The organism is Chitinophaga rhizosphaerae (assembly GCF_003958645.1).
Taxonomy (GTDB): domain Bacteria; phylum Bacteroidota; class Bacteroidia; order Chitinophagales; family Chitinophagaceae; genus Chitinophaga; species Chitinophaga rhizosphaerae.
The window spans coordinates 576714-692056 of the sequence record NZ_RXLO01000003.1 but is presented as its reverse complement, the minus strand read 5'-3'; the positions used below and the strand labels follow the sequence as shown (position 1 = coordinate 692056).

Here is a 115343-nt window from a genome sequence, read left to right as displayed (position 1 = left end):
CGTAGAAGCGATCGCGGTTTTCTTCGAGATAGCTTTCATAGGCCGACCAGAAGGGGTTGTCGATGTATTTGGTGGCGCGCCCGGCGGCGGTGTTTTCCCAGCTGTTGCGGTTCCAAGCGCGGGGCGTACCGTCTGCGCGTTTGTAATCGCGGAGTTTATCGTAGTCTACCTGTACCTGCCCCCACTGGAAGGCTTCGAGCATGATGCCGCGGTTGGTGGCGCCGGTCCAGGGCCTGCCGGTACTTTGGTTCTTCACGTAATTGAAGTTCCCGGTGGCGAGGAATTTCCCAAAGCGGTTGGAGCCGGAGAAATTCAGGGTGTTCCGGTGCAATTTCGAATGAGGGGCGGTTCCGCGGACGCTCTTGTTGGTGTACGACAGGCGGAAGGTCTGCTTGTCGTTCCCCCCGCTCACGGCCACGTTGTTGGTGGTGGCGATGCCGGTGCGGAAGAAGTCGGTGGCGTCATGTTTGGGATATACCCAGGGCTGGGGATTGAGGTAATCGGCCGAGAATTCCGGGTCGAGGTTATACCAGTGGAGAACGGGGGTGCCGTCGAGCCTGGGGCCCCAGCTTTCGTCCATGCCATAATCCACGAGGTTATAGGTTTTGCCGTTGATGGTAGCGGTCTGGAAGTTGTTGGCTTTGCCGCCGCCGTAGAGATGTTGACGTTCGGGGAGGCGAACCACGCGTTCCAGTTCGAGGCCGGAGTTGATGGTAACGTCGAGCCCTTTACCTTCGCGCCCTTTTTTGGTGGTGATGACGATCACGCCGTTGGCGGCGCGGGTGCCGTAAAGCGCTGCAGCGGCGGGGCCTTTCAGCACGTTGACCGACTCGATGTCGTCCGGGTTGAGGTCCTGAATAGTGTTGCCCACGTCTTTACCGGCGGAGCCCTGTGCGGTGGTGCGGGTGTTCATGTCGGCGTTATCGATGGTGATCCCGTCTATCACGAACAGGGGCTGGTTGTTGCCGGAGATGGAGTTGATGCCGCGGAGGAGCACGCGGTTGGAACCGCCCATGTTGCCGCCTACGGAGATTACCTGCAGGCCGGCCACTTTACCGGAAAGGGCGCCGATGGCGTTGGTGGGACGGGTTTGCAGTTCCGTGCTTTTCACTTCCTGAACGGAGTACCCGAGTGCCTTTTTGGCGCGCGAGATGCCGAGTGCGGTTACCACTACTTCCTGCAGTTGCTTGTCTGACGCATGCAATACGGCGTTTATTTCCGTTTGACCGTTGATGGGCAGCACGAGGGTTTCCATGCCGATGAGGCGGAAGGAAACCGCGGTTGCGGTATCGGGAATGGAAAGGCTCCAGGATCCTTCGGCCGAGGAGATCGTTCCTGAGGAGGTACCCGCGATGAAAACGGTTACGCCGGGGAGCGGCTGGCCATCGCCGGAGCTGACTTTTCCGGTGATCTTCCTGCTTTGCGCGAAAGTAGTCAGGCTAGTTAGCAGCATAAGCAGGGTGAGTTTGTACAAATGTGACATGGTTTACCCTATTAATTATATAGACTTTATAGGGTGCGAAGGTATTGGATGTGTTAAGAAAAACCTAATAAATTTTGGTTATAGGGGATATAGATGTGGCATAACGCCGGATAGCAAAGCGTTTCAGCCCGAACCAAAAATTACTGTCCGTGATTAGTGCAATGATGCGGGATACAGTGGCGTGAAAAAAATACCGGTTTGGGGGACTTGGGTGTTACCTAAAAGCAGGTAGGGTTTTCCGTATTACCGATACAAATGTTCATCGCCGGTTGGAGGCATAAAAAAATCCCTCCCCGTTTGACCGGGAAGGGATCTTTATTTTACGAAAACAATACTACTACTCGGCTTTCTTTTCTTCGCCGCCTTCGGATTGTTTCAGTTTTTCTCTGAGTTCGGCCAGCGCGCCCAGGTCGCCCAGGGTGGCTTTTTCTACCTTGGACTGGATGTTTTTCACAGTCTTGCGGGTTTTCTCGGCGTCAGCACGTTTTTCTTTGATGACAGCATCTTTTTCGTCGGCTTTCGCTTGTTCCCAAACCTTGGTATGAGAAACCAGGATGCGTTTTTCGTTGCGATCGAATTCGATGATCTGGAATTCTTTCACGTCTTCAACAGCGATCGGTTTTTCATCTTCGGTGCGCAGGTGACGGGCGGGAGCGTAAGCTTCCAGGCCGTATTGCAGCTGCACGGTAGCGCCTTTGTCGTCTTTCTTCACAACGGTACCTTCATGGATGGAACCGATGGGGAAGATAGTTTCGAAGGTGTTCCAGGGATCTTCTTCGATCTGTTTGTGACCGAGGGAGAGCTTGCGGTTGTCTTTGTCGATACCGAGGATCACTACTTCGATCTCGCTGCCCACTTTCGTGTACTCGGAGGGGTGGTTGAAGCGTTTGATCCAGCTGAGGTCGGAGATGTGGATCATACCGCCGATGCCGGTTTCCAGTTCAACGAACACGCCATAAGGAGTGATGTTTTTCACGATGCCTTTGTGACGGCTGTCGAGCGGGAATTTGGTTTCGATGGTAGACCAGGGATCTTCGGTCAGTTGTTTGATAGACAGCGACATTTTACGCTCGTCTTTGCTGAGGGTAACCACCACTGCTTCGTATTCTTCGCCCAATTTGAAGAATTCTTTCGCGTTGATGGGGGTAGACGCCCAGGAGATCTCGGATACGTGCACCAGGCCTTCCACACCGGGGAGGATTTCCAGGAACGCGCCGTAATCTTCGATGTTCACTACCTTGCCTTTTACTTTCGCTCCTTCGGAGATGGTAGCGGGCAGGGTATCCCAAGGATGGGGGGTCAGTTGTTTGTAACCCAGGGAGATACGTTTCTTCTCGTCGTCGAAGTCGAGAACAACCACGTTGATCTTCTGGTCCATCTGCAGTACTTCGCTCGGATGGCTGATGCGGCCCCAGCTGATATCGGTGATATACAGCAAGCCGTCCAGACCGCCCAGGTCGATGAACGCACCGAAGTCGGTGATATTCTTGATGGTACCTTCCAGCACCTGGCCTTTCTCCAGTTTGCTGATGATATCCACACGCTGCTGCTCGATATCGGATTCGATGAGCGCTTTGTGGGATACTACTGCGTTGCGGATAGCCTCGTTCACTTTTACCACCTTGAATTCCATGGTTTTGCCCACGAACTGGTCGTAATCGGTAACGGGTTTCACGTCGATCTGTGAACCAGGCAGGAACGTTTCCATACCGTAAACGTCCACGATCAGGCCGCCTTTGGTTTTGCTGGTAACGGTACCGGTAACCACTTCGCCGGTTTTGTAAACTTCCACGATGCGCTCCCATGCACGTTGCATACGAGCCTGTTTGCGGCTCAGGTGCAGGTTGCCGTCGCGGTCTTCTTTCTCAACTACCAGTACTTCCACTTCGTCGCCGATTTTGAGGCCGGGCAGGTCGCGGAATTCGTTGAAGGAGATCAGGCCGTCGGATTTGAAGCCGATGTTGATCACCACGTCGGTCTTCGTCAGACCAACGATCGTACCCATCAGGAGGCTGTTCTCATCGAACACTTTGAAGGTACTGTCGTAAGTAGCGTCGTATTTCGCTTTTTCTTCAGCGGAATAAGAAGTTACGTTACGTTTGTCCACGCTCCAGTCGAAATCATCGTGAGCGGTCTCTGCAACAGGAGCATTTTTTGTCGCTGTTTCTGCCGCGGCCGTAGCCACAGGAGCCTGTTGTTCAGCGTTTTGTTCGTTAATAATGTTGTTTTCTTCCAAAATATAAAGTTTTAAGGGGGCAAAGATACGACAAATCTCCGGCGGAGACAACTTTATTTGGTAAAAAGTGTTACTGATAATGAAGCGTTTATGTATTTCCATCCCGATTATCCGTTTTCTGCCCGAAATTGGAAAATTGGCCGTGGGAAAGGCCGGCGAGCATTTTTTTTCCTTAATTTTCCGGTATGAACGGAACTACATTCAAAGCGGACATTAAATACTGGCTCAGGCAGGACAATACGGTTAACCATCTGATGATCATTAACATAGCCGTGTTCCTGATCGTGGGCATCCTGCGGCTCCTCGGCACCCTGCGCCTTCCTTTCGCGGCCGAAGCCTGGGCATTCCTGGTAGACAATCTCGTGCTGCATGTAGACAACGTTCTGCTGTATAAGCCCTGGGGCCTGGTTACATACATGTTCTTCCACGTCCAGGTTCTGCATATCCTCTTTAACATGTTGACTTTCTTCTGGTTCGGCAATTTCTTCCGTACCGAGCTGGGGAACCGCCGCGTGCTGCCTTTATACCTGATGGCAGGGCTTTTCGGCGCAGGGCTCTACATCCTGTTCTATTACCTACTTCCCGCCACACCTTATCTGGGCGGCCCCCTCCTTGGCGCCTCCGCCGCTTCCATGGCCTTCCTCATCGCCAGCGCCACCCTCATGCCCAACCTGGAGATCAGCATCCTCGTGGCGCATGTCCGGCTGAAATGGCTCGCCATAGCCGTGCTCGTCCTCAACCTGATCTCCATCCCCGACGGCAACGTAGGCGGCATCCTCGCCCACTTCGGCGGCGCGCTCTTCGGGTTCGCGTACGTCCGCATCCTCAAATCGTCCGGCACCGACCTTTGCGCCCCGCTCATGCGGCTCTTCGACGGCATTAACGGCCTCTTCACCCGGAACAAAACCACCCGCACCTTTAAACCCAAAAAATCGCCCCTGCGCGTGGTCCGCAACGCGACAGACGCCTCCCATGCCTCCAAACTCGACCAGCTGCTCGATAAAATCTCCGAAAAAGGCTACAACAGCCTCACTTCCGAAGAAAAACAGTGGCTCCGCCAATACAGCGACGAAAAGTAACCGTTAACAACCCCCTTAACATCCGGTTAACCGGCCCATCCGTGGAGATACGTACATTGAGCGGGTAAAATCCCGTGTCCCATGTCCGTCCAGACCATTGTCCGTTGGGCCGGCAAAAAGATTACTTCCGTCATCAAAACGGGGACCAAAGGGCTGCATGAGGAATCCGCCATCCAGAGCGTAGTCCTCGTCAACAGTCTCAGCATCGCACTTAGCTCGCTGGTACTGCTCATCGGCCCGATCTTTTATTTGCTGACCGGCAACCCCTATATCATATTTCCTGCACTCGCGGAATGCATCATCGCCGCTTCAGCCCTGTATTTAAACTACCGGAACAAACACACCGCCGCCGCCCTCGTTACCTTCCTCAACCAGTGCGCCGCCGTTTTATACTTCGGCCTCGCTTTGGGAGACGTGCTTCTGCTGCAGCTCATGGTCGTGTTCCTCATCGCCGTCACTTTCCTCATTTTCAACAAATCCCGCATCCGCAGGTTCTGCCTCCTCACCGCGCTCACCGTACTGGTAGCCCTCGAAGCCGGGCATTACTTCCATATCGGACAATTCATATATCTCGACAGTCAAACCGCCTTCATCTTCCGCTGGTGCTCCATGGCCGGCATGCTGCTGCTGATCGTGCTCACCGGCCGGCATTACGTGCGCAGCAGCGACTTCCGCAGGATATTCCTCTACCAGGTCACCCACGAGCTCCGTACACCGCTCAACGCCGTAATGCTCGCAGGGCAGCTCATCAAAAGAGAACTGACCTACAAACCCGACGCACGCCGCATCTCCGCGCTTACCGACCACCTCCTGGCAGCCGGCAACAACGCCGATAGTATCCTCGGCAACGTTTTGCAACTGGCCAGGAAGGAATCCGGGCGGCACGACGAGCTGAAAGCCGTTCCCGTTGCGCCGCATTCCTTCTTTTCCCAGATCGTGGAACTGCACGGTGCAGTAGCGCAGTACAGCAGCGTTTCGCTGGATTTCGACATGGAAGGCATGCCGCCGTTCATATCCGCCGATCCGGCCAAAATGCACGTGATCACCAGCAATCTCCTCTCCCACGCCATCCAGTTCGCCGACCGCAACAGCATCGTGACGGTATTTGTGCGGGCAACGGCAGACAACCGCTGGGAAATCCGCGTTAGCAACGCGGGGCGCGGCATTCCGGACGACCAGCTCGAACATGTTTTCGAACCGTTCGTCACCGAAGGCAACCTGGCGGTGGAAGGCACCGGCCTCGGGCTTTTTATCACCCGCGCCAAAACCCTTTCCATGGGCGGACGGATCGATGTGGAAAACCAACCGGGCGAACGGACCACTTTCATCGTTTCGCTCCCGCTCGTTCCCGCAGCACCCGGGCCCAGCCCCAACCTCGTGCCCGACGCCGGCAGCAACGGCGCGCCGCTCAACCTGCATGTGCTCATCGCAGACGATAACGATATGAACAACCTGCTGCTCGCCCAGTTCCTCCGCCGGATGGGCTGCCGCGTGTCGATGGCCGTGAATGGCGAAGAAGCCTACCGCCAGGCGGAACATACCAGCCCCGACGTCATCATCCTCGATTACCATATGCCGGTGATGGACGGGAAAGAAGTGCTGGTGAAAGTCCGCAAGGAAGCGAGCCTCAAGCATATCCCGGTGATCATGGCTACGGCAGACGCCTATCCATCTACCCGCCGGCTCCTCATGGAAGCGGGCGCCACCGCCTTCCTCCAGAAGCCCATCAGCTTCGGGATGCTACAGGAAGCCCTGGGGCGCTGCGTTTAATAAAAAAGGCCCCGGAGAACCGGGACCCTTGTTCAGATCATTTATCAGTAAACGTAAAATCCAAAACTTATTCTGCAGGCAACCGCTCCAGGTCGATCTGCGGCGCGCGGCCCGTAGCCGGGCGCGTGAGCACCTCGCCCTTTCGCGTGGTGCCGAGTTCGTGGAAACCGCCGGAGAACATGTAGAACCAGCCGTTTTCAAGGCCGGCGCCGATGTCGAAGCGCGGGTGCTTTTCGGGATCGGCCGTGGTGGAAAAGCGGGACTGCGTCAGTTCCAGCCAGTTGCCGCCGGCCGTGCGCACCCATTGGTTGCCATATCGGGCCCTGAAAAGATCGTTGCCGTTGGCGCCGAAGTTTTCCACGAAGGAATATAGACCGCTGAGGTATTTGCCGCCGGATTTGGGTTTGTCCCAGGTAGCCATGAACTTCCATTTACCCGTGGCCGGGTCGAAGAACCAGGCGGAATAGATGGTATTGTCGCCCGAGGGTTTGGCGTGCAGCAGGAGTTTATACGTGGTTTCGGCTTTCCAGGGGAAGCGCCAGAAGCTCTGTCCGCCGGACCCTTCGTTCCCGAAATCGTTGATGACCACATCGGCGCCTTTTTTCAGGAGCTTCACGCGGTAATCTTCCGGGACCTGTTTGGGATCGTCTGTATGGAACGCGCTCCAGACCGAGAACAGCACGCGGCGCTCGGTGGGCGAATTGATCTGGATACCGAAGTAGCCGCCGTTCCAACCGTTGACCATATAATATGCATAAAGGGGCTGGGCGTTTTCGGGCACGGAGATTTCATTATAGAACCATTCCACGAGCGTGTCTTTCGGCACCGGGTACGCGAGGTGCGTGGCCGGTGCGCCGCGATACTGGCTGTTATTGGCGCGGATGGCGGAGGCGGCTTCGCCGGAAAGGAGGATGGAGCGGATGGCGGGCAGGTTGGAGGCGGATTTGTCGGCCGCGGCGATGGTCACTTCCTGGTAACCGGTTTTCGTGACCCGGAAAGTGGCGGCGGGGATGATAGCGACGCCGGACGTGGGCGTGCAGTTCACCGTTTTCGTTTTTCCACCGAAGCTGATGTTGAGTTTTACGGGACGGGCGGCTTCCAACTTCAGTGCGATGTTCAATTCCCCCGTTTTGTCTGCCACGAAAAAGGCTTTGACATATGCGTCGGCGCTCTTCCAACCCGTGAGCCCGTTCCGCCCGATGCGGCCGGCACCGCGGTTACCGGCCGGGTAAATATAGCCGCTGCCGGAAAGCGTGACTTCCGAAGTATCGGCTACCGGCACGGGGCCGGCGGCGGCGTGCAGGTGCAGGAGCCCTGCCAGCGGTAAGACCACGAGGCTGCGAAAGTTTATCATCATACAAATGTTCAGTAACAATAAAAAGTGGTTACAATATACGCCCCGGGTCCGCCGGATCATAGCATTGGCCGATAAAAGACGGCAAAGGGAGAAAAAACGGCAGCGGCGGGGCGGGAATTGTCTGTCGACCGTCAGGTCATGATCCGGAAATCCAGCGGCGAAATGCCTATCTTTGCCTATCGTCAAGCCATGAAAACATTCAACGTACCGATCATTTACCGCAGTCCGCTGATTTCTGCCATCAAACAGCAACGGAAACAGGACGACCGCATGAAGAAAGACTTTACGCCTACCCGGCTGGAATTTGGGCCGCTTACGATTTTGCTGGCCCGGCATTTCGGTTTTTGTTACGGCGTGGAAAACGCCATCGAGATCGCTTTCCGGACGGTGGACGAAAATGAAGGGAAGCGGATATTCCTTTTGAGCGAAATGATCCACAATCCCCAGGTCAACAGCGACCTGCTGTCTCGCGGGGTCCAGTTTCTCATGGACACATCCGGCAAGCAGCTCATAGCCTGGGAATCTTTACGGTCAGACGATATCGTGATCATCCCCGCTTTCGGCACCACGCTGGAGATCGAATCGCGGCTGGAATCCCTCGGCATCGCCCCCCTCAAATACGATACTACCTGTCCGTTCGTGGAACGTGTGTGGAACAAGGCCGAGCAGATCGGCAAGAAATCCTACACGGTGATCGTGCACGGGAAGCCGAAGCATGAGGAAACCCGGGCCACGTTCTCCCACAGCCGCTCGCATACGCCGACGATCGTGGTGAAAGACATGGAGCAGACGCATCGCCTCGCCGCTTACATCCGGGAAGAAATTCCGGCGGAAAACTTCTATGAAGAGTTCAAGGGCCAATACAGCGAAGGGTTCGACGTTACCCGGCATCTACAGCGCGTAGGCGTGGTGAACCAGACAACGATGCTGGCTTCCGAAACGCAGGCCATCGCCGATTACGTGCGCCAGGCCATCCAGGAACATTTCCAGTTGCCCGACGCGCGCATCGCCGAGCGTTTCGCCGACACGCGCGACACGCTTTGCTACGCTACCAACGATAACCAGACGGCCGTTACCGGTATGCTCAACGAGCCGGCAGACCTTGCCATCGTGGTGGGCGGGTACAACAGCTCGAACACCTCGCACCTCGTGGAGCTCTGCGAAGCGCAACTGCCGACGTTCTTCATATCTTCCGAAGAAAAACTCATCTCGCAAAACGAACTGTTGCATTACGATTTCCACCGCCACGAAGAGCTCCGCAGCACCGGTTACCTGCCTTCGAAAGAGAAGGTCACGCTTCTGCTCACGAGCGGCGCTTCCTGCCCGGACGCCATCGTGGAAGGGGTGATCCGCAAGCTGGCGGGATTTTATGGACTGGAGCAACTGGTCGACGAAACCGCCGCGGCATGGTCGTGATTAGACAACCTTACTGACCAACAACCATTGGATACATGAAAAAAGCACCGCCGAACGGTGCTTTTTTTCTTTGGGGGTAATCAAACGCTAGTAATGCAGAGAAAATTAATTTTGGGGCTTGGTAACAAACATGATGATGAATGCTGGTACAAAAGTACTATCGCGCACATACGCCCGCAACCGGGAATTAATATCCGGTATCCATAACCGCATAACTGGCGGCTGAAAAGTGAAAATTGGATGATAAAACGGCTTAAAAGTGCATGGCCTTGCGCAGGAACTCCGCTTTGCGTCTGCGGGACACTTCCACCTGCGTGCCGTCGCTCATGAGCGCAAATCCGCCTTCGCCCTGGATGTAGCTGTCCATTTGCTGGAGGTTGATAAGATGGGAATTATGGACGCGGAAGAAATCCACGTCGGTGAGCAGTTCCTCGAATTCCTTGAGCGGTTTGGAAACGAGGAGTTGCTTGCGGTCTGTGAAGAAGATCTTGGTATAGTTGCCGGTGGATTCGCAGCGGACGATTTGCTGGACGGGCATAAACACCAGGCCGTTGATGGTCGGGAGTGCTATTTTTTTGTTCGTTTGCTGGAGGGTTTTCATGTTCTGCAAAAACATTTCCAGCGGCGCCATGCCCGGTTCCGGCCGGTTTTGCCGGCGTTCGTGGAACTTGCGCAGGGCCTCCTGCAGCTCCTGGATGCTGAAGGGTTTGAGGAGATAGTCGAGCGCGTTGAATTTGATCGCTTTGAGGGCGTATTGTTCGTAAGCGGTGGTAAAGATCACGTCGAAAGGAATACGGTCGAATTGCTTGAGCAGCTCGAACCCGTTTTGATGGGGCATTTCCACATCGAGGAACACCAGGTCCGGGCGCAGCTCGTCGATCACGTTGCGGGCTTCCTGAACGCTTTTCACGCCGGCGAGCACCGTAACGTCCGGACATTTCTTGGTCAACATCGTATGCAATGCCTCGATGCAATGCTGTTCGTCGTCTACAATTATGGTCCTGATTTCGCTCATGTAGGAATGTTTATACAGTTAAAATAGAAATTCCGCGGGCAGAACGATGCGTACTTTCGTGCCTGCTGCCTCCCCTTCCGGCCCGTGAAGGTCGGTGATTTCCACGTTCGCGTCTTTGGTGTTATTGATTTTCCGGATGAGGGCAATGCGCCCTTCCGTTACTTTCATGCCCATGGAATTGTGGAGCCTGTCTTTCTTCTCCCGGATTTCCATCGCCAGCTTCCGCCCGATCCCGTTATCCGTTACCGTCACTTCCAGAATCCGTCCCTTCAATCCCACTTCGATATCCAGCCTTCCCTTTTCCGACCGGTGCACCAACCCGTGCCAGATGGCGTTTTCCACATACGGCTGGATGATCATGGGCGGGATGAGGACCTCCTCTTCATTGATCTCATCGTCCACGAAAATATGATAATCGAACATATGGTTGCAACGCAGCGCCTCCAGGTCCAGGTACAGCCGCAGGGAATCCAGCTCCTTGTTGAGCGGGATGAAGGTGTGCTGGCTATTGTCGAGGATCATGCGCATGAGCTTGGAAAACTTCGTGAGGTATTCCGACGCTTCTTCCTGGTTGTTGCTCCAAATGTAGCGATGGATGGAGTTGAGGGAATTGAAGATGAAATGCGGGTTCATCTGCGATCGGAGCGACCGCAGCTCGAGCTGGAGCGTTTGGCGGTTGGCCTGCAGGTTACGGTGGCGAATGTAGAAGAATCCGCCAACGATGAGCATGAACAGGAACCCTGCGAGGGCGATCACGAGCGCCAGGTTCCGGCGGATGCGGAGCTGGTTGATCTCCTGGTCTTTCTGCAGTTCCTTGATCCGGTTGTCTTTCTGATGCACCTCGTGCAGGGCTTTCATCTGCGCAAACTCCGTGCTGGTGCGCTCTTCGAGGATACTGTCCTTATACTGGAGCGAAAGCTGCGTATTATCGAGGGATTTTCCGAATTCCCCGGCTCTTTTGTAATTGTCGGCCATGGCCTTGTAGCCTTCCTGGAGGATGTAATTGAACGTCCAGGTATGCCCCATGTCCAGCGCCTGCTGGATGTATTTACGGGCTTCAGGGAGCTTGCCTTCGTCGTTGAGGAGGCGGCCGATGGAAATGTAATTTTCGGCCAGGTGCACCTTGTCTTCCACTTGTTCGTTGGCCGTGAGCGCCTTTTGCAGATAGGTCATGGCGGCGGCGTTGTTGCCTTTTTTCTGCCAGGCCGTGCCGAGGCAGGTGTAGCAGATGGCCATGCCGGTATGATTGTTCAGCTGCTGGTTCACGGCCAGGGAGCGTTCGTAGAAATCGATGGCTTTATCGAGCTGGTTGAGCCCTTCGTACGCATAGCCCAGGTTGCCGAGGTTGATGGCTACGCCGAGCGGATTGTCGGATTTCTCTTCGAGGTCGAGCGCGCGGGTGAATTCGCGGATGGCGGCGTCGTATTTGGCGTCTGAGAGGTAAATGTTGCCGATGGAATTGATGGCAACGGTCAGCGCCCGGGTCTCATGGATCCTTTCGGCGATTTTCAGGGCCTGGAAGTGGTGTTCGAAGGCTTTTTCGAGCATTTCGCGGCGGCGGTAGTCGACGCCGACGTTATTGTGCGATGTGGCGATGAGGCGTTCGTTCTTGCTTTCGATCGCGGCTTTGAGGGCTTTTTCGTGGTATTCGGTGGCGAGGATGTACTGGGATTTGTTGCGGCGGGAGGTGCCGATGTCGTTATATGCTTCTGCCTGGCCTTTCGGGTAGCGGAGGCTGCCGGAAAGGGCCAGGGCTTCCAGGAGGAAGGGGTTGTCTCGCCCCGACTTGTCGAAATACCGGTACATGGACCTGGATTTGGCCAGGTAGGCATTCACTTTGGCAGTATCGTCCCGCAGGGCGCGAATGGAATCCAGGGTGCGGAAAACCCGCACGGAATCCTGTGCCGAGGCACCTGCCATGAAATATAGCTGCAGTGAGAGCAGGACGATGAACCTATTGAGAAACATGCTTAAAGGTGCAAACAGTCTCCACAAGTTAAAGTTTAATTGCGATATCCCGAACCTTCATACAAAAAGTGAAGGGGCGAAAGAATTCGCCCCTTTCCTATTAACCGAATACACCTACTGAAAATATGAATCGGGGCGGGTATCGCCACCGGTCCACATTGATTTTACAAGCCAGCCAGCCAGAAGGACATGGCGGCGCGAAATATATTTCAGCGTTCATTATTATACGGTTAATAGCATGGTCTTTTAACTGGATGCAGTCCGGATATGGCTCAAAGCCTTTGGACAATCACAAAAACCGCTGATTGCTGCGATGGCACGTTGCCGGCGGCGCAGCGCGGCGTCCGGGAACATGAGTCAACAGGTTGACTGGCAACAAAGTAGCAGGTTTTTTTCCAGGAATAAAGTCACAGGTCCAAATTTCGGGCGGCATACAATGTTCATATTCCCCGATGGGAAAAATGACGCCAAGACCATTAATTATGCAGGAATTTCGGAGGATGAGGTTAAGGAGGTATAGTATCGTTACCTAAAGGTAATAACGTTTTTTTGATATACAAAAAAAATCAGGAGGAATGTGCCATGATCGCGTCTTCTACCCATTGCGACACGAGGTCGAGCTGTTCATCCATCGTAAGGTTGCTGTTGTCGAGGATGATGGCGTCGTCTGCTTTTCTGAGGGGGCTAACGGCGCGGTTGGAATCGATATAATCGCGGAGCTCGAGGTTTTCCTTGACTTCGTGAAGCGAGATATTGGGGTTCTTGGCGTAAAGTTCCTTGAACCGGCGTTGCACGCGCACGGCAGGGTCTGCCGTCATGAAGATCTTCAGTTCTGCATGGGGGAATACGACGGTGCCGATATCCCTTCCATCCATTACGATCCCTTTCACGGTGCCCATTTGCTGCTGCCGGGCAACGGCAAATTCCCGCACTTCGCGGACCGCCGCCACTTCGCTCACTTTTTCCGCCACAACCATTTCCCGGATCATGGGCTCCACGTTCTCTTCATTGAGGTACATATCGCTCTGGCCGGTCAGCTGGTTATAGACAAATTCGAGATGGATACTGTCCAGCGCGGTTTTCACCTGGTAAGTGTCTGCCCAGTCCACACGTTGTTGAATGAAATACAGGGTGATCGCGCGATACATGGCACCGCTGTCGATATACAGATAATTCAGCTTCGCCGCCAGTTGCCTGGCCAGCGTGCTTTTCCCGCAGGAGGAATATCCGTCAATCGTGATGATGATCTTTTTCAAAGCCCGGTATTTTTAAGCGTGTGCGGTGTTAGGTAATCAGACACTGCAAATTTGCTGCAATTCCGGGAATTTAACAAGGATTTTGTTGCCTACCGTTCCAGCACCACGATCTTGAAGGTCCGCACCAGCCGGCCTGTCTGCCGGTCGTAAAACACCAGCACATATGTTCCTTTCGCCAGGTTGTTCACATAAATCGTCCGTTCTCCTTCGATCTGGTGCTGGTCCATCACCTGCCCCACGCTGCTCACGATCTGCATGAGGAGTTTGGATTGCAGGCCGCGCACCCGCACCTGGAAGTTCCCGAAATTGGGGTTGGGGAACACGTCGAGGCGGAGGAACGGCGGCACTTCGCGGATTTCCGTCACGCTTTCGCGGCCGCCATTGCGCGATACGGCCCGTATGCGGTAATAACTCCAGCCATCATGGCCGTTGGGGTCCACATATTTATAATCGAGCCGCGTGGTAGTGTTGCCGTTGGGGGCCATGGAAAATACCTCCCCTACTTTCACGAAACCCGTGTCCTTATCCAGCCTCCGTTCGATGATGAATTTTTCGTTGTTCAGTTCGCGGGCAACCGACCATTCCAGCTGCACGAGCGATTCGTTGATGCGGTACGCGTTAAACACGATGAAAACGGCCGGCGCGTAGGGGCCGTACAATATCGAGGCTTTCGTGAAATATTCGTTGTTGCGGATGCCCTTGCTGAAGCGGCGCACGTGCATCGTGGCGTTCCGCAGCGTACCGGTAGTGGTGATGTTGCCGGCTACGGGGAAAGATTCCGGTTCTACGTTGTCCCAGGTGTTGTTGAGATAGCGGGATACGTAGGAAGAGGCGCGCCAGGCGCTGTAATCGCGGCCTTCGTCGGCATTCATGTGCTGGATGGTGAGGCGCGTGTCGGACTCGTCTGTCCGCCCCCGGGCGATGTTCCAGGTTTTGTTGGTGAAATCCAGTTTATTGACGAGGCCTGAAATGGCGTATTGGTATACGCTGTCGAACACGCGGGCGCGGAAATCGTCGGCCGGGCCGCTGTATTCGATCTGGAAAGGGGCGTAGCCCGCCGGGGATGAGCCGATGGGGAAAACGACCTTTCCGTCTGCACCTTTTACCTGTTCGCGGAAGAGGAACCCTCCTGCGATGGCGGTGCCGGTCACGATGAAGGCCTGTTCGCTGTAACCTGTTATCTGCCCGGGATTGCCGTTCCCGATCACGAGGTTCCAGCCGTTGAGGAAGAGGTGGCCGGCGGTGAAATTGAGGGTATTGCGGATCTTGAGGTCTGTCAGGTCGGCCATGATCAGCCCCAGCGGATTATTGATATCGATGTTGGGAAAAGTGGCACCGAGGCGGCTTACGGCGTTATATCCGCCGAAAACCTGTTGCGAACCCTGGTTGCCGTAAAGGGGATTGTTCCCGTAAAAACGGAATATGCCGCCCTTGCCTGTAATGCCGTTGACGCTTTCGTCGGGCAGGGAAGCGCCGGCGCCGTTGCTCCACGATTTGCCGAAGAAATAGATGGAGGCATTGCTGCCGGAGCCGAGAGCACCGTTATTCACCATATTGCCGTAAACGCTGAAATTTTCTCCCGGGTTTACCTGCAAGCGCTCTCCCGGCGCGATGTACACGGCCGCCTGTTGCGCCTTCGCGAGGAAAGGCAGGAAGGAAAAAGCGAGGATGGTCGAAAAACGTTTCATGGTTCTTAGAATTCTATCTGCCTATAATGACCCAATTGTTATCATCCAATGCCTGGAGCGTTATTGTACTTGTTGTGGAAGTCCGGCTATTGGAAGGCTGAAAACTGAGGTCGCCCGTTGTTAAGTTAATTGCATCTCCAGTAGATGGATGGATGTTTACATCCGGCGCCGCGCCGCCCCCCTGTACCATTCCCCGAATGATCAGAATCCGGCCCGGAGTAACAGATGCATCCGGAAGATTGATCGTTATCTCTGCGCCACTGCCACCTGTTACCCTCGCAACGATCGTGTAGTCGGTTGGATCCACATTATATGTTCCAGATGTCACGAGTTTAATATTGGCGGCAAAGCCCGTATGCAAGCGCGTAGTACCATCGCCGGTGATCCGCACGCGGGCAGTATTGTTGGTACTGAAGATAATGTTGCGGTTGTTGGTCATGTTGAAGTTCAGGCTGTCCGTTCCCACACGTTCTCCTGCAAACTGGATCGAAGCGGGGTGGCTGATGAATTTCTGCCATACCGAAGTACCCAGGTTACTAACCGAGTTTCCCCGGAAATACGCATTATGATCATTCAGGTTGAATTGTCCGAAATACCCGCCCCCAACGGTTTGCAGCATCATACTGAACCAGGCGCCTTCGTTGGGGATGGGATTTAACGGTGCCGCCTGAACGTCTGTCTGGAACACGCCGCTCCCCTTGCTGACATATCCATTATAATCGCGTACCACTTCGCCTTCTCCGGCGCCCGTGGTGGTTGCCATATACAGCGGAAGACCGCTGCGCTGTTTACCGCTGATTACCCAGTTCGTGCCATCGCTGACAAGGCGGAGGCTATATCCGGGAGACAGTGCCACTGTAGGGTTGGCAGCATTCTGACCGCGGATATTATAACCCGTGAAATTTACGTTCGCTGTGCCGTACGCCACCACTTCGATGGCGCGGCCTTTATAGCTGGCAGGGTTTTGCAATGCAAAATTCGCGTCTGCCGTGTTGTTCATGATCACGACGCTGTTGGAATCCGCCATGGCGAAGTTCCCCGTGGCCACGGCCACGTTGGTGGCGGTGGAACCGTTGACATGCAGAGCGGAATTCGGGTAAAGCGTGCCTACGCCCATCTTTCCCGTTTCCGTGATCCGCCCGTATTCGATGGCATTGGTTTTGAAAATGAGCGGCTGGGCGTCTGTAGTACCCAAAAAGTTCAATGCGGGGTTAATGGTGGAATTGCCGGTCAGGTTCCAGCCCGTGGAAGCGGCGTCGCTTACGGGTTTCCAGGTGCCACTGGAGCGGATGTATACTTTATTGTCGGTGGTATTGTAGATCACCATGCCCGCAGCAGCTGTGTCTAGCGGGGCTTTGGTGAGCGCCGTAGCATTGACGCGGGGCAGCAGCAGGCCTTTGCGGGAGCTTTCCATTTCGAGGAGCGCGTCTCCACGGATGATGCCCGTGTTGCCGCCTAGTTTAAGCTGGGCCTTTGCATCCTGCCCCGGGAAAAGGGCGGAAAGGAAGATGGATGCGGCGATGCTGCAAAGAGAGAAGGAAAATTTCATATCGGGGGGATTGTTGGATTATAAAGGAACGGCGGCGCGTTTACCGCCGTTCCTTTCAATCTAAAATCTATTACATTACGGAGCGGGATACCATGTACCAGGTAGTACCGTCGGATACTACGGTTACGGTGAACCCGGGCTCGCTGATGATGACGGATGCGCGGCCGCTGATCTGTCCGCCGCTGGCTACGATGTGCAGCTGTGCGATCTCGTCGGTGATACGCTGTTCGCGGCGGATCATGTATACGCGGTTTTTCGCGCTGGCGGCTGCAGGAAGGGTGATCGTGGAAACAGGCTCTGTTTCACCCACTGCACCGGTGCCACTGGAGGCGCACTTGGCCACTACCATGTAATCGTCGATGCCGAGCGTATGGTCTCCCGGGGTGAGGATCCGGAACGGAATGGACATGGAGCCGTTGATGTTCACTTTGGACCCTACCACTGCGTTGCCGCCGATGTTCAGGGTATCGAGGATGGTTTTTTGACCTTTGAAAGATTGAGATTCGGTCGTAACGATACCCGCCGCAGTTGCGGATGCGTCAGGCACGTTCACTTTAACTGTATTCGGTGTGGTTACGATGGAGAAACCACTACCGTCTTTGCCTGCTTCGATGTTGATGCTACCGTCGGTAGACAGTGCAGTAACATCCGCATTTCCCGGCACTTTCACTTTGGAAATGCCATTGAGGCTATGCGCGGGGATTTCAACCGTTTCCAGTGCAAAACCGGCCTGGTCGTTCAGAACGGCCATGTAATATGTTGCAGGAACCGCCGTGCTGAAAGGCGTCGGGTTGTTGAAAGTCAGCGCCTGACCTACGATCGTGTTACCGTTAAAAGTTGCGTCGCCGGTTGTGGTTAAGGTCCCGCCTACGGTGGTGTTGCCGGTGATGGCTACGGTTTCAGCGAAAGTGGCCGGTTTTTCGAAAGCAGCGGTGCTTTTGAAGGTAGCGGCGCCTTCAGTAGTTACGGTGTTTTTGAACGTTGCTGCGTTGTTAAAGGTTTTTGCACCGGCGAAAACCTGTGCGCCCGTGCTTACGACCCCAGCCGCTGTTTCGGACGCTTCGATCATGTGCAGCACCAGTTTGCCTTCGTCGGCCCCGGTCAGGCGAACGATGCGCGCGCCCTGCTCGGTAGCGGTACCATCGGATACGATGTTGCCTACGGAAATACCGTCTACGGAGGTGATCGCCTGGAGTTTCTTCCAGTCATCGATCGTCATGAAACCATATTGCTGTGTGGTGCCGCCGATCATGATCGGCAGTTTCACGTCCAGCGTTTTGGATGCGCCGGTGATCACCAGTTCCGCGATGTCATTGGTGTTTGCCGGAGAAATGCTCATCGTCAGGTTGCCCTGCAGGCCATTCACACCGGTTACGGAGGTGAGCGAGAGGTCTTTTTTCTGGATGAGGCCGTCTGTTCCGATGATCACCACCTGGTTGGAGCTGGCCGCGGCGTCGGGAACGTTCGCGTAGGGAACGGTGATGTTTCCCGTGTTGGGATCGAACCGCATTACTTCATTGTTATTGGCTTTGAAGATCAGCGGAAAGGTGTTGGTGGTACCGAGCCAGTCGCCTGCGCTCACATCGTTACCGGTCAGTTTCCAGGGTCCGGCCCCACCAGCGTCGCCGGCCATTTTGGTCCACGCGGCTTTGGTGTTGCCGTCTGCGGTTTTCACGTAGAAACCGACGCCTCTCGAATCGGCAGCGCCATCGTTTACATACACTACCATACCCGGCGTCGGGTTGCGGCTAACGAGGAGTTCATATCCGGTTTTGTTGAGGCGGGGCAGCAAAAGGCCCTTCCTGGCGCTCTCCAGTTCAAGTATGGCGTTAGCGTCTACTACCGCCGGGTCTCCCCCGATCTTGACCTGTGCCTTCACGCCGTCGTAAGAGAAAAATAACGCGAGGAATACACCCGCTATGCGTAACGACTTCTTCATAGGTAAAAGGTTAAAAAAATATGCGTTTATAGAGATGAATTGAAAACCAAGTCCTTTAATAATTACTGTTCTGCCCGACTCATTTTACTTGCCCATGCTAATCTTCCACAATATTACATATAAATTTTGATTAATATATCTTTTTGATCATGTTTTTTATTTAAACAATATGTAATATGATCGGGAAAACATATATGGATTTGATAACCAGTGTAAAACGGGGCATAAAAAAAGCTGCCGGCTCATCGCCGGCAGCTGTATGATTGATTGATCTTTTTACGGTTTACGCTTCGGATTTCTCCGATTTGCTTTTTGAGGGGTTCTTCAGGGAGAATACCAGTTTCTGGTTTTCCTTGTCGAGGTCCGCGATGAGGATATCCCCGTTGTGGATATTCATGTTGAGGATCTCTTCCGCCAGGGGATCTTCCAGGTATTTCTGGATGGCCCTGTGGAGCGGACGGGCGCCAAACTGCTGATCGTACCCTTTTTCGGCCAGGAACCCTTTCGCCTCGTCGGTCAGTTCCAGGCTGAAGCCCAGGTTCTGCAGGCGAACGAGCACTCCTTTCATCGTGATATCGATAATGGTGTAGATATCTTCCTTGCTGAGCGAGTTGAAGATGATCACATCGTCGATACGGTTGAGGAACTCGGGAGAGAACGTCCGTTTCAGGGCTTTTTCGATCACCGCTTTGGTGTTCTCTTCTTCGTTCACCACACGGGTACCAGTAGTGAAGCCTACGCCTGCACCGAAGTCTTTCAACTGGCGCACCCCGATGTTGGAGGTCATGATGATGAGCGTGTTCTTGAAATCTACTTTCCGGCCCAGGCCGTCTGTCAGAATACCGTCGTCGAGCACCTGTAGCAGGATATTATAGATATCCGGATGGGCTTTTTCGATTTCGTCGAGCAGGATCACCGAGTACGGTTTGCGGCGTACTTTTTCGGTGAGCTGACCGCCTTCTTCGTATCCTACATATCCCGGAGGTGCACCGATGAGGCGGCTTACGGAGAATTTCTCCATGTATTCGGACATATCGATACGGATGAGCGCGTCTTCCGAGTCGAACATATACCGGGCGAGGGCTTTTGCCAGTTCGGTTTTACCGACACCGGTGGGGCCCAGGAAGATGAAGGTACCGATGGGTTTCTTCGGGTCTTTGAGGCCAACGCGGTTACGCTGGATGGCTTTCGTGACTTTGGAAATGGCTTCGGCCTGACCCACCACGGCGGATTTGAGGTCTTCGCCCATGCGGCGGAGCTTTTCGTTTTCAGCCTGCACCATCCGTTTTACGGGGATGCCGGTCATCATGCTCACCACTTCGGCGATCGCTTCTTCATCGATCGGGTAGCGTTTGTGTTTTACTTCTTCTTCCCACACGGCTTTGGCCTTTTCGAGGTCTTCGCCGAGTTTCTTTTCGGTATCGCGGAGGGCGGCGGCTTCTTCGAAGCGTTGGCTCTTCACGACTTTATTCTTTTCCTGCTTGATGTCTTCGATCTGTTTTTCGAGATCGAGGATATTCTGCGGAACGTTGATGTTTTTGAGATGGACGCGGGCGCCAACTTCATCGAGCACGTCGATGGCCTTGTCGGGCAGCAGGCGGTCGGTCATATAACGGTCGCTGAGTTTCACGCATGCATCGATGGCGTCGTCAGTGTAAGACACGTTATGGTATTCCTCGTAGCGCGGTTTGATGTTGTTGAGGATCTGGATGGTTTCCTCCACGGAGGGGGGATCTACCATTACCTTTTGGAACCGGCGGTCGAGGGCGCCGTCTTTCTCGATGTACATGCGGTATTCATCCAGCGTGGAGGCGCCGATGCACTGGAGCTCGCCTCTTGCGAGGGCGGGCTTGAAGATGTTGGAAGCGTCCAGCGAACCGGAAGCGCCGCCTGCGCCAACGATGGTATGAATTTCATCGATGAACAGGATAACGTCGCGGTTCTTTTCCAGCTCGTTCATGATCGCCTTCATCCTTTCCTCGAACTGGCCGCGGTATTTGGTACCGGCCACGAGGGCGGCGAGGTCGAGGCTTACCACGCGCTTGTCGAACAGCACGCGGGAAACCTTGCGCTGCACGATGCGGAGGGCGAGGCCTTCCACGATGGCGGTTTTACCTACCCCTGGCTCACCGATCAGGATGGGGTTGTTCTTTTTACGGCGGGAAAGGATTTGCGAAACGCGTTCGATTTCCGCTTCGCGGCCCACGATCGGATCGAGGCTGCCGCTTTCGGCCAGTTTGGTGATATCACGACCGAAGTTATCGAGAACGGGAGTTTTCGACTTGGTGTTGGTTTGCTTCTGTTTGGAAGCATAACTTTTGCGTTCGTCTTCGAACTCCTCTTCTCCGGGGTCATCGAATTCCGCTTTCGGATCGGCAGATTTTACGAAGCCCAGTTCGTTTTTAAAAGTATCGTAGTCCACGTCAAATTGTTGAAGGATTTGCGTACAAACGTTTTCTTTATTCTTGAGGATGGATAGCATGAGGTGCTCTGTTTCCACGGTGGGACTCTTCAGCGCCTTTGCTTCCAGCACGGTTACCCGGATCACTTTCTCTGCCTGGCGGGTCAGGGGAAGACTGTTGATGTTCGCAATGTTTTTGCCTGTCTTGTCTTTTATCGCCAACTCCACTTCCTTGCGTAACTCATACAGATCAACGTTCAGCGCCTGTAGGATTTTTACAGCCGTTCCCTCACCTTCACGAATAATACCCAGCAGCAGGTGTTCCGTACCGATGAAATCATTACCCAGTCGCAAAGCCTCCTCCCTACTGAACGTAATGATCTCCTTTACTTGCGGTGAAAAATTCTGATCCATTGTTTGTTGATTTTGTTAAACCCTTACGGGGGCATGCTTATACAATATTACCAAATAAAATTGGATTTACTTTTTATCCTTGTACATAATTGGTTAAGATTTACTTTTGCGCTGAAGGGCCTGGTTTGCTGAATATATCTACGAGAAGAGGGATGTTGACGATTGGGTGTTATTTACTTCTCAAGGTACGTTCTTCGACGGGTTTCCTTTTTGCCGAATCCTTTTTTTTATAATGTTTGTGATTGATAACATCCGCCGTATGCAATTCAAAATTGATACCAAAGAGAAAATACTGATTTTTAGGCTGGAAGAAGCCGCCCTGGATGCCAAAATGGCCGCGGATTTCGAAAAGGAAGTCCTCGGCGTACCCGAATTGACCGGTCTCAACCTCGTGCTGGACCTGCATTCCCTCCAATCTGCCGATGCGCGTGCGCTGGAAGCCATTTTTACAGTGTACCAGCACCGGTACGACCATGGGCTTTCGGCCGCCGTCACCGGACTTAACAAGGTTTTAACAGCCGAGCTCTCGGAACTACACCCCGAAATGCTCAATATCGTGCCCACCGAATCCGAAGCCATCGATATGGTGATGATGGAAGACCTGGAACGCGAACTGGATCTCGGCGATGAATAATTTTTAACTACTGGATCATGTTTGCGGTCACCATTCTCGGCAATAACTCGGCGATCCCCACCCCGGAGCGGCACCCCACCGCGCAGGTACTCACGTATAACGATCAACTGATGCTGATCGACTGCGGAGAGGGTACACAAACACAGCTTACCAAATACAAGGTGCGCCGCGGAAAAATCCGTTATATCCTCATCAGCCACCTGCATGGCGATCATTATTTCGGACTGATCGGCCTCATCAACAGCATGAGCCTCCTCGGCCGCGTGGAACCGCTGACGGTTTTCGGTCCTCCGGGACTGTGGGACATCCTCGAGCTGCAGCTCCGCCATGCCGCCACCACCCTGCGTTTCGAGCTGCAATTCCAACCGCTGACACCGGAGTCGGCAGGCGTGCTTTTCCAGGATAAGGACATGGAAGTGTCCTGCTTCCCCACCCGCCACCGCATCCCCTGTTATGGTTTCGCTTTCAGCGTACAGCGCCGGAAGCGCCGCATCATACCCGAACAAACCCGCGCCTACGAAATCCCGTCCGCCTTCTTCTCCCACCTGGCCGACGGGGAAGATTATGTGCGGAAAGACGGGACCGTCGTTAAAAACGACTGGGTGACGCTGCCCCCGCACCGCGCCCGGCGGTATGTTTATTGCGCCGACAGCATTTACGACGAGGATCTGGTGCCCTGGCTGCGGGATGCCGACCTCATGTACCACGAAACCACTTACCTCGACGATCTGCGCCAGCGGGCGGCCGACCGGTACCACAGCACTACCGTCCAGGCCGCTACCCTCGCCGGTATGGCGGGCGCCCGGAGGCTCCTGATCGGGCATTTCTCTTCCAAATACACCGAACTGCAACCCTTCCTCGACGAGTGCATCCCCGTTTTCCCCAATACGGAACTGGCGATCGAGGGGGCGACCTACATCATATAATTCTTTATTAAAATATAATTTATTTATAAAAGCAATACCTAAAATGGTGTATTGCAGAGGAAAAAGTATGCATTTATCTTTATGCATTAAATATTTTTCCTATAACATGAAACACGCAGCACTTACCTTCGTCGCAGCCCTTTGCCTCGGCACTGCGGCCATGGCGCAGCAGACCGGATCATCTGTCGACAGCACCATTGAAACAGCCCCTACCCGGAAAGAGCGGTTACGCAACCTCCCGATGTACTCCAACATCCTGAAAACCAATCTTTCCAGCCTCACCCTCAACAACTACAGTCTTACCTACGAACGCATGCTGACGCGCAAAATCTCCGCATCGCTAGGGTACCGTTACATGCCGAAAAGCGCCCTTACCAAGAGCATGCTCGGTGAAAACGTGATGGACCAGATCAAGGAAGACGGGGAAGACGATCTGCAAAGTCAGCTCGATAAGTTGCAGATGAGCGGCGGCGCCCTTACGGCGGAATTCCGCATTTACACCGGCAAGCGCCCCGGCGCCAGGGGCTTCTACGGCGGCATCTATGGCCGTTACAGCAAATTCAAGTACGATTATCCGTTCGATTATGAGCAGGAAGACGGTTCCACCACCCTCGTGCCACTCAACGGCCATACCAGCGGCTTCGGCGGCGGTGTGATCATGGGCGGGCAGTTCATGATCGCGAAACGCGTGGTGGTGGACCTTTACATCATCGGCGCCCACTACGGCAAAATGACAGGCAAAGCGGAAGGGCTCACCGACCTCAGCGATCTCGACGAGCAGGACCGTGCCGATCTGAAAGCCGACCTGGAAGATTTGGTGGACCTCGGCGGAAGTGAAAAAAACATCAAGGCCGATGTGCGCGACGACGGGATCAGGGCAGATATCAGCATGCCTTTCCTGGGCGTTCGCGGGCTCGGGCTTACCGTTGGTTTTGCCTTCTAGTGGAATATCCTGTTCAACCCTATACCCCTGGGTCGCCTGGCAAGGGCGCCTTTTATTGCAACATACATCCGCCCAGCAATGGCATTGCATAGCGGTAGCATGGATATCGCATAACAAAAAGGGCTGACGCCTGGTATAAAAACCGGCCGTCAGCCCTTCCGCTTTCCGGTGAAACCGGGTTAGTATGCGGAGAGATACTTTTTGATCTGTTGCTGGAGCGCTTCCGTGGCGGGGATTACCGGCAGGCGGAACACGTTTTCGATGAGACCGGCCTGGTGCAGGAACGCCTTGATGCCGGCGGGATTGTTTTCCGCGAACATGAGGTCGAAGCCTTCTAGCATGCGGTAGTGCAGGTTACGGGCCGTTTCGAAATCTCCGGCCAGTGCGGCTTTCACCATCGCCGGAAAATCTTTCGCGAAATAGTTCGCAGCTACGGAGATAACACCGTCCATCCCGCAGGCCAGTTGTGGCATGGCAACGCCATCGTCTCCGCTGATCACCAGGAACCCTTTGGGTTTGTCGCGGATGATCTGCATGCATTGCAGCATATCCCCCGACGCTTCTTTCATGGCGATGACGTTTTCCACTTCGTGTGCGATACGCAGGGTGGTTTCCGCCGTCATGTTACGGCCGGTGCGGCCCGGAACGTTGTAGAGGATGATGGGCTTGGGAGATGCGGCGGCGATGGCCTTATAGTGCTGGAAGATGCCTTCCTGCGTGGGTTTGCTGTAATAAGGGGCTACGCTGAGGATGGCAGCGGCTTCGTCGAGCGGGCAGGATGCCAGCCGTTTCACGACATCGGCGGTGTTGTAGTCGCCAACGCCCACCACCACGGGCACGCGTTTATTCACCTTTTCGAAGGTAAAGCGGATCAGGTCGAGTTTTTCTTCGGAGGAAAGTGTGGGTGTTTCCCCGGTTGTGCCGAGGGTCACGACGTAGTCTACGCCCCCGGTGATCACATGATCGATAAGCCTTTCAAGGGCATTCCAGTCAATCGCTTCGCTGGCGGTGAACGGTGTCACCAATGCCACGCCGGTGCCCCTTAATTGTTCCTGTAACATATTTCAAATGGTCAATGGCCGCAGTGCTGCCTTAGAAAATGCAAAGATTGTCAATTGGATTGATACCCGCAATACAGCCGTGCACTTTTTTGCCGGACGATCGTCAATTTTGATCAACGTTCTTCGAAGAAGCCCATATTGGAAAATTTATCGATCCGTTGCTCGATGCGCGTGTCCGGGTCGATCTTTTTCAGTTCGGCCAGGGTTTCGACGAGGCGGTTCTTCAGGATTTCGGCCATTTCTTCGTGGTTGGAATGTGCGCCGCCCACGGGTTCGGGGATCACACCGTCTACCAGCCCGAACTGGCTCATATACCCGGAAGTGAGTTTGAGTTCTTCCGCCGCTTTTTCCTTGAAATTCCAGCTTCTCCAGAGGATGGTGGAGCAGTTTTCGGGGGAGATTACGGTGTACCAGCTGTTTTCGAGCATGAAGATACGGTCGCCGATGCCGATGCCCAGCGCGCCGCCGGAAGCGCCTTCACCGATGATCACGCAGATCACGGGAACGCGGAGCTTCACCATTTCGAACAGGTTACGGGCGATCGCCTCGCCTTGTCCGCGCTCTTCCGCTTCCAGGCCGGGATATGCGCCCGGGGTATCGATGAGGGTGATGATGGGCTTGTTGAAACGCTCCGCCAGCTTCATGAGCCGGAGGGCTTTGCGGTAACCTTCAGGGTTGGCCATGCCGAAGTTGCGGACCTGCCGCATCTTGGTATTCACGCCTTTCTGCTGGCCGATGAACATGGCGGTTTCACCGCCGATTTCCGCGAATCCGCCAACCATCGCCTTATCGTCTTTCACATTGCGGTCGCCATGCAGCTCCACGAAGTTTTCCGTCATCCTTTCGATGTACTCCAATGTGTACGGCCTTTCGGGATGGCGGCTCAGCTGCACTTTTTGCCAGCTGGAGAGATTGTTATAGACCTGTTGCTTGGTGTCGATGATTTTCTGCTCGTACTCTTTCACGGTAGCGGAAACGTCCACGCCGGACTTCTCCCCGTTTTCCCTCAGTTTTTCCAGTTGTTCGTACAGATCCGCAATCGGCTTTTCAAAATCCAGAAATTGCATAAACAGTTTTAATAAAGGTTAAAGTACTTCATAAAGATAGTAAACCCTGTATTGCGCCCTATGGCTGTTTCGTACAGGGACCCGCATAAGTGACCTTCCCGGATGTTGCCGGCGGGTCAGGGGTGCAAATGTAGGATAATTCTCATTGAATCAAAATCCCTGCCGCGGAGGGTAGGGATTCATCATATAAAAAGTATTGATTTGCTGCTGGTTATCCGTCTCCGAAAGCGGCGGCTACTTTCTCCGCCCACTCCGCGTACACGGCCCCGGAAGGGTGTAATTTATCTTCGGCCACGCTTTCCGGCCGGCCACCGGTAAGCCGGTAGCTTTCCGTGATATTAATATAAGGTATGCCCAGTTTTCCGCTGATTTCGCGGCTGATGCCGTTGAACTCGTCGATCTGGTTGCAGATGGCATCCGTATCGCGCCCTGCGGCGAAGGGCGTCACGCTCCAATCAGGGATGCTCACCACCACCACTTTCCCACCTCCTGCAAGCTCCTGCGCCCGTTTCGCCAGCCATTCGAATTCCTGCGCAAATTCCGTTTCCGGCAGCCCGCGGTACTGGTTGTTCACCCCGATCAGCAACGACACGAAATCGTACTCCGGCAGCAGCCGGGTATGGTGTTGCAGGTGATGGACCAACTCACCGGTGGTCCACCCCGTTTTCGCCACGATCTCCGGGGCCTGCAGCAGCATGCCCGCCGCGCGCAGGAGCCGGAGCGCCTGATACGGAAAGCTCTCGAACAACGGAACGCCTTCGCCGATGGTGTATGAATCGCCAAGGGCGAGCCAGTTTTTGATGGGAGTACTCATGCGAATGATTTTAAAACGTCGTGGAACCGGAGCACATCGGAAAAGGAGCAATACAGCGGCGCGGGCGCCAGGCGGATCACGCCGGGCTCGCGGTAATCGCAGATGATCCCGTTTTCCATCATGCGCGCATGGATCGCCTTCCCGTCTTTCGGGAAATACAGCGACAACTGCGCGCCTCTTTGCAGCGGATCGCGGGGGGTGATGATCTCGCAGGGCAGCGCAGCCTGGCCCAGCAGGAATTCCAGGTAAGCCGTGAGCCGGAGGCTTTTGGCGCGCAATGCGCCGATCCCCGCTTCCTTAAACATTTCCAGCGAAGCTTTCAGCGCCACCATGTTGAAAACCTGCGCGGTACTGATCTGCCAGCCGGCCGCGCCGGGTTTCGGGACGAATCCCTTTTCCATCTTGAACCTCGTTTTTTCATCGTTCCCCCACCAGCCGCCGAGGCGCGGAAATGCGGGATCGCTGCCGTGCCTTTCATGCACGAAAAGCCCGCCGGCCGCGCCGGGGCCGCCGTTCAGGTATTTATAGGAGCACCAAACGGCGAAATCCACGTTCCAATCGTGGAGCTGCAGGGGAATATTGCCTGCCACGTGGGCAAGGTCCCACCCTGCAAAGGCGCCCTGCCTTTGCGCGGCGGCGGTAATGGCGGGCATATCGTAAAACTGGCCGGTGTAATAATTGATACCGCCCATGAGCACCAGCGCCAGGCTGCTGCCCTGGCGGGCGATGACATCGAGGATGTCTTCCGTGCGGAGGAGTTTCTCCCCTTCCCGCGGCGAAATTTCCACGAGGGCATCGTCGGGGTCCAGCCCATGAAGGCGGACCAGCGTTTCGAGCGCGTATTGGTCGGACGGGAACGCCCCGGCTTCCATCACGATGCGGTACCGCTCTTTCGTAGGGCGGTAAAAGCTCTGGAGGATGAGGTGCAGGTTAACGGTGAGCGTATTCATGACGGTCACTTCATCGGGCGAGCAGCCCATCATGCCAGACAGCGTTTCGTTGAAATTGGCATGATAGAAAAGCCAGGGATTTTTGGCGCGGAAGTACCCTTCCACCGCCAGGTTCCGCCAATCTTCCAGTTCTTGCTCAATGGCGCCGGCGACGGACCGGGCTTGCAGGCCGAGGGAGTTTCCGCAGAAATAAATGGCGTCTTTCCCCGCATGTTGCGGGAAGTGGAATCGGGATTTGAAGCCGGCGAGCCCGTCTTGCTGATCTAAGGCCGCGGCGAAAATAACGGTTGGTTCAAATGCGGTATTCATGAAGGCAATATAACGAAAAAGGCATCGCCGCAGATTGCCGGGAAGGACCAACGGTTGTACGTCTTCACCGCAAACCCGCTCGCCTCCGCCTTCACCGCCGCCAGTTGTTCATCGAGCTCCCCGACGGCCCTGCGGAAGAGGGTTTCCGAGACGCCGTCTTACCAGAATCGGATAAACAGCCGGATGTCTGCGCTGTCGTTCATGTTGAGGATGCTTCCGCGTATGGGTTTGATGGATGGGTCGCCGGCGATGATGACCGTTTGGATGCGGAAGGAATCCGGGGATTTATGTGACTCAAGTCACCTTTACGGCGTGCGAATTGGCCCATATTTGCATCATGAAACGAATTTTTTCGCAATGGTCTGCCGGACGATGGATCAGGCTGGGTGCCGGAGCGACCATTTTTATTTACAGTATGCTTATGAGGGAATGGCCACTGGCCATTTTCGGCGGCCTGTTCGCGCTGATGGCGGTACTCAACGCCAGCCCCTGCGCTTCCGGCAATTGCCGGGTGCCCGATAACCGGACGCGCCGCTAAAATTACGATGCATTGTTTCCGGGGGAAACAAATGTGAGGGCCTGCCGGTTGCGCGGGCCCTTTTTTTCGCTCCCGGCGCAGGCATTTCCCATCCCCCGAAAAATGATTTTTATCATACCTCCCGCCCATGCTGCATTCCAGCGGAAAACCCATTTCATAATTAAAGACTTTTTTGTCTTTTATTAAAGCATTTCCCCGTAGCTTTGTGCTGTTTCCCTGGCTCTTATTAAGGACAATTATGTATTTATTTAAAATCGATAAACAATTCACCATGACACACCTGGAACAAGCCGTCATCGGCCAGCTCGTATCCGGCAATTACCGCACCGCCGCCGTTTTCAGTAAATACCGGATCGACTTCTGCTGCAACGGCAACCGCACCGTGGAAGAAGCCTGTGCCCAGAAGAAAATAGACATATCGGCGGTAACGGCAGACCTGGCGGAAGTGCTCGGCGTTCAGCCCGAGACCGGCACGGATTACAACACCTGGGAGCCAGACGTTCTGGCCATTCACATCGTAGACCGGCACCATGCCTACGTCGCCAACCAGATCCCTGTTTTACAGGCTTACCTGCACAAACTGTCGAACGTACATGGCGGCGCGCATCCCGAGCTTGTCCGCATTGCGCAGCTTTTTAACGAAAGCGCCGCGGAACTGAGCATGCACATGAAGAAGGAAGAGCTGGTCCTTTTCCCGTACATCCGCCAGATGGTGGTAGCCCGGGAAAACGGCACATCGGCCGCTCCGTCGCATTTCGCCACCGTGGCCGGACCGATTTCCATGATGATGCACGAGCACGACCAGGAAGGCGAACGCTTCCGCCAGATCCAGCAACTGACCGGCGACTATACCGTTCCGCCGGACGGATGCAATACTTACCGCGTAACGTATTCGCTCCTGAAAGAATTCCAGGAAGACCTGCATCTTCATATCCATCTCGAGAACAACATTCTTTTCCCGAAAGCGGCCGACCTGGAAAACGGGTTCCGGGCAGTGGGGAAATAGCCCGGCCCGCCAAACGGATCATTCCAACCATCCTTTTGACTTATCTGCCGGCAGCACGTACCCGTGCGGCAGGCAGGCCGCTCCTTGCCATTTTGCGCCCATGACCAAACCGCCTCATAATACGATATATATCATATAAACATGGGGTTACCGTTGCCGAGTGTCATCAAATTCGTTGACGGCGGTCATGAAAGATGCATACACCGATTCAGACCTTTGAACCAAATAAACAACATCATGAAACAGCTCAGGTACCTCTTCATCTGCACCGTGGCCATCGCAATTGCGGCAGCCGGGTGCGGGGGCGGACAGGATAAGGCCGGCGAAGAAAAAGCCCCAGCCTCCGGAACACCCGCCGCCGACAACAATGCCGCGGCCAGCAACGCCGTAGACCCCAAAGGCATCGGCAAATTCAGGGACGTGCAGCTCACCCACCCGCTGGATGAAGCCATGGCCAAAAAAGGACTGGAAATCGCCGAAGTAAAATGTACTTCCTGCCACAAAACCACCGAAGAAAAACTGGTAGGGCCCGGCTGGAAAGGCGTTACAGACCGCAGAACCCCCGAATGGATCATGAACTTCGTCACCAACGTGGATGAAATGCTCGACAAAGATCCGGAAGCGCAGGCCATGCTGGAAATCTGTATGGTCAGAATGCCCAACCAGAACCTTTCCGACGACGATGCCCGCGCTGTATTGGAATACATGCGCAAGCTCGACGGCAAGAACTGATAATTTCCATTCCCGTTAATATACTTTAATATGAAACTACCTCCCTTACTCCTGGCCGCAGCCGCTGCGCTGACCGTCCAGAGCTGCAAGATGAAGAGCACCGAATCGGCCGTGGGCGGCGACGCCGCTGCACGTACGTACGTGGCTCCCGGTAAATACGATGAGCTATACAATTTCGTTTCTGGTGGCTTCTCCGGCCAGGTATCCGTATACGGCCTGCCTTCCGGCCGCCTGCTGAAAGTGCTGCCCGTTTTCTCGGTGAACCCCGAAAACGGTTACGGCTACAGCGAAGAAACCAAACCCATGCTGAACACTTCCCACGGCTTCGTTCCCTGGGACGATCAGCACCACCTGGCGCTTTCGCAGACCAATGGCGAGCACGACGGCCGCTGGCTTTTCGCCAACGCCAACAACTCGCCCCGCGTGGCCCGCATCGACCTGAAGGCGTTCAAGACCATGGAAATCATCGAACTGCCCAACAGCGGCGGTAACCACTCTTCCCCCTTCCTCACCGAAAACACCGAATACGTGATCGCCGGAACGCGGTTCTCCGTGCCTGTGGGCAACGCAGAATCCCCGCTGGACAATGCTTCCTACAAAAAGAACTTCAAAAGCACCGCGTCGTTCATCGGTATCGACAAGCATTCCGGGCACATGAACGTGGCCTTCCAGATCATCCTCCCCGGGATGGACCTCGACCTGAGCCGTGCCGGTAAAGGGCCCAGCCACGGATGGTTCTTCTTCTCCACCTACAACACCGAACAGGCCAGCACCCTGCTGGAAGTGAATGCTTCACAGAAAGACAAAGACTTTATCGTGGCAGTGAACTGGAAAAAGGCGGAAGAATACGTGAAAGCCGGTAAAGCCAGGAAGATGGCCACCGAATATTATCACAACACGTTCAACGAAGAGAACCACGCCGCAACTTCAGAGATCATCAAAGAAGTGCTGACGCTGGACCCGGAAGAGCTCAAAGACCTCGTGTACCTCATCCCCTGCCCCAAATCGCCGCACGGCTGCGATGTGGACCCCTCCGGCGAATTCATCGTGGGCTCGGGCAAACTGGCCGCGCTGATCCCGGTATTCGCCTTCCGGAAATTCGTGAAAGCGATCGAAGACAAAGCGTTTGAAGGCGAATACAACGGTATACCCGTCATCAAGTACGAAGCAGCGCTCCACGGCGAAGTACAGAAACCCGGCCTCGGGCCCCTGCATACCGAATTCGACGGCAAGGGCAATGCGTATACTTCCTTCTTCGTGTCTTCCGAAATCGTGAAATGGAGCGTCAAAGACCTGAAAGTGCTCGACCGTGTGCCGACTTACTACTCCATCGGTCACCTCATGGTTCCCGGCGGCGACACTAAAAAACCATACGGCAAATACGTAGTGGCTTACAACAAGATCACCAAAGACCGTTACCTGCCCACCGGTCCGGAGCTGGCACAAAGCGCGCAACTGTATTCCATCGAGGGCGACAAGATGCAGCTGCTGCTCGACTTCCCCACCATCGGCGAGCCGCACTACGCGCAGGCCATCCCGGCGGAGAAGCTGAAAAACCAGAGCGTGAAGTTCTTCGACATCGCCAAAAACAAGCACCCATATGTGGCTGCCGGCGAAAAAGCGACGAAAGTGGAACGTAAAGGCAACCAGGTGCATGTGTACATGACAGCCATCCGTTCCCACCTTACCCCGGACAACATCGAAGGCGTCCAGGTGGGCGACGAGGTTTATTTCCACATCACCAACCTGGAGCAGGACTGGGACATCCCCCACGGCTTCGCCATCAAACACGCCGCTACCGCGGAACTGCTGGTGATGCCCGGCGAAACTTCCACCCTGAAGTTCGTTCCCACCCAACCCGGCATTTATCCCTTCTACTGCACCGACTTCTGCTCGGCGCTGCACCAGGAAATGCAAGGTTACATGCGCGTTTCTCCGAAAGGAAGCAACGTACCCCTGAAATGGCATACCGGGGGAACGGATCCCACCGCCGCCGTTGCCGCTAAATAATTACAAACCCCGGCAGTACGTTTCCCCGGAAATGTACTGCCATCCTTACTACCGGTTATGAACAGAAAATTAAGCGCGTTCGGGAAAGTTAGCATCATACTGGCCACCGGCTGCATCGCGATGCTGTGGATCGTGCCCATGTGGCGGATCGATCTCGCTGCGCCGCAATACCCGGAAGGGATTTCCATGCAGATATGGATCAACGATGTGAAGGGCGACGTAGAGATCATCAACGGCCTGAACCACTACATCGGCATGAAAACCATCCACAAAAACGATTTCAAGGAATTCGTGTACATGCCCGCTGCCCTCGGCGTTTTCTGCCTCCTGGGGCTGCTCGTACTGGTCCTGAACCGCAGGGCCTGGTTCTACGCCTGGACGGGCCTGTTAATCCTCATCGCTGCCGTATCCATGTACGACTTCTGGAAATGGGAATACGATTACGGGCATAACCTCGACCCCACGGCGCCCATCAAAGTACCTGGCATGGCGTACCAGCCGCCCCTGATCGGGTACAAGAAGATGCTGAACTTCGAAGCCCTTTCCCAGCCGGATATCGGCGGATGGTTCTTCATCGCGGCCACTTTATTGCTGACCAGCGCAGCCCTTTACGAATGGCGCCGCGCAAAAAAACAACGGTTATGAAACTGTACTTACCCGCGCTGACGCTCCTCCTCTTCCTCGCCAGCGCCTGCGGCAGGAAATACGAACCGATCGCTTACGGGAAAGACGCCTGCGCACATTGCAAAATGACCATTATGGACCAACGGTTTGCCGCAGAGGTCGTAAACCCGAAAGGCCGCGTGTTCAAATTCGACGACATCGCCTGCCTCCGCGGGTTTAACATCGAACCGGGAAGCCTGCTCTTCGTTAACGATTATTCCGGTAAACAGGCAGAACCGCTGCCTGCCGAGAAAGCGGTTTTTCTCCACCACGAATCGTTCAAAAGCCCCATGGCCGGCAACTTCCCCGCTTTCGCGGACGAAGCCGCAGCCACCGCGCTGAGAGACAGCCTCGGGCTTGATTTCCTCACCTGGGAAAAACTGCCATGACCCTTTTCCGTTCCATATTGCTGTTGCTCCTCCTGCCGATGGGGCTCTCCGCCACGGTGATCCGCACCGGGCCAGGCAGCCTCCTCCAGCACGCGCTCGACAGGGCCCGGCCGGGCGACACGGTGATCGTGGCGCCGGGGCATTACCTGCAGCACGAAATCGTTATCCGCACACCCATCACCCTCATCGGGGAAAATTTCCCCGTGTTCGACGGGGAAAACAAATACCAGCTTTTCGTAATTGCCGCCAGCGGCGTCTGTATGCAGGGCATCACCGTGCAGAACACCGGCCGCAGCAGTATGATAGATATGGCCGGCATCCGCCTCCAGAACGCGGCGCGCGTAAGGGTCAGTAACTGTAAGGTCCTCAACACCACCTACGGCATCTACCTACAGAACAGTAAATACTGCGTGATCGAAAACAACGAGATCCGCTCTTCCGCTACCGACGAGCTGCAGGCCGGCAACGGCGTGCATGCCTGGAAGTCGGACTCCCTCCTTATCCGGGACAACAACATCTCGGGGCACCGCGACGGTATTTACTTCGAATTCGTCACCGGATCCGCCATCATCGGCAACGTTTCCACCAACAACGTCCGCTACGGCCTGCATTTCATGTTTTCGCACAACGACGGTTACAGCCGCAATACCTTCCGCCACAACGGCGCGGGCGTTGCGGTCATGTATTCGAAAAAAGTGATCATGACGGGCAATACCTTCAGCGAACATTGGGGAGACGCGTCGTACGGCATACTCCTGAAAGATATTTCCGACAGCAGGATCGAGCATAACACCTTTGCCCGGAACACGATGGGCGTGTACATGGAAGGGAGCAGCCGCATCCACATCGCGCGGAACACTTTTTCCGCCAACGGCTGGGCCATGCGCGTGCAGGCCAGCTGCGAAGGGAACACCATCGAAACGAACAATTTCCTCGACAATTCCTTCGACGTGGCCACCAACGGAACGCTCATGCTCAACGCATGGCGCAACAATTACTGGGACAAATACGAAGGATACGACCTTGACCGCGATGGCACCGGCGATGTGCCGTACCATCCAGTCAGCGTCTATTCCATCCTTTCGGAAAGAATCCCTTCCACCATGATCCTCTACAGGAGTTTTCTCACCAACATCGTGGACCAGGCGGAAAAAATCATGCCGTCCATCATCCCCGACCAGCTGCGGGACGATTCACCTCAAACGAAAAAATGGAAGCTATGATCCGGATAGAAAAACTGACGAAGTCTTTCGGCAAATTCAAAGCCCTCGACGGGATCGACCTTTCCCTCGAAAAAGGACAGGCCGTTTCCCTGCTCGGGCCCAACGGTTCCGGCAAAACGACCCTCATCAAATCCATCCTCGGCCTCGTCATCCCCGAAAAAGGGGACATCATCATCAACGGCCAGCCTATCCGTAACCATCCCTCTTACCGCGCCCACATCGGCTACATGCCGCAAATCGGGCGGTACCCGGACAATATGACCATCGAACAGGTGCTGCATATGATCAAGGATATCCGGCAAGGGCAATCGGTGCTCGACGAAGAACTGTATGTAAGTTTCGGGCTGGACAAGATCAAACATAAAAAAATGCGGACGCTTTCCGGCGGAACGCGGCAGAAAGTGAGCGCCTGCATCGCCTTCCTCTTCTCGCCCGGCATATACATCCTCGACGAGCCTACCGCCGGGCTGGACCCCGTGGCCAACGAGATCCTGAAAGACAAGATCGCCGCCGAATGCGCGCGGGGCAAGCTCGTGCTCATTACCTCGCACGTGCTCAGCGACCTCGACGGCCTCACGAGCCACATCATTTACCTGCAAGACGGGAAGCTGATGTTCCACCAAACCATCGAACAGCTGCAGGAACAAACCGGCGAAACGAAACTCAATACAATCATCGCAAAAATTCTCACGCATGCGGACCGTAAGCAAATATGTGTTTCTTGACCTGTTGAAGAACCGGTCGATCCTCGTATATACCGCCGTGCTGGCCGTTTTAAGCTTCACCTTGCTGGGGCTCGACGGCGGCAGCGCCAAAGGGTTGCTGAGCCTGCTGAACATCACGTTGCTTTTTGTGCCGGTGATCACCACCCTCTTTTCGGCGATTTACTTTTTCAATTCGCTGGAGTTCATAGAGTTGTTATTGTCCCAACCCGTGAAGCGGACAAGGATTTTGCTGTCTGAATACGGCGGGATGGCGCTGTCGCTCTCCGCGGCGTTCGTGGTGGGCGTGGGTTTCCCGCTGACGGTGATGTTGCCAGTTACCGCATCTTTCGTGCTGATCATAACGGGGGTTTTGCTCACCTTCATCTTTACATCGCTGGGGTTGCTGATTTTCGTGCTTTCCCGCGACAAGACCCGCGGTATCGGGGCGGCCATTATCGTGTCGCTGTTTTTTACGTTGCTGTTCGACGGGTTGATGATGGCTTTCATTTTCACCTTCAGCGATTACCCGATAGACCGGGCGGTGGTGGCGATGGTGGGGCTGAACCCGGTAGACCTGGCGCGGATCCTCATGTTGCTGCAGCTGGACGTGGCGGTGCTGATGGGCTATTCGGGCGCCCTGTTCAAGGAGTTCCTCGGCTCGTCTACCGGCAGCTTGTACGCGGTGGGCTGTTTGGGGCTGTGGACGGTGGTGCCGTTGTGGCTGGCGTTGCGGATATTCCGGAGAAAAGATCTTTGATCAGGCTTTCTTTTTGGGCGGCCGGTTGTTGATGACGATTTTGCCTTTGGCGGATTCTTCCGCCAGCGCCTGGATGGTGGTTTTCTCGAACATCTGGCGGAGTTGCGCCTTGATGGCGCGGTATTGGTCGTGCATGGGGCAAGGGCGGGATTCGGAGCATTCCTTGAGGCCGAGCACGCATTTGGTGATGATCCCGTCTTCCCCCACGGCTTCCAGCACGGCGCGCACGGGGAGTTTGCGGGCGGCATCGGAGAGGTAAAAGCCGCCGTTGGGCCCGCGGACGGAGCTGACAACGCCGTTGTTTTTGGTCAGCAGCTGGAGGATCTTGGCGGTGAAATATTGCGGAGAATCGATCGCCTTGGCGATTTCGTCTATTCCGAGCTTATTGTCTTCCGAGCCTTTCAACGCGATGTAGATAGTGGCCCGGAGCGCATATTCCGCAGATTTGGACAGCATAATGGCGTTCGATTTGCCTGCAAAATAATCATAAAACCCATTCCGCAAACGAATCCGCTGTTTCGTAGAGGCGAAGGGAAGACAGGGTTACGCCTTCCGGGAGATGCGGGCGGATGGAATTGCGGATGAAAAGGAGGAGATTTTCGGCCGAGGGCTCGGCGTCCATCACCAGCAGGTTTTCTTCTGCTGAAATGTCGGGATTGGCGCGAAGGTAGGCCGCAGATACGACCAGGGCGTGGTCTAAACGGTCTACGGCGTTTTCGTTCACCGTGCGCTTGAGGTCCTTGAAATCGATGAGGATCCCCGGCGCGGGGAAATATTCCTCCGGCGCTCCGGCCCTCACCGTAACGTGCAGCTGGTACGAATGGCCATGCACATGCCGGCAGGCGCCGTTGTAACCATGTAATGCATGCGCCGTCTCGAACCGGAAAATTTTAGTTACCTGGATCATCCATTTTTATTTCCTGCAAAGATACTAATAAAAGATATTTTTATCTTTATTTTAAATACCTTTGTACCGCCAACCGAAGGCAATCATTTCGCAGCAGCATCCGCCCTATCACGGGCTCCGCTGTTCTACCCACATCAATCCGAATTTATGGTGCATGAATTTCACATCCCCGTCATGGGGCTGGCTTACACGATCGACAGTCCGGTGAAAGTGGCCCGCTTCGGCATCAGTTCCGTTATTTCCATCATTGAAGACCGCCTGATCGAGATGATGCGCAAACATTACTATACGGAGCGCCACGAGCCCTACCTCCCGATCTCCTCCAAAGAAGAAGATTACCGCGCCCGGCGCATTACCGACTATCTCAACCTGGTGAACCGGATGGTCCAGGAGCAGGTAGAAAAGCTGCGGACGGCCGCGTTCGAGACCGGGTCGGACATCGTCAAATATTTCGAGATGCTGCCGGAGAAGAGCCCCGTCAAACAGCTGTACCTCCAGTTCAGATCTGCCACCAACGCAGCATCGCGGGCGGGTATGGAAGCGAAATTGCGCACCCTCATATCCCCCGGCGCCATAGACGTCAACATCATGACCAAAACCGACAAGAACAATTACGGGAAAGACGGCCAGCCGATCGAAGACGGGTCGGACGCCGTGGCGGCGCTTCGCGGATACGCCAACAGCGAACTCAGCGGTTCCTCCATCGTGTTTTCCGCAGGCATGAACCCCAGGCTCTATGGCTACCTCGAAAAATGCCGGCAGTTCGATGCAGACCGCAATGGCGTCATGCATAAAAAAGTAGTGGTGAAGGTGAGCGATTACCGTTCCGCCCTCATCCAGGGGAAATTCCTGGCGAAGAAAGGCATCTGGGTGAGCGAGTTCCGCATCGAATCGGGCCTGAATTGCGGCGGCCACGCTTTCGCGACAGACGGCATGCTCATGGGCCCTATCCTCGAAGAATTCCGCACCGGCAAAGCCGAGCTCGGCAACGCCCTGTTCCAGCTATACACCGATGCGCTCCGCAGGCGCGACGCACACGTTCCCTCCGAGCCACCGCCCATGGCCATCACAGCGCAGGGAGGCATCGGCAGCCACGCCGAGCACAATATGCTCCGTGCATATTATCAACTGGATACAACGGGCTGGGGAACTCCGTTCCTCCTCGTGCCCGAAGCCACCACGGTAGATGCACACACACGGCTTCAGCTCGGCAAGGCCAAATCGGAAGACGTGGTCTTAAGCCACCACTCCCCCATGGGCGTGCGCTTTCATTACCTCAAAGGCCTGAGCGGGGAAGCCGAGCGCCTCCGCCGCATCCGCGACGGTAAACCGGGAAGCCCCTGTACGGAAAAACACTTGTCGTTCAACACCGAATTCACCGAAAGGCCCATCTGCACTGCCTCCATCCAGTATCAACGCCTGAAAATCGACCAGCTGCAAAAAGCCCGGCTCCCGGAAAAGGAATACCAGGCACAACTGGCGGATGTGCTCGGCAAGGAATGCCTCTGCACCGGACTGAGCAATTCCGCCGCGGTAACCTACAACACCACGCTCGTGAAAAACCAGGAAAGCATCACTATCTGCCCGGGCCCCAACATCGCATTTTTCAACCGGGAAGCATCGTTGCAGGAAATGTGCGATCATATTTACGGCCGTGCGGATATTCTCGAAGGGGTGGACCGGCCGCATATGTTCATCAATGAGCTGCGGCTTTACATTTCCTACCTGCAGGAGCAATTACAGCAATGTACCGGCAACAAAATGATGAAGCAGCTCGATGTTTTCCGGGAGAACCTCCTGAAAGGGATCGCCTATTACCGCCAGCTCCATCAATCGGAAGTGATCGCCGGCGAAGGTTTCGGGCATATGCTGGACGATGCCGAAACGCAAATCGAAGCGATACGGCATACAGCCTGCGTTACTACCCTGTGAATCTTGTCCTATGATCCCATACCCAAAGCAAAAGACCTTGCCGCATCTGCTGCAAGGTCTTTGATTTTTTTGCAGGATGCGTGATCTTTGTTACCATTGCACCGTTCGGCGGCCGGAAATGATGGTTTGGACGTAAAAACCTTCACCCGCGCCATTTCATCGCCGGATCGGGGAAAAGCTTGTTGAAATTCATTCCCCGGATTCACTTTATCACCGGTATAACATGCACAACGAAAACATCATCGTGAGAAGCGCCTTGCCAGGCGAAAGCGCGGCCGCCGGCCAGTTGATGATACAGGTATATGCATCGCTGGAAGGGTTTCCGGGGACCGGCGAACAACCGGCTTACTATGCCATGCTGGCCAATGTGGGCGAACTGGCGGCGAAGCCGGGAGCTGAACTTCTACTGGCGCTGTCGGCAGACGGGCGCATCGCCGGTGCGGTGGTCTATTTCGGTGATATGCAGTATTATGGTTCCGGCGGCAGTGCCACGCGGGAAAAAGCTTCCGCAGGCTTCCGGCTGCTGGCGGTAGGCCCGGATTTCCGGGGCCAGGGCATCGGCAAAAAACTGGTGAACGCCTGCATCGACCGTGCGAGGCACGCAGGCCTGCGGCAGGTGATCATCCATTCCACCCGGTCCATGCAAACGGCCTGGGATATGTATCTGCGGATGGGGTTTCTCCGTTCCGAAGACCTCGATTTTCTCCAGGGCGAGCTACCGGTATTCGGATTCCGGTTGCAACTGAACAGACCATGACATGATATCTGCCATCCCCCAGGGCATTTCAAACTACCGCCCATCCGCCGGGCTGATATGGCTGTTTTTCCGATACAAAATTACCTTCCAGACGGGCGCCATACCCCTCCGCCGTGCTAATCCTGCGGCAAAAACTGTGATTTATATTTACTAATATTGACCGGGTTAATTCAGATCGAATCACATTTATCAGGTTGAAAGACTGGCAATTCCACTGTTAAGAATATAACCTTGCGATAATATTGGCTGTATAATTTTGCGTTTAACATGGATCGTAGTGAGAACCAACATTGGCACGGCTGGATTCGGCGGTTGCACAGGGGCGACGAAGCCGTGCTCCGCGAGTTACTGAACGTACTGGGCCCTAAAGTGCTGGGTTATTGTAAAAAGAAAACGGGCAACAACGAAGACGCCGAGGAACTGGTGCTCGACATTTTCCTCAAGTTCTGGCAATACCGCAACCGGCTGGACGCAGACGCTAATCCCGAAGCCCTGCTTTTCACCATCGCGCGCAATCATATCCTGAACTTCATGCGGAACAACGCCGTCCGCAAACTGGCGGCCGCATCGCCACAGGAGCCCGACCTCCCGGAAACCGACAGCATACTCAATAACTTCACGTACAACGAATTGCACCGCCAATACCGCCAAGCCCTCGAAAAACTGGGCGACAAGCAGCGCACCGTTTTTAAAATGAGCCGGGAAGAAGGCCTCTCCCACCGCGAGATCGCCGACAGGCTCGGCATTTCCGTGCGCACGGTGGAAGCCCATATCCACAGCAGCTTGAAATACCTTCGCGCCGAACTGAAAGACGGGTTCGTCGTCATCCTGCTGCTATCCATCCTTGATTAACCGCCATTATTTTTTTATTTCCACTAAGTAGTCGATTCCCGGACCGTGTATATAAGGGAAAGGAAACAACATTCCCATGAGCAACGACCCTGCCATGCACCTGCAGGCATTATATGAAAAGATCCGGGACGGGGAAGCCAGTACCGAGGAATTGCGCCGGTTCATCGCGCTCACGGAAGAGGCGCCCGAAACGCTGCTGCCGTTCCCGGAATGGGAAAGCGCGCCGGAAATGCCGGTCACCGCCCGGCTGCAAAGCCGCATCCTGCAAATGGCACGACCGGCGAAACCTTTGCTACGACGCCTCCTCCCCTATGCCGCCGCAGCCGCCGTTCTCCTGGCCGTTGTGATGCTGCGCGCCTTTTTGTGGCCGCAGGCCGCACAGCTTTCCGTAGAAACCGGTCGGGGCGAGATCAGAAAACTGACATTGCCAGACGGCACCCACGTCACCCTGAACGCCCACAGCGCCATCCGGTTCGACGACGCAGACGAACGGACGGTTTACCTCGAAGGGCAAGCCTTCTTCGACGTGCGGCAGGACGCGTCGCGACCCTTCGTGGTGCGCAGCGGTGGGCTTCGTACCGAAGTGCTGGGGACCTCCTTCGACCTCAGGGCTTACTCGCAGGAGCGGCCTTTCATTGCCGTGGTGTCCGGGAAAGTACGGGTGAAAGACGAAGGCGGGCGGAACGTGATCCTCGAACGCGGCCAGCAGGCGATCTACGACATCCATGCACAGCGGTTCATCCAGATCGATACCGACCCTTCGGTAATGGGCAGCTGGCAGCGCGGCATCATCAGCCTCGACCGCAACCTCCGCGACGTCTGCGCCGACATCGAGCGCTGGTACGGCGTAAAGATCATCCTGGCATCTCCCGGCATCGGCGATTACCAGCTTTCAGGAAGCCAGGAGGTGAAGTCGCTGGAATCCTGCCTGGACGCCATCTGTTTCATTTTCCATCTTAAATACACTATCAGGGACAACTCTGTCCGCATCTACAAAAAATAACCACGCTCTAAACGTTCAAAACCAGAAAACGATGTATCAAAATGTACACATGAAGCTGCTCCGCCGGCTCCTGGCGGTCTTGTTGTGGCTACCCGCGGCCACGGCCACTGCCCAGGACGATGGCCTGGCCAGGCAGACCGTGAACATCAGCGTAAAAGACGCCGATATCACAGCAGTATTCCGCATCATTGAAAAACAGACCGCATTCCGCTTCCTGTACGACGGTTCGTTGAAAGCCAGCGCAGGAAAGATCTCGCTGGAATTCAAACAAATCCGCGTACCGGCCCTGCTGAGGGAAATCGAGCAGCGTACGCGGCTGCAGTTCCTTACCCGCGGGAAAGATATTTCCGTAACGCTCCGCGGGCTTACCGCACCGGGCAAACGCGAAATTACCGGCATCGTGCAGGACACGACGGGCCAGCCGATGGTAGGTGTGACCATTGCGGTGAAAGATACCAAACGCGGGACCGGTACAGACATCAACGGCCGCTATATATTGTCGGTAGACGATAACGACGTGCTCGTCTTTTCCATGATCAGCTTCCGCAAGCAGGAAATCCCCGTGGCCGGCCGCCAAAAACTGGATGTGGTGCTGCGGGAAGCCTCCTCCGCCCTGGAAGAAGTGGTGATCGTAGGTTTCGGCCAGCAGAAGAAAGTGAGCCTCGTGGGGGCGCAGACCACCATTTCTCCCAAAGAACTCAAACTTCCCGTTTCCAACCTCACCAACTCGCTCGGCGGACGCATTGCGGGGATGGTCAGCGTACAGCGCAGCGGCGAACTGGGGTACAACGACGCTAACATCTACATCCGCGGCATTTCCACTTTCACGGCAGGCCTCAGCCAGCCGCTGACGCTGGTAGACGGCGTACCCCGCGCCATCGCGAACGTGGACCCGGAAGACATCGAAAGCTTTTCCGTACTCAAAGACGCGGCCGCCACGGCGGTATACGGCGTCCGCGGCGCCAACGGCGTGATCCTCATCACCACCAAAGCCGGCAAGGCAGGGAAGCCGAATTATAACCTCCGGTACACCGAAGGCGTTACCGATTTCACGACCCTTCCTTCTTTCGCCGACGGCGCCACTTACATGGAAATGTCTAACGAAGCGCTGCGCACCCGCGGCAACACGCCGCAGTATTCCGACGAAGCCATCCAGAAAACCCGCGACGGCAGCGACCCTTATCTTTACCCTAACATAGACTGGTTCAAGGAACTGTTCAATAAAAACGGCCGCATGCGCAACGCCAACGCCAATATCAGCGGCGGTAGCGAAAAAGCGGTGTATTACGTGGGATTGGGTTTTTACGACGAAAAAGGACTCTATAACATCGATGAGCTCTCGAAATACAATTCATCCATTTTCCAGAAACGATACAACGTTACCTCCAACCTCACGCTGCAACCTTCCGCCACCACTACCTTGAAACTCGGTATCAGCGGTTATCTCAACAACATCAACCTTCCCAACACCAGCGTCAGCAATATTTTCTCCGACGCGTATTTCATGACGCCCGTCCAGATCCCGACGCGGTACCCAGACGGCAAGGTCGCCGACGTACGCAGCGGCAGCCTCAGCAATCCCTGGGCCAGCCTCACGCAAACGGGCTACGCCAATCAATGGCGCAGCCAGATCTTCTCCAATCTCCGCCTCACACAGGAGCTGCCTTTCCTGCTGAAAGGGATGTCGGTAACCGGCATGTTCTCGTTCGACGCCTATAACTATACCAGCAACCGCTACACCAAAACGCCGGACACCTGGCTGGCCACGGGGCGCGACGGCGATGGTAATCTCATCTTCGAACAAACGGGCATCGGCACCGAATTCCTCAGCTATGGCAAGGCCAACATAGGCGAGCGCACGATTTATTCCGAACTGGCGCTTAATTACAACCGGCAATTCGGCAAGCACGACGTATCAGGGATGCTGCTCTATAATAAAAACGACAAGATCAACACCTACGCCGCCGACCTCGAATCCTCCATGCCCTACCGCTTCCAGGGGCTCGCGGGGCGCGCCACATATGGTTACGACAACCGGTATTTCCTCGAAGCGAATTTCGGGTACAACGGTTCTGAGAACTTTTTCCCCGACAGGCGCTATGGACTTTTCCCGTCTGCAGGCATCGGCTGGGTAGTGTCTGAAGAGAAGTTTTACCGTCCGTTGAAAAACATCGTCGAATACTTCAAGATCCGGTTCTCCCACGGCATCGTGGGCAACAGCCAGATCAACGGGCGGCGCTTCGCCTACCTTGCCACCGTGGAAAACAAAGGCACGTACAGTTTCGGGAAGAACCCGACCAACAGTTTCGCCGGCAAGGAAGTCGGGGAATACGCGGTGGACGTGACCTGGGAAACCTCCCGAAAAACGAACCTCGGCTTCGACCTCCGCGTCATGAAAGAGGCGTTGCAGGTGCAGGTTGACCTGTTCCGCGAATACCGCAGCGGCATCTTCCTCCGCCGCCGCTCGCTGCCGGCTTACGTGGGCATGATCAATGCGCCATACGGCAACGTGGGAATCATCGACAACCGCGGCATCGACGTGTCGCTCACCTACAACGAGCATTTCGGCGACCTGTCGCTCCAGCTGATGGGGAACTTCAGCTTCAACCGGAACGAAGTGGTGGAAAACGACGACCCGGCCTGGAAATATCCCTGGCTGGAAAGGAAAGGCCAGAAAGTGAACCAGCGGTTCGGGTATGTGGCGCTGGGATTGTTCGAAAGCGACAAGGAAGTGATGAACTCGCCCCGCCAGCCCGGCGACGTGCGCGCGGGCGACATCAAATACAAAGACATCAACGGCGACGGCGTTATCGATACCTACGACCAGGTGCCCATCGGCTACGGCGACGTTCCCGAGATCATGTACGGCTTCGGCTTCACGGCGGGTTACCGGTCTTTTGCATTGTCTGCCCTCTTCCAGGGAGCAGCCAACGTGGACGTGCTCCTGAGCGGCGAAGGCACCATGCCTTTCCAGCAGGGCCTGGCGCGGGGGAACCTTTTCAGTAATATCAGCGACAGGTGGACGGAAGAAAACCCCAATCCCAACGCTTTCTACCCCCGGCTCATGCCCGGCTCACTGAACGAAAACTACGCGGCCAGCACCTGGTGGGTGAAGAACAGCAACTACCTCCGCCTCAAAACGCTCCAGTTCAGCTACAACCTGCCGCAGCGCTGGATGCAAAGGATGCACGTCAAATCGGCGAACCTCTTTGCACAAGGCGTGAACCTGCTGACCTTCTCCAAATTCGACCTGTGGGATGTGGAAGTGGGCAACGGCCGTGGCGCCGCCTATTCCAGCACCCGATCGTACAGCGCCGGCATCGCCGTTAATTTCTGATCTCAATCAACGTGAACGCTATGAAAAAATTGACATATCCGCTTTTCCTGATCGCCGCCGCGATGCTCGCACCGGCGTGCAACAAGGATTTTCTGAACCAGGTCCCTGACGACCGCATTACCATCGAACAGGTGTTCAAACGGCGGAAATATTCCGAAGAATACCTCGCCAATATTTACAACACGCTGCCGAACGACGCGTACCGCAATACTTCGCCCTGGGAGGGCATGTCTGACGATGCCGACATTACCTACGACCGGCCGGGCTCGGGGTACGATACTTACCCGGCGAACCTGGGGAACTGGAGCGCCGCGTCCAACTACTTCAACTATTGGGGGAAGTATTACCAGGGCATCCGGTCCGCGAGCTTCTTCATGCAAAATATCGAAGGGAACGACGAGATCCGCGCGCTGCCCAACGGGCTCGACCTCATTGCCCAATACAAGGCCGAAGCGCGGGCGCTGAGGGCTTATTATTACTGGTGCCTCGTTCGCCAGTACGGCCCCGTGATCCTCCTCGGCGATACACCTATTGCCGGCGACCTCGCTCCCGGCGAAGCCGAGATGGAGCTGCCCCGCAATAGTTACGATGAATGTGTGGATTACATCGTTTCCCAACTCGACCTGGCGGCACAAAACCTGCCGGCCCACTTTACGGCCCAGGCAGAAACCGAATACGGACGCGTTACGCAGGCCTTCTGCAAGGCCGTAAAAAGCCAGGTGACACTCTATGCGGCCAGCGCCCAGTTCAACGGGAACACCGATTACGCCGGTTTCCGCAACAAAGACGGCAAACAACTCGTCAATCCGCAATACGACGCCAACAAATGGAAACGCGCGGCTGACGCGGCCAAAGAAGTGATCGACGGGTTCGGCTTTTCGCTTTACAGGAAAAACGGGGCCGACGGCAATTTCGATCCTTACTTATCTACCCGCGACGTGTTCCTGGACGCCTGGAACAGTGAGGTCATTTTCGCCAGAACGACGAATGGACTTTCCGGCTGGGAGCGCTCCGTTTCGCCGCGCCTTTGCAACGGCTATGCTGCCGTGGCCGTGACGCAGCAGCTGGTAGACGAGTTCGAAATGGAGAACGGGAAGCCGATCAGCGATCCGGCGTCGGGGTATGTGGAATCGGGGTTTTCCTCCGCCGCAACCAAATACGCGCCCAAAGGCACTTACATGATGTACGTGAATCGCGAGCCCCGTTTCTACGTGAACGTGAGTTATAACGGCAGTCCATGGATCAACACGTCAGAAGGCAACAAGATCATCGAAACGTTTTTCACCGGCAATACAGGGAAGAAGGGATCGTGGGATTTTCCGCGGACGGGTTATATCGCCAGGAAGAACCTGCATCCCAACAGCAATCCCCGCATTTCGCAGTACGTGGCGCGGCCTTTCGTAATGTTCCGGTATGCCGAAGTGCTCCTCAATTATGTGGAAGCGCTGAATGAATGCTCGCCCGGGCATGCAGACATTGCGCTGTACCTCAACGAAATCCGCAACCGCGCCGGTTTGCCCAATGTGGCTGCCGGGTTGGGACAGGCGGAAATGCGCGCCCGGATCCGGCATGAACGCCGGGTGGAACTGGCCCTCGAAAACCTCCGCTACTTCGACACCCGCCGCTGGAAAATCGCCGAACAGACCGATGGTGGGCCTTTCTACGGGATGAACGTGGAGGCAGGCACCAAACTGGCCGATCTCGTATTCTACCAACGCACCGTTTTCGAACGCAGGATCTTCCGGAAGAGTTATTACCTCCATCCCATCCCGCAATCCGAAATCGACCGCGACCCTAACCTTGTTCAAAACCCCGGATGGTAAAACGCACAAAAACACGACGATTATGAAATTCACCCAATTCAACATAGCGATGATCGCCGCCGTTGCGCTCGCCAGTTGCGGCCGTACGGACGCAGACCTCATCGATCACATTCCGGATTCCACCGCAGTCGTATATATGCCCCAGGCAACGCGGCTGCCGGCGGAATACGTTTTCCAGCGGAACGCGGGAAATGCCGAAATCGTGTATGGCGCCAGTTATGGCGGACCGCATAAACCAAAGTCGGACATCAATGTCCAATTCACCGTAGATCCCGGGAAAATTCCAGGGTTCAACGACGAATTCTTCACCCGATATCCCATCATGCCCGCCGGCAGCTTCGAACTGGAGCGCAAGGAAGCCGCGATTCCCACCGGCCAGGTGTCTACCTCACCGATGAACATCACCCTGTACCTCGACAAGCTGGAAGGTGTGGGCGGATACCTGCTGCCGGTCACCATATCCACCGGCGCCAAAATGAACGAAAGCCTGCGTACCACGTATTTCCTCGTAAAAGCGCTGTACGACGAAAACCCTTTCCCGATGTTCGACCGCACGAACTGGGAAGTGACCGGCATCTCGTCTGAAGAAACCACCGGCGAAGGCGCCAACAACGGCCGTGCCGTATTTGCGCTCGACGGCAACCCCGCCACTTTCTGGACCACCCAGTGGAAAGCCGCCAAACCCGGCCCGCCGCACCACATCCTCATTGACATGAAAGAAACGAAAAAGCTGCACGGCTTCACGTTCACCGCGCGCGTCACCAACGGTACCATGAAAGCCACGGGCAATCCTAAAGGCATCATGGTGGAAGCGGGAACCGACGGGCTGCAATGGCCCTACCGCGAAGAATTTACGCTTGGCAACACCGAGCTGAATACGATTTACCTCGCATATCCGCCGCAGGCGCGCTATTTCAAAATAACGATCAACACCAGCCAGGGCGATATTTACCTGACCCATTTCGCTGAACTCAACGCTTTCTGACGCCATGCATAAAATCCTCTTCAGTTCACTTGTAATGCTGGTCATGGCCTGTGGTAAAAAAGAAGACAAAACCCCTGCTCCCGCACCCGGGAAGCAGGGGCCGCAGATCCGGGTCATGACGTTCAATATTTACGGCGCGCGCGCATCTTCCGGCACTCCGGCAGACCTGCAGGTGATCGCGAAGATCATTAACGACGCCAAACCCGACCTCGTTGCCCTCCAGGAAGTGGACGTCAACACCCAGCGCACCGGCACCACCGTTAACCAGGCGAAGGAACTGGCGGCGCTGACGGGTATGGACTGGCACTTCGCGAAGGCGATGGAGCTCCAGGGCGGCGCGTATGGCGATGCCGTACTGTCCAAACTGGCCGTCGTTTCCGCCAAATCGTACGCCCTGCCGGTAGACCCGGGCGTGGGCGGAGAAACGAGGTCGGTGGCGATGATCAAAGTGAAAAAGGAAGACCGGGAATTCTATTTCGCGTCGACCCACTTCGATCATTTGCAGCAGGAAGACAGCCGCCTGCTCCAGGCAACGGAATTCAAAAAGATCGTTCAATCGCTCGACCTGCCGCTGGTAGCCGCCGGTGATCTCAATGCCACGCCCGATTCCCGCACCATCGGTATACTCAAAAGCGTCATAAACCTCGGATGCCCGCAGCAATGCCCGCTTACGTTTCCGTCCAGCCAGCCCAACCGCACCATCGATTATATCATGACCGCGCCCACCAATACATTCAGCGTCAGCAGCTATACCGCGCTGACCGGGTGGCACGAGGAAAAGAAAGTGTACGCCTCCGATCACCGGCCCGTGATCGCCGTTATGAAAGTATATTGATGCCTGATTCTCCCTGGACCAAGGGCTTCCCGGCAACGGGAGGCCCTTTTTTCATGCGAAACAACCGCACCGCGGCGCGGGCGCCACACGGCGTGGCGCAGGAACGGCGCGCTGTGGAGAATCCTGGCCATTGTTGTTTCGAAGCCCGGCTTTGCGCTTTGGTACAGGAATTGCAAATGGTAGTATCAGAACAATCTTTATTGACTAAAACCGATGTTTATGAAACTCATGTTGAAAAGTATTGCTGTATTGCTGTTAGCTGGTTTTATTTTCTCATCCTGCAGCAAAGACACCGACCCCGCAGACGTAGACGTGTTTGCCGGCACCTTTAGAGGAAATATTTCGTACAAAGACAGTGAAAAAGATATCACTCAAGCCAATGGCAGTGTATTCGTTACGAAAGTGGGATCGCGGTACGATTTCCGCTTTTCCGACGGTATCCCCGACCTCACCGGCGTACAGTTCGAAAAGAAAGACGCCAATACGATGGTCAGCGTCGGCAGCGACGGTACCGGCATTATCACCATCACCAAAGACAGGCTGAACATAGGTTTTACCCGCGCCGGCCGCGCATGGACCGCAGATTGCGGACGATAGCTATCATGTAAGGACAAATATAGTAACGCAAAAAGCCCGCGCGTAACGTGCGGGCTTTTTGATCGGGTATTGGTTAGATTATTGGACGCAATCATAATTCCCCCGGCCCAAAAACTCCCGCATCAGCCGCAGTGCGCCACCAAAATGGGTATCGAGCATATGGCTGCCGTCGACGATGTGCACCTGCGCATCGGGAACATCGCGATGGCAGCGGCAGGATTCTTCCGCGTTGAAGTACGGCTCGTACCGGCCCCGGATAATCAGCGCCTGCGGCGGGAACGTGCGAAAATACAGCTGGAAGACGGGGAACGGCAGCTTATTGTCCGGGTAATCGCAATTGAGGAGCAGCCACAGTGGCTGGAAGTAAATCCCCCGGCCCGGGAATAGAACATTTATGGCTGGCCGCGCATTTCGAATCTGCGATGGCACTATCGACCGGTGGGGCTATCTTTGTGAAAATGAGCAGATATGGACCACTATTACGAAACGCTTTTCCGGTACATTCAACAATTCATTGAAATGCCCGAATCGGATAAGGATAGTTGCCGGAACACCTTCAAAGTTTTGCAGGTGAAAAAAGATACAATGCTGGAAACCGCTGGAAGAGTTCCCTTGCATCACAATTTCATCATTTCGGGGTTCATGCGGAAATATTATGTGAACGACAACGGTGAAGAAGTGACGGTAGACCTGAACAACGGCCCGCGTTTCTTCACATCCTGGTTTCATTTCGCCAATCAAACCCCATCCGGCGAGCACCTGCATTGCATCACCGACTGCGAGCTGCTGCGGATAACAAAACAGGATGCGGACCGCACTGTAAAAACCAGCATCACGCAAAAGGATTTCACGATAAAGCTGTTTAACCAGGTGATGGATGAAGACAAGCAAAGGATGAATGACCTGGCCACGCTTACGGCCGAGCAGCGGTATTTGAAATTCATGAAAAACTGCCCTGAAATCATCAAGAACGTACCCTTGAAGTTTATTGCGTCCTATTTGGGGATCAAGCCGGAAAGTTTAAGCCGGATCAGGCGGGAGATTATTTCCTAACAATTGTTAAGTGCCGGTCGTGATATAGCTGTTATTTTCATATCATGAACAAGAAAGCGGCTCTTCCCTTATTTTATGCGGTCCGGCTATGGTTTATCGTCATCTGCCTGGGCCAATCTGTCTTTGTGTATTACATCCTGATGCAGTATTACCGGAATACGGCCTTGGGACATTTTGAAAAGTGGAACAACGTCAATCCCCATTTTTACGATAAAAGCGATCTTACCGGCAACATCATTTTCGGGCTGCATGTGGCGCTGGCGGCGGTCATAACTATTTTGGGGCCCTTGCAGCTCGTGCCATCGTTGCGGGCCAGGGCGCCGCGGTTCCACCGCATTAGCGGCCGGATTTACATTGCATCCGCTTTCGGGGTGAGCGTGGCGGGAATTTATCTCACCTGGGTGCGGGGGGCGGTGGGAGGCCCGGTGATGCAGGTGATGATTACCGCCAATGCCGCTATCATTCTTACCTGTGCGTATTTTGCGATCAGGAGCGCCATGCAACGGAAGTTCAAGGTGCATCAGCAATGGGCGGTGCACCTTTTCCTGGGGATGAGCGGGGTTTGGATGTTCCGGGTTTTCCTCATGCTTTGGCTGATGGTCCACCGCGCGCCCGTGGGCTTTGACCCTAAATCTTTCACGGGGCCTTTTTTGACTGCCCTGGCGGTGTCCGTGTATATTTTGCCCCAGGCGATAGCCGCGTGGTACTTTGGCGTGAGGGGTTCCGGCTCCGCTTACCAGCGGACGGTTTTCGCCACTTTCCTGACGCTGGTTTCGCTTGGGATGGCGGTTGGGTCGTTTGCGGCAACGATGGGGATGTGGATGCCGAGGATAATGGAGTAAGATCGGATTTTCGTGGTTTTTCGCCCCAACCCATCTTCCCGCCTCACAGGCGTATCACCCACCGCACAACTCTCCTTACTGACCGGCATAGCGATATTCCATCATTTTAAGGATTTTATTGTTTTGGTCGCGCACCAATATCAATCTTCCAAAGGAATCGTATTCATAGAATGTAGTAATATTATTGGCATCCGTCTGGCTGGTCATGCCTATCAACGGCGCATAAGTATAGGTCGATACGCTGACCTGGCTGTTACCGGAGAACCGGGTGCGGATCTTGTTCAGCTCGGCCCTGATCTGCGAATCCGTATATGCATGTGCATTATCCAACATACTTTGATTGATGAGGCCCGATACGGTTGTATAGTCAGTCCCCATGACCTTGGCGACAGGATAAGCACCGTTGTATCCCCATAGGTAAACTTCCTTCACATCGTTTGCCTTTTGCTTTTCCGTCGGATTTCCGTGGGAGTCGTAGCTATTAAACAATACACGGGGTTTGTAACGGGCATCCGCAGCAAATTGGGTAGCGTTCCGGGAAGCAGGCAGTTGGGCGGCGGGCGCATTCGAGAATTTAAATGCAGAAAGCGGGATAGCCAGGTTAGTTTCCAATACACTGACGGATTGAATTTTTCCCCAACCCGTGGGATAATAATTCGTAAGACTACCTCCGGTAACAGAAAGGGTTCCCTGTGGCTGTACCTTTAACTTCACCGTCTCAATAGGCACCGACACTATGTTCTTCCTTATCAAATTATCAATGGCGGCATTCCCGGGCGCATACTCCTTTGGGTAAGTATAATATTCCTTTAACAGGGAACCATCGCTTTGGGCAATGGATTTACAAACTGGCAGAAAACTCCTGCCGCTATTCTCAATCGTAGTGGTTGTTTTTAACGCCCCGTTATCCTGGAACAGCGTCTCCTCTGTTTTCTCCAGCGATATGGTTCCGGAATAATGGTTATAATAGGTAAACAAAAGGGAATGCTGGCCATTCACGAGATTTCGGGTAACTAAATTCACCTGTAAGCCTTTGCTGACGGGTTCGAGCATCTTCTTATAAGTATTCTCCATCTTACGAACCTGGCTATAAGTCTGCGTTACGGTGTCAAATTTGTAATCTACCTGCTGCGTCAAGAATCCGCGCAACCAATCTCTACGATCGGCCGGGGGATTAGGGGCATCATAATAAATAAATCCAGCAGCGTTACCAGTGTTCTTATACAGCACGTCCGGCGATTCCAAAGGCCCCAGGAAAGCGTATGCAGTTTTCCCTAAAGGCACCCCCGTTTCAGAAACCGCCTTCTCTTCAACATACCTGTACCCTACAAAGGAATTGTGCGTTGTACTTAGCGGACTGAGGGAGTTATACGAAATACCTAGATATCTGCATGGACCGCCATTATTATCAATCACATCAAATTCAAACTGATACAGCGGAGTGGCTAGCAATTGGCCTGAACTGCCGTCCTGTTCATACTTATACGCTTTGTACAATGATTGTTGCGTTACCGAATCGTATTGTTTGCACTTTCTCACCCTGATCCCTCCTACTTTTGGAGGCCGGCCTTGCCACCCCTGCTCACTGGTAATAGTATATAAACCCGTAATTGTGGCGTTATGCAATTTTTGATGGTCCGGATTCCGGGGACTGTTCAGTAGCGGATAGGAAGGACAATGATAGAGCCGGTAAACCGCCGGAGAAAGATGTACACTATAGCTACCGTCGTAATACCCTCGCCATATAACACGGCCAGTTGAAACATTCTCGATGTAAAAATTCAAACCACCGGCAGGATAGTAAGGAATATCTGTAAGCTGCACATGTGCTGTACTTGTACTTTCATTATACACGGTAAACTCAACATAGTAGTTCCTCACCATGTTGCCGTTCCCGTCTGGACGCATGACGTAATCATACCCTTCATACCACCCATCTACATTATACCTATAGTGGCTAAGAGAGATTGAATAGATTTGGTCGTGTTTGGTAACTTTCGGAGGTATGTAAGGGCTGGGGCCTGCATCATTCGATTCAAATTCGTATTCCGTAAAGCCGCCGGAAGCATGATTTATTCTGTACAAACTTCCTTGTTTGGCATACTGGAAGTCGGGGCTTTTACCACCTACATACACTATAGGCGTAGGGCTTCCTGTACGATTAGGCGCTATTAATATATAGGGGACCTCTGCCAGGGGATTGTCTGCCTTATTGGCGTACCCCCAATGATCGGTTAGTGGAGACGCCCTGTGGGGCAACCCGTATTCCGTATGATAATCAAAACGCTGGCCATTATTCAATGCAACCCCGTTCGCATCCTGCTCCGTCCATTTCACTAGCATTAACCTCCGGCTAAAAGATGCGGAAGGAGTAAGCGTTGAAGCAACGAAAAAATTATTAGCGCCGGCGGGGCTGATGCTTGAATAATTCACCAGGCTGTTCCCGACCAGATACTTATACTCCAGCTTGAATTGCCTTATTATCTTGCCATGCCTGCCTTCGACAACAATTTTATCCAACGCATGGTCGCCCACAAGGTCCGCACGGCCCAATGCAGCAGGAACAAACCTGATTTTCCCTCCCGGAAAGTCAATCGATGATAATCTTCTTGTATTCACATATTGCCTTGGTACGGACGTAGAAGACGGATAATTTTCACATTGCCCATTGAACTGTATGTGACTTGTTTTTGTTGGCGCAAGATCATAAGCCAGATCGACAGTTGTATAGTTAAACACAATTTTTTCCCCGGCAGGCGATTCCATCTCTGTTAAATACCAGCTATTAATGCTTCGTCCGTTCGTAGCGAATCCGCTCCCGGAGAGCTCATTATTCCTGGAAGCCGACAACGTTTTTTCATAATCCTTAAAGCGGTAAATGACTCCTTTATCATCAATAACCTGCCACTCCGAAATGCATGAAGCAGTTCCGTCAGAAAATTGAAATAGGGAAACATTCCCTTTTGTAATCTTAATGTTACTATTGGGAATTAAACGCGGCGTTCCGGTTTTATCAAAAACAAATCTGCCTGAACCGCCGGGAAGGCTATAGAAAAATAAGTCCTGCTGAGCATCAATCCTGCCTTCCGCCATGCCAAGAAAGGCTGGATTGTAAGGCGTTGCCGGAGGCACGGTGTGATCAATATATCCGAAAGTCGGCGTTTCATCCGGCAATCCTATTACCGACCTCGTTATGACTCCGCCTGCATTGAGGTTCCATCCCAACCCACACCACGATGCCATATCGGCAACCTTGACCCCTCCGGCGGTATAACTAAGTGTAATTGGAAGTTGCAACAAGCCTGCATTCACTGTCCAGATAGGAACAGATATTTGAGGCGTCCCGGTATACAGCCCCATCTGCATTTCGGTATTAAATACCAGGTTGGCCGCATTCGGCGCAGGAGGAATAATTGCCTTTTCCTGCGCCAATGACTGATTCCCCCATGTAATTATCAAACAGGTAAGCACCTTTTTTAACATAGCTCTAAACATTGACAATTAATCTTTAAACGTTTTGTGCTATCTAAACGGGGGGGAGTTTGAAGTTTGGAGTTTTGCAACTATTCGCTGAAAAAGCAGCGTAAAGCTTTTGTTCGGGAAAGCGCTGATTACAAAATAAAGGTTAACAACTTGCGAAATGTAGCCGCGCCTATTCATTGAATTGACGACTTGGTGAAAGTAAAGATATGGGACAATATTGCAAAATATATTTTTAAAATTATTCGCTCACATCAAAACAAAAAAAACTGTACGTACCGTGCCTACCGCCAGGAATGGAGTATGTGGGTTGTGCTCATCACTAAATCGTAACACTTCATGCACTTATTCCGCATTTCATTAAAGTCAAGCTGGCAACTCACACAGGCTATTGCCTGACCCTGCATTGTATGTATTCTATGCCAGAAAACCCGAAAGGAGAGATTTTAAATCGCGCTGGGAAATTTTCGGTAACCATATCGAATCAGGAAGTGAAGGTAAATCTGCTCATAAATTTTGATCCCGATTGCCGACGATGTTTTTCAGCCATAGCACCAGCTGCTTCCTGATCCTCAAATAGGCAGAAAGCGGAGTTTGTTGATTGAACCTGGTCTGTAATGGTTTGATGGCTATCGTCACACGGAACGGTCATATACACGCTTATAAAGGCGCAAAGTCACGGGATTTTAACTTTCTGCGGGGTTACGCCGGGCCCAGTCGGAGTACGTGAGTTCGAACTTGCTTTCCCCGTTGGCGTAGCTGCCGGCGGGCGACCAGCCCTGGAGGGTGTAGAACCGTTCGGCCCGGGTATTGGGAGCGGTCCCCAGTACCAGCGTGCTTTGCGTTTGCCGGAAATACCATTCCAGCATCAGCCGGTGCAGCTCCTTTCCTATTCCCTGTTCAGCATAAGCCGGGTCTACGAATAAGGCCCATACGCTATTCTCCTGCAGGTCTACAATGGAGAAGCCGATAACCTGTCCATCAGCCTCACAAACCCAGCCCTTCCCCTTTTCGGTGATATAATACGCCACATCCTTATCCGGAACAAGATCGGGGTTGCTGAGGGTGTTCTCTTTCACCAGGTGCCTCACTACCTGCATTTGTTTAATATCCGTGAGCTCCGCGGTCCTGTAGAAGGTATGCATAAGTTGTTTGATTGGGGTTGCCCTAAGATACATCGTTTCATGGGGAGCGGCAAGATCCGGGTTGAAAGGCCTTCATGCGAAGGCCTTTCTGCTAAAAATACTGCGGTACCGGGGGGAAGTTCTTAACGGGGTTTGTTTGTTTCAGATAACTGAATATGGCATTGAGATCTTCATCGGTCATTTGCGTATAGTTTGTCCAGGGCATCGGGGGAAGCAGTGTGCGGCCTTTTTCAGCTCCTTTCAGTTTACCATGCCGCATGGCGGTTTTAAAATTCTCAGGAGTCCAGTTGCCGATGCCGCTTACATCGCTGGTGATATTTAAAGCGAAACTGATACCCCATGGCCCTGCGGCGGCCGTCATATCTTCATTGAACTGCGCGATGCCTTTTTTAGCCAGCGCTGTGTCAAAGGCCGCAAGGGGGCGGCTGGAAGGGTAGCCGGAAAGTTGTGTCTCCGGAATTACTTCAGGCCCCATTTTACCCATCCGCTTGGGAGAATGGCAATCATTACATCCCCCGATGGTGACCAGGTATGCTCCCCGATTTACCAGGGCGGCGGAATCTGAAGCCGCGCCGCCGGGGGGATCATTATCAACTGAATTGCAGGAAAAAAGCAACGCCATGAAAGAGCACGCTGCAAATGCTGAAGCCGGGATTAATCTGTTCATATTTGTTTCCACGTTAGGTGATGCGCAAAATTATTTCAATTCATCCTGAGCCGCAGGAGGAGGATGACGGAGTCGTATGTTGTAGCGCGCCAATCGTGGAAATCCGTGCTTAAATGGGAACGGTGCTATTTGCCGATCCAGTCTTTGAATTCGGAAACCTTTTCCCTGCTTACAATGGAATCCTTGTCAAAAGCGGGGACAAGATCCAGGTGCAGCCTGTTTCCGGGGAAGTTCTCTATTGTTTTGACGGATTTTATGCATACTAACGTTGAGCGGTTGATCCTGAAGAAATCAGCCGGATCCAGCATTTCTTCCTGCAGTTCTTCCAGCGTGTAATCAGTTATATACTTACTGTTGGTGAAAGTTTTGAAAAAAGTGATCCTGCCTTCCCGGAAGAAATAAGCGATATCTTCCGTTTGTATGCTTACCAGCTTATTCCCGGATTTTACGAGGAACCGTTTGCGATATTGATGTTTGTCAAGGTTCTCCCGAAGGTCATTCAGCAACCGGGCAACGTTCATATTGGGCGAGGTTCGACTGGCATAATGTGCCTGAATGGTTTTGTGCTTGTTTAATGCCTGTGCCAGTTTTTCGGGTTCTACAGGCTTCAGCAGGTAGTCCAGACTGTTCACTTCAAACGCCCGCAGCATGTACTGGTCGTATGAAGTAGTAAAGATAACCGGACTGGTCACTGTAACCTGGTTGAAGATCTCGAAGCACTGCCCGTCTGCCAGCTCAATATCCATAAATATCAATTCCGGCGCTTGATGTGCTTTCAGCCAGTTTACGCTTTCCGATATGCTCCGGAGCGTGGCAACAATTTCCATGTTATTGTCTGTCCCGGCAATCATTTTTATCAGTCTTTTAATTGCGAGATTTTCATCTTCAATGATTATTACTTTCATAAGTAGCGGGATTAATCAGGGGAAGCGTTACGGTAAAGTATTGGTCGCCCGGCGCTATGGCAACACTGCGTTGAGACAGTAGCTGGTATTTGCGTTGAATGTTCCTTAACCCTATTTTGTTAGACTGCACGGAAACAGATTTCGCCTGCTGGTTATTACGGACAACCAATTCTTCGTTATCGTTGGTGTATACCTGGATAATAAGGGGATTGGATTCCATAATTACGTTATGCTTCACCGCATTTTCGACCAGCATCTGTAGCGTGAAAGGCGGGATCTGGTAATTATTGTATTGATCAGGAATGTCAATATCCAGTTGGATGGCGGATTCATACCTTGTTTTAAGCAAATAGTAGTAAGACTTCAGAAACGCGGTTTCCACATGTATGGCGGTGAGCTCATGTTCGTTGTTCTGTAGCAGGTAGCGGTATACCTTGCACATTTCATATAAAAATTCTTCCGCTTTCTGCTGGTCTTCGGAAATGAGGGCGGATAATGAATTCAGGGAGTTGAACAGGAAATGAGGATTCACCTGTGATTTCAGATTGTCCAGCTCACTTTGCAGGGAGGCCTTCTTTGACTTCTCGGCTTCAATGAGCGATGCTTTCCATTTCTTTAACAGGTAAGTGCCTTCGAATACTGCGGTGGCAATAATATTCAATACTATACCAGCTAAAGATATGCTACCGAATTTTTCAGGCATATACGGCCGCTCTGCCGCACTGCAACACATCACCAGAATGAGATAGTTTATGAAAATGGTTATGGGTATAAAGATGGCCAGGGTTACCAATACACGCGGGCTTGTCTGGTTTACTTCAGGGAAAAATCTCCGGATAATGTACCCTGCTTTTGAATGTATAAACCAGGATGCGGGCCAAACGCCCAATATGATGGCTGTGGTTGTAAGGAAAACGCCCGGATCGGACACATACTCCTTCCCCCAGATGAGCATTGCAATGATAAAGTAATAAGGCAACACGATAAATAGTACGCTTACGTCATAACGGGTAAGCCTGTTGCCACGCAGTGCATCGGTCAAACTGAAAACGGTTTGTTTTGCCATGTCACGGCAAAAATAGGGAAAAGGAGATAGTTTATTACCTCTTCCCCTAGTAAGGCCGGTACAGTGCCGATGGTAAATACGATGCCGGCAGTGTTTATTACGATTCAGGCATCGGGAGTTACGATTCGCGCATCAACTAAATTTTACCTGTCCGCCTTTTATTTTCCTTTGCATCCAGTATTTACCCCGGAAAAAACACAAGCACGCATTTTATGAAGCTAATTCATTCATTCCTTTTATTGACATTCATCTCATTGTTCATAGCCTGTAAAAAGTCGCCGGCCGAAATTGAGGACCAGGTTATCAAACCGGTTAAAAGAAACGCCGGCGCCATTGTAGGACCGGCCGTAACCAAAACCATTGGCACCGGTGGCGGTACTCTGCAGGCAAACGGTGTACAACTGGTCATCCCGGCGGGAGCTGTCAGCACACCCGTCAATTTCAGCATTCAACCCATTGAAAACACATTAACCGGATCATCCCGTAACGCATTCAGACTGCTGCCGGAGCATATTCAATTCAAGAAGCCGGTAACGGTTGTATTCAGGTACGAGGCATCGGAAACCATCGGCACCGCTCCTGCCCTGCTGCACCTGGCATACCAGGATTCGACCGGCTTCTTCCGGATGGTCATGGATACGGAAAGGGACGAGGCTGCACGTACGCTTACGGCATATACCACTCATTTTAGTGACTGGACTTACGTTGAATCCCTAAAAATAGAAACGGATCGCCGTGAGTTAATAGTTGGTGAGCAGGCGCATTTAAAGCTGATGTATCATGAAATATTGCTTAACTCGCTGGAAATAGATCCGCCGATTGGAGCGTATGTAGAATACAATATCCGGTCGCAGATACCGCGTATACAATGGAAAATGGGCGCGGGCGCAGGGAAACTGAAGCCGGATGGTATCAATTGCCTGTATACCGCCCCCGCCGCACTGTCTGCCGTAAACCCGGAGCTGGTGAGTGTTTACGTTCCTGTCTGGAATACGGCGAAGAAAGATTACAGCAGGCAGGCCATCCTGACCGTTCCCCTGACTATTATGGAAGACGAATTCCTGGTCTTTACAATGGATGGCATCGTCTACAAAAACAAATCAGCTGATTGCACTACTGATGAATGTCTCAAAATGGAAGCGGATAACTTTTACATCAATGCGGAAATGAGCGGAGGTCAGTTTATCCTGATCCGGTTGTTGGGAGATTCTTTCGGGCAACGCTCCTACCCTTACGGACTGGATGACGATCAAAGCTATATGCATATTGGAGGAACGGGGGAATGGGACTGGGTTACCAGCAAAACACCCTGTCCAACCTGCGAATTACAGCATTCTTCCGGGGGGGTAACCATTACGCGGTACGATGCAGTTGGAGGTTATGTAGAGGGTAAATTTACCGCAGAGGTATGGTACCAGGATGGTAGTTACAACCCTCCAAAGAAGGAAATATCCGGCCAGTTCAGGATAAAAAGAAAATGATAAGCTGTCTGTTTCCATACCGGATGAATGAGGAAGGTACGGGCAATCGTACCTTCCTGCATTTAAGCCTGATAATAAACGCCGTTAGCGCACTGTCATGCAATTATTTCTTTTTCGGCGGAGGAGGCGGCATTTTGGGAGGCTGCTGCTCGTATTGGTACATCAGGTTGATCTTGCCGTCTTTATCAAACCTCCATATTTCATGCAGTTCTTTGGTTGATTTCCGTCCTTTGGCATCTGTTGAAATCTCACGGGTCCATATCAATACCCATTCCTCGTTATGATCCCTGCTTCTGAGCGGTACCCAGGCATGCACAGAATCAACCACAGTGCCCATTTGCCCCCTCACCTTGTTAGCGATCAGGATAAGACTGTCCCGGTTCCCGGTAAACATAGAACCATCGGAAAAGATCATGGTGTCTGTTTCTGCGAAATAGTCCTTTGAATTGTTCATGGTGTTGTTGTCCCAGTTCTTGTACATGTTGAGGAGCGTCATTGCGTTCCTGGGATCGCCGATTTCAAAATCGGAAGAGTAATCCGGCGTGAAAGGATAATTAACGACCTCCTTTTTTACCGGTTCGGTTACAGGTTCCTTTTCAGCTTCCGACTTCGATTTGTCGGTGCCCGTATTGCAGGCTGTTGCCAATGCAACGACCGCGAAGAGATACATCTTTCTCATAACAGAAATTTTCTTAGAGGTGAAGAATGTATAGGATAAGGCTAAAAAAAGTGGAGGAGGAAGTACGGAGAAATGAAGTTGTTATAACTACTTGTAAGTTAAGCAATTTCAGTGTCAAGTCAAAATGATAGGGGTTAGCTGAAATATGCAGTCGATAGTATTGATTATCAATAGAATAATTCGCCAGATCCGCGCCTGATGCATTAAATAAAAATATAGGGTATCCGTGTCCCCATCGGGAATATTCATTCGTCATGGTAATAAACAAGGAATATTATGATGAAGAAGACAGCTTTGCACATCATTTCCAGCGCCCGGGGAGCGCCTCGTTCAATAAGGGCTTAAGTTCGGCAATTGTTGACCGGTTAATCGGAAAGCAGGAAATCGATACCGTAATTGAAAGGGACTTAACCCGGGAAGCACCGCCGTATTTGAACGGCAACCTCATCGGCGCATTTTACAAAGTTCCCCGCACAGCCGATGAGGAAGAACGGCGGTTATTGCAGTATTGCAGAACCCCTGCTTCTTGAAATGCTAAAGCAAGTATTTAAATAGCAAGTTTGTAAATGTTATTTATTTCAGATGAACTGTTAACTCCGTAAAGATCATTGAAAACAAAAGGAAACTCGACTAAATACTCGACTACAATCAGAAAACCCGCGCCTGGCGCGGGTCTCTACTAAATCTTGCGGGCTGGGAGGGACGATTATCGAACTTGGATACCTTTCATTTCAAACACGAATAGAATAAAATCCGTAACAATACCGTCCGTTGATACAATTATTTATACTTCATGGCTCCCGGAGGCACGGCGAACTGGATCGCCGCCGTCTTGTCAGTATTCTCCTGGTTGAAGATGATGCCTCCCCGTCTTGCCAACACGGTCGGAGAATTCGAATAATTCAGGGAACGGATCAGGATATATGTTGTATCCTGGGACTGAACATAAGGTTCAAAAAAGGGCCACCACCCGTACTGATCCCTACGTTCCTGTGGAAGGAAAATGGTGTTGGGCAGATACGGCAAATGACAATAACACCGCAATTCCGACTATAAATCTTTTAAAAACAGCATATAAAACAATTCAAGGTCAAGGGGTAGCCACCTGGTACTGGTAATCGAATTGCTTCAGAATCTTATTGTCCATGTCGCGGATCGTTTTCAGGCGACCGAAGCCATCATAATCATAGTAAGTGATCATATTCCGGGAATCACACTGCGATGTCATCCCCACCAGCGGGTCAAAAGTGTAAGTTGTCAACATAGCCTGCGAAGGATAAAATCGGACTTCGTCTACCTGCCCCGTTAAATTGATTGTGTATGTACCAGCGGCGACCGTCACCTCCTGGGATAGCAAAATCCAGTTGGCTCCAGACTTCTGCCAGTAGCTGAGCGTATATTTTCCGTTGGTGAGATTGGACAGGGCTTTCGAAAAGCCGCCAGTCTTACTACGCCTGCCGGTTTTGCTGTCGTTCAATACACTGTTTCCCTCCAGGTTGCTTTCAAACGAAGTATGAAAAAGATCTTTTCGCAGGCTACCCGTCATTTCAGCGATGGGATAGCTATTACTGGCATCCCACAGGTAGGAAAGCTCAACGTCGTCAGATTTCTGCTGCCGGATGATGTTGCCGGTAAGGTCGTACTCCAGGAAGCTCATGCGTTTTTTGTACCGGCTGTCTTTCAGCAGCACGCCACCGGATACTGAGCTCTGGGTAAACGCATCGAACTCTACTGGCGTTTTCAATTCCATCACAAATATTTCATCTGCTGCCACTACATTAGCCTTATAAGTAGTGATCACACCTCCGGCAACATAGTATTTGTCATTTTTATATCGGAGAAACAGCTTCTCGATAGGTACGGTGACAAGGTTCTTTTGCACCATTTGCTGCATCCATAATGGCTGCTGGGCGGTTGGATAATCGTTAGGATAGGTCATTGTAGTGATTATTCCCTCGCCGCTGCTGGCGTCAGTATTTATATATTTCGGCATGAGATTGCCTTCGTTATACTCGGTGGTGGCAATCTTTTCAAGGTAGCTGGGTCCGGAAAAATCTTTTGAGACCGAATACTCATTGAGGGCATAACCTGTAATAGTATAATAAGGCGTGGTGACAGGAACTTCCAATTCAGCGATCGCATCCAAACCTAAATAGCTTTCGAATTCAGACTGGGAATCGAAATTGGTCGTTTGTGCAAATCCTGTCTTAAGGCCCAGCTGCGGACTATTCTCCGGAATATTGAGGACCGAAGAATAGAGATATTCATTACTTGTGGAACGGACGGTCTCCCAGGCTGTGCCGGATTTTTTAGATACGGTTTCCATTTCAGGATTACCTCTCATCCAGTCCCTATGAATATATGGAAAGGGAAAATCATTGATAACGTCGTCAACATTAAATGAGTACGTATATTCCGTCTTGCCGTTTTCACCGATCCCTCCTTCTGTTACCGTAACGTATTTGTAGGCGATATAGCTTCCTGCAGATGTGAGTAGTGGATAGTTACCGCTGGTGGTTCGACGGATATAGTCGACCTCATAATTGGCCCAAGTCTTATGACCCAGGTTGTCTATTTGATGCGAGTAGTAGACAAATTTGAAATCGTTCTGGAACGAATTGGACCAAGGAGCAATAAAAGTGCCAGACGATCCGCCTGTCGGCCGTTCGTAAGTAAAGTTACGAATCCTGTCGCGTTCGTGGGAAATACCGTCATAATCGATCATCTTCTTGATCCGGAGCCCAGCAGCTGCGTAGTTTTTGGGCGGAGGCGTAGTTGGCAGTACTTCATAGGAGATATCGAACACGAAATATTTAAAGTCCGTCCCTTGCTGAATGAAGTTGGCCATCAGCTTGTATGTTCCGTTAGGCAGGTAAATTGTACCCTGGGTGCCCGCTGCGTAGTTCGGGCTTACGTCCAATGATACCGTACCAGGTGTAAGACCGATGATACGAAGGTCGGCACAACGGAGACCAGGATAATCGTAATAATCCTGGTAGTCTACGACGCAGCCGATCGCATCGTACGAAAATGAAGCCACTGTGCCGCCGGCGGGCATGTTGACTACAAATTCGTCTTCATAATAAGTTTGAGCCCCTACCTGGTCTCCAATAACGTGAGCGCCTTCATAATTTCTTTGCGGCAAACCGTAAGATCCGTGCACCGTATTGTTCTCAAAAATGAAATCTGTATACCCTCCGGTAGGCCATGTAATTCTTTTGAGCGCCCCATAAATCGTAGCGCTGGTATCAGGCATTCTGTTCGCCCCCGAATTGGTGACAATAGTCCCGCCCCATAACATGGCAGGCATTAGGCTGCCGTTGGTGTTGGCGCCATTGTAATACCCCCAGTAATCCTGCGCGTACGAACGTAGTGTCGGAAAGGACTCAAATTCCTTCTCGTAATCGAAAACATACGGTTTCAGCTGGACGGCCACCCCGCCCTGTACCGTTTCTTCCACGATGGATTTGAGCTTAAGCTTTACCTTTTCAGCTTCCACCATATCGTTGCAAATCGCAGGGAGCCCCGGGCCGCCGAAGTAACCGTAGTTAAACACGAAACGCTTTTTCAGCGAGCCGGTATTATCATAAAGCTCCATTTTTTCCAGCGCCTTTTCGCCGATGAGATCGCAGCGGTTAAGATTGGCAACGAACAGGATATATCCCTCCTTGAAAGAGATTTTGCTTAGCTTTTGCGATGTAATGGTCACTTCGGAATAGCATTCCTGGTCTTGAGGTAGCTGCACCTGACCGAAATACGTGCCGGTACTCGTGGTCCGCTGATATATAGTCGCGGAATTCGGCGTACGGAAGGTGGAATAGGCATTGTTGTTATACTCGAATGTCACATCGTCGGTCGCGGTTTTATTGTCGATCCTTGAAAGGTACCAGCTGGAAACGGTATAATCCGGATTATCGGGCCCTCCAACATTGCAATAGGTACGCGTATGCGTACGTTCCTCTACCTGGAATTGGTATTTATTCCCATTTTCCGCTGTAATGATAAATCCGGTATTGTAAGAATAAGTGATTACCAGGTTGCTTTTGGTGATGGTATGAAACTTACCGGTCTCCTGGTTATAATAGAACTTGCCGGATTGGTCACCGAAATTAAAATGAAAGATATCCGGTTCCGTATCATATTGCCCTTTTCCAGCATCGGTAAGCAGGCGGCGGATCTCGATCTTGTAGGCAGGATCGTCACGGTGCTCTTGACGGAATTTTAGCTTCATGGTCTGCGTCATGATGCCATGCCCGAGCTCGTCCGGCAAACCGCGTACTGTCCGGGATATTGCGCCGCCGGCGTTGAGCGTCCATCCCCCGCCCGTCCAGGAAGGGACTTCGGATACTTTCAAACCCGCGGCATGGTAGCTGAGCGACACTGCTGATTTCAGATCATTGGTGCCGAAGTTCGCGAAAGGGATCGAGATATTGGGAAGACCGGTTTGATAACTGACCGGAATATCGCCAAACCGGCCGATAGATGCCGCGTTGGGGGAAACCGGGATTACTTTGGTTACGCCAATGTTCCTGTCAGACTCCTGCTGCGCGTACAGCGGAACTGCGGTAAAAATATAAAGCAGGCTTGCCGTGAATAATTTTTGCATAGGTACCGGGTTTTACAGTAGACGGGAACATTTTCGGGAATTGTTCGCTGACTCGGGTTATAAATTTTGACATCCAATTTAGCCGCATTTTATGTCATTTCCAAGACCCGGTCATTTTTTAAAAGTGGAGGCTTAACGAGCAATTTTCGGATGCTATCCACATTTTTCATTATTTTACTATTCGAATAACAATCCGATTGCTGCAATTACCGCAAGAAAAGTGAACCCGACTGCCCGCAATCCCTACCTAAATCCCGTTCCATGCAACCCTTACCGAATTGGTTAACTGTTTTTAGCAGTCCGGCTGCACCGCCGCAAAAAATTGCATCCCAACCCGACACATCGAAATCCAGAATATTAGTGAAGTCTGGGCTTCTCATACTGTTATTTTCACCATTGGCAACCTTCGCCCAAAAACCCAACGGCAGCAAGCCCGCCGTTAAAGCTGCGCGTGACATACCTGCGGCATATCCCGTCGGCACCAAAGTGAATTACGTCCGAACCTGGACGCCCAACCAGCCGCTCACTGACCCCGCGCTGGTGACCGGGGCCACCGACGTGACCAACGTCCCCCAGGCCACCGCTTACTTCGACGGGCTGGGAAGGCCATTGCAGACCGTGACGAAGGGCGCCTCGCCTGTCACCAAAAAAGACCTCGTGGCGCCGGTCGTATACGATGCCTTCGGCAGGGAGTCTTTCAAATACCTCCCCTACGTCAGCACCGCGGGCGACGGGGCTTTCAAGACCAGCCCCTTTACCGACCAGGCCTCGTTCTACGGCACTTTCCTGGATACCGCCAAGAACAACGAAGAAGATATCTTTTACAGCGAGACCCAGTTCGAGGCTTCGCCGCTCAACCGCGTCACCAAAGAGATGGCGCCCGGTAATAACTGGACGGGCGCCGGGAGGGGCGTGGGTGCGCAATACCTGGTCAATGCCGTCGGCGATTCTGTACGGACCTGGAATGTAACGACCACCTTCCCGAATAATATCCCATCCTCCAGCCTGGCTTCGCCCGGAACGTATGCCGCCGGCACGCTTTTCAAAAACGTGACAACGGACGAGAACGGCAAGCAGGTGGTCGCATACAAGGACAAGGAAGACAAGGTGGTCCTGAAGAAGGTACAGTTCGCCGCCGCCCCGGGCACCGGCCACAGCGGCTGGCTTTGCACGTATTACGCATACGATGACCTGGGTAACCTCCGCTTCGTATTGCCGCCCCGCGCGGTGGAGCGGCTGGCCGGCGCCAGTTGGGCGCTCAGCGCCGAGGTGCAAAACAACCTCTGCTTCCGCTATGAATACGACGGCCGCAACCGGATGATCGTCAAGAAAGTGCCCGGCGCCGACCCCGTGGAAATGGTCTACGACCAGCGCGACCGCCTCGTGCTGACCCGCGACGGCAACCTACGGGCGGTTACCGGCAAATGGATGGCTACCGTTTACGACAACCTCAACCGGCCCATCATGTCCGGGATTTACATGAGCGCGCTGACGCACGATGCGTTGAGCACTGCTATGGGTACGGCCACGTCCAGTTCAACTGTCACCACCGTCATAAAGGCGATCGACAACCTGGTGGTCTCGAAGTATGAAACCAACGTTAATACTTACAAAGCCCGTCTGAGCGTGGAGCTCACCGATGGCTTCGAGACGCCGGCCGGCAGTTCAACGGAGGTTTTGGTTGACCCCACGATGCCAGATGCCTCCGAAACAACGACGGCCACCTTGAGCCTGCCGGGGCTGAACGGGAACTTTTACGCGCTAACCTACACCTATTACGATACGCTGGGCTATCCCGGCGCAAAGCCGGTGCAAACCGCTTATTTTACGAAACCGCAAGCCGGCACCAACCTGTATGCAGAACCAGTCGCCACCAGTTCCCAGACCAAAGGCCTGGTAACGGGCACGAAGGTGCGGGTGCTAGATACCGACCAGTTCCTGGTGACCACCACGTATTACGACGCCAAAGGGCGCCCGGTGCAGGTGCTCAGCGACAATATCAACAACGGGACGGATATCGTGACCACGATGTACGATTTTATCGGCAAAACCCTCAGCACCTATCATTACCACAACAACCCCAAAGCGGGAACGGCCGGGGAGTCGAAGCTGCTGACCAACCTGACCTACGACCATGCCGGACGCGTCATCAAAGTGACCAAGCAACTCAACGACAACGCCGCATACAAACGCGATATCGCCACCAATACCTACGACGCCCTCGGCCAGCTGCAGCGCAAGGAATTCCGCAACGCCGCCGGTACGGTGATCGAAAGCATGGATTATACCTATAACGTCCGCGGCTGGAACAAAGGTATCAACCGCAAATGGCTCACCGGCGCTGAAACACATTACTTCGGCCAGGAACTGCATTACGACGAAGGGTTCGAGAACAAGGAATACAACGGTAACATTGCCGGGGTTACCTGGAAAGGGACTAAAATCACCGCTGGCACCGTGCCTACCGCCAATGCTTATGGCTATACCTACGATGCCGCCAGCAGGCTGCTCAAAGGGAACTTCACACAATCGTCCAACGGAACTACGTACGCCCGGACCACTATCGTTTACGATGCCTTTATGGGAGACGGCGCCGACCCGGTTACCGCCTACGATGCCAACGGTAACATCAAACAAATGCGCCACTGGGGCAAGAAAGGCACGACCGAAAACGTGCTGATCGATAACCTGGCCTACAGCTACGATACCACCGGCATCACCGCCGGCAACCGGCTTTACAAGGTGACCGACGCGGTCAACGACCCCGCTACCACGCTGGGCGACTTCGCCGACCAGAATACCGCCGCCACGTTTGATTATGCTTACGACAAGAATGGCAACCTCACCAAGGACGAAAACAAGAAAATCTCGGCGATCCACTACAACCTGCTGAACCTGCCCAAAACGATCAGCATCACGGGCAAAGGCACGATCTCCTACATTTACGACGCCACAGGCCGCAAGCTGGCCAAAACGGTCCTCGACCAGACGGTGACGCCGAACAAAACCACCCGTACCGAATACATGGGGGCGGTAATCTACGACAACGACGCGCTGCAGCTGATCGGCCATGAAGAAGGCCGCATCCGCCCCCTGGCGGCAGGCGGGTTTACCTATGACTACTTCATGAAAGACCACCTGGGCAATGTGCGTATCGTGTTGGCCGAGACCAACCCGCCCCAGCAACTGTACCTGGCGAGCATGGAGCCGGAAAAGGCGGACGTGGAAAACGCCACTTTCAGCAATATCGATGCTTCCCGTGTCGATAAACCGGTGGGTTACCCCGAAGATCCGCAGGCCGATAAGAACGCCTTCGTGGCTAAACTGAACGGCAAAGATGCCGACCGCCGCATTGGTCCCAGCCTGGTACTGAAGGTAAAATCCGGAGATACGGTACGCCTGGGCGCACGGGCGTTCTATAAATCGCAAGGCCCAAATAAAGCCCAAAAAACCACCGCCCCCGCAGCCGACATGGCCGCATCGCTCATCCGTGCGTTCGGCAACCCCGGCGCCGCAGCCGTGGATGGCCACGGTGGCGCCGAAGGTTCGAACGGTACGCCTTTCAGTAATAACTTCGTGAATGACAGCTGGAACCGGATGAAGGAACGGGATCCCAAATCCCCCGCCAACCCCGACCGGCCAAAAGTTTATCTGAATTTTGTGCTCTTCGACGAAGATTTTAACTTAGTTGAAGGCTCCAGCGGCGTAAAACAGGTGGCCACTCAGCCCGATGAGCTGCAGACCCTGGCGCAGGACAATGTGATCATGGAGAAATCCGGGTTTCTGTACGTCTACACCAGCAACGAAACGCAGCTGGACGTGTTCTTTGACAACGTGACCGTCACACTCGCGGGTACGCCGGTGCTGGAGGAGACGCATTATTATCCGTTTGGGTTGGCTATGGCGGGGTTGAGTGAGAAGGCAATTTATAATCCGGAGAATAAGAGGAAATGGAACAAAGGCTCTGAGCTACAGAATAAGGAGTTTTCAGATGGCAGTGGGTTAGAACTATATGCAACACCATTGAGGAGTTTAGACCCACAGTTGGGTAGATGGTGGCAGATTGATAGTAAGCCTGATAATGCGCAGAGTTTATACGCTGCTATGAAAAATAATCCAATTTCCTTTAATGACCCATTAGGTGATACAGTACGTATAAGGCATCGCGGTACAGAGGTTATTTATAACAACGGTGTGCTAACTAATCAGGATGGCTCTGCATATAATGGAAAGGTCAGGGGATTTTTAAAGAAAACAGTAAATGCGCTAAATGCTGGCAGGACACGTTCCAATGAAGCTGCATCAATGATTACTGAATTACAGGGTTCCGCAAATAACTTCACTATCGTAAAAGGCAATACAAATGAATTCAATTATAACCCTGCACAAAGGTTTGCAGCATATGCAAACCAAATACGAACAGACCCTGCACAAGCTGGACTATTAGCAACAATTACAGCAGCGCAGTTGGCAGGTGGTGCAGGAGGCACAATAACTTGGGACCCAAGTGGTGTAAATGTTTGGGTAGTTGGAGGAGGGCAAAATAATAACCCTATCACGAATTTAATGCATGAGCTTTTTCATGGAAGAGATGCCAATAGGGGGCTAACTGACGATAGAGACCACAATGGCCTAAATAGAGATGAATGGCAGGCCAGCTATAAAGAGAATATTGTACGTCAGCAAATGGGGTTGCCATTAAGAGAATATTATCGTTCACAAGATAATGCAGGCACTGTAACTCATTTAGCCCCCAGGTTATTAGATGCAGCGAATAATCCAATACTTCCAACGTGGCTACCGGTTGGGTGGTAAATATAATCTAAACCAGAAATTATGCGTTTATTTAATTTAATACTGTTAATTATTGTATTTGCATCATGTACAATATCCAATAAAGTTAGACGGGTTAAATTCAGGTATTTTGAGGGAATGAAAAGTCATACAATGACAATGCAAGTTCCTAATGAATTTAGTTTAACTAAAATTTCTACAGGAGGTGAAGGCCAAGAACATCGGTACTGGTACCCGGATTCTTCATTAATTTACATTTCAGATGCAAGCGGAAATACTACAGTTAATGAAAGATTAATCCGATTGCAGAACGGAGCATACAGCAGAAAATTTTTATCAGACAGTATTATACTAAGTGGCATTGATGAGAAGGGATATTATTGGCGAGAAGTAAAATACAAAGGATTGCTTTATGGCTATTTTAACGTCTCCCCTGAAAAGAAACAACTTTATGATAATGCCATGCTCTCAATAAAGTATAAATAACAGTGACAACCACCAACCCATGCTTTAAGCGGATAGATTCGCAGGAGCCTTTTTAATCCCAGCAGAGCAGGCAAAGTATACATTTAGACCACTTACATATAGTCGTTTAAGTGATCTTAAGTTGCATTGGAAAGTCTCAAAACAAGCGATTATATACCGGGCAAAGATTTGGGGATAATTGATGATATAAAATTTAAAACCCTATTTATTGAATTAAGTCGATTTGGAGAAAGAAAGAAAGAAGGAGAGGCTTGAAATTCAAATCGATGAGCCAAAGCTTTTAAGAATGATAATAAACGCTTTTGAGAAGCATTTAGGTCAAGACTGGCTACCACATGGCTCTCCTGCGAAATCGACCAACAGGAAAAACTGCAAAAACTCATCTTCCCCACCGGAATTTTCTACGACCGAAAAAAAAGGGTCATCGAACCGAAAACATCAATCCCCTATTCGTCCGAATCGCCCAACTACAGCGGGAAGTAGCCAAAAACGAAAAAGGGGACAATCATTTTTTACATGATTTGTCCCCTTCTGCGGACCGGACGGGACTCGAACCCGCGACCTCCGCCGTGACAGGGCGGCATTCTAACCGACTGAACTACCGATCCATTTCCCCTTTCGGGGCAGCAAAGAAAAGATTTAATTTTTAATTGACCAATTTTTTTTCAGAAAATTGTCATCAATCGAAAAGCCGGGCAAAATGATTCTCCAGGTGATTGCGCATCGCATTGCGGAAAAGCTCCGGGGAACCGTTTTGCAGGATATCCACCAAACCCTTGTGGCTGACGAAATTCCGGACGGCAGACTGCTTACCGAGCAGCCCGCTGTGATGCACATAATCGAACACTGGCAACAGCATTTTCTGGAACTTCTTCAGCGTAGCATTCCCCGTGATCTCATACAACTTCCCGTGGAAAGCGATCTCGTGGCTGATGTTGAAAATATGGTTCTCCCCCACGTTCGCGGGCTCGTTGTTGACGATGTTATTGAGGTCTTCGATATCCTGTGGACGAAGGTTCTGAAACAGCAAATCCGCCATACCGATCTCCAGCACCAAACGTATCTCGAAAATATCCTTGAGCGTTTCCTCACTCAGAATGTAGGGATTCATGCTTTTGCCCATGATGTCCAGGATATCGGGGCTGGTGATCACCGCGCCCTTCTTCTTTTTGGACTCGATCAGTCCCATCATGCGCAGGCGCAGCAGGGCTTCTCGTACCACCGTGCGGCTCACGCCCAGTGCCTCGGCCAGTTCCAGCTCCTTGGGGATCGAATCCCCCACTTTCAGCTTCCGATCCTGTAACAACGCCACCAGGTTAGCCTCCACCTTGTCTACCAACGAACTGGTATCCACCGTCTTTAAACTGTCCTTTATATCGACCAGGTTCATAAATATGTATTACTTATAAGGCAAATATAGGAATTGTCATTGTAAATCTTCGCCAAACGATCGATTACAATATTTTAACTGTTCTACCTGTATATCAATATCTTATCATGAAACCTTCTTGATTTTTTGTTAACGCAACCCGAAATCCAGATTTAAAATTGGCTTCTTCCGGGATTTGATTACTTTTGTTATGTTATACATAATACAACCAAAATTCCTTTCCATTATGAAATTCGCGTGCTTACGGGGCCTCGTCTTCCTGACCAGCCTCCTCCTCTCCATCTCCGCCCGGTCACAATCCGGCCCCCTCACCGGAAGGGTCATCTCCGGAGACGATAACACCCCGCTTATCGGGGTCACCATCGTCATCAAAGCCAAAAAGAAAGCCGTTCAATCCAACACGAAAGGCGATTTCTCCATCGATGCGCAACCCGGAGACCTGCTCTCCGTTTCCTACATCGGATTCTCCCCGCAGGAAATTCCCGTCGGCCAGAACCGCCACATCAACATCGTCCTCACCTCCGCCGCTTCCAAAATGGACGAAGTTGTCATAACCGGCTATGGCAGCGCCAAACGGTCCAAACTCACATCCAGCATCGCCAAACTCGACAACAACATCCTCGAAACCGGTCTCCGCTCCAACCCCACCCAGGCCCTCGCCGGCACCATCCCCGGCGTTCGCGTGGCCACCGGCTCCGGAAGACCCGGCGCCCTGCCCGGCATCGTGCTCCGCGGCGGCACCAACTTCGACGGATCCGGCAGTCCTTTAATTATTATCGACGGACAGGTCCGCGGCTCCATGAGCGACATCAACCCGGACGATATCGCCTCCGTCGAAGTCCTCAAAGACGCATCGGCCACCGCTATTTACGGCGCGCGCGCCTCCAACGGCGTAGTGCTCATCACCTCCAAACGCGGCAAGGCCGGCAACGCTTCCATCAGCCTCAACGCCAAACGCGGTTATAGCTACCTCAACTCGCCTTACGAATTCCTGAACGCGGAAGAATATATCCGCTGGACGCGCCTCGGCGTGGTGGAAGCCATCAAAAACGGCACCCTCGCCCCCTCCGCCCTCGCAGCCGTTGGCCCCCGCGGCACCGGGAACCTCTATAAAGACGCCCAGGGCAACATCCTCGACGGCAATTACGACTCCCGCGCAATATGGTCCACCATGCGCCTCACAGACGCCAACCGCGAACTGCTCAATACCAACGACGGCTGGCAAGTGATGACCGACGCCGTGAAAACGAATGCCGCCGGCGAATACGACGCCAACGGCACCAACGCACAACTGTTGTACAAGAACTTCAATTACGGCGACTACGCCTTCAAATCGCCCGCCAAAACCCAGGATTACAACGTGGGCATGAGCGGCGGCAACGACCGCGGAAAATACTACGCCAACATCGGCTACTACGACGAAGAAGGCCTGCCCATCAACGTTTTCTACAAACGCATCTCCTTTACGGGCATCGGCGATTACAAAATCCGTGACTGGCTAACCTCCGAAACAGGCCTCCAGTACACCATGGCCAACTGGCGCGATCAGAGCCTGAACAACGGCGAAGCCAACTACTGGGGCCGCATGCTCTCCGCCCCGCCCACCATGCGCGGCACCAACGCGAAAGGCGACCTCATCCTCGGAAGAGACGCCAGCGACGGCAACCCCGTCATCAATGCCGACAAATACATCCGCAAGTTCCAGACCGATAAATTTACCCTCAGCCAGGCGCTGAAGATCGATTTCACACAACAACTCTACGGCCGTGTGCGCGCCATCCTCATGTACGACGAAGGTTTCGACGAAACCTTCAACAAGGATTTCCGTACCGGTCTCCAGAGCCTCACCAATCCAAACACCGGCTGGAACCGCGACCGCTCCAGCACCGCCGGCTTCGACCGCACCATCCGCCAGACGTACAATGCCACGCTCAACTACAAAGGATCGTTCGGCAGGCATACTCTCGACGCCATGGCCGGTTTCGAATATTACGATGCCTACAACAAAGGCGTGTCCGCCAGCGGAAGGCTCGCGCCCACAGACGATTTCATGGACCTGGGCCTTACCCTTAACAACAACCTTACCCAAACCCGCGGCACCGATTCCTGGCACAACCGCGAAAGGATCATGTCGGGCATCGGCAACCTGATGTACGACTACAACGGAAAATACCTCGCCACTTTCACCGTGCGCCGCGATGGATATTCCCGCCTCATCGGCGGCAACCAGTATGGTACCTTCCCCGCGTTCTCCGTGGGCTGGCTTGCGCACGAGGAAGATTTCATGAGCGGCGTGAAAGATTGGCTTTCGTTCCTGAAACTCCGCGCCAGCTGGGGCATGAACGGCAATATCGGCATCGGAACGGCTAACGCCATCGGGATTTATGAGCTCCAGGGCTCGTATGGTACGCAGACGCCCTACAATGGCGTTACCGGCTACCTGCAAACCGGCATCGCCAATCCGAAACTGAAATGGGAAAAGTCGAAAACAGTGGAAGTGGGAACGGAGCTCGGGTTCCTTAATAACCGCATCACCGCGTCGTTCGCATATTACAACAGGTTAACGACCGACAAGATCGCCAACATCCTGCTGCCTACTTCCTCCGGCATTTCCTCCATCCGCACCAACAACGGCAGCATGCGCAACCGTGGGTTCGAGATGGAAGTGAGCGGAAAAGTGATCCAGAAAAAAGACCTGAACTGGACCGTGGCCGCCAACGCCAGCTGGAACAAAAACACCATCGTGAAGCTCCCGTTCAACGGCAATGATAAAAACCGCCAGGGCGGCCAGCAAGTCTACGATCCGGCTACCGGCGGGCTCGTTTGGGTAGGCGGATTGCAGGAAGGAATGGAATGGGGCGACGTATATGGATTCGTGAGCGACGGGATCATCCGTAACGATAAAGACCTCGCATCCTACAACAAGATCGACATCGCAGCGGGCGAAACGCAATACGGCTCCGCCGCCGGTAAGCGCGTGGCCAGCCAGCAGCTCATCACCGAAAAAGGGCTCACCAACCACATCAGCACCAAACTGGGAGACATGATGTGGCACGATTTCGATAAAAACGATACGATCGATTACCGGGATATGCGCAGGCTCGGGCGCTCCGTTCCCCGCTGGACCGGCGGCATAAACACCACCGTAAACTGGAAGAACTTCCGCCTGTTCGCCCGTGTGGACTTTGCGCTGGGCCATATCCAGCAGGACTTTATGCAGATGTGGTCGCTCGGGAGCTTCCAGGGCGAGTTCAACGCCACTACCGCGGTGAAAGACACCTGGACGCCGGAGAACCCCGATGCCAAATATCCCCGCTACACCTGGGCCGACCAACTGAACACCAAGAATTACGACCGGCCCAGCAGCATGTTCTGGGTGAATTCCAGCTACCTCTGCTTCCGCGACGTTTCCCTCAGCTACAGCCTGCCTGCCAGCCTGCTGAAACCTGCACGGATCACGGGGCTTACCCTCACTGTAACCGGCCAGAACCTCGGCTACATCACCAACAGCCAGCTGAAACTGCCCGAGCGCACCGGTTCGCAGAACAGTGCCTACACCATCCCTACGCAACTCGTATTCGGTGCCAACCTTACTTTCTAATCCATCCAAAAAAAATTCCGAAATGAAAAAACTTACATATTTCGCGAAGGCGCTGATCGTAACGGTACTCTTCGCCTCCTGTCAAAAAACGCTGGAACTGTCGCCCGAAGACTATTTCGGTGACGGCAACTTCTGGAAGAACGAAACACAGGTCGTCAATTTCATGGTGGGGCTGCACAAACAGTTCCGGGATAACCAGTTCATGTTTTACCGTTTGGGCGAAATGCGCGGCGGCGGTATGAGCAACGTAGACGTGCAGAACACCTCTCTCAACGAGCTCCAGGTCATCGAACAGCGGATCGAGGAGAATTCTGCGGGTATTACGGGATGGGCCGGATTTTACGCACCGATCCTCCAGCTCAACCTCTTTATCCAGAAAGCCAACGAATCGGGTTTCCTGTCCTCCGAAAAGAAAAATTACCTCCTCGGACAGGCCTATGCCATGCGGGCGTGGTATTATTTCCAGCTGCTGCGCACATACGGCGGCGTGCCCATCCGCACCGAACCGGAAGTCCTCAACGGCACCACCGACGTTGTGCTGCTGCGCAAGGCGAGAGCCTCCGAAGCGGATGTGCTGGCCCTCGTGAAAAGCGACATCAACCAGGCGATGCAATTCTTCGGCACTTCGGCTTCCGCAGATAAAACCCAGTTCACGCCCGATGCGGCCAGGATGCTAAAAGGCGAGGTCTTCCTCTGGTCTGCCAAAGTATACGGCAACACCGCCGATCTGGCCGAAGCGAAAACCGCCCTCACCGCCATTGGCGGCTACCAGCTGCTGCCTTCGTTCGCCAGCGTGTTCGCCTACAACAACAAGGGGAATGCGGAAATCATCTTCGCCATCCGTTACCGGGTGGCCGAATCGGAAATGAGCGTCGCGTCTCACCTGTATTCGACATTCAACTTCAACGGGCTGCATTATAAGGACTCGCTCGTGAGTGAAGGTGTGGGCAATTTCCTAGTAGACCCGCTGAAGATCGCGGATGTGAATTCCCTCCAGGTGATACAGCGGTACCGGTATACGTTCGAGCTATACCAGTCGTACGATGTGACAGATACGCGGCGCAACGCCACCTTCTATAATTATTATAAAGTAACTACCAGCACCACGCCCTATGTGGTGACCGTCCGCAACACCGCCCTGGTGAAGTTCCTCGGCGTCATCGACGCCAACAAGCGCTATTTCTCCGACGACTGGCCGGTATACCGCGAGGCCGACCGGCAGCTCATGCTCGCCGAGATCGCCAATGCCCAGGGGCAGGACCCCACGGTTTACATCAAAGCCATCCGCGACAGGGCTTACGGGCCGGGCAACGATCCCGCGCCTTTCGTGAATGGCGGCAAAGACGCCAATGAACTGGCGATTTTCCGGGAGCGGAGCAAGGAATTCGTGTTCGAAGGCAAACGCTGGTACGATCTGCGCCGCATGCAGGTGGCGGGCCAGCCCATGGTCTTCAAATCCGTCACGCATCCTTTCGGCGTGCTCGATAAAGCCACCCAGGGATATAAGGTCCTCTGGCCCGTGGAGCCCGCTATCTGGACGAACGATCCGCTCGTGGACCAGACGCCCGGATACATGACCGCCAAACCACAATAACCCAATATCCATCATCAACGATTCTGAAGCGCATGAAACATTTGCAAGGACTGATTGCCGCTCCCTTTACGCCCATGAACGAGGCCGGAGCACTTAACACGAAACTGATCCCGGAGTATTACCGCCTGTTGAAAGCCAACGGCGTTAAAGGCGCTTTCATCTGCGGCTCCACCGGCGAGGGCGTTTCCATGACCGTCGCCGAAAAGAAAACCGTGACCACGGCCTGGGCCGAATGTACCCGGGGCGATGCCGGTTTCAAAGTAATGCTCCTGCTCGGCGGCACCTGCCTCGCCGACTGCAGGGAACTGGCGCTGCACGCAAGAAACGCAGGCATTTACGCCGTATCGTTCACCGCACCGTTCTACTTCAAGCCCGCCAGCGTGGAAGCCCTCGCCCATTGCTGCGCCGAACTGGCCGCCGTAGTGCCCGACATGCCGTTCTACTACTACCACATCCCCGTGCTGAACGGCGTCTATTTCCCGATGTACGACCTGCTCCAGGCCGTAGACGGGAAGATCCCCAACTTCGCCGGGGTGAAGTACACGCACGAGGATTTCATGGACTTCCTCTCCTGCCGGAATTTCAAATCCGGTAAGTACGACATGCTCTGGGGCCGCGACGAGAACATGCTGCCGGCGCTCGCTATCGGCGCCAAAGGGGCCGTGGGCAGTACGTTCAACTATGCAGCGCCGCTGTATCACCAGTTGACGGAAGCCTTCGAAAACGGTGAGCTGGATAAAGCCGCGCAATTGCAACAGCAGTCGATCAACATGATCCGCCTGCTCGGCAAATACGGCGGCATCGCTACCGGAAAGGCGTATATGAAACTGATCGGGCTGGATTGCGGGGAATTCCGTCTTCCGGTTACCAACATGAGCGGCGCGCAGTTCGAACTGTTCAAAGAAGACGTTGCCGCGTTAGGGTTCGATCAATTTAAATCCCGGCCGGCGGCCAAGACTCATTCCTGAATAACATGCGATTCATCCGAGACATCCCGTTCATGCTGACAGCAAGCCTGTTTTTTTCCTGGATCAATAAAGGCAACGCGCAACAACCGAACCATATCCGGTGGGATGTTGCCGCCAAACTGCCTGCACTGCCCGATGGCGCCCCGCAACCTGGCGTTGCGGGTGCCTTCACGGGCGTACACAACAATGTGCTGCTCCTGGCCGGCGGCGCCAATTTCCCCGACGCCAAACCCTGGGCCGGAGGCACCAAAACCTACCGCAACGAAGTCTACGTACTGCGCGGCGACACGGTGTCCACCTTCCCGTTTGGCCGGTCTGTCGCCTATGGCGCCAGTGCCACCGTGCCTGGCGGCGTAGTGTGCATCGGCGGTGAAAATGCCGGCGGCCCCCTCGCGCAGGCGTTCCTCCTCCAATGGCAGGAGCGCATAGTCGTGAAAAACCTGCCGTCCCTGCCTTTCCCGCTAACCAACGCTTCGGCCACCGCCATCGGCTCCACCGTATTCGTGGCCGGCGGCGAAAACAGCGAACGCGTTTCCGACGCTTTCCTTTCCATCGACCTTTCCTCCGCCGCTCCCGTATGGAAACGGCTTTCACCTATCCCCAAACCGCTTTCCCACAGCGTACTGGTTGCACAGTCTAATGGGTCCAAAACACAGCTATTCCTCATCGGCGGCCGCGCCCGCACCGATTCCGGCATCAGCGAACTGAGCGCCGCGGCCTGGCGGTACGACCCCGCTGCCGACCGCTGGTCGCCCATCGCGCACATCCACGACCAAAAAGGCATCACCCCTCTTTCCGCCGCCACGGCAGTGGCCACGGGCGCCAGTTACATCCTGGTAGCCGGCGGCGACAAGGGCAATATCTTCCACCGGATCGAATCTCTCAACGCACAAATCGCCCGGGCAAACGGCGAAGCCAAATCGGAACTGACGGAAGAAAAACTGCGCATCCTCAACAACCATCCCGGTTTCAATACCGACGTTCTTTTATACAATACCATTACCGACACCTGGACCGTTACCGGCCAGCTTCCCCATGCCGCGCCGGTTACCGCCACGGCCGTGAAATGGAACGGCGACATTTACATCCCCAGCGGCGAGGTGCGCCCCGGAACCCGGACCGTTGACGTGCTGCGGGGTTCCATCAGCAAACCGTCTTTCTTCTCCACTACCGACTACATCGTACTGGCGCTGTATTTCATCGGGATGGTGATCATAGGGCTGTGGACGTCGCGGCACCAGCATTCCACCGCCGACTATTTCAAAGGCGGCGAAAAAATCCCCGGGTGGGCGACCGGCCTCAGTATTTTCGGCGCCAAACTGAGCGCCATTACATTCATCGGCATTCCCGCGAAAACCTATGCCACCGACTGGACGTACTTCTTCCTCCTCATGACCATCATTTTCTGCATGCCGTTGGTGGTGCGCTTTTTCATACCGTATTACCGCAGGCTGGGGGTTACATCGTCTTACGAATACCTGGAAAAACGGTTCAGCTACGCCGTGCGCTCCGTTTCTGCGGGCATGTACATTTTATTGCAGCTCGGGCGGATGGGCATCGTGATCCTGCTGCCGGCCATCGCCCTGTCTGTCGTAACCGGCATCGACGTTAAACTGAGCATTCTCCTCATGGGCGCCGTGAGCCTGTTTTACACCGTGCTCGGCGGCATCGAGGCGGTGATCTGGACGGAAGTGGTCCAGGTGATCATTTTGCTGGCCGGCGCGGTGCTGGCGCTGATCCTCATCCCGATGTCGCTCACCAGCGACGGGGCAGCGGTTTCGCAGTCGCTCGCGCAATACGACAAACTGAAGCTGTTCGATTTCCGGTTCGATTTTACGTCCGCCACATTCTGGGTCGTGATCATCGGCGGGTTCACGCTCAATCTCATCCAGTACGGCTGCGATCAGACCGTGGTACAACGCTACCTGACCACGCCCGACGAGCAGACGGCCGTTCGCAGCCTCAGGCTCGGCGCCTGGCTCACGCTTCCGTCTACCATCATCTTTTTCGCCATCGGCACGCTACTCTTTTTGTTTTACCGCGATCATCCCGGGCAGGTCAATATGGCGCTGGATGCTCAGGACACCATTTTCCCCTGGTACATCGTGACGCAATTGCCCGCCGGCGTGGCAGGACTGGTGATCACCGCCATCTTCGCCGCCGCCATGGGCAGCCTGAACGGCAGTCTGAACGGGGTTTCCACGGTATTCGTGAATGATTTTCTCCGGCGCCTGCAACCCGGTAAGGCCGATAAATTCTATCTCCGTTCCGCGAAGCTCACCACACTGATCGTGGGGCTCGCGGGAACGGGGATCGCCTGGTCGATGGCGGAACATGGCGCCACATCGCTGTGGGACCAGTTCAACCTCATCCTCGGCCTGTTTACCGGCGGGGTGGGCGGGCTCTTCGTGCTGGGGATCTTCACCCGCCGCGCCACAGATGCCGGCGCCGTAGCGGGATTCGTGGCCAGTGCGGCGATACAGGTCGTACTACTGCAATTCACCGACATGCACCTGCTGATGTATGCCTTCACGGGGCTCGCATCCTGCGTGATAGCCGGATACGGCTGGAGCGTGCTTTTTCCGAAAACACAAAACTTATCCGGTTTAACCATTTATCGATAAAAAAATAACGACTTATGCAATATTCTTTTCCCGAACTCGAAACGCTGCGCGACTTCTATACCGGCCAACTGCTGAACGATACCGTTCCGTTCTGGTTCCCGCGGTCGTACGACCACGAGCATGGCGGTTTCCTCCTCATGCGCGATGCCGGCGGCCAGCTCATAGACGACGACAAGGCCGTCTGGATCCAGGGACGGGCTACCTGGCTACTGTCGACCCTCTACAATTCCGTAGTGCAGAGCCCTGAATGGCTGGAAGGCGCGAAGCTGGGATACGATTTCCTCAACCGGCATTGTTTCGATACCGACGGGCGGATGTTTTTCCACGTAGCGCGCAACGGCGCACCCATCCGCAAGCGCCGTTATTTCTTCTCCGAAACCTTCGCCGTGATCGCCATGGCGGGGTATGCGAGGGCTACCGGAAGCGAAGAAGCAGCCACCCGCGCGCGGGAGCTGTTCGGCAAATGCGTGGAATACGCCACCACACCGGGCCTCCTCGAACCGAAATTCGAACCCACGCGCCCGGCCAGGGGGATCGGCGTTCCCATGATCATGCTCAACACGGCCCAGCAACTCCGCGACACCATAGGCGATCCCCGGTGCGATGCGCTGATCGGCCAATGGATCGATGAGATAGAAAAATATTTCGTGAAAGACGATATCCGCTGCGTAATGGAACAGGTGGCGCCGGACGGGAGCATCATCGATCATATCGACGGGCGCACCCTCAACCCCGGGCACGCCATCGAAGGCGCGTGGTTCATCCTGCACGAAGCGGTGCATCGCGGCAACGATCCCCGGCTCATCCACCTCGGCTGCCGCATGCTCGATTATATGTGGGAACGCGGATGGGACCAGCAGCACGGCGGCATCCTCTATTTCCGCGACGTCTACAACAAACCCGTACAGGAATACTGGCAGGACATGAAGTTCTGGTGGCCCCACAACGAAGCCATCATCGCCACGCTCCTCGCCTACCTCGTAACCGGCAATCCCAAATACGCCGAATGGCACCGGATGGTACACGACTATTCCTACACCCGATTCCATGACAAAGAGAACGGCGAATGGTACGGCTACCTTCACCGCGACGGCAGCATCGCGCAAACGGCCAAGGGCAACCTGTTCAAAGGTCCGTTCCATTTGCCGCGGCAGGAATGGTATTGCATGCAAATCCTGAACGATCACCTGCAAAAGAACGCCGTATGGTCAGGAGCATCGCATGGCTGATAACGTTACCGGTAACGGCTTTCGGACAGATAAAAATTAGCCCGCAATGGATGGACCATATGGTGATTCAGCGCGGGAAACCCGTTTCCATCAGCGGGAAAGCCACGCCCGGTGCAACCGTACAGCTTTCCTTCTCCGGAAAATCCGTATCCGCACGCGCCGCGAAAGACAGCAGCTGGCAAATCCGCATCGGGCCGCTGAAAGCGAATGCATATCCGTCGGATATGCGCGTCTCGGCGGGAAAGGACACCCTTATCCTGAAAGACCTCCTTGTCGGCGACGTCTGGCTTTGCCTGGGCCAATCGAACATGGAATTTCCCATGCGCAACGAAGCGCATTATGCCGAAGCGCGCCGGAATATCACGCGCGGGCCGGTCCGCTGGTACAATCCGGGGTATGTGGGGAAAGGGATTTATAACCAGCATTTCTCCGGCAGTCTTGTACAGCGCATCGACAACGGCGTGTTTTATACCGGCGCATGGCAACGCTGTGATTCCGCTTCCCTCGCAGACATGAGCGCAGTGGCGTATTATTTCGCGGAGAAAGTGACGGCATCGGCGGGCGTTCCCATTGGCCTGGTCCAACTCGCCATCGGCGGCGCTCCCCTGGAAACGTTCGTGCCGAAAGAAGCCCTGCTGGCCGACAGCGCATTTGCGCGCAAGGTGCGGGGCAATTGGCTCTATAATCCCGAATTGCCGGATTGGTCGAGGGAGCGCGGGCGGCAGAACCGGGGCGATGATGCGAGCGCCGATGGCCCTGCGCATGGTTATAAACCCGGGTTTGCGTTCGATAAGGGATTGCGGGGACTGACGGGCAACCCCGTGGCAGGGATCCTCTTCTACCAGGGCGAGACCAACGCACAGGAAACCGCAAGGGTGGCGGAATACAGCCGGTTGTTCGATGCGATGCTGCGGGCTTACAGGGCCCACTGGCCCGGGGTTCCCTGCTATTTCGTACAGCTGTCCTCGATAGACAGTTCCGGTTATCGCTCCAAATTGTGGCCGCAATTCCGCGACGAACAACGCCGTATACTGCAATTTACGCCCAACACCGGCATGGCCGTTTCCAGCGACGTGGGCGCCCGCAACAACGTGCACCCGGCCAACAAACGCGCCGTAGGCTACCGCCTCGCCGCCTGGGCGCTCCACTATTATTATAAGCTTGGGAACGTAGTGCCGTCGGGCCCGCTGGTGGAAAAAGCGGAGTACCGGCAAGGAAAAATCATTCTTCATTTCAAATGGGCGGAAGGGTTGGCAGTGGCCGGGGGCGCCTTGCTGAAGGGGTTTTCGCTGGACGGGACACATCCCGTGCCGGCTTCCATTCATGGAATTACCGTGGAAATCCCGTCATCCGGAAAGCCTGCTTTCGTATATTACGGATGGCAGCCCTTTACGGACGCAAACCTTGTCAACGCCGCCGGCTTGCCGGCATCCACGTTCCGCATCCGTATCGAACCTTAAACATTGATCATGATCAAAGCATATTTTCTCTTTATTGTTTTAGCGCTCGCAGGTTGGAAAACGCAGGCGCAAACTTTCACACCGGTTTTTACCGGCGGACAGGAAGGGCATAAAAGTTACCGTATTCCCGCCATCATATCTGCCGGCGGCAAGCTGCTGGCCTTTTGCGAAGGGCGTGTAGACCATGCCGGCGATTTCGGCGATATCAATATCGTATTGAAGGAAAGTAAAGACGGCGGAAAAACCTGGGGGCCGCTCCGCACGGTGGTAGACTATAACAACCTGCAGGCCGGCAATCCCGCGCCGGTGGCGGACCTTACCGATCCCGCATTCCCGCAGGGCCGGATTTTCCTCTTTTACAATACGGGGGATAACCACGAAGGAGAAGTGCGCAAGGGCAAAGGGCTCCGCGAAGTCTGGTACAAAACCTCCACCGACGGCGGCGTCACCTGGTCAGACGCGGTGAACATCACCACGCAAGTACACCGTCCCAACATGCCCGGCAAAAATCCGGCGTACAATTTCCCGGAAGACTGGCGCAGCTATGCCAATACGCCCGGCCACGCGCTCCAGTTCGCCGATGGGAAATTCAAAGGCCGCATTTACGTTTCCGCGAACCACTCGGCCGGCAAACCGCAGCCCGGTTTCCGGGATTACAAAGCCCACGGCTACTATTCAGACGACCATGGCAAAACCTTCCACCTCAGCGAAACCGTGACCTTCCCCGGTGGCAACGAAGCCATGGCCGCGCAACTGAAAGGCAACCGGATGGTGATGAATATCCGCAACCAGCAGGGCAACGAACGGTATCGCATTATCGCCGAAAGCAGCGATGGCGGGCAATCGTGGGACAGTACCTACTTCGACCGGCAATTGCCCGACCCCGTGTGCCAGGGTTCCGTGCTGAGCGTCGGGAATGCCCGCAACCGCCGGCTGATCGTTTGCAACAACGCCGACACCGCACAGCGGAACAACCTCGTGCTGCGCGTGAGCCGCAACGACGGGAAGTCTTACTATAAAAACATCCCCATCGCCAACCGGCCCGACAATCCGCGCCGCAACTCCCACACCGCCTATTCCGACCTCGTGGAAAACGGGCGCCGGAGAGTGGGGGTGCTGTTTGAATATGACGACTACAAGCAAATTGTTTTTACCACTATTTCTTACTGATCCATGAAGATCCGAATGAACCGTTCACTCGCCGTATGGCTCCTGGCTTGCCTTTTGAGCCCGGGCGCGGAAGCGCTGGCCGTCCCGGCGCATATCACGAACAGCGAGAACACGAAACCCTCGCTCCTGCCGGAACCCGCGGAACTGCAGTGGCGCAACGAACACTTCGACCTGCGGAGATGCCGCGCGATCCGCTACTCCGATCGTACCATGCTCCGGTATGCCAACTTGTTGCAGAAGGAAATCATCAACACGGGTGCCGGCACGGTGAGAGTCAGATTGGGACCACCCGATCAAGGGATGTACATCGAGCTGGTAAAAAACGCCGTGAAAGCGCCTGTTCATGAAGACGAAGCTTATTCGGTGGAGGTGGGCAAAATAAAGATCACGCTGACCGCTGGCACAGAAAAAGGCATGTACTACGCCATCCAGACGCTCCGGCAGCTGATGACCGGAAAATCCGTTCAGGGCTGCTCGATCCGCGACTGGCCCGCCTTTTCATGGCGGTCGTACATGGTAGACGTTGGCCGCAACTATCAGCCCATGGCGCTGCTCAAGCAGCAGATCGACGTCATGAGCCGGTACAAAATGAACGTGTTCCATTTCCATTTCACGGAAGACGTGGCCTGGCGGTTGCACTTCAAACGGTACCCGCAGCTCACCGATGCAAAAAACATGATCCGCCAAAAGGGGAAATTTTATTCCGAAAAGGATTTGCATGAACTGATCGAATACTGCAAACTGCGCCATATCGAACTGGTGCCGGAAATCGACATGCCCGGCCACAGTGCGGCATTCCGGCGCGCCATGGAGCACGATATGCAAAGCGATCCGGGGATGGCGATCCTACAACAGATCGTCCGGGATTTCTGTGAAGAATATAAACTGCCGTACCTGCACATCGGGGCAGACGAAGTGAAGATCACGAACAAAAACTTTTTGCCGGAAATGACGAAGCTGGTGGAAAGCTACGGCACGAAAGTGATCGGCTGGATGCCCGGCGGCAATTTCCCGGAAAGCGTTATCCGCCAATTATGGTCGGAAGGAAAAATCGAATCGGGCGACGGTTCTGTTAAATACATCGATTCCCGACAGTTGTACATCAACCACATGGACCCGCTGGAAAGCGTGACCAGCATCTACCAGCGGCAGCTCTGCAATTCCGCCGTGGGGAATACCTCCCAACTGGGCGCCACACTTTGCCTTTGGCACGACAGGAATGTGGCCAATGAAGAAGACGTCCTGACCATGAACCCCGCCTACCCCGCGCTCCTGACCTTCGCCGAGCGCACCTGGAAAGGCGGCGGCACGCCGGGCATCAAAGTTGCCATAGGACCGGAGATCGCCGCGGATTTCGCGGCGTTCGAAATCCGGCTTATGGACCACAAGAAGAAATATTTCAATGGCCTGCCGTGCGGATATTTCCCGCAAAGCGCCCAGCAGTGGCAGTTGTACGGGCCGTTCCCCAACCACGGCGACCCCGGCAAGGAATTCGACACCACCGGCGTGAGGCCATCGCAAACAGCGACCGGCGGCACGATCATCCTCCGCCATTGGTGGTGGCCCGAGCTGCAGGGCGCCCTGTCTTCCCCTGCCGAAAATTCAACATACTACGCCTCCACCCGCATCTGGAGCGATCGCACCGGCGAAACCGACTGCTGGATAGGGTTCCACGACTTCTCCCGCTCACACGCTTCTTTACCCCCCACGGCCGGTAAATGGGACAACCGCGGCAGCAGCATCCGCGTAAACGGCAAGCTCATCCCGCCGCCCGTATGGGAAAGCGCCGGCAAAACCATCACCCTGGAAACACCTTACACCAACGAAGGATACGCTTACCGGACACCCACGAAAGTGCCACTGAAAAAGGGCTGGAACATCGTGGAAGTGAAAGCGCCCGTCACCACGTTCAATGGCCGCGACTGGCAAAACCCGGTAAAATGGATGTTCACCTTCATTCCCTGCCGCGATTAACGTCTTCCGATCCCGGTTGATAAATGGGTGTGCCTCCGGAAACGGGGGCGCTGCCGTTTAAAGCGGCGCCCTTTCCTGCGAAATCATTATCATTGCAGCATGTTCAAAAGTTGGTTCATTATCGCCCTGCTGCTGCCCGGTGCGCTGGCTGCGCAGGAGCGCAAACGCGCGCGGGAATCCGGTATCCGTATCGGCGTCATGCAGCCCGGCCCGCTCAACGCCATCACCGACGTGCGCGGCGTGAAAGTGGGGCATACCACTTTAATAAAAGGTGATTCCATCCGTACCGGCGTAACGGCTATCGTACCGGCAGCCGGGAACCTCTTTCAGCAGAAAATCCCCGCCGCGATCTATGTGGGCAACGGCTTCGGGAAACTGGCCGGCATCACGCAGGTAAACGAGCTCGGCAATATCGAAACCCCCATCGTGCTCACCAACACCCTCAGCGTGCCCATTGCCATGCAAGCCGTTGCGGGCCTGGCGATGGCGGAAAAAGGAAATGAAAACCTCCGGTCCGTAAATGCGGTGGTAGGCGAAACGAACGACGGTTACCTCAACGATATCCGCGGCCGGCACGTGTCCGTCGCCGATGTGGAAGCGGCCATAAGAACCGCCGCTTCCGGAAAGGTGAAAGAAGGGAACGTAGGTGCGGGAACGGGAACGGTCTGCTTCGGGTTCAAGGGCGGCATCGGCACCGCGTCGCGCAAGCTGCCGGCCAGTTTGGGCGGATATACGGTGGGCGTGATCGTGCAGTCCAATTTCGGCGGCGTACTGGAAATCGACGGGGCGCCAATTGGCAAAATGATGGGGAAATTCGATTTCAGCGACCGGTTATTGAATAATGTAGACGGATCATGCATGATCGTATTGGCTACGGATGCGCCCGTCGATCACCGGAACCTCATGCGGCTGGCGCAAAGGGCCATGCTGGGCCTGGGAAAAACGGGCGGCATTGCTTCTAACGGGAGCGGCGATTATGTGATCGCGTTCTCCACGGCCGAAGGGCTCCGCATCCCCCACAACGGTAATACCGCCACTCAAACGGTGACATTGCTGCAAAACGACGGCATGTCGCCCCTGTTCATGGCCGCGATAGAAGCCACCGAAGAAGCGATCATCAATTCACTGTTCATGGCCGGCGGCATGAAAGGCCGGAACGGCAATTCGGTGGAAGCATTACCTTTGACGCAGGTTTTACCCATTCTCCAAAAATTCAACCGTCTGCAGCCATGAGCTATGCCATCATCAACGGCGCCATTGTGCCGGAAAGCGAAGCGAAGGTCCTGATTTCCGACCTCTCCATCCAGCGCGGTTACGGCATTTTCGATTATTTCCGCACCAGGGCCGGGCAACCGGTGTTCCTCGAAGATCATCTCGACCGGCTTTATCATTCGGCGTCGGTTATGCGGCTTTCGCCGGAAGTAAGTCGCGAACGGCTGAAACGCTTGCTGGCGGAGCTGATCGAGATCAACGGCGCGCCGAATGCAGGCATACGCATCACTTTGACGGGCGGCTATTCTGAAAACGGGTACACGCTGGCTTCGCCGAACCTGCTCATTACGCTGGCCCGCTATCATTACGACCCCGCCAGCTTCGACATGGGCATCAGGCTCGTGACGCACGACTTCCAGCGCCAGCTCCCCGAAGTCAAAACCATCGATTACCTCCAGGCGATTTACCTGCAACCCTTCATCCGGGAGCACGAAGCCGACGATGTGCTGTACCATCAAAACGGCGCCGTCCGCGAATGCCCCCGCGCCAATTTCTGGGCCGTCACAGAAAACGGGACGCTCGTCACGCCGGCAGACCGAATCCTCAAAGGTGTAACCCGGAAAATGGTCCTGGCGATGGAAGACCTTCGTCCACAGACCGCCCATCTCCCCCTTTCCGCCCTTTCCACCGCGCGGGAAGCCTTCATCACCAGCACCACCAAAATCCTGACGCCGGTCACCCATATCGATGGCCGGCCCGTGGGAAACGGCCAGCCCGGCCCCGTCGCCAAAGCCATTTTCGACCGGCTGCTGGGCATGCGGGGCGGGTATGAGTAGTTTCCAAAATATTACTACCTTTCCGCATCATCAGACTGCTTTCCATGTTATCCGGACGTACCGACAGTGACCACCTTTCTCCCGGCGATGAGCGCACTTTGTTGCAACTGGCCACTGCCGGGGATATGGATGCGTTTACCCAACTGTACGTTCATTTTTACCCGCGCCTTTACCGCTTCCTCTTTTTCATCACCCGCCAGCACGAAGACACGGAAGAGATCGTGCAGGACGTGTTCCTCAAAGTCTGGGACCGCCGCGAAAGCCTGGGCACCGTCCGCTCGCTGGAAGATTACCTTTTCCGGATGGCGAAAAACCGGATGACCGACCTTCTCCGCAGGAATAAAACCGGGATGAAGGTGATCCATAACCTGCAACAGAAAGACCTTCCGCTGGACAGTCCTACCGAGTCGGCCGTTGCCTACCGCGAATATCACCGCCTGGCCCGCGAAGCCATCAGCCGGCTGCCGGAGCGCCGGCGCGAAGTGTTTCTCCTGAGTACCGAGGGCGGCCTTTCGCTGGACGAGATCGCCGCCACGCTGGGCATTTCCCGGTCGGCCGTCAAAAAGCACCTGGGCCTGGCCACCACGCAGGTGAAGGCGTACCTGCGGCAACATGCGGAGTGGACAGCGGGGATGCTGGCGCTGATTTTTCTTTCCCGATAAAAATTTTTTGATGGACGGGGTGTCCTTTTTTTCCGGTCGTTCGTCTTTAGCGCATGACAAGGGAAACTATCCTCTCCAGCCTGGAAAAATATGCCGCCGGCACGCTGACGCCGGAGGAGGAACGATCATTGTTCGCCTGGCTGGAAACGGCCCCGTCTAACGAGTTCCACGCCCTGCTCGATGCAGCCGGCGTTCCGGACGCCCTTAAATCGTACCCTATACCCACCTCCGCCTCCGTGGCGGATTTCCGGCGGAAGTTGGAGCTGCGGGAGCAAGTGCCCGAGCGTACTTTCTGGCAAAAACTGACCGGAAGAACGGCCTTTCATCGCCCGTTTGAACCCACCGAACCGGTACCTGCCCGCCGCCTGAGCCCCGCTTGGCGGAAGATCGCCGCAGCGGCAGCCGTGTTGCTGCTCGCCGGCGGCAGTTACTGGATGTACCAATCCACCCGCCAACCCGGGAAAAACAACGTTGTTCAGCATTCCGGACCGCAGCCGGGCGGGAACAAAGCCACGCTCACCCTGGGCGACGGTTCCGTCATTACCCTCGACGACGCCGGTGCCGGTGCCCTTTCCCGGCAAGGCAATACGAAGATCGTGAAGCTGCAGGGCGGGCGGATCGTGTACGACCCGCAGGCAGACGGCGGAGAGCCTGTATTCAACACGATTTCCACGCCCAAGGGCGGTCAATACCAGGTACAGTTGCCGGATGGAACGGTTGTATGGATGAACGCCGCATCATCACTGCGTTTCCCTTCTTCCTTTACAGGGAACGAGCGGCTGGTGGAGCTTACAGGGGAAGGATATTTTGAAGTGGCCGCCGATGTGGAGAAGCCGTTCAGGGTAGCGGTGAAAGACGTACGGGTGGAGGTATTGGGAACGAAATTCAATATCAACGCCTATCCCGAAGAATCCCAGGCCCGGACGGCTTTGCTGGAAGGGTCGGTACGGGTGCGCAGGAAAGACGAAGCGGTGAAGTTGGCCCCCGGGCAGGAAGCGCGCATCGGTCAGGAAGGGAAAATCGCCGTTTCGGCGGCAGACCTGGAGCAGGTGCTCGCCTGGAAGAACGGGTATTTCCAGTTCGAAGGCGCCACGCTGCCCGTGCTGCTGCGCCAGATCGGGCGGTGGTACGATGTGGAAGTAGTTTGGAAAGGCGAAGTGCCGGAGAAGGAATTTGCCGGCCGGATCTCGCGGGATGTATCGCTCCAGGCCATGGTGGAAGCCCTCCGGAGCAGCGGTGTAAACTGCAAAATAACGGGAAGAACGCTGGAAGTTGCGCCGTAATTCATCCTTACAACCTGACTATCAAATCAATATAACAAAGTCGACATAACTTGAGGTATCCAGACATTCAGAACGAACATCAAACCAAAATCGAAACATGAAAACGACCAGCTAATCAGACCGGTTAGCCCGTAAACAAAGCCAGGAGTGCGTCAACACTCCCGGCGGGATTGTTCGGGTTGGCCGGAAAAGCGCGCTTAAACACCATTTACGTCACCAAACCCAAACTGTACAAAAGTATGAAACTACTTGTGTCCGGCAAAGCCATGCCACGTTTTCGGCTATTGCCCGCTAAATTATTACTCGTTATGAAATTAACGGCCATTTTGATGCTTGCCGCAGCCTTGCATGTAAGCGCCGCCGGCTTCTCCCAGACCATCACCCTCAGCCGCAAGAACGCGCCGCTGGGGCGGATATTCAGTGAGATACAGAAGCAGAGCGGCTATTCCCTGCTGTACGACATGAAACTCATCCGCAGCGCGCCCTCCGTGTCTATCGACGTGCGGAACGCCTCCGTGGCCGAAGTCCTGGAAAAATGCCTCCAGGGCCATAACCTCACCTTCGTGATCAATAACAATATCATCGTCATCCGCGAGAAGCCAACTGCAGCCGCCGTTCCCATGGCCGCTATCTTGACCGGTTCCGTGACCGACGACGCCGGCTCCCCCATCCCGGGCGCTTCCGTAGAACTGCGCGACCTCCGCAAAGGGACCGTCACAGACGTACAGGGCCGCTTCCGCTTCGCCGACGTTCCCGCCGGCCAGCACATCCTGCGCGTGAGCTTCATCGGCTTCGAAACCCTCGACACCGCCTTGCAAACCGGTAACGACGCCTTCAACATCGCCATCGTCCTCAAACCTGCGGTGAACAAACTGAAAGAACTGGTGGTAGTGACGGCCCTGGGAATCAGGAAGCAGGCCCGCAGCGTTACTTACAACGTGCAGACCGTTTCCGGCGCGGAATTGAACAACGTCAAAGACCCCAGCCTCGTCAACACCCTCGCCGGCAAAGTGGCCGGCATGGCCGTAAGCAACAGCTCCTCCGGCCCGGGAGGCGCCACCAAAGTGGTGATGCGCGGCAATAAATCGATCTATGGCAACAACAACGCGCTGTTCGTGGTAGACGGCATCCCTTTACCTGACCTCTTTACCCAGCAAAAAACCGACGGATTCTCCGTTCCCGGCGGCAGCGACGGCATCGCCAACATCAACCCTGACGATATCGAAAGCGTGACCGCGCTCACCGGCGCATCGTCTGCCGCGCTTTACGGCAGCCAGGCCGCCAACGGCGTGATCCTGCTCACCACCAAGAAAGGCCGGTCGGGCAAACCCTCCGTCAACTATTCCTTCAACGCCAATTACAGCAAACCCCTCCTGCTCCCGGACTTCCAGAACAGCTACGGCGCCACGCCGACAACGGGGTCGTTTTACAGCTGGGGCGATAAACAGGCCGCCAACGCGGATAACAAAAGCTTCTTCCGGACCGGAGACGCCTATACGCACGCCGTCAACGTTTCCGCCGGCAACGATCACAGCCAGAACTATTTCTCCGCCGCCGCAGTGAACGCCAACGGCATCGTTCCGAAAAACAGCTACGCACGTTACAATTTCAATGCCCGCAACACCACCAGCCTCCTCAACGATCGCCTGAACCTCGACGTGAACGCGCAATACGTGAATATGGAGCAGGACAATGTGCCTGTGCAGGGCCAATATTACAATCCGCTGGTAGGCGTTTACCTGTTCCCCCGGGCGCACGACTTCAACAGTTTCCGCCAGTTCGAACAGTACGACGTCAACCGCAACTTCAGCACCCAGCGCTGGCCGTATTCCGACCCGGGCATGATGCTCCAGAGCCCATTCTGGGTGGTGAACCGCAACACCAACTCGCTGCAGCGCAACCGCTTCATCGGCTCCGTGGCCGCTAAATACACGATCACGCCATGGCTCAGTGTTACCGGCCGCGCGAAGCAGGACAGGACCAACGATGTGTACGAAGCGCGCAGCTATGCCTCTACCCCCAAATTCCTCGCCGGAGACAACGGCCGGTACGACAAAACGCGCACTTCCATCCGGCAAACCTATGCAGACATCATGTTCACGGCGCAACAGCGGTTCGGGCAGTTTTCGCTGCAAGCCAATGTGGGCAGCAGTATCCAGGATGTGGTGGATAACACGACGGGTTGGTCGAACGGATATCTCCTGCAATTCGCCAACTTCTTTTCCTTCGCCAATATCGACTTTACGCGGTTCGCGCCGTTCGAGAAAAACGACCGGTTGCAAACGCAGGCAGTTTTCGGTACCGCGCAGCTCGGTTTCCGCGATATGCTGTATGTAGACGTGACGGCGAGGAATGAATGGTCGTCGGCCCTGGCGTTCACGAAAAATCCTTCGTACTTCTATCCCTCCGTGGGCCTGTCGGCCGTGCTGAGTGAAATGGTGAAATTCCCCGAAGCCATATCCTTCGCGAAGCTGCGGGCGTCTTACAGTGAAGTGGCCAACTCCATCCCCATCTATATTTCCATGCCTACCATTACGCTGACCAACGGCGGCTCCATCCAGGCTATCCATGCCAAACCTTTCTCGGAAATGCGGCCCGAGCGCACCCGCTCTTTCGAAGTGGGGCTGGATTCGCGGTTCCTGGACGATAAACTTTCCTTCAACCTGACTTATTACAAATCCTCCACGCTGCATCAGTATTTCAAAGTGGAAGTTTCGCCGTCGGTAGGTTATAACGCCTATTACGTGAACGCCGGCAACATCGAAAACCGCGGTATCGAAGCGAGTTTGGGATATAACGGGAAGATCGGTCAGGTGCAATGGACGTCTACCCTCAATTACGGTTTGAACAGGAACAAAGTGGTGGAAATGATGGATTATTCGGATCCGTTTACCGGCACCAGGAGAACGCAGGAAGAATTCGTGGTGTCCGACTTCGCGGGGTACCGGCTGATCGTCCGCAAGGGCGGCAGCTACGGCGACATTTACGCCAAAGACGTGAAACGCACTGCTGACGGAAGTGTTGCATTGAACAACAAAGGCGTGCCGGAGATCGGTGACTATAAAAAAGTAGGGAACGCCAATCCTCGGTACCTGATGGGCTGGAACAACAGCTTCAAATGGAAACAGTTCCAGCTGTCTTTCCTGGTAGACGCGCGTATCGGTGGCGAAGTGGTGTCTACGACGGAAGCGATCATGGATAATTTCGGGGTTTCGCAACGCACCGCCGAAGCCCGCGATAACGGCGGCGTGAAAGTGGGCGACAAAACCGTTCCGGCGAAAGATTACTACCAGAGCATTACCGGCGCTACTTCGTCGGCCCTGGCATTGTACACCTACAGCGCCACGAACGTTCGCCTGCGCGAGCTTTCCCTCGGGTACAGCATTCCCGCGAAGGCACTGGGCAACAAGGTTCGCCAGTTGCAGGTTTCGCTCGTGGGGCGCAATCTCTGGCTGATCCACAAAAAAGCGCCGTACGATCCGGAAATCACGGCCTTTACGACCAACCAGTTCCAGGGGTACGATTACTTCGGTCTCCCCAGCCAGCGCAACCTCGGCGTAAATGTGAAAGTCACCTTCTAATGCTCACCGAAAACGGACATCAACATGAAAAAAAACACTTCCATATATAAACTCATCCCCGCAGCCGCGCTCACCCTGGCCATCGCAGGGCAAACCGCCTGCACGAAGAATTTCGAGTCGTTCAACACCAATCCCAACGAACTGACGGACTCCCTGCTGAAATACGATTACAAGTACGTAGGCGCCTTCATCCCCGGCATGCTCACCAGCATTTACAGCACCGTAGACTGGCAATACCAGCTCCAGCAAAACCTCAACGCCGACATCTACTCCGGATTCATGGGCATCCCCACACCGTTCAACAGCGGAAAAAACAATTCCAACTATTTCATGATGGACTGGAATAACTGGGTGTTCAAAGTGCCGTACGACAACATTATGAGCGGATGGAAGCTCGTGCAGGAACGCGGCGCCAAAACGCGGCCGGACCTCTTTGCCGTGGCCACGATCGTGAAGGTGACGGCCATGCACCGTGTTACCGACGTGTTTGGCCCCATCCCCTATAGCAAATTCGGCGCGGGCGGGTTTTCTACGCCGTACGACAGCCAGGAGAGCGTGTACAACGCGTTCTTCACAGAGCTCGACCAGGCCATCGCCTCGCTCACCACGTTCGACAAAACGAACCCCGGCGGCAAGGCGCAGCTCAAACCTTTCGACCTCGTGTACGGCGGAGAATACGCCAACTGGATCCGGCTCGCCAATTCGCTGAAGCTGCGCCTGGCCATGCGGCTCGCTTTCATCAAGCCCGCACTGGCGAAGCAAAAGGCCGAAGAAGCCGTTGCCAACGAATACGGCGTATTCACGAGCAACGCCCAAAACGCGACCGTCCATTCCGGCAACGGTATCACCGTGAGCAATTCGCTGTACGTGATCAGCCAGGAATACAACGACATCCGGATGGGCGCCACCATGGAATCGTTCCTCAAAGGGTACAACGATCCGCGGCTGCCGAAATATTTCCGCGCATCGGCGCTCCCCGGCGGCGGATTCAAAGGCGTCCGCAACGGGATCGACATCAAGGTGAAAACCGATTACGAAACTTTCTCACCCCTCAATATCGAGCGCAACACCCCCATCCGCGTGATGTCCGCTTCGGAAATGTATTTCCTGCGGGCGGAAGGCGCCATTCGCGGGTGGGACATGAAAGGGACGGCGAAAGCAATGTATGAGGAAGGCATCCGCACGTCGTTCGCGCAGTTCGACGCGGGAGACGCATCCGCCTACATCGCCAACGGCACCGCCAAACCCGCCACCTACACCGATCCCGTGAATGCAGACAATAACGTCACGGCGGCAGACAGTTACCTCAGCACCATGACCATCGCCTGGAACGAAGGAGACGGTTTCGAAAAGAAACTGGAAAGGATCGCGACCCAGAAATGGATCAGCCTGTTCCCCGACGGACAGGAAGCCTGGTCGGAGTTCCGGCGCACTGGGTATCCCAAACTCTGGCCCGTGGTAGTGAACCTCAGCGGCGGCACGGTGACAGGCTTCATCAACCGCCTGCCTTTCCCGCCGGATGAATACAAAAACAACAAAGACGAAACCACCAAAGCCGCGGCCCTCCTGGGCGGACAGGACAACCCCGGCACCAGGCTCTGGTGGCAACGCCCATAATATGATCATGCTTATGAAAACCCGAAGGAGCCGGCGAAAGCCGGCTTTTTTCATGGGCAGTATTCCGCGATGGAAGAGATCCCTATTTTTCACCATCCTCGAAAACCACCGTCCCGCCGGGCTTCTTCAGGGATACGTGCTGGATGGAGCCGATGCCGGCGAAGTTGAAACGGATGCCGTACAACTTGCCCACGGGCTCGTTGTAAGCGATATCGTACAAGCGTTTGCCGTTGACGGTGAGCCAGGCATGTTTGTCTTTTACGCGCAGGTGTACTGTTCCGCCGGAAGAAAGATCGGTACCTACGGGGCTGAGGTCCGTTCTGCTGCCATGAATCCCCTTTTCAGCAAAAACGAGGTAGGCCCATGACACGCAGCCCGGCTTCAGCAGCAACATTTCATGCTGCGATTTTTCACCGTAGAGCGTGATCATCACCTGTGAACAGCGGATCCCCGGGCGAAGGCGCGACGTGGCCAACCGGGCCGTCAGTTCGATATCATCGCCCGTAGCGTCCCACTCCTGCGTATTGACGAAATCCACGTAAAACGTATGCAAGGTGTCCACTCCCGTTGCATATACTTCTTTCGGCGTTGCCGACATCCCGGCAGCACCGAACGCCGGCGTTTCCAGGGGGTAGACGCGCGTGGTATCCAGTTGCGAGGTAGCGGTGGCCGTCCATCCATTGGTTTTCAGGTAAATGGGAACGGTGTCGACGGGCCGGGAATCGTATAACAGTTTGGCGTAAAAACGGCCGGGCTTTTCATAATAATGCGTGAGCACCGCGCCGGGAGAAATGGGCAAATCGCGTTCTCCGTCGCCGAAAGCGATGATGAATTTACTGCTGTCGCCCCGGAAGCGATCCGGCAACTGCACGCGGAACACGGCGGAATGCGGGTTATCGCCCACGGGATTGGAGCAGACGAGCTTTGCGCCGGCAGGGCGTTCGGGCGGGCGGTTCATATGTTTCAGCCATTGCCAGCCGAAGATGGCGCAGGCGCCGGCCATCAAAATTAATGCGGGCCACCAGCTGATGCGCGGTGCTTTGGGCTGGGGAAGTTTGGTGAGCGGCCCCGGTGCTTCGGTGGCCGCGGCTTCTCCGGGTTTCGCGGGACGGGGGTGTTTGTCCACGAAATCGTCCCAATCCGCGAACCCCGCATACCGGGCAAGGCCGTCGCGGGTCGCTTTCTGGGGATAATAGCGTTCGGTGGTTTTCAATTTGCCGAAAATCCGCTTGAGCGTGCTTGGGCTCAGCTGGATTTCGGACGCGCGGCTCAATATCCCGCTCAGCCGGAGGTAATCGCCATTCGTCCACGAAGCGATTTCCGGATTACCGAAGTTGCCGGCGATATACCGGCATACCAGGTCCAGATGATAAAATGATTCTTTGTTTTCGTGTTGTTCCATCCCGTTAGGTCGCCTCAGAAAAGCTTGCTGGTTACAGTTGGTTGATGGGCCGTGGCGCGCCCCTTGCGGCCAAAGATAATCCACTTTTCCAAAAGTGAAACCCAGGGCGAACTTAAATCGATTGTAATACGCAGGCAGTTCCCGGCGATTTAGCCGATAGATAATAATATATATGCGAACCGGGGGAAACAGTTGTTCATCTTCAATTGATGAATGTACATTACATGCTGACTATCAATCAATTAACCTGTTCAAACTTTTGGTTGACGATTGATCAGCCGCAAACTTGGCGACGGGGCGCCATCGCTTTTACATTTGTTTCGATCGCTCAACCACGACTTCTTCCGCCCGGTGCGGAAATCACCAAAATCATTTATTCCAGGATTATGAAAAAGCAACTACTCTTCCTTTGCGCCGTGATGTTGCTGGCCGTTCGGCTGGCAGGCCAGGACCGGCAGGTCACAGGTACGGTGACCGATGCCGCCGGCAAAACGCCGCTGCCCGAGGCTACCGTATCCGTTCCGGGCACCCCGGCCGGCACTACCACAGACAACAACGGTCATTTCACCCTCCGTCTTCCCACGGGCGCAGGCAAGATCACCGTTTCGATGCTCAACTATGCCTCCCAGACGCTGGACGTTACGCCTGGCCAATCCATCGAAGTTTTCCTCCACACCAACACCCGCGAGCTGGATGAAACCGTGGTGGTGGGTTACGGCCGGCAGAAGAAAAAAGACCTCACGGGCGCCGTGGCTACCATCAGCGCCAAAGACGTGGGCGGCCGGCAGACGCTGAAGGTGTCTGACGCATTGCAGGGCGCCATGGCCGGCGTGTCTGTCACCCGCAGCAGCGGCTCCCCGGGCGGAGGTTCCTCCATCCTCATCCGCGGCATCACCACCATCGGCACGAACGGCCCGCTGGTGATCGTAGACGGTGTCCCCGTTTCCAGCGTAGACAACGTAAACCCCAACGATGTGGAAAGCCTGTCTGTCCTAAAAGACGCGGCGTCCGCATCCATCTACGGTTCCCGTGGCGCGGCCGGCGTGATCCTCATCACCACCAAACGCGCGGGCACCGGGCGCCCCAGCCTCGAATACAACTACGAATACGGCGCCCAGAAACCGACGGCCATGCCCAAATACGTAGGCCCGCAGGATTACATGCGCTATTTCAACGAACAGGCCGTCAACGACGGCGCAGCTTCCGGCGCTTATGCGCAGCCCTTCATCGATTCTTATCTAGACAGCAACCGCGTAAACCCGGACGAATTCCCGGTGACCGACTGGCAGAAAACGCTCCTCCGTCACCGCACCGCGCCGCGGCAGCGCCATGAAGTCGTTTTCACTTCCGGAACGGATAAGCTCAAAACCAAAGCCTCCCTCAGTTACTCGAAAGCAGGCGCGTTTTACGATAACTACGATTTCGAAAGGTATTTGCTGCGCGTCAACAACGACCTGCAGATCAATTCGAAACTTTCCGCAGGACTGGACATCTTCTACAAACGGACGGAGGAAAATTCCCCCAACACCGATCCCATTTACCTGAGCCGCATCATGCCCGGCATTTACGACGATTATTACAGCGACGGGCGTTTCGCCATTTCCAAAGACGGCCGCAACCCTGCAGCGCAACTTTATGGCGGCGGCTTCAACCGCTACCGCTACAACCAGATCGGCGGGCGGCTCCTGTTCAATTTCAGGCCGGTCGATGGATTGACGCTCACGGCGCAGGTGGCTCCCACGTTCGATATGGACAAATTCAAGAACTTTTCCACCCAGATAAAATTCACGAACCCGAACGGTTCTCCCAGCACCGTGGTGAACCAGCCACGCACCACGCTCGGCGAATCGCGGAACGAAAATATTTCCATCAACGGGCAGCTCCTCGCCAATTACGCCCGCAGTTTGCGCGGCGGGCACGATATCGACGTGCTGGCGGGATACGAAGAGAATTACAACAACTACGAATCGCTGAGCGCGGGCCGGAGCGGGTTTCCGCTGACGGGATACCCCTATCTCAACGCGGGCTCCATCGAGCTGCGGACGAATTCCGGCGCGGCATCCGAATCTGCGCTCCGCTCGTTTTTCGGGAGGCTGAAATATGCGTATAAAGGGAAGTACCTGGTACAGGGGAACCTCCGGTACGATAAATCTTCCCGCTTCGGCAAAGCTTATCGCGGCGCGGTTTTCCCTTCCGTTTCGGCAGGATGGACGGTTTCCGAAGAATCGTTCCTGAAGGGCGTCAGCTGGCTGTCGTTCCTGAAAGTGCGCGGCAGCTGGGGCGAAGCCGGCAATGAAAGGATCGGCAATTATCCCTACCAGGCCACGCTCGATTTCACCAACGCCCTTTTTTACCAAAGTGGCGGCGTAGTGCCGTTGAGCGGCGCGGGCCAGCAGGTGTATGCCGTCGAGAATATTTCCTGGGAAACCACCCGCACGTCAGACATCGGTATCGACGCGGCGTTCCTCGACAGCCGGCTCAACATTTCCGCAGGCTACTTCAAAAAATCGACTTTCGACATCCTCCTTCCGCTCGACATTCCTTTGTATATCGGCTACGACAAGCCCAATCAGAACGCCGGCACGCTGCACGTGAAAGGCTGGGAGCTGGATGTGAACTGGAGAGACCAGGTCGGGAAAGTCCGTTATTCCATCGGCGCCAATTTCTCAGACGCCCGCTCGCGCATCGGCGACCTGAAAGGCACCGAGTTCCGCGGCGATCAGATCATCCGCAACGGCTCCGAATACAACGAATGGTTCGGATATGTATCGAACGGACTGTTCCAAACCGCGGAAGAGGTGACCGCCGGCCCCGTGATGGGCGCCAATACCAAACCCGGCGACGTCCGCTATATGGATATGAACAAAGACGGGGTGATTACGCCAGACGACAAGGTCCTTCTCGGTGGCGCCCTGCCCCGTTACCTCTATGGCGGCAACGTGCGGGCGGATTATATGGGATTCGATGCGGGGCTTACGTTCCAGGGCGTCGGGAAAAAACTGAGCCGGCTGGGGACAGACATCGTGCAACCCTTCGCCGAAGCCTTCGGGAACGTACCGCAGGAAATGGTCGGCAGGTTCTGGAGCAAAAACAATACGGCGGAGCAAAACCTCCAGGCTACGTATCCCCGCCTCTCGAGGACGTCTAACGGGAATAATTACACGCTGTCCGATTACTGGCTGAGGAGCGGCGCCTACTTCCGCCTGAAAAACGCGACGTTGGGTTATACTTTGCGGGAGGAGCTGTTGAAGACCGTTGGGGTACAGTCGCTGCGGGTGTACCTGTCCGCCAACGATTTCCTTTCCATCAGCAAATTGCCCAAATACCTCGATCCCGAGGCCGGCAGTTACAGCTATCCTATCGTGGCCACTTTCATGGTGGGCGCCATTGTCAAATTCTAAGTTCAACCAAAAACGATTTTACGTGAAAAAGATAGTATCCATCATATGCCTGGCCGCGGGGCTCGCTTCCTGCGCCAAACTGGACCTTACGCCACCGTCGGAACCCTCTACCGGCGGCTTCTATTCCAACCAGACCGAGCTGGAACTGGCCGTGAACGACCTGTACCGCCTTCCGTTCTGGGGGAACGACAATGAGTTGTTTACCGACAACGACTGGCACCGCGCGCAACTGACCAACGCCGTGATCGGCGGCACCATGAACGCGGAAGACGCCAGTGTGCAAACCTACTGGCTGAATGCCTACAAGGCCATCGCCCGGGCCAATTCCTACCTGGCGAACATGCAGCGCGCCGCCGGCAATACGCCCGCTGCGGTGATGACGCGGCTCGAAGCCGAAATGCGCCTCATCCGGGCCTATCAATATGCACGCCTTATCGCGCGGTTCGGCGATGTTCCATTCATTACGAAACCGCTGACGCTGGAAGAATCCGGCGGCATTACGCGCACGGCGCAAAATACCGTGCTCAATTTCGTGTTCGCGGAGCTGGATTGGGCGGCAGACAACCTGCCGGCTACATACGGAGCGGGGGAAGTGAAACGTTTGACGAAGGGCGCCGCGCTGGCCATCAAAGCCCGTACGGCATTGTACGCAGGCAAGTGGGCCGAAGCGAAAACCGCTGCAGACAAGGTGATGCAACTGGCCAATACCGGTGTGTACAAGCTGGAAGAGAAATACGACCAGCTTTTCCTGAAAGCCGGAGAATCCAGCAAGGAGATCATCCTCAGTATTCCCCGCGACGAAAAGCAGCAGGTATTCAACGGTGCGGGGTTCGTGCAGGATTATATCTGCCGTAATGCAGGCGGCTTCGGCGCATGGCTCCCCACACGCGACATCGTGGACGCTTATGAATGTACGGACGGCAAGCCTATCGACGAATCGGCGGCTTACGATCCGCAGCATCCCTTCCAACACCGAGATCCCCGGCTCACGATGACCATCGTCGAATTCGGGACGCCCTGGCTCGGGTTCTCCTACCAGCCCCACCCGGATTCGCTCACCACCCGCAATTACAAAACCGGCGGCATGGTACCCAATTTCGACAACCGTGCCGTGCGCCCCTTCGCCAGTTACACCGGCTTCCTCTGGAAAAAAGGGATCGATCAGACCTGGGCAGACAGGCTGGTGGAAGATAACGACGCCATCATTATCCGTTTCGCCGAAGTATTGCTAACGTATGCAGAAGCCAAAATCGAGCTCGGCGAAGGCGACGCATCCGTCCGCGAAGCGCTCAACCGCCTGAGGGCGCGCGCATATAGTGTAGCCGTTACCGATATATCGAACTACCCTTCCGTTACCACCTCCGACCTCGCCGAACTGAAAAAAATCGTGCGCAGGGAAAGAAGGGTGGAACTGGTGAAGGAAGGCCTCCGCTATATGGACCTCATCCGCTGGCGGCTGGCGGAAAAAGTGCTGACAAAACCCGTGATCGGCCTCCCCGACCCCGCCAATCAAAACCGCGCCAAATGGCCTTTTCCCGGCGTCACCCCGTTGGATAACGATGGCATCGCCGACTATTCTGCGTTTGGGGCGGATGTGAAAATACTGGTGGAAAGGAAATTCGACAAATCGAAACAATATCTCTGGCCGATACCTGCCGTAGAAAGACGGGTGAACCCGGCCATTACACAGAACGAGCATTACTGATAAAAGTGAATATGAGACACATGAAGATATCAACAGTTTGTATGATGACCGTCCTCGCCGCGGGACTTGGCAACACAGCGGCAGCCCAGGCGGATAGCGGGCCGGGGAAACCCTTGCAGATCAGCGGCGTATACCCCCACCTCGCCGTTTTCAACGAAGGCGGCGGTTATCCCTGCAAGGGCGATGGCGCAGAAGGTGGAATAGGTGCCATCACGCCGTGGGCGGGCCGGTTATGGATGGTGACCTATTCCCCGCACTGCCCTAACGGCAGTTCGGACAAGCTGTACAGCATCAGCAAAGACCTCCGGCTTACGACCCACCCGGAAAGCGTGGGCGGCACACCGGCTAACCGGCTCATCCACCGCGAATCCAACCAGCTCATCACGGGTTCGTACTTCATCGACGGCAAGGGAAAAGTCCGCGTGATCCCGCTGACGACCATGCCCGGCCGCATGACGGCCACGGCGCGCCACCTCACCGATCCCGCCAACAGCGTATATTTCTACGACATGGAAGGGATGGTATATGAAGCGAATGTGCATACCCTGGCCGTGAAGAAACTCTTCCACAAGCCCGTTCCCGGTTGGCATGGCAAAGGCGCCTACACCACACAGGGCCGGTTCATCATCGCCAACAACGGCGAGCACAAGGTTTTCGACATCAAAGCGGCAGACCTGCAAACCGGCAGCGCACCGAGAAATGACGACGAGAAAGGCGTATTGGCCGAATGGGACGGGAAGAAATGGACGATCATCGAACGGAAACAATTCACCGACATCACCGGCCCCGGTGGCATCTACGGCGCGCCCGACGATAAGGCGCCGGCCTGGAGCATCGGGTGGGACAAGCGTTCCGTCATCCTCAAACTTCTCGACAACGGGCAATGGTACACCTACCGCTTACCCAAAGCCGCCCGCACCTACGACCATTGGGGAGGCTGGTACACCGAATGGCCGCGCATCCGCGAGATCGGGAACGGCAAAATGCTCATGGATATGCACGGCATGTTCTACGACTTCCCGAAAACCTTCACCAGGGCCAATAGCGGCGGCATTACACCCATTGGCAGCCACCTGCGCTATATTCCGGACTTCTGCGAATGGAACGGACAACTTGTACTTTCTACAGACGAAACCACGATCCTCGAAAACCCCTACGCCGGGCGGTCTCAGTCTAACCTCTGGTTCGGTACGCCCGAAGCATTGAAAACCTGGGGCCCCGCCTCCGGCTGGGGCGGGCCCTGGATCGGCGATTCCGTGAAAGCCGGCGTGCCCTCCGATCCCTATCTCGCTTCCGGAACAGGGAAGAAAGTGCTGCACCTCAGCCATGGGAACGGATCGCCGGTGGTGTTTACCATTGAAACGGATGTGAAAGGAAACAACGAATGGACGGAATATAAAAAAATAACAACCGGTAAAGACGGCTATGCGTTCTTCATTTTCCCGGCGCAATTCCGTACGAGTTGGGTGCGCATCCGGGCAGATAAAAACTGCGTGGCAACAGCCTTCTTCCATTACAGCGGCCAATTGCACCAGCAGGCCGATCCCATGTTCGCTTCGCTGGCGGGCATCGAAGAAGACGGCGTTTCCGGCGCGCAGTTGATCAGGCCCGCTTCGGGGAACAAAAACCTGCAGGTGTTGAATATAAGTGGTGGAGAAAAACGGTATGCGGAAATCGGGGAAACCTTGCAGAACGTGGCTTCCGTAGGCGATAGCTCGGCTCAGATGGAAAAGATACTGGCGTTGAAACGGGATTTTGAAGTGGATGAAGCCTCCGTCACCGTAACCGACAAAACCGGGACGTTCCGCCTGCCGAAAACCTCCGCGCGGTACGATCAGCCGATGGCATTCGGATGGCCCCGCGGCGCAAGGGAACTGGAATCGGAAAGATACATGCTGAACGCGCATGGAACGTTTTACGAAATCGGCCGGGAATCCGGGTTTGCGTCCATCCGCCCCGTCTCCACCCACAAAAGGAAAATCGCGGATTACTGTACCTGGCGCGGATTACTGGTGATCAGCGGCACCCGCGGCGGCGCATCGCCCGACGGGCATTACTTCGACACCCATGGGCCCGCCGGCGGGTTGTGGTTCGGCGCCATCGACGATCTCTGGAAACTCGGCAAGCCCGTAGGCGAAGGCGGCATGTGGAAAAAAACGGCGGTAAAGGCGAACGATCCTTCCCTGCCTTTCCTCATGACGGGATACGACAAAAAATCAGTGACCCTGCAATCCGACAAAACCGTGCAGATCACGCTGCAGGTGAACACCGACCTCACCGGCTGGCACACTTACAAAACCTTCCGCGTTCCCGCCGGCCAAACCGTGCGCCACGAATTCCCGGAAGGCTACAACGCCCACTGGATAAGGGCCATAGCCGACAAAAACTGCACCGCCACCGTGTGGATGAAATATGAATAAAATGACGCAATCCATGCAAACAGAAAAACCTGCCCTTCGCGCGCTGTTTTCCGCACCCGTGATCGTAGCGGCGCTGGGATATTTCGTGGACATTTACGACCTGCTGCTGTTCGGCATCGTGCGCATCCCCAGCCTGCGCGACCTGGGCCTGAGCGAAGCTGCCATTTCCGCAGAAGGCGCTTCCATCCTCAACTGGCAAATGACCGGGCTGTTGCTCGGCGGCATTCTCTGGGGCGTGCTCGGCGACCGGAAAGGCCGGCTGTCGGTGCTTTTCGGGTCGATCATCACTTATTCGCTCGCCAATTTCGCCTGTGGCTTCGTGCAGGACGTCCCGCAATACAAAATCTTGCGGTTCATTGCCGGCGTGGGGTTGGCCGGGGAGCTCGGGGCAGGAATTACGCTCGTATCCGAGAGTTTGCCGAAACATTTGCGCGCGCTGGGCGCCTCACTGGTGGCGGGTGTAGGCCTGCTTGGCGCAGTGGCCGCCTACTTTACCGTAGAGCTTTTCAGCTGGCGGAACGCGTATTTCGCGGGCGGTGCGCTCGGGGCGATGTTGTTGCTCCTGCGCATCGGGGTGTTCGAATCCGGTTTGTATGTAAACATGAAAGATATGACGGGCGTCCGGAAAGGGAGTTTCCTGTCTTTCTTCACGCGGAAAGACAGGCTGGTCCGCTACCTGAAATGTATCGGGATCGGGTTGCCCACCTGGTACGTGATAGGCATCCTTTCCACGTTCAGCAATGAATTCGGCAAGGCTCTGGGCATCGTGGAAGAAGTGAAACCGGGACTGGCCGTGATGTGGTGTTACGTAGGCCTCGCCGGTGGCGACCTGCTCAGCGGCTACATCAGCTACCGGATGCAATCGCGGCGGAAAGCGGTAATGCTGTTGATGGGATTTACTTTCGCGGGAAGCGTGATTTTTCTCTACGCCGGCATCAATACCGCAGCCATGCTCTATTTCGCCACCCTGTGGCTGGGTTTCGGGATCGGGTATTGGGCGATGTTCGTGACCATCGGGGCGGAACAATTCGGCACCAACATCCGCGCCACGGCCGCTACTACCATTCCCAACATGGTACGGGGAACCGTTGTAGCGATGACCTTATCCTACGGATTCCTCAAACCGCTGGTACAGGAAGTGAACGCTGCAGCCATCGTGGGCGCCGTCTGCTTCGCCATCGGGTTTTATTCCATCTTCACGATCGATGAAACCCATCACCGCGACCTTGATTTCGTGGAAGAACATTAATACGCCTGACGGGTACCGATACGATCTCACCGGGAGCCGGCCTATACCGGCTCCCTTTTATTTCCGGCAACAACGGTTTTCCTTTTCATCCACAACTGATAGCAAAACCCTCCGGCAAAATAAGCCGCCACATCCCCCCAATCTCCCGTATACCGTGGCGAAAACGCCGGCGCCAACGCTTCCATCACCAAAGACACGTAGGCCGCCACGAAAAGCACCCAGCCAAAAGGGAACACGAAACCCGGATCGCGGGCCACGGACCGCCGGATGATCAGCAAGGCCAGATGCGCCATGGCAGGAATAGCCAGGAAATCGGTCAGGTAACCGTTAAGGAAAGGCAAAGGATGACCGACACCGCGGAAAAAGTGGATACACGCCCATGCCCCGGCGCATCCGATCAGCAACCGCATGTCAGACCACCATTAATATTACCCCCGCCAACGAAACGCTAATGATCAGCGCCAGGGTGCCGAAGAGATAGAATGCACCGTCTTTCAGGGATTTGACCACCGGCCCATCGTTTGGCTTCACGGGCAGGAACATCCCGCGGATGCCCTGGAACCAGTTCTCATGTCGCTTTTGCTGTAATCCGTCCTGTTCCATACATTTCGATTTAGAACAAATGTACTAATCAATTAGAACAAAAGACCTAATTAAAATCAGTTTTCCGGAATAGCGGCTTATATTTGGGCATGGACACCAAATCCAGGATTCTCGAAACAGCCCTGGCGCTGTATAACGAACAGGGCATACAAAGCGTCACCAGCAGGCACATTGCCGCGGAAATGGGCATCAGTCCGGGTAACCTGCATTACCATTTCCGGCATACGGACGATATCATCGTAGCCCTTTACGAGGCGCTTTCCGCGCAAATGGACGCGCTGGTATTTGAAATGGAGCGGATCGAAAACGCCCGGCCGGAGGCTTTGCTGGATTTCGCGGAGCATACGTTCCCGGTGGTTTTCAAGTATCGGTTCATTTTCCTGCACTTCCCGGAAATCGGGCTGCGCGTGCCTTCCGTCAAGAAACAATACACGGAACTGGTAAAACGCAGGCAAAAGGAGTTTTTATCGTTTTTCAAAGCCTGGCAGGAAAAGGGGATTTTCCGGAAAGACGTGCCCCCTCAAATCCTCCAAACGCTCGTCACCCAGATATTTCTTGCGGGAGATTACTGGCTTTCCCACAACGAGCTCACCGCACGCCTCAAAGGCAAAGAAGCCGCCAGGGCTTACCGGCAGGTTTTCGCGGGACTGTTCTGGCCCTATCTCACCGAGAAAGGAAGGAAGAAATTCTCACGGTAACCACCCCGCCCGCCGGGGAATCGTCTCCCGTATGTACGAGAAACGCAGGCGGGTTGCGCCCATCCGCCTGTAATTCATGCGCCATCCCTACCACCGCCCGATTCTCCCCAAACTTGTTTAATTTTGGCGGGATTCAACATTACCGGCAATTACCCATGGGATATAAAAGTTTACAAGACTGCATTACGGACCTGGAAAAGCACGGGCACCTCGTGCGCATCAAACAGGAGGTGGACCCTTACCTCGAAATGGCCGCCATTCACTTGCGGGTATACGAGCACCAGGGGCCGGCATTGCTGTTCGAAAACATCAAAGGCAGCAAATTCCCCGCGGTATCCAACCTGTTCGGCACCCTCGACCGGTCGAAGTTCATGTTCCGCGACACGCTGGAAAAGATCAAAACGCTGGTAGACATCAAAGGAGACCCCGTCAAAGCCGTCAAGCATCCTTTCAGATACCTGAACGTAGCCGCCACGGCACTTTCCGCCCTTCCCATGAAAACCGGTAGCCGCGCGCCCATCAGCTTCGGCCGCACCACCATCGGCGAATTGCCGCAGATCGTGAACTGGCCGATGGACGGGGGGCCCTTCGTGACCATGCCGCAAGTCTATACCGAAGACGCCGACAAACCCGGCATCATGGGCGCCAACCTCGGCATGTACCGCATCCAGATGGGCGGGAATGAATATATCCAGGATAGGGAGATCGGACTGCATTACCAATTGCACCGCGGCATCGGGATCCACCAGGCCAAGGCCAACGCGAAAGGTCAACCGCTGAAAGTGAGCATTTTCGTGGGCGGACCGCCGTCTCACCCCCTTTCCGCCGTGATGCCGCTGCCAGAGGGACTGTCGGAAATGACGTTCGCCGGCGCGCTGGGGAACCGCCGATTCCGGTATTTCTACGACGATGAAGGCTTTTGCATTTCCGCCGACGCGGATTTCGTCATTACGGGAACGGTGATGCCGCTGGAGAACAAGCCAGAAGGGCCTTTCGGCGATCATCTCGGTTACTACAGCCTTACCCATCCTTTCCCGCTCATGAAAGTGAGCCGCGTATATCACCGGAAAAATCCGGTTTGGTCGTTTACCGTTGTGGGGCGCCCTCCGCAGGAAGATACCAGCTTCGGCGCGTTGATCCACGAGATCACGGGGAATGCCATTCCGAAAGAGATTCCCGGCGTACATGAAATCCATGCGGTAGACGCGGCGGGCGTACATCCCCTGTTATTCGCCATCGGCAGCGAGCGTTATACGCCATATCTGAAGGAACGAAAACCCCAGGAAATCCTGACCATCGCCAACCACATCCTGGGCAGCAACCAGCTGAGCCTGGCCAAGTTCCTGTTTATTTGCGCGAAGGAAGACGATCCGCAGTTGCACACGCACGACATCGAAAAGTTCCTCCTGCATATGCTGGAGCGTATCGATCCCGCGCGCGACCTACATTTTTATACCAACACGACCATCGATACACTCGATTATACCGGCAGCGATCTCAACGCCGGCAGCAAGGTAACGATCGCCGCAGCGGGCGAAAAACGCCGCGAGCTCTGGCGCGAACTGCCTGCAGGTTTCGATCTGCCGCGCCCGTTCGCACATTTCAAAATGGCATTGCCCGGCGTGCTGGCGGTGGAAGCGCCGGCTTTTACCGACGAGCACGAAACGGCAAAGCAGATCGCCCAGCTCGACGAACACCTCAAAAATCGGCAGCTGGAAGGTCTTCCGCTGATCGTACTGTGTGATGACGCAGGCTTTACGGCGGAGAATATCAACAACTTCGTGTGGGTGACGTTCACGCGGAGCAATCCATCCCACGACATGCACGGCATCAACAGTTTCATCCGGCACAAGCATTGGGGATGCACCGGCCCGCTCGTCATCGACGCGCGCATCAAGCCGCATCACGCACCACCGCTCATAAAAGACGCCGCTGTGGAAGCGAAAGTAGACGAGCTGGGGAAGAAAGGCGGCGTGCTGCACGGCATTATCTGATCACCCATCCACGAAAATAATAAACGGCTGATGCATTATGCACCAGCCGTTTTCATTTGTATTCGGGCGAAGGTTAGTCTTTCAGGTTGAGGTACTTCTGAACGGATTTGTAATTGTTCCAGTCCACGTCCGCACCAGCGGCTTTCCGCGCCGCAACGCCACCGGGAATAAGGATATACCGGTATTGCCAGACTTTCTCGTTCTGCGCGTTCAAACCGGTACCGGCATCGATGTTCGAAACCAGGTTAACAGCGCCTACCGTAAACAGAGGCGTGATGTTCACAAAAGCGCCAAAAAATGCAAAATCCGCCACAGGCAAAGGCATCACCAGTGGGTTGGCGGCCGTCCTGAAGTTGATGTACACCTTGATGTCGCCTTTGGCAAGGATATCCGCGGTGATCTTCGGCGCATTCATACCACCGAAGAAAGTAAAGATGGTGTCGCCTACTGCCACCACGTTCGTATCTATTTCAGGGAACCCGACATCCAGCCAGTCAGAATAAATGACGTTGGCCGTTCCGGTATCGCCTTTCGGACCGGCGGGGCCACCCGGGCCAGCTGCGCCACCGGGGCCGGCAGGGCCTGCAGGGCCAGCGGGCCCCGTATCTCCGTCTTTACCGCATGCGGCCACAAATAGCGCCAGTAAAAGCAATGGGACATATAAAACGCGGGGCATGTTCGTTTTCATAAAATCAGATTTTTGGTTATAAAATAGTTGCGTGATTTAAACGATTCGATGCTTAGTACCAAACCATGTACGAAGTAGCGTCTGTTGCGTCTACCATGTCGAACTGGTGCGGGCCCGTCTGGATGAACCACCATCCGTCGGGGTTGAGGAATTTGACGGCGGTTTTCACATACGCGTCCATCGCTTCGGGCGGCACGTCCCCGAGCTCACCGAGCGCAGTAAAGACAGTTTTTCCACCGGTAAAATCGGGCGTATCGGTGCCGAGCCCGAAATTCAATGCGAGGCCGCCGGATTCGAGGAAAACGAAACCGAAAATATCGTATTGGGAGCCGTACTGGAAGATGAGGAACGCGAAATTCTCCAGCTTCCACAAACCGTAAGTATCCCACACGCCTTTGATGTTGAAGGAAGTCCCGCGCCAGTAGGTTTGCTGGGAAGCCTGGTACCAGCGTATTCCCGCGTTTAGGTCTATCACCAGCGGCGCAATGGCCCCGGAGATAGCGCCCGCGGTGGCGCCGTTGACGTTCAGGTTAAGCGTGGTGCCGTTCCACGTCATGCCCGACAGCCGGGAAATGGAATTGGGACCGTCTTGCAGGGGCTCGGTGAGGATCAATCCATCCGCGGAGTAATTGTAATCCGTGGTGTGCGACTGCGGGTTTCCGCCGCCATCGCGCCAGGTGAAGGTAATGGTATGGAAGCTGGGATCGATGCGTATTTCGTATTGCCGGCCGCCGATAGTGAGGCGTTTGAAGTAGTTGAGGATTTTCTTCGAAATGTCCGCGATCCGCGCACCGCCAGCCCATTTACCAGTCTGCCAGGCGTCGAGGTCGGCCGCGGAGGCTTTGCGCAGGGTCATTTTGGCACCCTGCTGCCGGCCGGTCAGCTTGATGACGTCTGCCGTCACCGAATCCATCGAAAATTCGAAATCGCCGTTCAGGCCCACGCCTTCCGGCCCCCCGGAAATCGAATCTGCCGGATCGGCAAGGATGTGGATATAGGAATAGCTGTCGAACAGGAGCGACGGCTGCTGCAACGCTTTGAGGCGGAAGCTGCTTTCCTTTCGTACAGACGATGACGTGCCGTCGAAATCGGAAAACATCTTCACGTGGTTGGCGTTGTCGAAGCTGAAGTGGAAGCGGTAGGTGACGTTGTTCCTGGTGGTCATCTCGCCATTCCAGCCATTGGCGGAGGCGGCGAGGACGGTCTGGTATTCGTTCAGCACGCGGTTGATGCGCTGGTCTGCCGTTTCCGAAAAAATCGGGTCGGGTTCCTTCCGGCAGGCGGCGAGCGTAACGGCGGCCAGTATGATACAGGAGAAAATTCTCATCATGACGTTTCTTTTTATTTGATCAAAGCTACCAGTGCCGCGCGGGTCCGGGATTGCAGGTTATAGAAATTGACGCCCCAGCTGTTGCGGTAATATTCCACTACCATGGCTTCCTTCTGGCGGAGCAGTGCGCGCGCCGTTGCTGGCTGGGTACCGTCTCCCCCCGCCACGGTCACGTTGTTGACGATCCGGTCGAAGCCGCTGCGGCCTTCGGTCAGCATCGTGGCTACGATTTCCACGAAATCCTCGTCGGGGGCAGACATGGAATAAGCGGAGATAAACCCGCGGCGGCGGGCTTCGTCATCCGTGTAGTTCACCCAGTTAGCGGTGTATTTCCCAACGGTGATGCGCTTGTAGTCGGGCGAGTAGGCGACCGTTTGGTTCAGGATATGTCCGAATTCGTGCTGGATGGTGTGGAACATCAGTTTCACGTTGGCGGAGTCGCCCGGAACGAACCCCGGCATCCAGTTCACCCGGAAATCGTTCAGGGTGTACAGCTCGATGGTGCGGCCGCCTTCGGCGGTACCGAGGGTGATGGTGCCGTCCATATTATATTGGGAGCTGCCTACGAGCACGAAGTACTTGGGCGTAAAGCGTTTCACGAACAGGGCGCCCATTTCATCTTCGAACGGCTTGATCCATCCACGGCGGATGGTGCTGAGCACGGGGATGATCTTGGCTTCGTGCGGGGGCACGAGCGCCTTGGCAGGGTCCAGTTCGCCCTGTTCCCATTTATATTTCACGGTCATGTTGTAGGGCGTGGTCAAGCTGTCGATGATCCAGGTGTCGACAGGCCCTTTCGCCCAGTCGTCGCCCCCCAGTCCGGGGATGTTATCTACATTGCCCGGGGCGTCGTCTCTACGGCAACCGGCGAACAGGGCGAGCAACAGCAGCGATATCGTTAAATGCTTCATATGCATAATGGTTCGGGATTGATTTGGTTAACGGGGATTTTGCGGAACGCCTGATTCTCCGGCCGATTGCGGTATCTGGAACAACCTGCGGGGATCGTTGGCGGTCAGTGTATACGTTTTACCGTCGATCGTTTCGTGTACAACGGGGATGCGGTACCGGAGGATGTCGAACCAGCGCATGCCTTCCTGCATGAATTCCGCCTGTTTGAAATCCAGCACGGTTAAGACGATGCCGTCGCGGTCGGAGACGTTCCCGTAATAATTCCTGATCTTCGGCATGGTAAGTGCATCGGTCCCCGGATTGTAATTATCGAAATGGGTGCTGCTGTAGGCGTTGAGGTCCTGCAGCGCGCCGGCGGTATTGTTCAGATAAGCGTTTGCCTCGGCGCGGTTAAAGAGCACTTCTTCCGTCGTGAAAAGCGGCACCATCACATATCCACTCCCGATTTCCGCGTTCACGCTCTGACGCACGAAGTACTCGTTGACTTTCGGGAAGAAAACGCTGCTCGTGCCGGAAGTGCCGAGGTACGCCTGGTTCAGGAACGACCAGTCTGCCCCCACCACGTTGAAGTTGTAGTAATAGGCGAATAAATTTCGGTTCAAACCATAACGGGCACCGCGAATGCCGCGTGCCCACCAGGAAGCCGTTTCGCACAACAGCAGGTTGGCAGCTTCGGTAGACTTGGCATAATTTACCATCATTTCCTGCGCGGTAAACTGCAGGTAACGCGTATTCCAGGGCCGCAGCTTATCTACCACCGTCCCATCCGAAAAAACGGCATTGGCGTGTTGCACCACTTTGGCGTAATCTTTCTTGAAGAGGTAGAACCTTGCGGCAAATGCGTTGGCTGCGGCTTTGTTGAAATGGTAACGGGGAACGATATACGATTTTTCATCGATCAGCGGCAAACCTGCGAGCAGGTCTTTTTCGATCATTTCATACACATATGCCACCGTTTTGCGGTCGTATTGTTTCACCACTTCCTTTTCCGGTTCGGTTACATATGGTACGCCGGGTTTGGTAGCGGCAGTAGCGGGATCGTAAATCTCGGCGAAAAAGGTCACCAGCATGAAGTGCGCATAGGCGCGGCACAGCAGCGCTTCGCCTTTCTGGGCCATGTAGGCCGAAGGGTTCGGGGCCTTTTCGCAAACCGACAAGGCTTCATTCGCCGCAGCGATGGCGGTATAACAGGCGTTCCAGTAAAATTCGGGGGAATCCTGCTGATCGCTGCGTACGTCCGAATACGTAAAAGGGTCCACGTATTCGTTTTCCGTACTTCCCCCGCCCCTGTCGATCACATTGTCTGACGACAGTTCGGCAAACACGACGTAGCTCGCTCCGGGGTAAGCCGTGGCGAGCAGGCGAGACACCTGGTCCGGCGTGTTCAGCACCGCCCGGTTATCTGGCGGCTGTTCCAGGAACTTCTTGCAGCCTGTTGTGGTCAGCAGGGCGAGGAGTGCGAATATTTTCAAATGCTTTTGCATGGTCAATTCTTTTAGATGCCAACTTTCAGGGAGAGCGTAAATTGTTTCTGGACGGGCTGCGCTACGCCGCCTGCGTTAAAGAACTCCGGGTCCTGGCCTCTCAGCTTCGGATCGGCGTAGATCAGCCAGGGGTTGATGGCCGCGGCGGTTACGCTGGCGCTATTGAGACCGAGGCGATTTAACAGCGAAGGGCTCACCTGGTAGGAAAGCGACACCGTTTTCAGCCGGATCATATCCCCTTTGGCCACGCGCTCCGTGGAATAGTTGTAGTTGTTGTAAGGATACTCGCCGATCAGCTGGCTCTTTTCGAAGGCACCGAGGATGGAGGGCACCCGGGTATATTTCTCGTCGCCGGGCATTACCCACCGGTCTTTGAACTCCTTTGGCGTAGCCGTCAGGTCCGAATAGTTTTCGTTGAATGCGGGGTACAGGCGGATGGTGTTGCCGGCCTGGTACGTCAGGAATATGTTCAGCGATAACGATTTGTAACTAAAGGTGTTGGAGAAGCCGCCGGCGATGGTGGGATCTACCGGCCCTTCATACTTCAGGAACCCGACGTTGTAATCCTGCAGGTAAACGGCTCCGGACACTTCGCCTTTCTCGTTGTTGAAAGTGGGCTTGCCCGTCCGCGGGTCGAGGCCGGCGAACGGGATGGAGAAGAGCCCCCGGGCAGGGTATCCTTCTTTCGCCCCGCCTTCCGCCACTACCAGGCCGAAGATATCGGGCCGGTTGCGCAGCCGCGTGATTTTCGTGGTGTTATATCCGAAGGTCAGATTCGTTTTCCAACCCCAATCCTGCTTTTTGATCACCTGTCCGCCGATGAGGAACTCGATCCCTTTCGCATCCATGTCGGCGTAGTTGGCCGCTTTGAGCGACTGCCCGCCGATGCCGGAAGTGCGTACGATACTGATCAGATCGAAGCTCTGGCGCATATAAGCATCGATGCTCACGTTCACTTTATTTTTGAACAGGCCGAAATCGAGCCCGGCGTTGGTGGTGTACGCCTTCTCCCAGGTCAGGTCTTCGTTCTCCAGTTCCGCCAGCACGATCACCGATTCCATTTCGTTCAGGTAAGGCCGGTTGGTATTTATATTACGCAGCACGATGGTAGAGTTGGTGGCGGGGCCCATACTCGCCGTAAGACCGTAAGAGGCACGCACCGTCAGGTAATCGAGCCAGGTCTGTTCTTTCATGAACGGCTCTGCGTCTGCGTTCCAGGAACCTGCCACACTCCAGGTGGGGAGCCAGCGGGCGCGGGAAGAACTGCCCAGGCGGTTGGAACCGTCGTACCGGCCGGTAGCCGTCAGGTTATATTTCTGGCGATAGGAATAGCCGCCCGATCCGTAGAATGCCACGAAGCGGTCGTAATCCCTGCTCATACCATAATACGGGAAATTCGCCTCCAGGGTTTGCTTTACGATGCGATAGTCTACGAACGGCACCCCGCCATTACCATATTGATAACCGAACCCGGTATTGCTGGCGTTCTGACGGTCGGTGGATTTCACCTGCATGCCCGCCAGGAGGTTCAGGGAATGCCGGTCGTTGATCGTTTTGATGTAATTCAGGCTGGGGCGGATGTCGTAGTTGACCATCTGGTCTTCCGTACGGTTGTAGAAACCCCCGTACGGCAACACTACCACCGGTTCCGCTTCCGGATCTGCCGGGTCGCGGTAAAGGAATTTATTGTTGTTCCGGATGACGGAAGTGCTGGCGGCGCGATAGGC

83 protein-coding genes, 1 tRNA gene and 1 pseudogene (2 of these 85 cut by a window edge) are annotated in these 115343 nt (G+C 54.6%); 52 read left to right on the top strand and 33 right to left on the bottom strand.

Annotation, left to right across the window (positions count from 1 at the left end):
- Together EJ361_RS09870 and rpsA are read right to left on the bottom strand one after the other, a co-directional pair.
- Positions 1-1453, bottom strand: partial view of a SusC/RagA family TonB-linked outer membrane protein gene (locus EJ361_RS09870; protein ID WP_205686975.1) — the 5' end (the start) only. The gene continues 1697 nt to the left of window position 1, outside the view; the window shows 1453 of its 3150 coding nt (coding positions 1-1453); its start codon is at positions 1451-1453; its stop codon lies beyond the left edge, outside the window.
- A gap of 367 nt (positions 1454-1820) precedes the next feature.
- A complete protein-coding gene (rpsA, locus tag EJ361_RS09865; protein WP_126245366.1) occupies positions 1821-3719 on the bottom strand; it encodes a 30S ribosomal protein S1 in 1899 nt (632 codons plus the stop codon).
- Between the two features lie 185 nt (positions 3720-3904).
- Here rpsA and EJ361_RS09860 point away from each other — a divergent pair, with 185 nt between their 5' ends.
- Together EJ361_RS09860 and EJ361_RS09855 are read left to right on the top strand one after the other, a co-directional pair.
- A complete protein-coding gene (locus EJ361_RS09860) occupies positions 3905-4798 on the top strand; it encodes a rhomboid family protein (RefSeq protein ID WP_126245364.1) in 894 nt (297 codons plus the stop codon).
- Positions 4799-4879: 81 nt separating this feature from the next.
- Positions 4880-6568, top strand: a complete 1689-nt coding sequence (locus EJ361_RS09855) for an ATP-binding response regulator (protein ID WP_126245362.1) — start codon at positions 4880-4882, stop codon at positions 6566-6568.
- 67 nt (positions 6569-6635) lie between these two features.
- Here EJ361_RS09855 and EJ361_RS09850 read toward each other — a convergent pair whose 3' ends face one another.
- A complete protein-coding gene (locus tag EJ361_RS09850; protein WP_164714159.1) occupies positions 6636-7925 on the bottom strand; it encodes a DUF3472 domain-containing protein in 1290 nt (429 codons plus the stop codon).
- 189 nt (positions 7926-8114) lie between these two features.
- On the opposite strand from EJ361_RS09850, the gene EJ361_RS09845 reads away from it, so the two are divergent.
- Positions 8115-9341: a 4-hydroxy-3-methylbut-2-enyl diphosphate reductase gene (locus EJ361_RS09845; protein WP_126245359.1), complete on the top strand. Its 1227-nt coding sequence runs from the start codon at positions 8115-8117 to the stop codon at positions 9339-9341.
- A 253-nt stretch (positions 9342-9594) separates the two neighbouring features.
- On the opposite strand, the gene EJ361_RS09840 is transcribed toward EJ361_RS09845, so the two are convergent.
- The 7 genes from EJ361_RS09840 to EJ361_RS09810 all read right to left on the bottom strand — a co-directional run bounded on the left by EJ361_RS09840 (position 9595) and on the right by EJ361_RS09810 (position 21571).
- The gene (locus EJ361_RS09840; protein ID WP_126245357.1) at positions 9595-10356 is read right to left on the bottom strand and encodes a LytR/AlgR family response regulator transcription factor; all 762 of its coding nucleotides are present in this window, start codon (positions 10354-10356) and stop codon (positions 9595-9597) included.
- A gap of 18 nt (positions 10357-10374) precedes the next feature.
- Complete coding sequence (locus EJ361_RS09835; protein ID WP_126245356.1) at positions 10375-12324, bottom strand: tetratricopeptide repeat-containing sensor histidine kinase; 1950 nt, start codon at positions 12322-12324, stop codon at positions 10375-10377.
- 566 nt (positions 12325-12890) lie between these two features.
- Complete coding sequence (gene cmk, locus EJ361_RS09830; RefSeq protein WP_126245354.1) at positions 12891-13580, bottom strand: (d)CMP kinase; 690 nt, start codon at positions 13578-13580, stop codon at positions 12891-12893.
- Positions 13581-13669: 89 nt separating this feature from the next.
- Positions 13670-15268 carry a T9SS type A sorting domain-containing protein gene (locus tag EJ361_RS09825; RefSeq protein WP_126245352.1) on the bottom strand — a complete coding sequence of 533 codons (1599 nt, stop codon included), beginning with the start codon at positions 15266-15268 and terminating at the stop codon, positions 13670-13672.
- Between the two features lie 13 nt (positions 15269-15281).
- Positions 15282-16817 (bottom strand): hypothetical protein, encoded by a 1536-nt coding sequence (locus tag EJ361_RS09820; protein WP_126245350.1) that lies wholly within the window; start codon positions 16815-16817, stop codon positions 15282-15284.
- Positions 16818-16887: 70 nt separating this feature from the next.
- Positions 16888-18756, bottom strand: a complete 1869-nt coding sequence (locus EJ361_RS09815; protein WP_126245348.1) for a hypothetical protein — start codon at positions 18754-18756, stop codon at positions 16888-16890.
- 283 nt (positions 18757-19039) lie between these two features.
- A complete protein-coding gene (locus EJ361_RS09810; protein ID WP_126245346.1) occupies positions 19040-21571 on the bottom strand; it encodes an ATP-dependent Clp protease ATP-binding subunit in 2532 nt (843 codons plus the stop codon).
- A gap of 259 nt (positions 21572-21830) precedes the next feature.
- Here EJ361_RS09810 and EJ361_RS09805 point away from each other — a divergent pair, with 259 nt between their 5' ends.
- From EJ361_RS09805 to EJ361_RS09795, 3 genes are all read left to right on the top strand, one after another.
- Complete coding sequence (locus EJ361_RS09805) at positions 21831-22205, top strand: STAS domain-containing protein (protein ID WP_126245344.1); 375 nt, start codon at positions 21831-21833, stop codon at positions 22203-22205.
- Between the two features lie 17 nt (positions 22206-22222).
- Positions 22223-23131, top strand: a complete 909-nt coding sequence (locus EJ361_RS09800; RefSeq protein WP_126245342.1) for a ribonuclease Z — start codon at positions 22223-22225, stop codon at positions 23129-23131.
- Positions 23132-23237: 106 nt separating this feature from the next.
- Entirely contained in the window at positions 23238-24074 is an 837-nt protein-coding gene (locus EJ361_RS09795) for a DUF3575 domain-containing protein (protein WP_126245340.1), read from the top strand.
- Positions 24075-24253: 179 nt separating this feature from the next.
- Here the strand turns inward: EJ361_RS09795 and dapA are convergent, their stop codons facing one another.
- The 4 genes from dapA to kynU form a co-directional block, all read right to left on the bottom strand.
- Positions 24254-25135 (bottom strand): 4-hydroxy-tetrahydrodipicolinate synthase, encoded by an 882-nt coding sequence (dapA, locus tag EJ361_RS09790; RefSeq protein WP_126245338.1) that lies wholly within the window; start codon positions 25133-25135, stop codon positions 24254-24256.
- A gap of 113 nt (positions 25136-25248) precedes the next feature.
- Positions 25249-26202 carry an acetyl-CoA carboxylase carboxyltransferase subunit alpha gene (locus EJ361_RS09785; protein ID WP_126245336.1) on the bottom strand — a complete coding sequence of 318 codons (954 nt, stop codon included), beginning with the start codon at positions 26200-26202 and terminating at the stop codon, positions 25249-25251.
- 211 nt (positions 26203-26413) lie between these two features.
- Complete coding sequence (locus EJ361_RS09780) at positions 26414-27016, bottom strand: SGNH/GDSL hydrolase family protein (RefSeq protein WP_205686974.1); 603 nt, start codon at positions 27014-27016, stop codon at positions 26414-26416.
- Positions 27013-28275: a kynureninase gene (kynU, locus tag EJ361_RS09775; protein ID WP_126245334.1), complete on the bottom strand. Its 1263-nt coding sequence runs from the start codon at positions 28273-28275 to the stop codon at positions 27013-27015. Before kynU ends, EJ361_RS09780 begins: the two co-directional genes overlap by 4 nt.
- A gap of 337 nt (positions 28276-28612) precedes the next feature.
- Here kynU and EJ361_RS09770 point away from each other — a divergent pair, with 337 nt between their 5' ends.
- The 9 genes from EJ361_RS09770 to EJ361_RS09730 all read left to right on the top strand — a co-directional run bounded on the left by EJ361_RS09770 (position 28613) and on the right by EJ361_RS09730 (position 36297).
- Positions 28613-28813, top strand: coding sequence for a hypothetical protein (locus EJ361_RS09770; protein WP_126245332.1), 201 nt, complete (start codon positions 28613-28615; stop codon positions 28811-28813).
- A gap of 271 nt (positions 28814-29084) precedes the next feature.
- Positions 29085-29819: an iron-sulfur cluster repair di-iron protein gene (gene ric / locus EJ361_RS09765; protein ID WP_126245330.1), complete on the top strand. Its 735-nt coding sequence runs from the start codon at positions 29085-29087 to the stop codon at positions 29817-29819.
- A 237-nt stretch (positions 29820-30056) separates the two neighbouring features.
- Complete coding sequence (locus EJ361_RS09760) at positions 30057-30551, top strand: c-type cytochrome (protein ID WP_126245328.1); 495 nt, start codon at positions 30057-30059, stop codon at positions 30549-30551.
- Between the two features lie 30 nt (positions 30552-30581).
- Positions 30582-32561, top strand: coding sequence for a Sec-dependent nitrous-oxide reductase (gene nosZ, locus EJ361_RS09755; RefSeq protein ID WP_126245326.1), 1980 nt, complete (start codon positions 30582-30584; stop codon positions 32559-32561).
- Positions 32562-32618: 57 nt separating this feature from the next.
- Complete coding sequence (locus tag EJ361_RS09750) at positions 32619-33206, top strand: hypothetical protein (protein WP_205686973.1); 588 nt, start codon at positions 32619-32621, stop codon at positions 33204-33206.
- Positions 33203-33613 carry a nitrous oxide reductase accessory protein NosL gene (locus tag EJ361_RS09745; protein ID WP_164714158.1) on the top strand — a complete coding sequence of 137 codons (411 nt, stop codon included), beginning with the start codon at positions 33203-33205 and terminating at the stop codon, positions 33611-33613. The genes EJ361_RS09750 and EJ361_RS09745 overlap by 4 nt, the downstream gene beginning before the upstream one ends.
- Positions 33610-34836 (top strand): nitrous oxide reductase family maturation protein NosD, encoded by a 1227-nt coding sequence (locus EJ361_RS09740; RefSeq protein WP_164714157.1) that lies wholly within the window; start codon positions 33610-33612, stop codon positions 34834-34836. Before EJ361_RS09745 ends, EJ361_RS09740 begins: the two co-directional genes overlap by 4 nt.
- Complete coding sequence (locus EJ361_RS09735; RefSeq protein ID WP_126245322.1) at positions 34833-35561, top strand: ABC transporter ATP-binding protein; 729 nt, start codon at positions 34833-34835, stop codon at positions 35559-35561. The genes EJ361_RS09740 and EJ361_RS09735 overlap by 4 nt, the downstream gene beginning before the upstream one ends.
- The gene (locus tag EJ361_RS09730; RefSeq protein WP_126245321.1) at positions 35530-36297 is read left to right on the top strand and encodes an ABC transporter permease; all 768 of its coding nucleotides are present in this window, start codon (positions 35530-35532) and stop codon (positions 36295-36297) included. The genes EJ361_RS09735 and EJ361_RS09730 overlap by 32 nt, the downstream gene beginning before the upstream one ends.
- On the opposite strand, the gene EJ361_RS09725 is transcribed toward EJ361_RS09730, so the two are convergent.
- Positions 36298-36753: an RrF2 family transcriptional regulator gene (locus EJ361_RS09725; protein ID WP_126245318.1), complete on the bottom strand. Its 456-nt coding sequence runs from the start codon at positions 36751-36753 to the stop codon at positions 36298-36300.
- A 28-nt stretch (positions 36754-36781) separates the two neighbouring features.
- The gene (locus EJ361_RS09720; protein WP_126245316.1) at positions 36782-37204 is read right to left on the bottom strand and encodes a 6-pyruvoyl trahydropterin synthase family protein; all 423 of its coding nucleotides are present in this window, start codon (positions 37202-37204) and stop codon (positions 36782-36784) included.
- Between the two features lie 147 nt (positions 37205-37351).
- Between EJ361_RS09720 and EJ361_RS09715 the strand changes: the two genes are divergently transcribed.
- The 12 genes from EJ361_RS09715 (at position 37352) to EJ361_RS09660 (ending at position 51220) form a co-directional block, all read left to right on the top strand.
- The gene (locus tag EJ361_RS09715; protein ID WP_126245314.1) at positions 37352-39136 is read left to right on the top strand and encodes a hypothetical protein; all 1785 of its coding nucleotides are present in this window, start codon (positions 37352-37354) and stop codon (positions 39134-39136) included.
- A gap of 223 nt (positions 39137-39359) precedes the next feature.
- The gene (locus EJ361_RS09710; RefSeq protein ID WP_126245312.1) at positions 39360-39893 is read left to right on the top strand and encodes a GNAT family N-acetyltransferase; all 534 of its coding nucleotides are present in this window, start codon (positions 39360-39362) and stop codon (positions 39891-39893) included.
- Between the two features lie 267 nt (positions 39894-40160).
- Positions 40161-40745, top strand: a complete 585-nt coding sequence (locus tag EJ361_RS09705) for an RNA polymerase sigma-70 factor (protein ID WP_126245310.1) — start codon at positions 40161-40163, stop codon at positions 40743-40745.
- A 76-nt stretch (positions 40746-40821) separates the two neighbouring features.
- Entirely contained in the window at positions 40822-41748 is a 927-nt protein-coding gene (locus tag EJ361_RS09700) for a FecR family protein (protein WP_126245308.1), read from the top strand.
- Positions 41749-41797: 49 nt separating this feature from the next.
- Positions 41798-45085 (top strand): SusC/RagA family TonB-linked outer membrane protein, encoded by a 3288-nt coding sequence (locus tag EJ361_RS09695; RefSeq protein WP_126245306.1) that lies wholly within the window; start codon positions 41798-41800, stop codon positions 45083-45085.
- 20 nt (positions 45086-45105) lie between these two features.
- Positions 45106-46908 (top strand): RagB/SusD family nutrient uptake outer membrane protein, encoded by a 1803-nt coding sequence (locus EJ361_RS09690; protein WP_205686972.1) that lies wholly within the window; start codon positions 45106-45108, stop codon positions 46906-46908.
- Between the two features lie 22 nt (positions 46909-46930).
- Complete coding sequence (locus EJ361_RS09685; RefSeq protein WP_126245304.1) at positions 46931-47893, top strand: BT_3987 domain-containing protein; 963 nt, start codon at positions 46931-46933, stop codon at positions 47891-47893.
- Between the two features lie 4 nt (positions 47894-47897).
- Positions 47898-48728 carry an endonuclease/exonuclease/phosphatase family protein gene (locus EJ361_RS09680; protein WP_126245302.1) on the top strand — a complete coding sequence of 277 codons (831 nt, stop codon included), beginning with the start codon at positions 47898-47900 and terminating at the stop codon, positions 48726-48728.
- A gap of 219 nt (positions 48729-48947) precedes the next feature.
- A complete protein-coding gene (locus tag EJ361_RS09675) occupies positions 48948-49325 on the top strand; it encodes a hypothetical protein (protein WP_126245300.1) in 378 nt (125 codons plus the stop codon).
- A gap of 81 nt (positions 49326-49406) precedes the next feature.
- Entirely contained in the window at positions 49407-49712 is a 306-nt protein-coding gene (locus EJ361_RS09670) for a hypothetical protein (protein ID WP_164714156.1), read from the top strand.
- An 81-nt stretch (positions 49713-49793) separates the two neighbouring features.
- Positions 49794-50378 (top strand): Crp/Fnr family transcriptional regulator, encoded by a 585-nt coding sequence (locus EJ361_RS09665; protein ID WP_126245296.1) that lies wholly within the window; start codon positions 49794-49796, stop codon positions 50376-50378.
- 44 nt (positions 50379-50422) lie between these two features.
- Entirely contained in the window at positions 50423-51220 is a 798-nt protein-coding gene (locus EJ361_RS09660) for a DUF2306 domain-containing protein (RefSeq protein WP_126245294.1), read from the top strand.
- Between the two features lie 75 nt (positions 51221-51295).
- On the opposite strand, the gene EJ361_RS09655 is transcribed toward EJ361_RS09660, so the two are convergent.
- From EJ361_RS09655 to EJ361_RS09635, 5 genes are all read right to left on the bottom strand, one after another.
- On the bottom strand, positions 51296-54703 hold the full coding sequence (locus EJ361_RS09655; RefSeq protein ID WP_126245292.1) for a hypothetical protein: 3408 nt from the start codon (positions 54701-54703) through the stop codon (positions 51296-51298).
- A gap of 683 nt (positions 54704-55386) precedes the next feature.
- Positions 55387-55845: a GNAT family N-acetyltransferase gene (locus tag EJ361_RS09650; RefSeq protein WP_126245290.1), complete on the bottom strand. Its 459-nt coding sequence runs from the start codon at positions 55843-55845 to the stop codon at positions 55387-55389.
- Positions 55846-55936: 91 nt separating this feature from the next.
- Positions 55937-56512, bottom strand: coding sequence for a c-type cytochrome (locus EJ361_RS09645; protein WP_126245289.1), 576 nt, complete (start codon positions 56510-56512; stop codon positions 55937-55939).
- A gap of 125 nt (positions 56513-56637) precedes the next feature.
- Positions 56638-57417 carry a LytR/AlgR family response regulator transcription factor gene (locus EJ361_RS09640; protein WP_126245287.1) on the bottom strand — a complete coding sequence of 260 codons (780 nt, stop codon included), beginning with the start codon at positions 57415-57417 and terminating at the stop codon, positions 56638-56640.
- Positions 57398-58483: a sensor histidine kinase gene (locus tag EJ361_RS09635; protein ID WP_126245285.1), complete on the bottom strand. Its 1086-nt coding sequence runs from the start codon at positions 58481-58483 to the stop codon at positions 57398-57400. The genes EJ361_RS09640 and EJ361_RS09635 overlap by 20 nt, the downstream gene beginning before the upstream one ends.
- Before the next feature lie 212 nt (positions 58484-58695).
- Between EJ361_RS09635 and EJ361_RS09630 the strand changes: the two genes are divergently transcribed.
- The gene (locus EJ361_RS09630) at positions 58696-59964 is read left to right on the top strand and encodes a hypothetical protein (RefSeq protein WP_126245283.1); all 1269 of its coding nucleotides are present in this window, start codon (positions 58696-58698) and stop codon (positions 59962-59964) included.
- 103 nt (positions 59965-60067) lie between these two features.
- Here the strand turns inward: EJ361_RS09630 and EJ361_RS09625 are convergent, their stop codons facing one another.
- On the bottom strand, positions 60068-60643 hold the full coding sequence (locus EJ361_RS09625; RefSeq protein WP_126245281.1) for a hypothetical protein: 576 nt from the start codon (positions 60641-60643) through the stop codon (positions 60068-60070).
- A gap of 254 nt (positions 60644-60897) precedes the next feature.
- On the opposite strand from EJ361_RS09625, the gene EJ361_RS09620 reads away from it, so the two are divergent.
- Positions 60898-61173, top strand: a complete 276-nt coding sequence (locus EJ361_RS09620) for a hypothetical protein (protein ID WP_126245279.1) — start codon at positions 60898-60900, stop codon at positions 61171-61173.
- Between the two features lie 560 nt (positions 61174-61733).
- On the opposite strand, the gene EJ361_RS09615 is transcribed toward EJ361_RS09620, so the two are convergent.
- Positions 61734-65249 carry a hypothetical protein gene (locus EJ361_RS09615; RefSeq protein ID WP_126245277.1) on the bottom strand — a complete coding sequence of 1172 codons (3516 nt, stop codon included), beginning with the start codon at positions 65247-65249 and terminating at the stop codon, positions 61734-61736.
- A gap of 396 nt (positions 65250-65645) precedes the next feature.
- On the opposite strand from EJ361_RS09615, the gene EJ361_RS09610 reads away from it, so the two are divergent.
- The 3 genes and pseudogenes from EJ361_RS09610 to EJ361_RS26135 all read left to right on the top strand — a co-directional run.
- Positions 65646-70064, top strand: a complete 4419-nt coding sequence (locus tag EJ361_RS09610) for a DUF6443 domain-containing protein (protein WP_164714155.1) — start codon at positions 65646-65648, stop codon at positions 70062-70064.
- A gap of 132 nt (positions 70065-70196) precedes the next feature.
- Positions 70197-70529 (top strand): hypothetical protein, encoded by a 333-nt coding sequence (locus EJ361_RS09605; RefSeq protein ID WP_164714154.1) that lies wholly within the window; start codon positions 70197-70199, stop codon positions 70527-70529.
- A gap of 40 nt (positions 70530-70569) precedes the next feature.
- A pseudogene (locus tag EJ361_RS26135) lies at positions 70570-70707 on the top strand (ImmA/IrrE family metallo-endopeptidase); the annotation flags it as partial.
- 356 nt (positions 70708-71063) lie between these two features.
- On the opposite strand, the gene EJ361_RS09595 reads toward EJ361_RS26135, so the two are convergent.
- Positions 71064-71137: transfer RNA gene (locus EJ361_RS09595), tRNA-Asp, on the bottom strand.
- Positions 71138-71208: 71 nt separating this feature from the next.
- A complete protein-coding gene (locus tag EJ361_RS09590) occupies positions 71209-71919 on the bottom strand; it encodes a FadR/GntR family transcriptional regulator (RefSeq protein ID WP_126245271.1) in 711 nt (236 codons plus the stop codon).
- Positions 71920-72145: 226 nt separating this feature from the next.
- On the opposite strand from EJ361_RS09590, the gene EJ361_RS09585 reads away from it, so the two are divergent.
- The 14 genes from EJ361_RS09585 to EJ361_RS09520 all read left to right on the top strand — a co-directional run bounded on the left by EJ361_RS09585 (position 72146) and on the right by EJ361_RS09520 (position 95730).
- Positions 72146-75520, top strand: coding sequence for a SusC/RagA family TonB-linked outer membrane protein (locus tag EJ361_RS09585; protein ID WP_126245269.1), 3375 nt, complete (start codon positions 72146-72148; stop codon positions 75518-75520).
- 22 nt (positions 75521-75542) lie between these two features.
- The gene (locus EJ361_RS09580) at positions 75543-77114 is read left to right on the top strand and encodes a RagB/SusD family nutrient uptake outer membrane protein (RefSeq protein ID WP_126245267.1); all 1572 of its coding nucleotides are present in this window, start codon (positions 75543-75545) and stop codon (positions 77112-77114) included.
- A gap of 32 nt (positions 77115-77146) precedes the next feature.
- Complete coding sequence (locus tag EJ361_RS09575; protein WP_126245265.1) at positions 77147-78082, top strand: dihydrodipicolinate synthase family protein; 936 nt, start codon at positions 77147-77149, stop codon at positions 78080-78082.
- Positions 78083-78087: 5 nt separating this feature from the next.
- The gene (locus EJ361_RS09570) at positions 78088-80706 is read left to right on the top strand and encodes a sodium:solute symporter family transporter (protein WP_205686971.1); all 2619 of its coding nucleotides are present in this window, start codon (positions 78088-78090) and stop codon (positions 80704-80706) included.
- Between the two features lie 14 nt (positions 80707-80720).
- Positions 80721-81935: an AGE family epimerase/isomerase gene (locus tag EJ361_RS09565; RefSeq protein WP_126245263.1), complete on the top strand. Its 1215-nt coding sequence runs from the start codon at positions 80721-80723 to the stop codon at positions 81933-81935.
- Positions 81911-83395: a sialate O-acetylesterase gene (locus EJ361_RS09560; protein ID WP_164714153.1), complete on the top strand. Its 1485-nt coding sequence runs from the start codon at positions 81911-81913 to the stop codon at positions 83393-83395. The genes EJ361_RS09565 and EJ361_RS09560 overlap by 25 nt, the downstream gene beginning before the upstream one ends.
- 9 nt (positions 83396-83404) lie before the next feature.
- A complete protein-coding gene (locus tag EJ361_RS09555) occupies positions 83405-84565 on the top strand; it encodes a sialidase family protein (RefSeq protein WP_126245259.1) in 1161 nt (386 codons plus the stop codon).
- A gap of 3 nt (positions 84566-84568) precedes the next feature.
- The gene (locus tag EJ361_RS09550; RefSeq protein WP_126245257.1) at positions 84569-86539 is read left to right on the top strand and encodes a family 20 glycosylhydrolase; all 1971 of its coding nucleotides are present in this window, start codon (positions 84569-84571) and stop codon (positions 86537-86539) included.
- A gap of 99 nt (positions 86540-86638) precedes the next feature.
- Positions 86639-87772: a DmpA family aminopeptidase gene (locus EJ361_RS09545; protein ID WP_126245255.1), complete on the top strand. Its 1134-nt coding sequence runs from the start codon at positions 86639-86641 to the stop codon at positions 87770-87772.
- On the top strand, positions 87769-88587 hold the full coding sequence (locus EJ361_RS09540) for an aminotransferase class IV (protein WP_126245253.1): 819 nt from the start codon (positions 87769-87771) through the stop codon (positions 88585-88587). Before EJ361_RS09545 ends, EJ361_RS09540 begins: the two co-directional genes overlap by 4 nt.
- A gap of 44 nt (positions 88588-88631) precedes the next feature.
- Entirely contained in the window at positions 88632-89249 is a 618-nt protein-coding gene (locus EJ361_RS09535; RefSeq protein WP_126245251.1) for an RNA polymerase sigma factor, read from the top strand.
- 53 nt (positions 89250-89302) lie between these two features.
- Entirely contained in the window at positions 89303-90532 is a 1230-nt protein-coding gene (locus EJ361_RS09530) for a FecR family protein (RefSeq protein WP_126245249.1), read from the top strand.
- Positions 90533-90840: 308 nt separating this feature from the next.
- On the top strand, positions 90841-94113 hold the full coding sequence (locus EJ361_RS09525) for a SusC/RagA family TonB-linked outer membrane protein (RefSeq protein WP_164714152.1): 3273 nt from the start codon (positions 90841-90843) through the stop codon (positions 94111-94113).
- Between the two features lie 24 nt (positions 94114-94137).
- Positions 94138-95730, top strand: coding sequence for a RagB/SusD family nutrient uptake outer membrane protein (locus EJ361_RS09520; protein ID WP_126245247.1), 1593 nt, complete (start codon positions 94138-94140; stop codon positions 95728-95730).
- Positions 95731-95812: 82 nt separating this feature from the next.
- On the opposite strand, the gene EJ361_RS09515 is transcribed toward EJ361_RS09520, so the two are convergent.
- Positions 95813-97132, bottom strand: coding sequence for a hypothetical protein (locus EJ361_RS09515; RefSeq protein ID WP_126245246.1), 1320 nt, complete (start codon positions 97130-97132; stop codon positions 95813-95815).
- A 386-nt stretch (positions 97133-97518) separates the two neighbouring features.
- Between EJ361_RS09515 and EJ361_RS09510 the strand changes: the two genes are divergently transcribed.
- Genes EJ361_RS09510 through EJ361_RS09495 form a run of 4 tightly spaced genes read left to right on the top strand, consistent with a single transcriptional unit; the run spans position 97519 to position 105907 of the window.
- The gene (locus EJ361_RS09510; protein WP_126245245.1) at positions 97519-100533 is read left to right on the top strand and encodes a SusC/RagA family TonB-linked outer membrane protein; all 3015 of its coding nucleotides are present in this window, start codon (positions 97519-97521) and stop codon (positions 100531-100533) included.
- A gap of 22 nt (positions 100534-100555) precedes the next feature.
- A complete protein-coding gene (locus tag EJ361_RS09505; RefSeq protein WP_126245244.1) occupies positions 100556-102238 on the top strand; it encodes a RagB/SusD family nutrient uptake outer membrane protein in 1683 nt (560 codons plus the stop codon).
- Between the two features lie 20 nt (positions 102239-102258).
- Entirely contained in the window at positions 102259-104658 is a 2400-nt protein-coding gene (locus EJ361_RS09500; protein WP_126245243.1) for a hypothetical protein, read from the top strand.
- 13 nt (positions 104659-104671) lie between these two features.
- A complete protein-coding gene (locus EJ361_RS09495) occupies positions 104672-105907 on the top strand; it encodes an MFS transporter (RefSeq protein ID WP_205686970.1) in 1236 nt (411 codons plus the stop codon).
- 41 nt (positions 105908-105948) lie between these two features.
- Here the strand turns inward: EJ361_RS09495 and EJ361_RS09490 are convergent, their stop codons facing one another.
- Positions 105949-106317 carry a hypothetical protein gene (locus tag EJ361_RS09490; RefSeq protein ID WP_126245241.1) on the bottom strand — a complete coding sequence of 123 codons (369 nt, stop codon included), beginning with the start codon at positions 106315-106317 and terminating at the stop codon, positions 105949-105951.
- A 1-nt stretch (position 106318) separates the two neighbouring features.
- Positions 106319-106510, bottom strand: coding sequence for a hypothetical protein (locus EJ361_RS09485; RefSeq protein WP_126245240.1), 192 nt, complete (start codon positions 106508-106510; stop codon positions 106319-106321).
- A gap of 89 nt (positions 106511-106599) precedes the next feature.
- On the opposite strand from EJ361_RS09485, the gene EJ361_RS09480 reads away from it, so the two are divergent.
- Together EJ361_RS09480 and EJ361_RS09475 are read left to right on the top strand one after the other, a co-directional pair.
- Positions 106600-107208 carry a TetR/AcrR family transcriptional regulator gene (locus tag EJ361_RS09480; protein ID WP_126245239.1) on the top strand — a complete coding sequence of 203 codons (609 nt, stop codon included), beginning with the start codon at positions 106600-106602 and terminating at the stop codon, positions 107206-107208.
- Positions 107209-107363: 155 nt separating this feature from the next.
- Positions 107364-109202 carry a UbiD family decarboxylase gene (locus EJ361_RS09475; protein WP_126245238.1) on the top strand — a complete coding sequence of 613 codons (1839 nt, stop codon included), beginning with the start codon at positions 107364-107366 and terminating at the stop codon, positions 109200-109202.
- Positions 109203-109275: 73 nt separating this feature from the next.
- On the opposite strand, the gene EJ361_RS25750 is transcribed toward EJ361_RS09475, so the two are convergent.
- The 5 genes in view from EJ361_RS25750 to EJ361_RS09450 are tightly spaced (at most 52 nt apart) and all read right to left on the bottom strand, a layout consistent with a single transcriptional unit that may run on beyond the window.
- Positions 109276-109890, bottom strand: a complete 615-nt coding sequence (locus EJ361_RS25750) for a hypothetical protein (RefSeq protein ID WP_205686969.1) — start codon at positions 109888-109890, stop codon at positions 109276-109278.
- 52 nt (positions 109891-109942) lie between these two features.
- Positions 109943-111220 carry a DUF4302 domain-containing protein gene (locus EJ361_RS09465; RefSeq protein ID WP_126245237.1) on the bottom strand — a complete coding sequence of 426 codons (1278 nt, stop codon included), beginning with the start codon at positions 111218-111220 and terminating at the stop codon, positions 109943-109945.
- A gap of 11 nt (positions 111221-111231) precedes the next feature.
- Positions 111232-112131: a zinc-binding metallopeptidase gene (locus EJ361_RS09460; protein WP_126245236.1), complete on the bottom strand. Its 900-nt coding sequence runs from the start codon at positions 112129-112131 to the stop codon at positions 111232-111234.
- A 27-nt stretch (positions 112132-112158) separates the two neighbouring features.
- Entirely contained in the window at positions 112159-113616 is a 1458-nt protein-coding gene (locus EJ361_RS09455; protein ID WP_126245235.1) for a RagB/SusD family nutrient uptake outer membrane protein, read from the bottom strand.
- Between the two features lie 11 nt (positions 113617-113627).
- A protein-coding gene (locus EJ361_RS09450) for a SusC/RagA family TonB-linked outer membrane protein (protein ID WP_240646599.1) crosses the window boundary here: on the bottom strand, positions 113628-115343 show its 3' portion. The gene runs 1527 nt beyond the window's last position; only the last 1716 of its 3243 coding nucleotides appear in the window; the start codon falls outside the window, past its right edge; it ends in the stop codon at positions 113628-113630.

Bases quoted from the DNA above. Each gene is read 5' to 3' on its own strand.
- EJ361_RS09840 (WP_126245357.1), bottom strand. From the start codon at position 10,356: ATGAGCGAAATCAGGACCATAATTGTAGACGACGAACAGCATTGCATC.
- EJ361_RS09855 (WP_126245362.1), top strand. From the start codon at position 4,880: ATGTCCGTCCAGACCATTGTCCGTTGGGCCGGCAAAAAGATTACTTCC.
- EJ361_RS09640 (WP_126245287.1), bottom strand. From the start codon at position 57,417: ATGAAAGTAATAATCATTGAAGATGAAAATCTCGCAATTAAAAGACTG.
- EJ361_RS09660 (WP_126245294.1), top strand. From the start codon at position 50,423: ATGAACAAGAAAGCGGCTCTTCCCTTATTTTATGCGGTCCGGCTATGG.
- EJ361_RS09630 (WP_126245283.1), top strand. From the start codon at position 58,696: ATGAAGCTAATTCATTCATTCCTTTTATTGACATTCATCTCATTGTTC.
- EJ361_RS09700 (WP_126245308.1), top strand. From the start codon at position 40,822: ATGAGCAACGACCCTGCCATGCACCTGCAGGCATTATATGAAAAGATC.
- EJ361_RS09555 (WP_126245259.1), top strand. From the start codon at position 83,405: ATGATCAAAGCATATTTTCTCTTTATTGTTTTAGCGCTCGCAGGTTGG.
- EJ361_RS09535 (WP_126245251.1), top strand. From the start codon at position 88,632: ATGTTATCCGGACGTACCGACAGTGACCACCTTTCTCCCGGCGATGAG.
- EJ361_RS09510 (WP_126245245.1), top strand. From the start codon at position 97,519: ATGAAAAAGCAACTACTCTTCCTTTGCGCCGTGATGTTGCTGGCCGTT.
- EJ361_RS09810 (WP_126245346.1), bottom strand. From the start codon at position 21,571: ATGGATCAGAATTTTTCACCGCAAGTAAAGGAGATCATTACGTTCAGT.
- EJ361_RS09495 (WP_205686970.1), top strand. From the start codon at position 104,672: ATGCAAACAGAAAAACCTGCCCTTCGCGCGCTGTTTTCCGCACCCGTG.
- EJ361_RS09750 (WP_205686973.1), top strand. From the start codon at position 32,619: ATGAACAGAAAATTAAGCGCGTTCGGGAAAGTTAGCATCATACTGGCC.
- EJ361_RS09675 (WP_126245300.1), top strand. From the start codon at position 48,948: ATGAAACTCATGTTGAAAAGTATTGCTGTATTGCTGTTAGCTGGTTTT.
- EJ361_RS09560 (WP_164714153.1), top strand. From the start codon at position 81,911: ATGGTCAGGAGCATCGCATGGCTGATAACGTTACCGGTAACGGCTTTC.
- EJ361_RS09545 (WP_126245255.1), top strand. From the start codon at position 86,639: ATGTTCAAAAGTTGGTTCATTATCGCCCTGCTGCTGCCCGGTGCGCTG.
- EJ361_RS09745 (WP_164714158.1), top strand. From the start codon at position 33,203: ATGAAACTGTACTTACCCGCGCTGACGCTCCTCCTCTTCCTCGCCAGC.
- EJ361_RS09665 (WP_126245296.1), top strand. From the start codon at position 49,794: ATGGACCACTATTACGAAACGCTTTTCCGGTACATTCAACAATTCATT.
- EJ361_RS09490 (WP_126245241.1), bottom strand. From the start codon at position 106,317: ATGCGGTTGCTGATCGGATGCGCCGGGGCATGGGCGTGTATCCACTTT.
- EJ361_RS09620 (WP_126245279.1), top strand. From the start codon at position 60,898: ATGGTAATAAACAAGGAATATTATGATGAAGAAGACAGCTTTGCACAT.
- EJ361_RS09725 (WP_126245318.1), bottom strand. From the start codon at position 36,753: ATGCTGTCCAAATCTGCGGAATATGCGCTCCGGGCCACTATCTACATC.
- EJ361_RS09795 (WP_126245340.1), top strand. From the start codon at position 23,238: ATGAAACACGCAGCACTTACCTTCGTCGCAGCCCTTTGCCTCGGCACT.
- EJ361_RS09645 (WP_126245289.1), bottom strand. From the start codon at position 56,512: ATGAACAGATTAATCCCGGCTTCAGCATTTGCAGCGTGCTCTTTCATG.
- EJ361_RS09800 (WP_126245342.1), top strand. From the start codon at position 22,223: ATGTTTGCGGTCACCATTCTCGGCAATAACTCGGCGATCCCCACCCCG.
- nosZ (WP_126245326.1), top strand. From the start codon at position 30,582: ATGAAACTACCTCCCTTACTCCTGGCCGCAGCCGCTGCGCTGACCGTC.
- EJ361_RS09580 (WP_126245267.1), top strand. From the start codon at position 75,543: ATGAAAAAACTTACATATTTCGCGAAGGCGCTGATCGTAACGGTACTC.
- EJ361_RS09780 (WP_205686974.1), bottom strand. From the start codon at position 27,016: ATGAGTACTCCCATCAAAAACTGGCTCGCCCTTGGCGATTCATACACC.
- EJ361_RS09625 (WP_126245281.1), bottom strand. From the start codon at position 60,643: ATGAGAAAGATGTATCTCTTCGCGGTCGTTGCATTGGCAACAGCCTGC.
- EJ361_RS09805 (WP_126245344.1), top strand. From the start codon at position 21,831: ATGCAATTCAAAATTGATACCAAAGAGAAAATACTGATTTTTAGGCTG.
- dapA (WP_126245338.1), bottom strand. From the start codon at position 25,135: ATGTTACAGGAACAATTAAGGGGCACCGGCGTGGCATTGGTGACACCG.
- EJ361_RS09850 (WP_164714159.1), bottom strand. From the start codon at position 7,925: ATGATGATAAACTTTCGCAGCCTCGTGGTCTTACCGCTGGCAGGGCTC.
- EJ361_RS09575 (WP_126245265.1), top strand. From the start codon at position 77,147: ATGAAACATTTGCAAGGACTGATTGCCGCTCCCTTTACGCCCATGAAC.
- EJ361_RS09815 (WP_126245348.1), bottom strand. From the start codon at position 18,756: ATGAAGAAGTCGTTACGCATAGCGGGTGTATTCCTCGCGTTATTTTTC.
- EJ361_RS09530 (WP_126245249.1), top strand. From the start codon at position 89,303: ATGACAAGGGAAACTATCCTCTCCAGCCTGGAAAAATATGCCGCCGGC.
- EJ361_RS09685 (WP_126245304.1), top strand. From the start codon at position 46,931: ATGAAATTCACCCAATTCAACATAGCGATGATCGCCGCCGTTGCGCTC.
- EJ361_RS09500 (WP_126245243.1), top strand. From the start codon at position 102,259: ATGAAGATATCAACAGTTTGTATGATGACCGTCCTCGCCGCGGGACTT.
- EJ361_RS09480 (WP_126245239.1), top strand. From the start codon at position 106,600: ATGGACACCAAATCCAGGATTCTCGAAACAGCCCTGGCGCTGTATAAC.
- EJ361_RS09705 (WP_126245310.1), top strand. From the start codon at position 40,161: ATGGATCGTAGTGAGAACCAACATTGGCACGGCTGGATTCGGCGGTTG.
- EJ361_RS09835 (WP_126245356.1), bottom strand. From the start codon at position 12,324: ATGTTTCTCAATAGGTTCATCGTCCTGCTCTCACTGCAGCTATATTTC.
- EJ361_RS09585 (WP_126245269.1), top strand. From the start codon at position 72,146: ATGAAATTCGCGTGCTTACGGGGCCTCGTCTTCCTGACCAGCCTCCTC.
- EJ361_RS09695 (WP_126245306.1), top strand. From the start codon at position 41,798: ATGAAGCTGCTCCGCCGGCTCCTGGCGGTCTTGTTGTGGCTACCCGCG.
- EJ361_RS09565 (WP_126245263.1), top strand. From the start codon at position 80,721: ATGCAATATTCTTTTCCCGAACTCGAAACGCTGCGCGACTTCTATACC.
- EJ361_RS09460 (WP_126245236.1), bottom strand. From the start codon at position 112,131: ATGAAGCATTTAACGATATCGCTGCTGTTGCTCGCCCTGTTCGCCGGT.
- EJ361_RS09760 (WP_126245328.1), top strand. From the start codon at position 30,057: ATGAAACAGCTCAGGTACCTCTTCATCTGCACCGTGGCCATCGCAATT.
- EJ361_RS09650 (WP_126245290.1), bottom strand. From the start codon at position 55,845: ATGCATACCTTCTACAGGACCGCGGAGCTCACGGATATTAAACAAATG.
- EJ361_RS09605 (WP_164714154.1), top strand. From the start codon at position 70,197: ATGACAATGCAAGTTCCTAATGAATTTAGTTTAACTAAAATTTCTACA.
- EJ361_RS09715 (WP_126245314.1), top strand. From the start codon at position 37,352: ATGGTGCATGAATTTCACATCCCCGTCATGGGGCTGGCTTACACGATC.
- EJ361_RS25750 (WP_205686969.1), bottom strand. From the start codon at position 109,890: ATGAAAACGAACATGCCCCGCGTTTTATATGTCCCATTGCTTTTACTG.
- EJ361_RS09680 (WP_126245302.1), top strand. From the start codon at position 47,898: ATGCATAAAATCCTCTTCAGTTCACTTGTAATGCTGGTCATGGCCTGT.
- EJ361_RS09825 (WP_126245352.1), bottom strand. From the start codon at position 15,268: ATGAAACGTTTTTCGACCATCCTCGCTTTTTCCTTCCTGCCTTTCCTC.
- EJ361_RS09475 (WP_126245238.1), top strand. From the start codon at position 107,364: ATGGGATATAAAAGTTTACAAGACTGCATTACGGACCTGGAAAAGCAC.
- EJ361_RS09465 (WP_126245237.1), bottom strand. From the start codon at position 111,220: ATGATGAGAATTTTCTCCTGTATCATACTGGCCGCCGTTACGCTCGCC.
- EJ361_RS09550 (WP_126245257.1), top strand. From the start codon at position 84,569: ATGAAGATCCGAATGAACCGTTCACTCGCCGTATGGCTCCTGGCTTGC.
- EJ361_RS09525 (WP_164714152.1), top strand. From the start codon at position 90,841: ATGAAATTAACGGCCATTTTGATGCTTGCCGCAGCCTTGCATGTAAGC.
- EJ361_RS09845 (WP_126245359.1), top strand. From the start codon at position 8,115: ATGAAAACATTCAACGTACCGATCATTTACCGCAGTCCGCTGATTTCT.
- EJ361_RS09735 (WP_126245322.1), top strand. From the start codon at position 34,833: ATGATCCGGATAGAAAAACTGACGAAGTCTTTCGGCAAATTCAAAGCC.
- EJ361_RS09730 (WP_126245321.1), top strand. From the start codon at position 35,530: ATGCGGACCGTAAGCAAATATGTGTTTCTTGACCTGTTGAAGAACCGG.
- EJ361_RS09860 (WP_126245364.1), top strand. From the start codon at position 3,905: ATGAACGGAACTACATTCAAAGCGGACATTAAATACTGGCTCAGGCAG.
- EJ361_RS09540 (WP_126245253.1), top strand. From the start codon at position 87,769: ATGAGCTATGCCATCATCAACGGCGCCATTGTGCCGGAAAGCGAAGCG.
- EJ361_RS09820 (WP_126245350.1), bottom strand. From the start codon at position 16,817: ATGAAATTTTCCTTCTCTCTTTGCAGCATCGCCGCATCCATCTTCCTT.
- EJ361_RS09455 (WP_126245235.1), bottom strand. From the start codon at position 113,616: ATGCAAAAGCATTTGAAAATATTCGCACTCCTCGCCCTGCTGACCACA.
- EJ361_RS09590 (WP_126245271.1), bottom strand. From the start codon at position 71,919: ATGAACCTGGTCGATATAAAGGACAGTTTAAAGACGGTGGATACCAGT.
- EJ361_RS09740 (WP_164714157.1), top strand. From the start codon at position 33,610: ATGACCCTTTTCCGTTCCATATTGCTGTTGCTCCTCCTGCCGATGGGG.
- EJ361_RS09710 (WP_126245312.1), top strand. From the start codon at position 39,360: ATGCACAACGAAAACATCATCGTGAGAAGCGCCTTGCCAGGCGAAAGC.
- EJ361_RS09720 (WP_126245316.1), bottom strand. From the start codon at position 37,204: ATGATCCAGGTAACTAAAATTTTCCGGTTCGAGACGGCGCATGCATTA.
- EJ361_RS09515 (WP_126245246.1), bottom strand. From the start codon at position 97,132: ATGGAACAACACGAAAACAAAGAATCATTTTATCATCTGGACCTGGTA.
- EJ361_RS09770 (WP_126245332.1), top strand. From the start codon at position 28,613: ATGAAACGAATTTTTTCGCAATGGTCTGCCGGACGATGGATCAGGCTG.
- EJ361_RS09635 (WP_126245285.1), bottom strand. From the start codon at position 58,483: ATGGCAAAACAAACCGTTTTCAGTTTGACCGATGCACTGCGTGGCAAC.
- EJ361_RS09655 (WP_126245292.1), bottom strand. From the start codon at position 54,703: ATGTTAAAAAAGGTGCTTACCTGTTTGATAATTACATGGGGGAATCAG.
- EJ361_RS09785 (WP_126245336.1), bottom strand. From the start codon at position 26,202: ATGCAATTTCTGGATTTTGAAAAGCCGATTGCGGATCTGTACGAACAA.
- EJ361_RS09520 (WP_126245247.1), top strand. From the start codon at position 94,138: ATGAAAAAAAACACTTCCATATATAAACTCATCCCCGCAGCCGCGCTC.
- EJ361_RS09615 (WP_126245277.1), bottom strand. From the start codon at position 65,249: ATGCAAAAATTATTCACGGCAAGCCTGCTTTATATTTTTACCGCAGTT.
- kynU (WP_126245334.1), bottom strand. From the start codon at position 28,275: ATGAATACCGCATTTGAACCAACCGTTATTTTCGCCGCGGCCTTAGAT.
- EJ361_RS09485 (WP_126245240.1), bottom strand. From the start codon at position 106,510: ATGGAACAGGACGGATTACAGCAAAAGCGACATGAGAACTGGTTCCAG.
- EJ361_RS09570 (WP_205686971.1), top strand. From the start codon at position 78,088: ATGCGATTCATCCGAGACATCCCGTTCATGCTGACAGCAAGCCTGTTT.
- ric (WP_126245330.1), top strand. From the start codon at position 29,085: ATGACACACCTGGAACAAGCCGTCATCGGCCAGCTCGTATCCGGCAAT.
- EJ361_RS09690 (WP_205686972.1), top strand. From the start codon at position 45,106: ATGAAAAAATTGACATATCCGCTTTTCCTGATCGCCGCCGCGATGCTC.